Genomic DNA, 114,315 nt, shown 5'->3' on the forward strand with positions numbered 1-114,315 from the left:
AAGGTGAAGCACGGTGTTGCCGGCAGCGCCGCCGAAGCGGTCGCAAGCGAAGCGAGCGAAACGCCTGCGCCCCAGCCCGCGCCCCAGCCTGCGCCCCATCCTGCGCCCAATCCTGTGATGCGCGGCGAGGCGCCGGTGACCTCCGCCGCCTCCGCGCATCCAGAGCCGGCTTCCGCCGAGCCGAAACCGGACGCCGGAACCGCACCCATGCGCGACCCCGATGCGGCGGACGACCTCACCCGCATCAAGGGCCTCGGCCCCAAGCTGAACGCCGCGCTGGCGGTGCTCGGCATCACCCGTTTCGACCAGATCGCGAATTGGGACGATGCGGAAATCGACCGTGTGGATGCGCAATTGGGCAGGTTTGCCGGCCGGATCCGACGGGACGACTGGGTGGAGCAGGCCCGCCTGCTCTCGGCGGGCGACATGGATGCCTATGAGGATCGTTTCGGCCGCCTGTAATTGCGGCGCAGCGGAAGGAAAAGTGCCGGGCATGGGTTCGGCAGACAGGCAGATGGGAGGCAGCGATGAGTGAAGCGAAGCACGAGGTTCCGGCGGAATGGGCGAAGAATGCCCTGATCGACGGCGAAACCTACCGCCGCAAATATCGCCAGTCGATCGACGATGCCGACGCCTTCTGGCGCGAGGAGGCGCAGCGCATCGACTGGATCAGGCCGTTCGATACCGTGCAGGATACGAGTTTCGAGCAGGACGATCTGCACATTTGCTGGTTTACGGGCGGCACGCTCAATATCGCGGCCAATTGCCTTGACCGGCACCTGGTGGAACGCGGCGAGGATCTGGCGATTATCTGGGAACCCGACGATCCGCAGGACGCGCCCCGCCGCATCACCTATCGGGAACTCTACCGCGAGGTCGGCCGCTTCGCGAACGCGCTGAAGGCGCAAGGGGTGGCGAAAGGCGACCGGGTCGCGATCTATCTGCCCATGGTGCCCGAAGCCGCCGTGGCGATGCTGGCCTGCGCCCGCATCGGCGCGGTGCATTCCATTGTGTTCGCCGGCTTCTCGCCCGAGGCGCTGGCGGGCCGGATCGTGGATTGCGACAGCCGGATCGTCATCACCGCGGATGAAGGTCGCAGGGGCGGCAGGACCATCCCGCTGAAAGCCAATGTCGATGCCGCGCTGGAAAAGACAGAGGCGCAGGGCCATTCCGTGGAATCGGTGATCGTGCTGGCCCATACGGCTGCGAACGTGGATATGGTGGCAGGGCGCGACCTGGACTGGGGCGACGCCTGCGCGCAGCAGCCGGAAGCCTGCCCGGCAGAGGAAATGGCCGCCGAAGACCCGCTCTTTATCCTCTATACCTCGGGTTCCACCGGCAAGCCCAAGGGCGTGCTGCACACCACCGGCGGCTATGCCGTCTGGACAGCCATGACGCATGAATATGTGTTCGATTACCGGCCGGGTGAAGTGTTCTGGTGCGCCGCCGATGTGGGCTGGGTGACCGGCCATTCCTACGTGGTTTACGGTCCCTTGCTGAACGGCGCGACCACGGTGATGTTCGAAGGCGTGCCCAACTGGCCCGATCATTCGCGTTTCTGGCAAATCGTCGACAAATACCAGGTGTCGCAATTCTATGCCGCCCCCACGGCCCTGCGCGCGCTGATGCGCGAAGGCGACGAATATGTCACCCGTACCAGCCGCAGCAGCCTGAAACTGCTCGGTTCGGTGGGCGAACCGATCAATCCGGAAGCGTGGAACTGGTATTACGATGTCGTGGGCGAAGGCCGCTGCCCTATCGTCGATACCTGGTGGCAGACGGAAACCGGCGGGATGATGATCGCGCCCCTGCCCGGCGCCACGGCGACCAAGCCCGGCAGCGCCACCCTGCCGATGTTCGGCGTGCTGCCCGGCATCATGGACGAGAAGGGCAATCTGCAGGAGGGCGCGGCCGAAGGCCCGCTGGTCATCCGGCAAAGCTGGCCGGGGCAGATGCGGACCGTCTATGGCGATCACGAAAGGTTCTACCAGACCTATTTCAGCGCCTATCCGGGATGCTATTTCACCGGCGACGGCTGCCGCCGCGACGAGGATGGCTATTACTGGATTACCGGGCGGATCGACGATGTCATCAACGTCTCCGGCCACCGCATGGGCACGGCGGAGGTGGAAAGCGCCCTCGTCGCCCATGCCGCCGTATCCGAAGCCGCAGTGGTCGGAATGCCGCATGATGTGAAGGGCCAGGGCATCTACGCCTATGTCACCACCACGGCAGGCACCCAGCCTGACGAGGCATTGCGGCAGGACCTGGTGCAATGGGTTCGCAAGGAGATCGGCCCGATTGCCACGCCCGATGTCATCCAGTTCGCCCCCGGCCTGCCGAAGACCCGATCGGGCAAGATCATGCGCCGCATCCTGCGCAAGATAGCGGAGGGCGATGTAAGCAACCTCGGCGATATCTCTACTCTCGCCGATCCCGACGTGGTTGACGACCTGATCGCCAACCGGCCCGCGCCGCCAGAGGCGTGACATTGCTGCGATCGGCGCTCTACCTGCCGGCCAATCGCGCCGGAGCGGTCGCCAAGGCGCGCAACGCCGATTGCGACGCGGTCATCCTCGACCTCGAGGATGCCGTCGCTCCCGATGCGAAAGAGGATGCTCGCAATGCCGCGTTGCAGGCAGCGCGGGAAGGCGGCTTTGGCGAAAGGCTGCTGGTCGTGCGGGTGAACGGCGCGGGAACCCCCTGGCACACCGGCGATCTTGCTGCGCTGGCCCGTCTGGACGCGGGGCTGATCGACGCCGTCCTGCTGCCCAAGGTTTCCGATGCCGCCCTGCTTCGCGATGCGCGCAAGGCGCTGCCTAATGGCATGGCCTTGTGGGCGATGGTCGAAACCTGTGCCGGGTGCATCGCGCTGGATGCGATTGCGGCAGCGGGCAGGCAGGCGGGGCTGACCACGCTTGTCATGGGCACCAACGATCTGGCGCTGGAGATGCGCTGCGGCAGCGATGCGGCGCGCACGCCCATGCTGCCCCTGCTGACAAGGGCAGTGGTCACCGCCCGCGCCCATGGGCTGGCGGTTCTGGACGGCGTGTTCAACGCTCTGGATGACGAGGACGGCCTGTGCCGCGAAAGCAAGCAGGGCGCCTTGCTGGGGTTCGACGGCAAGACGGTCATTCACCCGAAGCAGCTTTGCACCGTGAACGCCGCCTTCGGCCCCTCGCCCGACGAGGTTCAGCAGGCCAGAGGCATCATCGCCGCTTTCGCCCGGCCGGAAAACAGCGGCAAGGGCGTGATCAGCCATGATGGCCGGATGGTGGAACTGCTGCACCTGAGGCAGGCCGAACAGACCGTAGCGATGCAGGAGGCGATCGAACGGCGGGCCGCACCCGGTGCCAGCCGGGCAGACTGACGCGCCAGCCCCTTGCCCGCCCCGCGCAATGCTGCGAAAGCTGGCAGCGACATAGGAGCAGATATATGGCCGGAATGGCACAATTCGCCTGGGACGATCCCTTCGATCTCGACGATCAGCTGACCGAGGACGAACGCATGATCCGCGATGCGGCGCGCGGTTTCGCGCAGGGCGAATTGCAGCCCCGCGTGATCGACGCCTATCGCGACGAGGTCGACGCGCCCGAACTGTTCCCGCTGATGGGCAAGGCGGGCCTGCTGGGCGCGACCGTGCCCGACGTCTATGGCGGCGCTGGTGCCAGCTATGTCGCCTATGGCCTGATTGCGCGCGAGATCGAGCGGGTGGATTCGGGCTACCGGTCGATGGCGTCGGTGCAGTCCAGCCTCGTGATGTATCCCATCCAGGCCTATGGTTCGGAAGAACAACGCCGCAAATATCTGCCCGCGCTTGCCAGCGGCAAAAGCATCGGCTGCTTCGGCCTGACCGAACCCGATGCAGGCTCCGATCCCGGCGGAATGCGGACGATCGCCCGGCAGGACGGCGACGGTTATGTGCTTAACGGCACCAAGACCTGGATTTCCAACGCGCCTTTCGCCGATGTCTTCGTCGTCTGGGCGAAGAGCGAGGCGCATGGCGGCAAGATCCGCGGCTTCGTGCTGGACAAGGGCATGGCGGGCCTGTCCGCGCCGAAGATCGGGGGCAAGCTGTCGCTGCGCGCCTCCACCACCGGCATGATCGTGATGGAGGATGTGAAGGTCGGGGCCGACGCGCTGCTGCCGGACGTCGATGGGCTGAAAGGCCCGTTCGGCTGCCTCAACCGCGCGCGTTACGGGATCAGCTGGGGCGCGATGGGCGCGGCGGAATTCTGTTTCCACGCGGCGCGCCAATACGGGCTGGACCGCGAACAATTCGGCGTTCCGCTGGCCTCCAAGCAGCTGTTCCAGCTTAAACTGGCGGACATGATGAGCGATATCGCGCTGGGGCTGCAGGCCTCGCTGCGCGTCGGGCGGCTGATGGACGAAGGCAAGTTCGCGCCCGAGATGATCTCCATCGTCAAGCGCAACAATGTCGGCAAGGCGCTCGACATCGCGCGCATGGCGCGGGACATGCATGGAGGCAACGGCATCTCGGAGGAATATCAGGTCATTCGCCACATGGTGAACCTGGAGACGGTCAACACCTATGAAGGCACGCATGACGTGCATGCCCTGATCCTCGGGCGGGCGATCACCGGTATTCCGGCGTTTTGAAGAGACTGGTTGAAGGAGCGGCGACATGAAACTGGCATCCCTGGCGAATGGAACGCGTGACGGCCGGCTGGTGGTCGTGTCGAAGGACATCACCCGTTATTGCGCGGCGGACAACATTGCGCCGACGCTGCAACACGCGCTCGACCATTGGGACCAGGTGGCGCCGCGCCTTGCCGCGCTGTACACCGATGTCGAACATGAGGCGGTGCCCTGCGAGAGGTTCCACGAACGCGAGGCGCTCTCACCCCTCCCCCGCGCCTATCAATGGGCCGACGGCAGCGCCTATATCAACCATGTCGAACTGGTCCGCCGCGCCCGTAATGCCGAAATGCCGGACAGTTTCTATCGCGATCCGCTGATGTATCAGGGCATGTCGGACGGTTTCCTGCCGCCGCGCGGGGCGATCCCGCTGGGCGATCCGGCATGGGGCTGCGACATGGAGGGCGAGATCGCCTGCATCACCGACGACGTGCCGCCCGGCACCTCGGCAGAAGATGCAGCCGGCCATATCAAGCTGCTGATGTTGTGCAACGATGTCTCGCTGCGCGGCCTCATCCCCGAAGAACTGGGCAAGGGGTTCGGCTTCTTCCAGTCCAAACCGGCAAGCGCCTTCAGCCCCGTGGCTGTCACGCCGGACGAGCTGGGCGAGGCATGGCAGGACAATCTCATCCATCTGCCGCTGATCGTGGATTACAATGGCGAACCTTTCGGCCGCGCCGAAGCGGGTCAGGACGCCACCTTTTCCCTGGCACGGCTGGTTTCCCACGCCGCGCGGACGCGGAAGCTCGGCGCGGGCACGATCATCGGGTCGGGCACCGTGTCGAACAAGGGTGCCGATGGCGGCCCGGGCAAGCCGGTGAGCGAGGGCGGCAGGGGTTACAGCTGCATCGCCGAAATCCGCATGATCGAAACTATCAGGGACGGCAGCCCCAAGACCCGGTTCATGCAGCCCGGCGACGCGGTCAGGATCGAGATGCGCGATGCCGACGGCCATTCGATCTTCGGCGCGATCGAACAGGTGGTAGAAGCGGTCTGACCTGTTCGCCTTCTTCCCCTTCCACCGTCGCAGCTCTTTATAAACAAAGATAAATCGGGAACTGCGGGCGGGTTTCTGCGTCCTTCGGGTTCAAGGAGAAGAACCCTGCTGGACCTGATGAACAGAGACGCGAATGCGGCGCAGCGCCTGGGCGATGCCTTTCGCGAATTTATCCGTGACAATACATTTCCCTGCGTCGGCGCGAAGAGCGCCCTGGCGCGGGACACTCTGGATGTGATGGTCTGCCACGATCTGACCAGCGCCTGGGACGATCTGCGGATCCACCGCCGCCTGCTCGACTGGTCGCGGGCTTACCGGGAGGACAAGTCCGGCCTGCGCAGCCTCGTCGCGATCTTCAACCAGCCTTCCTCCCTGTCCGAAGTGCAGTTCGAACGCGCCATGTGGACGCGGATCCAGTCGCTTGCCGACAAGGATCACTGGCTGCAGCAACCCTATGACGAGGATGTGAGCCCCGATCCCGAAGACCCGCATTTCTCGCTCAGCTTCGGGGGCGAAGCCTATTTCGTCGTCGGCCTGCATCCCTCCGCATCGCGCCCTGCCCGCCGGTTCGAGAAACCGGCACTTGTTTTCAACCTGCACGACCAGTTCGAGGATCTGCGCGAGAACGGGCGCTACGAACGGATGCGCGAAGCCATTCTGGAACGTGACAAGGCGCTGGCCGGCACCGTCAATCCGATGCTGCGCCGCCACGGTGAAGCCAGCGAAGCCGCACAATATAGCGGGCGGCAGGTGGACGAGAACTGGTCCTGTCCCTTTTCCGACAAGAGAAACGACGCTTCATGAATGTCATTCCCCCGCGTAGCGGCACCGCGTTCCGGCTGGATGCAGGGCAGACCCTGCGCGTCACCGATCCCGGCGGAACGCAGGTGGCCGATCTGCTGGCCTATTCGGCTGATGACGTCGGCGAAGTCATCAGCAATGGCCGCACCTTCGATTACGAGGAAACGATTGCGCTCACCACGGGCCATGTTCTCTATTCCAACCGCTCGAACCCGATGCTGGAGATCACCCACGACACCGTCGGCAGGCACGATTTCCTGCTGACGCCCTGCAGCAAGGCGACTTTCCGGCATTTCTACCCGGACAAGCCTGTCCACCGCGGCTGCTTCGGCAATCTGGCCGAAGCGCTCGCGCCGTTCGGCATAGGCGAGGACGCCATTCCAACCGCCTTCAACGTGTTCATGAATGTCCCCGTCGCACAGGATGGCTCGCTGCAGGTCCTGCCGCCGCCGAGCCGGGCGGGCGATCACATCGACCTGCTTGCGCGCATGGATTGCATCATCGGCCTGACGGCATGTTCGGCCTACGCCTCCAACGGCGGCGATTTCGGCCCGATCGGCTACGAGATCGATCCCGCGTGAGATCGGGCGCGAAATGTCTCGCGCCCGCTCGCCATGAAAGACACGGCCGGCGTTCCTGCCGCATCGTCTGATTGCCTGCCGGGGAGATTGCATCTAGACCTTGCGTCTGCACTCTGCAGCTTGATGGGGCCAGATGACAATCGCAACGCAGGAATTTCCGCTTACCGGCAGGTTCCTCATGGGCCGGCTGCGCCAGGCATTGACCCACCGGGAGGCTGGCGTGGTAGAAAGCCTCATCACCAGAACGGAACATGTGGAGGACGGACGGGTCCTGCTGCGGCGTGGCACCACCGTCGAACACAGCACGATCCTGATCGAGGGATATATCCTGCGCACCATGCAGGGAAGCGACAAGCGTCACATCCTCGCCACGCATGTGCCGGGCGATTTCATCGACATGCACGCTTTTGCACTCAAGCGGCTCGATCACGATATCACTGCGCTCGGCCCTGCGCTTGTCGGATATGCGCGGCACGAAGATCTGCGGATCATGATGGAGCAGGAGCCCCACCTTGCGCGGCTGTTCTGGTTTTCCACCCTGCTCGACGCTGCGATTCACCGAACGTGGATCTTGAAGATGGGCGAATTGCGCGTGGATCAGCGCATCGCCCATTTCATCTGCGAAATGTGGGCCAAACTGGATATGGTCGGCCTCGCGCGGGCGGACGGCTTCAACTCTCCGTTACGGCAGTCCGACCTTGCCGAGATTACCGGCAGCACGCCCATCCACGTCAACCGGATGTTGCGCGACCTGCGCGAAGCGGCGCTCGTAGAATTCCGCCGGGGCCGGGTCCACTGCCGGGATCGCGGACGCCTCGTCCAGTTTGCGCGATTCGACCCGTCTTACCTTTATGGGGCGGGCGATCTGGCAATGCATGACCAGCTTTCGGTGACGGCGATCAGCTAGGCATCGCGCGGCGATTCAGCCGAAGGTGAAATGGTTACGCCCGCTGTCTGCGGCCGCCGGTGCTCCGGCCTGAGGCCGACGCGTCCATGATGTTGAACATCGCGATCGGGAAACAACTGTACAGATCGCTGAAACCCACGTCTTTAATCCCGCCCCCGCGATGGCAAGAGCCTGCCGAACCGCGCCCAAAACCGCAGGGCTGCGTGAAAGATCGGCGTGTTGCAGAACCGATGCCTTCTTTGCCGCGACCGATGCGCGAAAGATTATCCAGCGAACCCGGAAAACCTGAAGCTTCCCGCGACGGGATGATCGGGGTGGTTCATCGCGCCATTATCCGGCCGCACATGCGCGGCTGTAACAAAGCGGTTCGATCATGCATGATCAACCGGCAATCGGCTCCAGCAGCCGGATGGTGCCGCTGGTCGCATCCATCTCCACCGCTGCGCCGGAGGGCAGGCTCAATTGCCCTTCGACATGGCCGATATTCGCATTGGTGAAGGCCGGTATACCGAGCGGCACGAGATATTGGCGGAGAATATCGGTAAGCGTAAAGCCGCCGTCATCACCGCCGCAACGCGTGCACTGGCCGAATACGACTCCCGACACCCGTGGCAATATGCCGGAGAGGGCAAGCTGGCTCAGCATTCTGTCGACACGGTATACAGCCTCGCCCACATCTTCGAGAAACAGCACGGCGCCGCCGAAATCAGGGAGCCAGGAGGTGCCGGCAAGCGCACTGAGAACGGAAAGGTTACCGCCGAGCAGCCGCCCCTGCACCGTGCCGCTGCGTATCGTCACGATCTGCTGCGCGCCCGGATAGTCGCCATTGCCCAGCACGGGGGTGGCGCCGGCGAATGCCAGCCGCCACAGGCTGTCCCAGCTCGGCGCAGGCCATGTATTGGCCCCGTTCGGGCCATGGATGGTGGCGTAACCGGCATATCTTGCAAAGGCGAGGTGCAGCGCGGTGATGTCGCTGAAGCCGATCAGCAGCTTGGGATTGCTGCGGATCACATCCCAGTCGAGCAGCGAAAGAATACGGGCGCTGCCCCATCCCCCGCGCATGGCGAAGACCGCCTTTATGTCCGGGTCGGCGAACATGGCGTTCAGATCGGCGGCGCGCTGGCGGTCGGTTCCGGCAAGATAGCCGAAGCGCGCGTCCAGATTGGCCGCGCGGACCGGCACCAGGCCCATTCCGCGGATCGTGTGCTCCACATTCTCGACCCGGTTCTCCCGGTCGGAGAAGCTGGCCGGCCGCACCAGTCCTACCCTGTCGCCGGGCCGCAGACGCGGCGGTTTGTCGCCATGCCCGAACGTCACCGATGCGTTCAGGCCAGCGGGCCATGCCATGGCCGCCGCCCATCCGCCGGTGCTCGCCAATATCTGCCTGCGGTTCAGCATGGCCGCAACCCGCCGCACGGTGCCGCGCCACGGGCTGCGTTCGCTTCAGCTAATGCGCTCAATTCCCGTGCGCTCAGTTCCCTGTCTTGGCATTCGCTTCGTCATAATGCGCGCCGAGGAACCAGGCATCCTTGTCGATGCCGCGGCTGACTTCGGTGAACAGGTCGGACGTGTCCATGTCTCCGGCATCCTCGGCCTTCTCGATGGATTCGCGCAAATGCTTGCCGAAGGCCACGAACCGCGCCGTCAACGCTTCGACATGGTCCTTCTGGAACTTGATATCGGCGGGATAGGGCTCCAGCTTGCTGCCCTTGTCGACCGCCTGCACGGTTCCGGGCGTGTGGCCGCCCAGGATGATCGCACGTTCGGCAATCATGTCGGTGCGCTCGCGCATTCGTTCGGCAATGGTGTCGAGCAATTCGTGCAGGCCGATGAAGCTCGGGCCGCGAATGGTCCAGTGCGCCTGCTTCACGGCCAGCGACAGGTCGATGCTGTCGGTGAGCCGGTCGTTGAGCAGCTTAATCGAATTTTCGCGGGCCTTGTCATCGAGGCCGGCAACATAAATCTGTTCCATGAGATATCCTGTTCCTGAAATTAATCGCCCTCGCCGTTCGTGACGGAAGACTCTGCAAACTGAACGGGCGGCACGAGGCAGAGTTCCGGAACCCGGACGTCCGATTGTGACGTCGCTTTTCAATACCAGGCCGAGGCACCGCATCGGCCGGACGCGCCGCTGACACAGACCCTGTGAAGAGCCCGACGCGAGCACTGATCTGCCGCAGCGGCATGCAGGTGCCCATCAAATGCCTGTCGAGGTTGCAGCATCCCCCCCGCTCTGGCAAACGGCGGCCTTGCAGGCCGAATGGGCAGGCGCGGAGGAAACATGCGGCAAATCACCATCGTCATGCCTCCGGAAGAGGCCGAACGCGTAACTGCCGAAAGCGAGAGGCACGATATCGCCGTCCTTGCAGAACTGGATGCCCGGCGGGCCGGCATGCGGCAGACGATGCTCATCTGCAATTCCCCCAATGCGCGGATCGAGGGGTTCCTGTCCGCGCTGGAGGATGTCGAAGGGCTGCACATCTCCTTCGCGCCGCAAGGCATCCTGGCGCTGCGCCCGCCTGCCGACGAAGCCGAAAAGCAGGTCACCGACGTCCAGTTCCGCAGTCCGCTGGAGGTGTTCCTGTCCGGCCTGCAAAGCATCGGATCATGGACGGGGTTCCTGTCCTATGCCGCCGTAGGGGCGATCATCGTCTGGATCGGGCTTTATACTGAATCCATCTTCCTGCTGGTCGCGGCCATGCTGATCGCCCCCTTCGCCGGCCCGGCCATGACGCTGGCGCTGGCAACGGCGCGGGGCGATGCCCATCTGATGCGGCAATCGCTGCTGCGCTATGTCGCGGCGCTGGCGACCGCTGTCGCCGTCGCTGCCCTTCTCAGCTTCCTGTTTGGTCAGACGATCGCGACGCCCCTGATGACATCCGCCAGCATGCGGTCGACGGTCTCGGTGCTGCTTCCGCTTGCCGCGGGGGCCGCAGGCGCGCTCAACCTCGTGCAGTCGGAGCGAAGCAGCCTCGTCAGCGGGGCGGCGACGGGCATGCTGGTCGCGGCGGCGCTCGCCCCGCCTGCGGGGCTGATCGGCATGGGGCTGGTAATCGACCAGATGGACATGGTGCTTTCGAGCCTGTGGGCGCTCGCCATCCAGATCGTGGGGATCAACCTGTCCGGCTTCGTGGTTTTCCGGCTTTGCGGCATCGATGCAAGCGGCGCCCGCTATCCTCGGGGCAAGCCGTTCCTGACCGTTCTGGCCACCGCGCTCAGCCTGGCCGCCCTGGCCGCACTGTTGTTCGTGCAGTTTTCCAGCACGCCGGAATATCAGCAATCCTCCATCGCACAGCGGATCAGCGCGGTGGTTCAGGAAGATATCGAACAGCGGGACGGCATTGGCCTGGTCATGGTGCAATCGACCTTTACCAGAAGCCGGCCACAGGGTGAAAATCCGGTGTGGATCACCGTGCATGTCGAGGCCGAAATGTCCGATGCCGAAAAGGATGCCCTGACGCGGCAACTGGATGCCCGCGTGGAACGGAAGTTCGGGGTGGAGGCGCTGGTGCAACTGAGCGCCGCTTCCTGATCCATCACTGATGCCGGCTGTCGATCGGCAGCACCCTTGTCCAGCCGCTCACCTGCGCCTTGGCACACGTCAGTCTGCGAAACCTGCAAAAGGTTAAGCCGCTCTTCCGGCTGGAACTTTTCCGCAATGCCGCGCCTTTAGACGGCATACAGGAAAGGAATTGCATGATGGTAACATCAACGACAGGATCTACACATGGCAGCAGCGGCGCGGAAGTCCGCCAGGAACTGAAGGGCGACGCGCAGAAGCTGAAGAACACGGCCGAGGAACAGGGCGAGGCCAAGGCCCGCGAAGGCAAGGAGCAGGTCGCAAGAACCGCGCATTCCGCTTCCTCTGCCATCGATGCCGCCGCCGACAAGCTGCGGAGCGATGACGATGCGCCCGCGTGGCTGGCGTCGGCATTCTCCAGCGCAGCGCGCGAGATAGACGATCTTGCCAGCCGCCTGCAGGACAAATCGCCTCGCGACATTGCCCGGGAAACCAACCGGTTCGGCCGCGAAAACCCGACTGCGTTCCTGGCAGCTTCCGCCGCGATCGGATTCGCCGCAGCGCGTTTCCTGCGTGCCGGTGCCGAATATCACGAAGGTTACGACGTGGGCAGCAGCGGCAGCGGCGGCAACGCACGCAGTTTCCGCAGCGACGGCACCGCGACGGGCCGCGATTATTCGACTTTCGCTCCGCAGCCGCCTGCTGTGAACGAGCCGGTCCTGACGCGTGACATCCAGACGGACAATAATGGGAGGGCACTGTGAAGGAACCTGCAGTCAGAGCTCCGGCAGATCACCCGGATGACAAGACCATCGTGCGCCCCGCGGCAGGAGCACCCCCGGCGCGTGATGACGAGAACATCGTCGATCTGATCGGTCATCTCACATCGCAGAGCGCCCATCTGGCGCAGCAGCAGATCAGTCTGGTGCAGGCCGAAATGCGCGAAGCCGTAAATGATCTGAAGACCGCCATGGGCGCCATGGCCGGAGCGGCGGTGCTCGGTATTTCCGGTCTTGGCGTCACCCTGATGGGCATTGCCTATCTGCTTGGCGAGGCGATCGACAATCTCGGCCTGGCGACCCTCCTTGTCGGCATCGCTGTCCTGATCATTGCCGGCATTCTCTATGCTTCGGGCAAGAAGAAGATGGAGCACACCGACATCAAGCCAGAGCGCAGCATCGAAACCGCAGAACGGACGCCCGATGCGGCGACCGGCAACCTCACGAATTCCGGAGTAACACGATGACTCAGACAGACACACGCGATCCAGACGAAATCGAAATGGAAATCCGCCGTACGCAAAATGACATGAGCCGCACGGTCGACCGTATCGGCGACCAGATGACGCCGCGCAACATGTTGAATTCGCTCCTCGACAAGGCGGACGAGAACGGCGTCGATGCCCGCTACCTGCTTGATGGTGCCCGCCGCAATCCGCTGGCACTCGGCCTGGTCTCGGCCGGTGCCATCTGGCTGGTCAGCGATTACGATGCGAGGCCTTCGGCTTTCACGTCGGACGGCAGCGACGATACCGGTTACGATCCTCAGTATGATTACGATCCCGATCACCGGGGCTACATCGATCATATGTCGCGTGTCGAACGCCTGCCCGACGATGACGAGGTGACCTATCAGCGCCGCCGCGACGAGGCACGCGGGACCTATCTGATGATCGAGCGCGGTCATGACGAGGATCACACCGACTATCGCAAGCGGCTGGACGAGGCGACCGACCGGATGCGGCAGAAGCGCGACAGTTTCGCCGACAGTGCCCGCGAAACGCGCCACAATGCCGCCTTGCAGGGCAAGAAGGCCGTTCGCAAGACCCGCGATGCCTATCAGGACAATCCGCTGATCGGCGGTCTGATCGCCGCCGTCGTCGGCGCCGTCGCAGGTTCGGCCATTCCCGTGTCGCGCACGGAACGCGAACAGCTTGGCCCCATCGGCTCCGATGCGATCGACCAGGCCGAGGCGAAAGCCCGCCAGGTCGGCGAGCAGGCGCTCGACAAGAAGGACGAGCTGGTCGAGAAAGCCGACCGCAAGATGTCGGAACAGGGCAGCCAGAGCGGCTCGAAGTCCTGATTGCCGCAATCAGTGCCGATTACGAGAGGGGCCGCGCATGTCGCGGCCCTTTTCAATCATGCCCGCATATCCTGTGAGGCCAGAATCGGCCTTTCCCCTTCTGCATGGCACCGGAACATCGGCTGTACGGATGACGGTGCACCGGGCAGCCGGCTTCGGCCATTCCGGTTCACGGCGAAAGAACATCCTTCTTCAGCCCTGCCGCCAGCAGCCGCCAGGCGGCAGCTGTAGTCATTTCGGCGAATGTGCCGATGGCCAGTCCCGCGGCGACGTCGGTCGGATAATGCGCGCAGCGGGGGATCTGCGCGGCAGCGACGAGGGTGGCGGCAGCAAGAGCGAGGGGCCTGTATTCCGGAAATTCGGCGGAGAACGCACGCGCTGCCGCGATCGCGCCGGCACTGTGGCCAGACGGAAAGCTGGATTTTTCCTTGCTCATGTCATGACCGGTGCGGGGTTCCTGATCTCCGTCGCTTTCCGCGCTGCGCGGCCGCAGCCGTATCACGCGGTGCTTGACGAGTGATTTGGCCCAGGTTGCCGTTTCATGGGCGACGAACATCCTAATCCCCGCACGAACCAGCCGTGGCTCCCCACGCCACAGGCCGAATGCCAGCACCCCGCCGGCAACCATGCGCATCTGCGGCTGATCGCCCAATTCGCTGAACCAGGACAATACCTTCACCGGCGCGGTATGGCGATAGGGAAGGACTGCTTTCCTGACGCGGCGGTCGATCCGCAGCAGGGGTCTTGCAGCGTCGCCGGGGTGATCGTGGTCATGCATGAAAGGTCCAACGCCGGCGGGCTGGTGTTGTGCCCTGCGCGTGAGTTGACCGCGAAGGATGCGGGCGGCTGATTTTCCGGAACGAAAGGCGCATCATGCCGGTTGATGAGGTAAATAATTGGAGAATATGATGATTGGCAAGATTGTAGGAGCAATTGTCGGTAAGAACGTCGCGAAGAATGTGCGCGGCGTAGGCGGAACGACCGGCGCGCTGCTGGGCGCAGGTGCACCTTTCCTGCTGCGCCGGATGGGTCCGCTCGGCCTGGCTGCTGCCGCTGTCGGTGGGTACGCTCTCAAGCGGATGAACCGCCGAAAGCCATGAAGGGCCGCAGATCATGATCTGCCGGGCTTCTGCAATGTAGAAGGGCAGGATCAATTGTCATGCACATCATGCACGATCCTGCCAGTCCTGCTGCCTTTGCAAACCCGCTCCCCTGGCCCTGCCCGAAGTGCGATATCTGCAATGCTCGTCGCTACGAGCCCGTCGGACCGCTACAAGCCACTCGGGAATGTCTCGGCCGCGCCATGGTGCGGTTCGCCCGAGGTCAGTGGTTTCAGCGCCCTGGTTTCGTCGAACCAGCAATAGGCATCGAACTGGCGTGACGATGCGGCTTCGCTGTAATGGCTCCATCGTTCGGTCTCGGGCCGATAGATGACACCGATGAACCGTTGGAGCAGCGGTTCGGACAGCCGGACGGCGAGTGCCTCGTCCGCGTTCATGTCCAGCAGGAAGCGTTCGACCCCGCTGTCGTGGCAAATCCGTTCGAAGCTGTCGCGGCGCGAGGGCTTGACCACCTTCGTCTCGCGCTCGCCGTCCCAGTCGCTCGCTGCACTGACGGTTCCGGCGTGCGTGCCGAAGCCGATCAGCGCGACATCCTCGCCCCACCGTTCCCGCGCCAGCTGGCCTATATTGTGTTCACCGCGCAATTTACCCATTTCCGCCGCGCGCGCATCGCCGATGTGGCTGTTATGCGCCCACACCACGGCCTTCGCATTTCTGCCGCCCCGTTCCAGAAGATGTTCCAGCGTTTCCACCATGTGACTGTCGCGCAGGTTCCAGCTTGCGGCACCGCCCTGATACATGATGCGGTAGTATCGTTCGGCGGAAGCGACCAGCCGCGCGTTCATGGCGGCGGAGAATGACCCGCCATCTTTCGCCAGAGAATCGTTCAGCAAATCCTGGCATTGTTCCAGAACCGCCTGTTCGCATTCGGCGAATCCCTTGTGGATGGACGCGCGGCCATAGGTTGCGGGATCGGCCTGCCAGGGGGTGAGGCATCCGTACCGTTCCCGCGCGAGTGCCGCTGCTTCCCGGTCGTGCTCGTCCAGATAGGCGAGCACAGCCTCGATCGAACCCGAAAGATTATAGATGTCAAGGCCGTAGAAGCCGACCTGATCTTCCGGGTCTCGATCTTCGTTCAACGCGCGCAGATCGCGCAGGAACCCTGGCATGACCTCATTGCGCCACATCCATGTCGGGAAGCGCCGGAAGGGTGGCGGTGCGCCTGCGCGCTGCTTCTTCCCGCGGATGAACCTGTCATAGGCCGCGGCGTCGGGCCAGTCCCCTTCCACGGCGATGATGGTGAAGCCGTGTTCTTCCACCAGCCGCTGCGATATGGCCGCCCTCGCCGCGTAGAATTCATGAGTTCCGTGGCTGCATTCTCCCAGCATCACCACCTTCCGGTCGGCGAAACGGTCGAACGCATCTGCAAAATGCGGGCTGCCGATCACAGGGAGCGGATCGCAGGCTGCGGCGATCGCCTGCGGAAGGGCAAGTTCCTGCACATCGCCGTGCCCCGCCGCTGGCAGCGTTCCATTTTCGGGGACAGTTCCAGCGATCAGCGGCACGAAACGGACCGGTGCGATCGCGTGGCTGGTCCACTCCTCCTCGCCCGAACGGATGATGCATTCCAGTTCCTGCATATCCTCCCCTCCGACCGGGACGATCAGGCGGCCGCCCACTTTCAATTGCCGCTTCAGGGCGTCTGGCACCGCATGGACGCGGGCGGCGACCAGAATGGCATCGAAAGGGGCTTCCCGCGGCAGGCCGTGCATGCCGTCACCAGTAATGATCGTGCAATTGTCATAGCCCAGACGGCCGATCCTCTCGCGGGCTTGCCGCGCCAGGATCTCGTGGCGTTCGATGGCGAAGACGCGGCCTGCGATGCGCGACATGATGGCGGCGGCGTAACCCGATCCCGCACCCACTTCCAGAACCCTGTCGCCATATTCCAGGCCGGCGGCATCGATCATGCAGGCGACGATGAAAGGCTGGCTGATAGTCTGTTCCTCGCCGATGGGCAGCGGCCCGTCGTCATAAGCGGAAGCCGCCAGTGCGGGGCTCATGAACTGCTCGCGCGGAACCTCGCGGAAAGCGGACAGGATGGCGGGATCGACAATGTCGCGGGCGGCGATCTGCCGCTGCACCATCATCCGACGTTCCCTCGCTCTGTTCTGTGCCACCCTTCCACCTCCAGCTGGCGCCGCATCACGTGTTGTTCCAACCATCGAAGGCCGCCTTGTTTCCAGATGTCGCGTGGGCGCTCATCCAAACCGCCGGCGCTGCTGACGCGCGTTCCGCGGCGGATGAACCTTCGCGCCGCTCACGCATTGATGGCAGGAATGATGCGCATGACCATATTGCCCCTCGTGCTTCTGCTGGCCGCTTGCGACCAGGAGCAGGCGGAACCTGGCCCGGCGGTTCAGACGGCAACGCTCACCGGCCTCTATCAGGCAGCGGGGCAGGACCGGGCGCGGTCTCGCCTGTGCATTCTCGCCCCGGATCCCGGTAACGCTGCTTTCGGGCTCGTCGTGCAGAATGCCGGCGCCAGTTGCAGCGGCGCGGGCGAGGCCGATCGGAACGGCAATTCGCTGCGCCTGACCATGGCCGGGGCCGAACCCTGCACCATCTTGGCGTCGATCGACGGAACGCGGATCACCTTTCCGCCCGACCTTCCGGCAGCTTGCGCCTATTACTGCGGCCCCGGCGGCGATCTGGCCGGGGTGACCCTCAATAAAACCGGCGGCAGCACTGCGGATGCGATGCGCGCCCTCGACCCCGCAGGCGATCCGCTCTGCGGCTGACCGCCACGGAGCGGGAGAAATCCATCGGCGATCAGGCGTAACCGCGATTGCAGGGCGACGTGGCACCCCGCCCGTCCGCACCCCATTTGCGGAAGCCATTGCTGTCGACGTGGAAGCGCGATCCGCTGTAGAATCCCAGCCCGGTGCTGTAGTCTGCACCCTTCCGGCCATGCGCGGAACACAGCCGCGAGATCATGTCGCCCCGCGCGATCCCTTCGACGGGCACGAGATCCATGGCGAAGAACATGCGGTGGGCCGAACCCGGCCTGCCGTTAGAACAACGGTTCAGCGCATCGTTACGAAAACCCGAAAGCGCCTCTACCTTGCCGATGGCCGGCATGACTTCGCCTTTGACGAAGCCGAGGGTCTGGACGATGTTGCCCCATTGCGAGACGGGAGCGACCTCAAAAGGGTCGGCACTGCATTGCTGCCACGATGACGAGGTGCGGACAAGCTGCCAGATCGGCACCACGTCCTGCACGCGCTGCGCGGTCAGGAACTTGCGGAACGAACGCACCTTGCCCGGATTTTCAGGCTTCTGAGCAAGCCAGGCAAGATAGTCCGCCTTTGACTGGCCGGGTGCGATACTCTGGGCATGGACGCCTGCCGGAACAAGCGTGGCGAGCGCCGCAGAAGCGGCAATAAGAGTTTTCCTGACGATTGGCGATCCCCTGAACATGAATACGGACGTGGCGCGTGAGGCGCAAATAACATGCTGTTTTCACTACTCTATCCTGGCTTAATATGTCCTGAACTCGCGCAGGGCGCGCACCATTGGCGAACAGCGGACGGGCGTCGTTCCGCCGGTGACCTTGACGTTTCCCGCGCTGTGGAGAGCTATGCCGCGATAAGCCGGAAGCGCGCAGAAACGCCGCTTTCCGACAATTGCGCGGCCCCGGCGGTAAGGGAAATTTAACTACGAACCGATAGATGCATCCGGTGACACCGGAGGCCGCCTTGGCACGTATTCTGATAGCCGACGACGACATCATCCTGACCGAGATGCTGCGCTTCCGCCTCGAGGGTGAGCGGCATCAGGTCGTGTGTGCGGCCGATGGAATGGCGGCGCTGGAAGCGACGCGCACGCAGGATATCGATCTGGTCGTACTCGATTCGATGATGCCGATCGTCGGCGGGCCCGAAGTGCTTGCCCAGATGAAGGCAAACCCCGCAACGGCGAAGATTCCGGTGGTCATGCTCACCGCGCGCAGGAGCGAGAGCGATGTCATCGCCGCGCTGAAGGGCGGTGTAGACGAATATCTCACCAAGCCCTTCATTCCGCAGGAACTGCTGCTGCGCATTTCCAACCTGCTGGCAAGGGTGGGCCGATGAACCCCAGGCTGGCCGCCCTGCTTGCGGCGCTGCTTCTGGCCCAGCCTGCCCTGGCGCAGCCTGCTCTGGTGCAATCGCGCGGTGAGGAGCGCGAGGCGGCGCAGGAAGCCTATGGCGCGGGATATTTCGCAGAAGCGGAGGCCATTCTCCGGCGATTGCTGGAGAAGGCGCCCGCCGATGCGGATCTTCTGCGGCGGCTCGCGAATGTGCAGGCGGCACAGGGCGATCTTGCCGGTGCACAGGAAACCATCGACCGCGCGCTGGCGCTGGCGCCCGCAGATCTCGATGTGCAACTGGCCCGCGCGAATATCCTTGCCTGGCGCGGCCGGACCGGCGATGCCCGGGCGCAGGCCGATGCCATAGCTCTGGCGCAGCCCGACTATCCCGGCCTGGCAGACGCGCAGAATTTCATCGCGCGGCAGCAACAGGCCCGGTCCATCCGGCTCTTCTCGGCGGGTATCGGTGCAGGAATCTCGCGGGTCGAGTTCCCCGGCGGTTCGGGCGACACATGGACGATGGCCAGCGGCGCAATTGCCGCATCGCTGACCCCTGCCGTGCGGGCGGTTCTGGAGGTCGAGCATGAACGGCGGGCGCTGTCCGACACGCGCCTCGCCCTGCGCGCGGACATGCTCAGGCAAACCAGCGGATCCCTCTTCATCAGCGGGAGCGTCACCCCCAGCCCCGATTTCCGCGAAAGCTGGAGTGTGGGCGTCGGGGGCGAGGAAGCGCTGGGTACGCAAAGCACGCTGCTGCTGGACGGGCGCTATGCCGCCTATCGGGGCGATGACGTATTCGTGGCACGGCTCGGCGTACGGCAGACGCTGGGCAAATCACTGGCGTTGAGTGCGCGCACGATCAACCTGTTCAGGCGCTGATAGCCGGCTTCGATCTCGAACCGAGCGAGCGCGAGCAGATCGCCGTGCTCCAGAAGACGAGAGTACTGCAAACCTATCGTTCGCGCCGCTTCCCCAATTTGCTGGTGGTGACAAGGAGAACGGCCGCAAGGCGGACGCCGTCAACACGGGCATCGGCTTCGCACGCACCCCGCTGGTCTGCGTGATCGATGCCGATTCCATCCTCGAACCCGACGGCCTGCTGCGCGCGGCCGAACCCTATATGCATGACGATGGGCGGCTGGTGGCCGTCGGCGGCACGATCCGCATCGCCAATGGCTGCACTATCGAAGGCGGGTCGCTCCGCGAGATCGCGGTCACGCGGGAATGGGTGCCACGGTTCCAGATCGTGGAATATCTGCGCGCCTTCCTGACGGCGCGCGTGGCCAATGCCAGCTTCGGCACGCTGCTGCTGATCTCCGGCGCATTCGGAATGTTTCGCCGATCCGCTCTGCTGGAGATCGGCGGATACCGGCACGATACGGTGGGCGAGGACCTGGAGGTCGTCGTGCGGCTGCACCGCTACATGCGCGAACAGAAGCGCGACTATGCGGTCGATTTCGTCCCGGACATCGTGTGCTGGACAGAAGCCCCGGCGAATCTGGCAGGATTGCGCAATCAGCGGGCGCGCTGGCAGCAGGGCGCGCTGGAAACGCTCGTGGCGCATCGCAGGATGATCGGCAATCCGCGCTACGGGCGGGTGGGGATGATAGGAATGCCGCAGCTGGTGCTCGAAGACGTGATCGGAGCGCCTGCGGAACTCCTCGGTTACATCGTCGTGCCTGCCGCGGCCCTGCTCGGCGTGCTCGAGCCGCCGGTGGCGCTTGCCTTCCTGTGTCTTACCGTTCTGTTCGGCACCGCGCTCAGCTTCGGCTCGCTGGCGCTGGAGGAAGTGCAGTTGCGCCGCACGCCCACCGCACGCGATCTGGCCCGGATCGGTGCCGCAGCCTTCGCTGAAAATTTCGGGTTCCGCCAGGTCAACCTCGTCTACAGGCTGCGCGGCATCCGCAGCTTCCTGCGCAAGGAAACCGCCTGGGCGGCGGTTCCGCGCGTAGGTTTTGCGAAAGCATAGGCTGGTGGTTCGCGGAGCCGATCCCGTAGCCCCGAACGCCGTCAGGCGCGGCAGGGCCTGCAGCATGATCGGCATTCTGGCGCTGGCGACGCTATTCGCGCTGTTCGGCCATGTGCTGATCGACCTGACGATCGACAGCGGCCGCTTCGCCGCATTCTGGATCGGCAATGCCGTCGTCATCGGCCTGTTGCTGCGCCGTGATCCGGTCTGCCAGCTGCAGGCGATCCTTGCCTGCTTCGGCGGCAATATCGTGCTCAACCTGTCGTTCGGCGACACCGCGGTGCAGGCCTTCGCGCTCGCTCTGGCTAATCTGCTGGAGATCGCAATGTCGATCCTGGCCCTGCAGCGGCTTTTCGGGCGTGAGGAGCGGTTCGACGGGCTGCGGCATCTCGGCGCGGTTGCGCTGGTGTCGGGCGTTGTCCCGATCGGCCCCGCCCTCCTTTCGGCGTCCATCGTCGGCATCTACGGTGATGCGGCAATCTTCCCCCATTTCGGCCAGTGGCTGGCGGCGCATTGCATGCCGATCGCCATTCTGACTCCGCTCGTCCTGATCGCTCGCGACCCTTTCGCGCGTCCGGCGAAACCGGACCGTGACCTGGCATGGCGCTGGGGCAGCGTCATGCTGGCGCTGGCGATCGTGCTGCCCCTCATCTTCTATCAGAAAACCTATCCGTTCCTGTTCCTCGCGGCGCCGGTCGTGATCTTCGCGGCCTTTCGGACCGGGCGGCTGGGCACTGCGCTGACGGTGACAGTCCTTGCCTGTGTGGCATCGGTCGCGACATTTCAGGAGTTCGGCCCGATTTCGCTGGTCAGGGGCGGACCCCGCGAACAGATCGTCGCCTTGCAGGCATTTCTCGCATCATGCATCGCCATCGGCCTGCCGGTGGCCACGATCCTCGGCAACCGCGACGAATTGCGCGCCGAACTTGAAAGCAGCCGCGATCTGATCGCCTCCATCGTCGACGGGATCAGCGAAATCGTGTTCAAGGTCGATGGCGACTGGCGCTGGACCTATCTCAACAGACGCTGGGAACAGGCGACCGGCGCCGCGCTTGAAAGCGGGATCGGCGAGATCGCCTTTGCCCGCGTCCTCGAAGCGGACCGCCCGATCCTGACCGCTTGGCAGCGCGCCGTGGAAAATGGCGACCGCCCCGAACCGGTAGTGGTACGCTCGCTTCTCGCACATGATGCGATCCGCTACATCGAGATCGCCATAGAGCCGCAATTCGGCGCTGCGGGTCACTTCGACGGCGGGGTAGGAACCCTGACCGATGTCACCGAGCAAATCCGGCAATCGCACGCGCTGAAGGAGAGCGAAGTCCGCTTCCGCTGCCTTTCCGAAGCATCGCCGGTCGGCATCTTCCAGGCCGACGCCGCCGGGCAGTTGGTCTATGTAAACCAGCAGTGGAAAGCGCTCGCCGGTCTCGAAGATGGCCAGTGGGAGCAAGGTCGCTGGGCTGCAGCGCTTCATCCAGGCGATGCGAAGCGCCTTCGCGCCGACTGGCGGCCGGAGATGGTGGCTGAAAAAGGTGCCGACGATGAAATTCGCTGGCTCCGCAAGGACGGCTCCATTTCCTGGGGGCATGTCGTGTTCCGCCCCGTGCGCGGACCCGACGACCAGATAAATGGATATGTGGGCGTCGTCAGCGACGTGACCGCGCGCAAGGATGCACTGGCCGAACTTGCGCGGCGCGAGGAACAGCTTGCCCTGCTGGCGAACAATGCGACCGATGCGGTGGTCAGGCTGGGACTGGATGGAACCTGCCTGTATGCGTCGCCTTCCGCGCGCGATGTCTTCGGCGTTCCCGCGAAGATGCTGGTTGGCAAACAGCTGATCGCCGGTTTCCACGAGGACGACCGGGAGCGGGTGCGCGGCAGTTTCGCCCGCCTGAGCCAAGGCGAGATCGAGCGTATCCAGCTGTCGTTCCGCTCGCGAAATCACCTGAAGCCGGACAGGTTCGACTGGCTGGAAGCGAGTTGCGGGCTGCTGCGCGATCCCGTGACCGGCGCCCCCGACGAAATCATCGCTTCGCTGCGCAACGTCAACGAAACCAAGCGCCTCGAAGCGCAGCTCGTCCAGGCGAAGAATGCGGCGGAAAGCGCGGCCGAGGCGAAATCCGCATTCCTCGCCAATATGAGCCATGAGATCCGGACGCCGATGAACGGAGTGATCGGATTTACCGAACTGGCCCTCGCCGGCCCGCTTGAAGACGATCAACGGCAGAACCTCGAAATTATTGCCGATTCCGGGCGCGCGATGCTGCGGCTGCTCAACGATCTTCTCGATCTGGCCAAGATCGATTCCGGGCAGATGACGATTACGCGTGAGCCGACCGATCTGCGTCACAAGCTGAACGGTACGCTGCGGTTGATGGAGCCGGTTGCGCTGCAGAAGTCCCTGTCGCTGGGGCTGCATGTTGGCGATGCCGTACCGCAATGGGTTCTGTCCGACCCGATGCGACTGCGGCAGATCGTCCTGAACCTCGTCGGAAATGCCCTGAAATTCACCGAGAGCGGGTCCGTCGATGTCGGCGTTGCGATGGCCGGCACATCGCAGCTTGCCATCACGGTTCGGGACACCGGCATCGGCATCGCGCCCGATCGCTTGAATCACGTTTTCGACAAGTTCACCTAGGCAGATGAAAGCATCGCGCGCCGGTTCGGCGGCACCGGCCTCGGCCTGCCGATCAGTGCCGAACTTGCGGAAATGATGGGAGGGTCGCTGCAGGTTTCGAGCAGGGAGGGTGAAGGGTCCACCTTCACGCTGACGCTGCCATTCGAGAAATGCGCCGCACCCGAAGCCGTCGACACCCCCGCGGAACCCCAGCCAGGCGACTTTCCCGGCGCGCCGCGGCGCATCCTGGTCGCGGAGGACAATCCGATAAACCAGAAGCTGACGCTGGCCATGCTGGGCAAGGCAGGATGTGTGGCAGATCTGACGGCGGATGGTGAGGCGGCAATCGCCATGGTGGACCGCGCCTTTGGCAGCGGCAGACCTTACGACCTCGTCCTCATGGACCTGCAGATGCCGAAACTGGACGGACTGAGTGCCACCAGGCGCTTGCGGGCGGCGGGGTATGACGAGAAGCGATTGCCGATCGTCGCGCTCACCGCGAATGCCTTTTCCGACGATATCGCAGAATGCCATGCCGCGGGAATGCAGGGCCACCTTGCCAAGCCGATGCGAATGCGGGAGCTTGTCGCCGCATTGCAGCGGTGGGCAGTTGGCACTCCGTCGCCGGAAGACGATTACGAACAGGAAACCAACCCGGAACTGATCCGCATGTTTGCCGAGCGCAAGGAGAACGCCCTCACTGCGGTCGAGGCGGCGCTGAGCGAAAGGGATTTCAGCCAGGCGCGCCGCTTGGACATCGCAGCGATGCTCCACCAGATTGCCGGAGTCGCAGCCTATTTCGGCGATCCCGATCTTGGCGAAGCGGCAAGCGGGCTGGAACACGCGCTGAAAGACGCAACCAACGGCATTAACGCCGCCGGTCTGCTCGAAGATCTGCGGCAGCGACTGGCGGCGTGACGCACAAGGGCGGAGAGCCGCGCGCGGGGCTCACCCGCTGGCACATTACACAGGCCGGGGGCTGCACAAGCGGAGGGGGTGCTGCATAGCTGCGCTGGAAACGGCGGGGCATTCGTGACGCCAGGCTGAAGAGCCGTGGATCTGTTCTTGCATAGTGGCTCATCCCTCGCGAAAAGCGGTGCTGTTCGCGAATTCGAGGAGATGTTCCAGATGCGCCAGATACCGATGCTCCTGACGGCGAGCGTAATTGCCTTTCATGCCGCGCCGCTCCTCGCGAAGCAGGATGCCGAGCCATCGGGCCGGTCAGAACCGGCTGTGCAGACGGGCCAGTCGGTCCAGGCCATGTCCGGTGCGGCCATCGGCAGCATGCGGAGCGGGCCGGAACGGCGCTTCACCGGCGCGGATTTGTTCGATCTTGCCGTGGCTTCCGACCCGCAGATCAGTCCCGACGGACGACGGATCGCCTACGTCCGCCGCTCGAACGACATCATGACCGACCGGCAGGTGAGTTCCGTCTGGCTGATCGATACGGATACCGGCGCGGAAGTTCCGCTGGCGGGCAGCGACGGGGATGCCTTCAACCCGCGCTGGTCGCCGAACGGCGATCGCCTCGCCTATGTCTCGACCGAGAATGGCGGGCCGCAGCTCTGGGTGCGGTTCATGGAAGGGGGCGAGACGGTGCGCCTGACCGGTCTGCCGACCAGCCCGTCGAGCCTGGCATGGTCTCCCGACGGACGATCGATCGCCTATAGCATGCTGGTGAAGGACGACGGCCCGACGCTCGGTTCCGCACCGTCCCGGAAGCCAGAGGGTGCCGAATGGGCGGAGCCTCTGGAGATCCGCGACCTGCTCACCTATCGCGCCGATGGACAGGGTTATATCGAAGCGGGGTTCGAGAAGATTTTTCTGGTACCCGCGACGGGCGGAGCGCCGCGCCAGCTGACCTACGGCCGGTATCACGATGGCGGTCCGCTCAGCTGGGCTCCCGACGGATCGAAGCTCTATTTTGGCGCGAACCGCAGCCCGGACTGGGAAAGCGATCCGGTCGAAAGCGAAATCCATGTACTGGACGTGGCGAGCGGCGGCATCACCCGGCTCACTGACCGGGACGGACCCGACAGTCATCCCGCCGCTTCTCCCGATGGGCGGCTGATCGCCTATCTCGGCTTCGACGATGCGCGCCGCGCTTACGAGAATGACGATCTCTACGTCATGAATCACGACGGATCGAACGCAAGAAATCTCACCAGCGACTGGGATTTCAGCCCTGCGGGAATCATCTGGGATGCCGACGGGCGCGCGATCTATGCGCAATACGACGTCAGCGGCGAAACCCGCGTCGCGCGGATCGCTCTCGACGGAAGCGTGCGCGACGTCGCCAGCGGACTGTCTGGCGGCGGCCTCGACAGGCCCTATACCGGAGGCAGCTTCTCCGTTTCGAAGGATGATGCGATCGCCTTTACCGGAGGCACCGCGACCCGCCCCGCCGAAGTCCGGATCACGCGCGGCGGGGACGCGCGCTATCTTACCGATCTCAACCGGTCGCTGCGCAGCGTGAAGGCGCTGGGCGAGGTGCGCCGGATTGCAGCCCGGTCGAGCCTTGACGGTCTGGAGATCGAAGGGTGGCTGACGCTGCCGCCAGGCTATCGCGAGGGCGAACAGGTGCCGCTGATCCTGGAGATTCACGGTGGCCCCTTCGCCGCCTATGGCCCGCACTTCTCGACCGACAACCAGCTCTATGCCGCTGCCGGATATGCCGTGCTGTCCGCCAATCCGCGCGGGTCGACCAGCTATGGCGAGGCTTTCGCCAATCAGATCGACAAGGCCTATCCCGGCAATGACTATCTCGATTTGGTCAGCATCGTCGATCATGCCATCGCGCTGGGCATTGCCGATCCCGACCAGCTGTTCGTCACCGGCGGTTCAGGCGGCGGCGTGCTGACAAGCTGGATCGTCGGAAAGACGAACCGCTTCAAGGCTGCCGCGACGCAGAAGCCGGTGATCAACTGGACCACGCAGGCACTTACCGCCGACAATCCGGCGTTTTTCGGACCTTACTGGATCGGCTCACTGCCCTGGGAAGATCCCGAAACCTATTGGCGCCTCTCCCCTTTGTCGCTGGTCGGCAATGTCGAGACGCCGACGCTGGTGGTGGTCGGCAGCGAGGATTATCGTACGCCCGTCAGCGAGAGCGAGCAATATTACACCGCCTTGCGCTTGCGCGGCGTTCCCACCGCGCTGGTGAAGGTGCCGGGCGCCAGCCACGGCGGATTCGCCGCACGGCCTTCGCAATCGGCGGCAAAGGCATCCGCGATCCTGGCCTGGTTCGAGCGTTACCGCAGTGGTTGGATACGGCCCGCCGCGAACAGGTGAGCGACATTGCCGGTAAGGGCGCTGCCAGTCCAATCGCAATTCGTTTCGAGCAACTTTATGAAGCGCGATTAGCTTTCGCACAATGCTTTTCGGGCCGTCCTGTCGCGGCATAAGACCCAGACAGGAGAATGCGGCCAGTTAGAATCCCGACGCACAGCAAAGCCGCCGTCGCTTCTCCACCGGGTAGCGGCGCAAGAAAGCTGCAGACGCGATCCGCACCATATCCCGGAGTTCATGTGAGGCGCCCGGCCCTAGGCCATCGCGTTCTTCTTCACCGTGATGACCTGCGGGTAGGTGAATTCCTGAAGGCCTTCCTTGCCATATTCCGCGCCAAAACCGGACTGCTTGTGGCCGCCGAAGGGGGCGAAGGGAGAGAGGTGCAGATATTCATTGACCCAGACGGTGCCGGTTTCCAGTCGTTCCGCGATTTCCACGCCCTTGTCGGTATCTGCCGTCCAGACCGCTCCGGCGAGGCCGTATTCGGAAGCATTCGCCCGTTCCACCGCCTCGTCCACGGTCGCGAATTTCATCAGCGGCATGACCGGGCCGAACTGTTCCTCCGCCACGATGCGCGCATCTTCGGGCGGATTATCGAGGATGGTGATCGGCACGTAATAGCCGGTGCCGCTGGGATCGCCCTCCTCACCGCCGGTCAGGAACTTGTAGCCATTGTCCCTGGCATCCTGGATCAGTTCCTTCACCCGTTCGAACTGCTTCTTGTTCTGAATGGGGCCGACGCCGGTGCCCTGTTGCGATCCGTCGCCGACGGTCACGGTCCTGGCATATTCGGCGATTGCTTGGCTGAGATCGTCATAGATATCCTCATGGATATAGATGCGTTTTGCCGCGACGCAGATCTGGCCTGCATTGGAGAAGCTGGACCAGAACAATTGTTCCGCCACTTTCCCCACATCCGCATCGGGCAGGACGATGCTGGCATCGTTGCCGCCCAGTTCCAGGGTGATGCGCTTCAAATCCTTCGACGCGCCTTCCATGATCTTCTTGCCGGTCGCGGTGGAGCCGGTGAAGGTAATCTTGTCGATATCGGGATGTTCGGTAATCATTGGGCCCAGCGCATCCTCGCCGGTGATGATGTTGACCACGCCTGCGGGAACGATGTCCTTGATCAGTTCCGCGATGCGCAGGGTGGCGAGCGGGGTGTAGGGAGAGGGTTTCAGCACGATGGTGCAGCCGCTGAGCATGGCCGGCGCGATCTTCTGCATCGCCATCATGACCGGGAAATTCCACGGCACTATGCCGCCGACCACGCCGACGGGCACGCGGCGGGTGCGCGACAGGCGGGTGTCGCTATCCTCGTTGATCTCGTCGTCGAGCGACAGGGTGGACTGCGCCGCGACCATGCCTGCCGCGCCGAAAATCTCGCCCTTCGCCTGTTCGTGTGGCTTGCCCTGTTCCTGGGTCAGCAGGCGGAACAGTTCGTCGGCATTGTCCTTGATCGCGGCACTGATTTTCTGGATCACGGCGCGGCGATCGTCGATCGAGGTTTTCGACCATGCAGGAAAGGCCTTGCGCGCGGCGGCGACGGCGCGGTCCAGTTCCTCCTTGCCGCAGGACGGAACGATGCCGATCACGTCCTCGTTCGCGGGGTTGAGCACCTCCATAGTCCTGTTGGTGCTGATTAGTTCGCCATCGATCAGGTTCTTGTAGGCGGTGGTCATGCAGTGCTCTCCCATATCGCGCCCGCCCGGTGGCAGGCGGTCCGTTTGCGTTTCGATGCGCAACCTAACATATCTTCGGTCGCTGCGCTAAATTTTCCGTCTCCATCTTTGGGGGCGGAGGCCGGAAGGTCGTTGCGTGCGAATGACGCATGCCGCTACTGCTCCGCTGCCATCCCCTTGTCCTCGTTCGCACGGTAGATGATCCATTCGCGCACGGCGTCCATCTGTTCGCGGCTGAGCGAGTCCCTGAAGCTGGCCATGCCGCTGTCCTGCAGCATGCCGTCATGCACGATGCTCATCCAGGCGGCCTTGTTCTCCAGCGCGCCGCTGCGGCGCAGGTCGGGCAGCACGGTCGATCCCACCGCGCCCGGGCCATGGCAGACGGAGCAATAGCGGGCATAGGCCTTGCCCCCCATCGCGATGGTCGCCGCCGAAGCGCGGCTGGGCGGCGGGTCGAGCGGGGCCTTGGCGAAGCTTGCCTCAGCAGGGAGTTCGCCATCCGCGCCCAGCTTGAACACCAGCAGGCGCGAGACGTTGCGCACCGGGCGGTCCTTCGCGATCAGTTGCCCGTCCGCCGCCAATGCGTACGCGCCGCCCCAGCCGGCCAATACGGCGACATATTGTGTCCCGCCGACCGTATAGGTGATGGGCGGCGCGACCACCCCCGTCTGGGCGGGGAAGCTCCAGAGCCTGTCGCCCGTCGCGGCATTATAGGCGTTGAACTCACTGCCCGCAGTGCCCTGGAACACCAGCCCCCCGCCGGTCGCCAGCAAGCCGCCGTTCCACGGGCCGGGATATTCCACGATCCATCGGGCGCGGCGCGCCACCGGATCCCAGGCGATCAGCTTGCCGTTGATGGTGCCCGCGACCTCCCGCCGGAAGCCTTCGTCCGCTGGCAGGTCGCCTGCGCCCATGTCGAAGCCGATGTTGAAGCCGCGCGCACGGTCGGGCTTCCAATCTGCCTGCGGGGCGTAAAGCATGCCCGCTTCGAAAGCGGGGATATAGACCAGGCCTTCACCCGGGTGGAAGGCCATGGGGTGCCAATTGTGCCCGCCCAGCGCGCCGGGCGTGACCAGAGCCGGCTTGCCCGTGCGGTCGATACGTGTTTCCGGGTTCTCGATCGGACGGCCATTTGCGTCGATGCCGCTCGCCCAATTGACCGTGACGTAGGGATCGCCGCTGATGAACTCCCCCGTTTCGCGGTCGAGCACGTAGAAGAAGCCGTTCTTGGGCGCCTGCATCAGCACCTTGCGCGTGGTGCCGCCCAGGTCCAGATCCGCGAGCATGATGTGCTGCGTGGCGGTGAAGTCCCACGTTTCGCCCGGCGTGGTCTGGTAGTGCCAGACATATTCGCCGGTGCCTGGCCGCACCGCGACGATGCTGGAAAGATAGAGATTGTCACCCGTGCCCCGCCCATCCGCACCGGGGCTGCGATAGGCGCGACTCCACGGGGACCCGTTACCGACGCCGACATAGAGCAGGTCGAGATCGGCGTCATAGGCCATCGCGTCCCATACCGTGCCGCCGCCGCCGATCCCATCCTCCCCGGTCAGCGTGTCGCCTGACCAGGTCCTGGCGGCCTTGCGCAGGTAAGCGGGCGCGTCCGCCCCTTCATCCCCTTCGGGTACGGTGTAGAAGCGCCACAATTCCTCGCCGTCATCCGCATCATACGCCGCGAAATAGCCGCGCACCCCGAATTCCGCGCCGCCATTGCCTATCATCACCTTGCCGTCGATCACGCGCGGGGCGCCGGTAATGGTGTAGCTCTGATCCTGGTCGACCGTCACCTTCTCCCACACGACCTTGCCCGTGTCCCGGTCGAGCTTGACCAGCCGCCCGTCCAGCGTGCCCAGGAACAGCGCGTCGCCCCATGCCGCCAGCCCGCGATTGACGACGTCGCAGCACGCCTTGACCGCAGTTTCACCGGGCACTTGCGGGTCGTAGGACCACAGCTCCGTCCCCGTGGCGGCGTCATAGGCCTTCACCTTGCTCCACGCGGTGGTGAGATAGAGTTTGCCATCCATCACCAGCGGCGTCGCCTCCTGCCCGCGCGCAGTGTCCATATCGGCATACCAGGCAAGGCCGAGATCGCCGACGCTGGCCGTATCGATCTGATCGAGCGGCGAATAACGCTGTTCTTCGTAATTGCGGCCGTAGGTGATCCAGTTCGCATCGTCCCCTTGGGCGGCAAGCAGGCGGGCGTCGTCGATGTCGTCTCCCGCGGCGCGGTTGCAGCTGGCCAGCCCCAGCCCAAGAGCGAGAGCGATCAACGCGGCGGTCGCACGGTTCGTCATATGGCATCCTCTCCCAAGGCCGGGCACCGTTCTTCGGGCATCCCGTTTGCACAAAGGTGCATCACGAACCTCGCACTGTCCATCTGAATGTCGTGTCGGGGCAGCGAGCGACCTTCGCAGATCTGCGGGCGGGCAGCTCGACCTGCCAGGGCTTCAACGTTCTGCATATTCCGGCATAGCGGATCACGGCCAACGCGCCTCTGGAAAGCATTTGCCTGCGTGAATTCTCGAGCACAACCCGACGCTCGATTTCCATCCGAACCTTTCCAAAGCGCCACTCGATCTGCTGGACGGCGGCTTCGATCCTTGCCTTTCCTGAACCTCGCCGCAGCAGAAATATGGCTGAAACCATGATCCAGGACGGCCTAAGCTGCTTCCATGGCGCCAAAGCCAGCTTTCAGGGCAGCCGCAATCTCTGCGCGCGCCGCATTTGCAGTAGGGATAGCGCCAACGCTGGCGAATGACGTGTGGATCTGCCCCGGACAGGTGATGCAGCGCGCGTTGTTCCCCGCGGCGGCCAGAGCCTTCGCATAGGCGATTCCCTGGTCCCGAAGTGGATCGAATTCTGCAGTGACGATCAAGGCAGGCGGCAGGTTTGCCAGATCGTCCGCAAGCAGAGGCGAGGCCCTGGGGTCATCGCGCTCGGCTTCATCGGCGTATTGATCCCAGAACCAGTCCATCAACGCTCTGGTCAGCACGAATCCCTCGGCATTGTCATGCATGGAGGGGCTGTTGTCGGTCGCATCGACGACCGGCGTTATGAGCACTTGCGCTTGTATCGCCAGGCCGCCTGCATCGCGGGCCAACTGGCAGACGACTGCCGCGATATTGCCGCCCGCGCTCCAGCCACATACGGACAGCTCGCCAGGGATGCCGCCCAGGACTTCGGCATTGTCTGCAACCCATCGCAGGGCCGCAAAGCCGTCCTCGGCGGCGGCAGGAAACCGCGCCTCCGGCGCGTGGCGGTAATTGGCAGAGACAATAATACTGTTCGATTGCTTGCACAGATCACGGCAAAATGCGTCATCCGAGGCATGATCACCCAGAACCCATCCGCCGCCGTGAAAATACACCGTGACCGGATGTGGGCCGGGCGTGTCGGGGCGATACAAACGATAGTCCAGATCACCGTCCGGGCCAGGGAATCTGCCATCGACAACCTCCCCGACCGCCGGGCCTGGAGGGCTGCCGGCGCCAATCGCTTCCGATGTCGCGCGCGCTTCTGCCGGCGACATGGTTTCGAACGGCGGCAGATCCATTCCGGCCATCAATTCGAGCATTGCGACGACATCGGGCTGCTGGCGGCGAATGAGGCCATCGTTGCAGCGTGGGCCGCCGACACCATCGAATGCGAAGCCAAGATAATCCTGTGCGGCGACATCGTCGCAAACCCTCCGGTAAGCATCGACGCCGCCGGTATAGGGCAGGCAAACGCGCGGTTTGCCCGGAACGTTGGCACCCATGTACCACGATTTCGCCAGGGGATAGAGGGTAACGTCAGCGGTCGCCGTTCCATATTCGACCCAGCCCGTTTCCGCAGTCGGTGTCGCTTCGATAGTATCGAGACCTTCTTCGCTCATATAGTTCAGACAATCGGCAATCCATTCGACATGCTGTTCGATCGACAGGATCATGTTGGACAGGACCGATGGACTGCCGGGGCCGGTGATCGTGAAGAAATTCGGGAAACCTTCGACAGTCAGACCGAGATAGCTGACTGGCCCATGCGCCCATTTTTCTCTCAGGGTCCGGCCGTTTCGACCGACGATATCGACCGCGAGAAGCGCGCCTGTCATCGCATCGAATCCTGTCGCGAACACGATGGTGTCGAATTCGAAGACCCCGTTTTTCGTAGCAATCCCGTTCCGGTCGATCTTCAGGATCGGATCTTTCTTGATATCGACGATATCGACGTTGGGATTGTTGAAGGTTTCGAAATAATTCGTGTCGAGGCACGGGCGTTTGGTGCAGATCGGGAATTCCGTGGGTGTGAGGATCTCGGCCTTTTCCGGATCGTCGATCTTGCTGCGAATTTTCTTCCTGGCGAATTCCGACAACGTATCATTCGCTTCCAGATTGATCATCAGATCGGCGAATTCCAGCGACAGGTGAGTGATCGCGCCTTTCGCCCACAGCGTTTCATATCGTTCCTGACGCTCCTCGTCGGACACGGTCAGCGCGAACTCCGTTCCCACCGGGCCAGGCACTCCTCCCTTCGTCCAGCGCGCTTCTTCGCGATAGCCCCCGTAGCGATCCTTCACCGCCAGCCTGTCCGGGTGAATCGGTCCGTTGCCGGCAGGGATCGAATAGTTTGCGGTCCGCTGGAATACGACGGTGTGTTCGGCCTCTTCGGCAATCAGCGGTATCGACTGGATGCCCGACGACCCGGTTCCGATAATCCCGACACGCTTGCCTGAAAAATCGACCCCATCATGGGGCCAGCTATGGGTGCGGTAGATTTCGCCCTCGAAGTCCTCGATGCCTTCGATGTCGATGTCCTTGGGCTGGGAGAGGCACCCGGTTGCCATGATGAAGAAGCGGCAGGTCGCAGCATCGCCATCCGTGGTTGTCACGGTCCAGCGCGAGGCGGTTGCATCCCAGACTGCTTTTTCAACGCGCGTACTGAAGCTGATATCGCGCCGCAGATCAAAGCGGTCGGCAACATGCCGGGCATAGCGCAGGATTTCAGGCTGGGTGGCGTATTTCTCGCTCCATTCCCATTCCTGCTCCAACTCGGGATCGAAGCCGAAAGAATAGTCGATGCTTTCGATGTCGCAGCGCGCACCGGGATAGCGGTTCCAAAACCAGGTTCCGCCGACATCGTCTGCGGTTTCACACGCGTGGACGGACCGGCCCAGCTCACGCATTTTATGGACGAGATATAGGCCGGCGAACCCTGCGCCCACTACGATGACATCAAAGCTCTTCGTGTGCGATTCCATGCCAATTCTCTCCCGATGATGCAGTAAATCCGACAGCAGCTAGGTGATTTTCATCATGATCTTGACCTACCTGACCGAAAATTCGATCGGCAGGGTTTTCGGGCCGACGACGAAATTGGATTTGAACAGCTTGGGTTCGCCGGCCAGCCGGACCGAATCCAACCGCGGCAACAGTTCTTCCCACAGAACGCGCATTTCCATCCGTGCGAGATGCTGGCCGATACAGGCATGCGGGCCGGTTCCGAAGGCGATCTGCTTGCGCCGGGGGCGAGTGATGTCGAACGTGAACGGGTCGGGATAGACGTCCTCGTCCTGGCTGGCACTATGATAGGACAGCATGATCCAGTCGCCCGACTTCACTTGCTGGCCGGCGATTTCAGCATCCTCGACAGCGGTTCGCATGAAGGTCTTGACCGCGCTGGCCCAGCGAACCGATTCCTCGACGAAGCCGTCGATACGATCGGGGTGTTCTTGCAACTCGGCCAGCAATTCGGGCCGCTCGGCAAGCGCCCACATGGCGGAGGAGACAGTGTTCGATGTGGTATCGTGCCCCGCGGTTGCGGCGATGATGTAGTAGCCCATGAGCTGGCGATCAGTGAGATATTCGCCATCGATCCTGGCATTGGCGATCAGGCTGTTGAGCCCTTCGGTTGGCCGCTCGCGAGCCTCCTTGGTGACCTTGCCGAAATAGTCCTCCAGATCTTTCATGACGGCACTGACAGCGGCCAGCCGCTGTTCCGGGGTGACTTCCGTTTTCGACCGGTTCAGATCAGGGTCGTCTGCGGCGAAAATTTCCTGGGTCAGCCTGAGCATGAAGGGTTCGTCTTCAGCCGGAACGCCCAGCAAACTCATCACGACGCGAAGCGGATAGTTGAGAGCGATATCCTCGACGAAGTCGCTATGTGGAGCGTTTTCGACAAACCTGTCCACATATTCCCGGGCGATGTCCCGGATATCGGCTTCCAGCGCTTTCAGCGCCTTTGGCGTAAAGGCGGGAAAACCAATTTTTCTCAAGGCCTTGTGTTCGGCGCCGTCAACGGTAACCAGAGTGCGGATAAGGTTGTTCTCACCAGTCGCAGCCTTGACCATATCGACACTCGATCTTGGCGCCAGATTGTTCGACCCGGCACCATTCAGAAAGATATCAGGCTGCGTTTCGATGGCGATCACATCGGCATGCCTGGATGCCACCCAGAAAGGATCGAAACCTTCAACCCTGGCTTTTGCGAATGGATAGTTCCGCCGGATCTCGGCAAATGCGGCGTTGATCTTCGGCGGGTCCGCATAGGTGGCCGGATTGACGATCGACGCTGCGAGTGCAGCGGGTATCTCCGAAGGCATGAGTCTCTCCATTCGCTTTTTCTTTTGCTGGAAGATGTACGCCTCGATGATAGTCAGTCAACTAGTAACTTGGGCAAAGCCGGGCCTCGTTCAAGCATGAAAAGCCTATCCCAGATCGCGATTTGCAAGGAGCATCGCTGCCAAGCTAGGTGGGCGCAATCGAAGCTGTTACAGGCATTGCCTGGCCGGCAGGGAAGGTTTGCATTGAAGAAAAGAGAACCGCAAAGCGTTCGCCGGGAAAGGTCCGACAAGGCGCTCAAGGATGCGGGTGCCCAGATCACCGTCACCGAAGGATATGAGGCCGTCACCTTCGAACGGATCGGCAAGTCGTCCGGCTACAGCCGCAGCCTGATTACGCAAAAATACGGGTCGAAGGAAAAGTTCATATCGTCCCTGCTCGAAGGCATCGCCGAAACGGGGAGAAAGGAATATGTCGCCTGCCTGGAAACAGACGTCAGCGCGCTGAGAAAGATCGAGATCTATGTCTCTACGCTGTTCAATCGCATCCTGCACGACAAACAGGTCAATGCCCATTTCATGCTGTTTGCCGATGCCTTGGCCAACCGGCTGGAGCGGCAGGAGTTCTTTCGTAACAGCCACCAACTAACCAGGGTCGATCTGATGCAGATCATCGAACAGGGCCAGAAGGAGGGCGACATCGACCCCGCTTTGGTTCCTGAAGTGGCTGCCACGATCGTCGGCAGCCTGATGCTGGGCGTCGTCATGCAATCCCTGCTCGAGCCCGATGCAGATTTGCAGACGATCACTCAAGCAGCCATCGTGGCGATCAAGAGGGCGCTGTCCCCCGCTTGAGGCACATGACCGCCTCGCGCGGCTATTCAAAAGACAGTATGGGCTTGATGCACTTGCCTGAATGTTGGTCCGCAACCGCCTCGTTGATCTGGTCCAGCCTGTATCTGCTCAGCAGTCTATCGACGGGCAGGTCGCCCGCCAGAAAATGCTCCATCAGTTCCGGGATAAAGGCCGATGGTTCGCTGTCCCCTTCGATGATGCCCATGACCTTGTGACCGAGCGATATGACCTGATTGACCTCGCCCGGCAGCTTGCTGCCCGGTGCGGCGATGCCGACCAACCCCAGAGTTCCCTGCGGCGCGAGCCCCTGCATGATCGCTTCGAGCACATCGGCGCGGCCCGTCGTGTCGAGAGCGTAGTCGACGCCGACCGTTGAGATTTCGCGGATGGCTGCGGCAAGATTGTCTTGGGCCATCGGATCGATCGTGTGCGTCGCGCCCAGTTCCACCGCCATGTCCCGCCGCGCCGCGATCGGTTCGACAACGATGATGGTCGCACATGTGCGCAATTTCGCGCCCATCACCGCGCTCAGTCCCACCGTGCCGCCACCCGTTACCAGCAACGCGGAGCCAGCTTCGCAATCCATCGCGTTCAAGATGCTTCCCGCCCCCGTCTGGACGCCGCAACCCAGCGGCGCCGCAATCTCGAACGGCACGTCGTCGGGAATTTTGACGATGTTGCGCTCATACGTCAGCGCATGGCTGGCGAAGCTCGACTGGCCGAAAAAATTTCCCGCGATATCGTCTGGACCCTTGTGGATCGTACGGGACCCATCCGTGCGCATTCCGCCGTAATTCAGCGCAGGCATGGTGTGGCAATAGGCCGGGTGCGCATCATCGCATTTGGAACACGCACCGCATGAGCGGAAGGACAGCGCCACGCGATCTCCCGGTACGACCCTGGTAATGTTCGCGCCGACCCTGCGAACGATCCCCGCCCCTTCATGGCCCAATACCACCGGCAGGCCGAAATCGAATGCGCCCGCCTGGGCGACGACATCTGTATGGCACAGGCCAACCGCCTTGATCTCCACCAGGATTTCATCGTCGCGCGGGGCATCGAGTTCGACCTGATCGATGATGAACGGCCCGCCTTCGGGCGATGCAATGGCTGCGCTGATCGACGTCGTCATGCTCGGCTCCTGTATGCTCTCGTCACTCGTGCAAACCTCGATGTCTTCGAGCATATTGCCCGCAGTGAAATCGGTATCCGGTTGCGGATCGAAATGCGTCATTGAGCCTGCCACCTCATCCCTCGTGATTGATGTCTTACCCGGCGATTGCCTCGACGAAGTTGCGGCCATCTTCATGTTTGATGGCGATCCGGCTGCCGATCATACCGGGTTGATCCAGAGCCTTCATCGTCGTGAGATCGCCGGACCGGCTGCGGGCAATGATGCGACCCTTGTCGGACCTTGCAACTACCACGGCATGGCTCGGATCACCGCGTCTATATGTTACGGAGACGGATTCTATTTCCGCGTTCGCATCCTCCGAAAGGCCGCAATCCAGCCGGGCCTCGTCGATCTGCGCCTGCAATCCCTCGCTGGATATTGGCTGCCAGTCCTGTTTGGGGCGCGCGGAATAGACCCCTGCCGCTTCCTTGGTCAGGAAGCCGCCATTGGCCAGGACGAAGCCGAACTCGGCAGGCTCTGCGCGCAGTTTCTCGACCATCGCGGCGATGGCATGCATCGAGTAATTGTTCCCTGCCCCGCCGGCGAATTGCAGGCCGCCGGTGACAGTCGCAGGAGTCTTGCGCCAATCCAGATCGAGCGCCTCGGCGGCGAGAAAGACTGCGCAGGGGAAACAGCTGTAGAGATCGAAATGCTTGATTTTACCCGTCGATGTGCCGGCACTCTCCACTGCGTGCCTGGCAACCAGTTCGATGGGTGGGGACTTCGACAGATCCGGCCGCTCGGAAATATTGTGATCGTGCGCGTGCGCATAGCCGTGCAGATAGATCCATTTTTCCGGCGAGATCCCCATGCGCGCTGCTTCTCCGACAGAGGTCAGCACGACAGCCGCGCCCTGATTGACTCCGTCCTGTGCCACGTGCCATTTCAGATAAGGCGATGCGATACGGAAGTTCTCCTCGCTTTCCGTAGACAGAAACTCAGCCGTGCGTGCTTGCGGGTACTGGGCGTATGGATTGTCCGCGGCAATCCGGGAGAATTCGGCGAGCAATTCCGCCATCATGGCATCGTAATCCCGCTCGCTGAGCTGCCAGCGGTGGCGCAGCGCGTTCTCGAACAGGGGGTAGGTGCTGATCGGCTTGCCCAGGCCATTGTCCGTTTCATATTCGGTGAGCAACCGGGCCCCCATGCCGCGATCCGTCAGATTGCCTTCCGCGCTGTCCGACCAATCGAGCGCAATGCCATTTCGCAGCGCATTTTTCATGGCGGCAATGGCTTCGCTCCCGCCGATCAGCACGGTTCGCGCCCGACCGGAAAAAACGTTCTCCGCGGCCTCGTTCACCAGCTTTTGCGGCTGATCGCCGCCGACGACGGAATAGATATGCTCCGCACCGTCGACGCCAATATCGGCGGCGAGCGACGCAGGTGGGTTCTTGCAGCTTCCAAACGGCGGATTGCCGGGCATGGAATCCGCAAACCGGCGCACGACATGAACCTGATCGATCGAAGCCAACACCTCGGCCGGTGCACCCGTATCTTGCACGGCGCGCCCGGCCGCGATGCTGAGCAAACCACGCGGTGACGGTGCCCGAGAAGCATCCTTGCCGTCCCAGTGATCGACGCATTGGCCGACGCCGACAAGAACGGGCGTACGCGGATGAACTGCCATAGTTATACCCCTTCCCGATGCCTCCCGCTCTGCTGAAGGTCGCGACGGTATCGTTAAGTTACTTATACTAGTCATTCAACTACTATCCTGGGATCGGACTTGCCAGCCTTGGTTGCGCCACCTCGGCGCAGCCGTTGCATCAGATCCACACCGCCTTCGGCATCCCTTCAGCGGAACCTGGGCGTGGACTGAACGAGCTACTTTTCCCGGTTCAGAAATCCGAACATGTCACCGCCAATCTTGCGCATCTGGATTTCTTCCGCGCCTTCCGTGATGCGATAGCGCCGGTGGTGGCGGTAGATATGCTCGAATGGCTTATGCCGGGAATAGCCCATGCCGCCGTGAACCTGCATGGCCCGGTCGGCGGCATCGCAGCACAGCCGGTTTGCGCGGTAGTTACACATGCTGATCTGCGCCGACAGATATCTGGCGACGTCGGGCTTGGGCATGGTGTCCATTTTTGCCGAGGTGGCGTATATCAATTGCCGGAGCATCGCTGCTTCGGTGTGCAGTTCGACCAGCGGAAACTGGATGCCCTGATTGACGCAAAGCGGTTTGCCGAAGGGTTTGCGTTCCCCGGCATGTTTCACGGCTTCGTCGATGCAGTATTGCGCCGCTCCGAGCGAAGACGCAGCTTGCCTGATCCGGTTCTCATGGACGAAATGCTGCGCGCAGGCCAGGCCCCTATCGAGATCGCCCAGCACGTTGGCTGCGGGAATCCAGACGTTCGTGAACGAGCATCTGGGATGATCGGTGGGCATGTTGAACGTCCACAGATATTCACCGATTGCGAAGCCATCCGCTTCCACGGGAACCAGGAAGCAGCCGATCCCTCTGGCATCGCGATCCTTGCCGCTATGGCGGGCGAAGGTCATGACATGGGTGGCCTTGTGCAAGCCCGTGGTCCACATCTTGTTGCCGTTGATCAACCAGCCATCCACGCCGTCGCGCCTTTCAGGGACCGCGCTGGTATCCATCCAGGTAGCGTCGGAACCATGATCCTCTTCAGTCAGGCCGAAGCACCAGCGCATTTCCCCTTCCAGCAGGGGCGGAATATATGCAGCCTTCTGCTCATCCGTCCCAAAATCCCGCACCATCAGTGGCAGGACCAGATTACCGACGATGGAACTTTCATTCTGCAGATCATTATGCAGGCCAAGGCCTTTTCCGGCGAGATGCTCGCGTATGCGCGCCATTGCCAGATGGGAACCGTTCCTGCCGCCATATTCCTTGGGCAGAGCGAAGCGATAATGGCCGGCGGCGTCGGCGACCCGGCGCATCTCCGTCAGCAATTCTTCCCATTCTTCATCAGGAAGGCCGCCATTTTCCCAATCGGTTCGCGCATCTTCCCGGCGGTGGTCGAAGAAGCGGATATTGTCATCGCGTCGTTCGATCGGTCTGATCTCGTCTTCGATGAACCGGTCCAGAACGCGCAGATAATCCTCGATCTCCCGGGGGATTTCAAAATTGTTCATCTTGAGGTCCAATTCTCTAAGGCTACTTGCAGGCCGGCATATCCGGGTTGGTCGATCGACAGTCTCTCAAGCGCTGTATGCCGCAGATGATCCCACACGTCGCGATCGTCGATGGCCTTGCTCCCGCCCCGCAACGCGGCGCAGAGATCGACGTTTGACAATCCGAGGCGCGCAAGCCGCGCAGCCGATTGCTCGGCATATTGCCGACCCCAGGCGGCATGGCGTTGCGCGATGCCGAGCGCATTGTTCGCAACGCGCGCCTCGAACAAGGCGTGCCCCTGGCTTTCGGGAAGAATCTTTTCCCGGTTCCATTCGATCAGCGCATTGAGAATCTCGGCATATTCGACTTCTCCATGTTCCGGGAGAAGACGCGGCGTCCCGAAGACAAGCGGAGCGCCCCCGGCAAGGTCCATCTGCTCGAACTGTAACAGCAGGTCTGTCTCCACTTCCGAAGATCGGCGACCGATAATCGTCCGTTCCAGCACATGCACCGTACCGTCACGATAGCTGTGCCCCATACGCAGGCAGGTGACGCCCCACCAGAGCGTGTTATACATCAGCCACCAGTCGAACCGGTTGCGGTCAACCCTGGTGCCGCTGGCTCTTTCATAGGCTGCGATCAGATTATCCGCGCTGTCGAAGCCGCCTGCTTCGCGGTGATAATGTCCGAAACGCCAGCTGGGCGTGCACAGATAAGCCAGATCTTCCATCGGATCACCAATATGCGCCAGCTCCCAGTCCAGAACGGCGCTGATGCCCTGCTTGTCGACCATGAGGTTCCCCATGCGGAAATCGGCATGGAGAAGTTTTGGCTGCTCGACTTCCGGAATGTTGTTTTCAAGCCATCTGAATGCATAGTCATAGGCAGGAAGTGCAACTTGCAGGGTGCGGTAGGCTTTTTCCTGCATATCCAGAAGGGCAGCAGCATCGATGCATCGAATTTCCGCTGGCAGACGATCGAGACCGATCGCATGAATGGCAGCCAGCTCGCGCGCGCATTGCTCCGATAGCGTGGAAACGGCATCGGCAAGGTCCGGATCGCCGAAAATCTTTCGCGGCAGCGTTTCACCGACGCTACGGACCATCATGAATCCTTGGCCAAGCCCATCTTCATCGGTCAGCCTGGCCAGCACCCTTGGAGCACTGACGCCAGCCTTGCAGGCAATCTCGATCAGGTCGGCCTGCGCATCCAGCGAAATCGCGGATGGCGTCGCGGCGTCACCCTGCTCGCTCGCCATGCCGACCGGCATCCGCCGCAATACGATGTTCTGCTCACCATAGGTAAAGGCCCAGCTTTCCATGCTGGCCCCGCCCGAAAGGCGCTCCAGATCCGTGACGGCCCCCATGGGGCCCAGATGCCTGCGACAACAGGTCTCGATCTTCCTGACCAGATGATCGTCATTCACAATATCGCGCCTATCTCGCCGAGTTATCATTCGCGACAGCTTGTCTCGAAAGCCCGGTGGGCGCGGATAAGCCCAAATCCATGTTACCTATACCTCAATATAAAAGTCCGTTCGCACCTCGCATAGAGCACCTCAGGCCAGCAACCCGGCCATGAGTACATCGAGCGTATGTTCCTTGTAGGTCTCGTGCAGCTCGGCATCGGCGGCGTCCCGGCCTAGGCCGAACACAGCCTGCAATGTCAGGCGATTGGCATAGAGGCCATCCGCCGAGCCGGTGATGGTAAAAAAGAACAGCCTGGGGTCGACCTTGCGGAACTCGCCGGTGGCGACGCCCTTGTCGATGATGCGTTTCTGCGCGTCGACCAGCGGTTCGAGCAGCGTACTTATGATGTGGTCCACCCTGCCAGGCTTCGCTCCCCGGACCATGTAGTGGATCAGCCGGTTGAGATAGGGGATCTCGTAAAACGTATCGACCACGCCGCCGAGATGCCGGCGCATCTGTTCGGTCGCGGTGATGTCCAGCGCAAGCAGCCTGTCCAGTTGGTCGATGCGCGCGAGAAGATCGCGTTCAAGCAGCGCCAGCAACAATCCTTCCTTGTTGTCGAAATAATAGCGGATCATCCCGTGGTTCACTCCGGCCCGCTTCGCGATATCGAGAATGCCGATCTCCACCGTGTCCCGCTCGCGCATCAGAGCGCCCGCGGCCTGCAGCAGGGACGACCTGATGTCAGGCTTCGACCCGTGCTGATCGGGCAATGACAGGGCAGCGACATTCATATTCTCGTTCTTCCTGCGGGCCTTGGCCAAGACGTAAACGGGCTTGCTCGTGTTATCAAGGCTGATAATAAGGGGTTCTACCGGCCGTTCAAGAGTCAGGGGAGGAGAGGACAAATGATAAGAAAAACTATCATTGGCGCCAGTGTCATCGGTTTGGGTGCAGCTTTATGCGTCCCGGCAGCGGCGCAAACGGTTGCCGACGCACCCGACGCGCTCGACAATGCCGAGGTCGACGATCAGCAGGAAGACCCGATCGATAATTCCAATGTCATCATCGTGACGGCAACCCAGCGTGCCAGCGATGTGCAGGATATCCCCATCGCGGTAACCGCGGTAACGCCCGCGCAGCTCGATCGGCAGGGGATCAACAATATCCAGTCGCTCGGCGCCGTCGCTCCCAGCTTCAATGTCCAGAGTTCGCAGACCGGATCGCAGGGCACCTCGATCCGCCTGCGCGGTATCGGCACTACCGGAAACAATATCGGTCTGGAATCGGCGGTCGGTGTGTTCATCGACGGCGTTTATCAGTCGCGTCCGGGTGTCGCGCTCGGCGAACTGGTCGATGTCCAGCAGGTCGAGGTGCTTCGCGGGCCGCAAGGCACGCTCTTCGGGCGGAACACGACGGCTGGCGCGCTGGTCATCCGCAACAAGGCGCCCGATCTCGACGAGTTCGGCGGATTCGTCGAAGGCTCCTACGGCAATTACGACTTCATCAATGTCAAGGGCGCAATCAACGTGCCCATCGCCATCGATACGCTCGGAATCCGGGCGACCGCCGCTTATCGCAAACGCGACGGTTTCCTCATCAATGCGCTCGGTCAGGATGTGAATGACCGTGATCGCTATCTCTTGCGCGGCCAGCTCCTGTGGGAGCCGAATGCGGACATCAGTCTGCGCATCATTGGCGACTATCAGGAAACCGACGAACGGTGCTGCGATTCAATTACGCTATCGCCCGGTGCGAACATCAACGGCGCCCTGTTCAACGAATTATATCCCAACGGCGTGATCGCCGACTTCGCGAACGCCAATCCGGCGCAGAACAGGCTGCCGGTGATCGACGGTCGCCGCGACTTGCGGTCCAATGGTCAAGTCATCGACAACAGCATCGAACAATGGGGCGTTTCCGGCGAACTGGTCTGGGATTTCGGCGGTCCTTCGCTGACCGCATTGGTATCCTATCGCGATTTCCGCGGTGACAGCATCCAGGACGATTTCCAGGCGAGCCAGGTCTATTCGATTGCCGGAATTACCGAGGACGTGCTTCCGCCTCTGTTCGATGACATCAAGACCTTCACCGCCGAAGCGCGGCTGCAGGGCAATGCCGGACCGCTCGATTACCTGGTGGGTGTGTATTACGCCGACGAGGATATCGTCGAGGAGGCCAGCCTGACACTGGGTCCGGACTTCCAGCGCGTGGCCGGAATTGCCAATTTCGGCGGGGTGCTCGGCGAAGCATTTGCCGGTCAGATCCTCGGCCTCGTGCCGCAAGCGGGTGCTTACATAAATTCGGTGCTCGCCGGTGCGCCCAACCCGGGCGTTTTCGCCACGCCGATCAGCTCGGACAACAGTTTCGGATATAACCGGTACGCACAGCAGGGTGAAAGCATCTCCGTCTTCACGCATAACATCTTCAGCGTGACCGACGAGTTCGCGATCACGCTGGGGGCACGGTATGTCGATGACCGCAAGGAAGGCAGCTATGAACAGCTGGCCGCCAACAACCCGGCCTGTCTGGCTGGACTGACGCTTGCCGGTACCCCGCAGGCGACGGCATTCCAGTTGTTGCAGCCGATACTTGGAACCGCGGTGGCGGGTGCGCTTTCCACGCCTGCTCTCAATGGCGCATCGGCGTTTATCAACTGCTTCCCCTTCGCCGCTCCGGCGCTCGGCGTTGCCTTCCTGCCAAGAGAATTCGACCTTGTCTTCGAAGATGACGAGTTCATCTACACCGCTCAGGCAAGCTGGGAACCGAACCCCGACCTGCTGCTCTATGGCGGTTTTACGCATGGTTACAAAGCAGGCGGTTTCAACCTCGATTCCACGGCAGCGGCGGGCGGAGCCGATCCGCGCTTCCGGTCTGAGGAGATAGATTCGTACGAGCTGGGGTTGAAGGCGACGATCCTGGACGGTCGTGGACGTGCCAACTTCGCGCTGTTCTACAACGAGCTTTCGGATTTCCAGGTCCTCGAATTCACCGGGACGCAGTTCCAGACGTTCAATGTGGATGACGTTACGGCGAAGGGCATGGAAGCTGAATTGTTCGCCCAGTGGAATCCTTACGTCAGCAGTTCGCTCTCGGGCACTTACACCGATGCGGAATATGGCGATGATTGCGACCAGCGATTCGTAGCCGCCGGCGGACCCAACCCGGCCTTCGAACTGTGCGGAGCGCAGCTGACCAACGCCCCGAAGTTCACCGGCGTTGCCGGGATGACTTATGACGGCCCCATCGATTCGGGTATGGCTTGGGACTTTCTGGCAAACTTCAATCTCCGCTACGAAAGCTCGCGCCGGACAAGCACCAAGGCTTTTATCGATGGCACGCGGACACCTATTCCGTTCGATTTGCAGGAAGCGAACTTCAAGATCAATGCGCGGCTGGGCGTCAAATCGCCAGACGAAAGGATCGCCATCGAAGTCTGGGGGCAGAACCTGACCAATCAGATCACGCGGTCCATTACCTACAATACGCCATTGATCGCCGGCGCGCGCGCCGCCTTCATCGAGGATCCGCGCACATATGGCATCACGGTCCGCTCACGCTTCTGAGCGCTGGCCGGTAATCCGGCCCCGACGCGGAAGACGGTTTTTTCGTCCTTCGGTGTCGGGGCCGCGATATTTCGCGGCTCGACAACATTGCGACATGATCTTAATCGGACCAGAAAATCTTTACGCCCGTGGCGGGAGACGCTCGCGAACCACTTGGGTCGTGACGGGTTGGCCCGCGCAGCCTCACCAGTTCCGCCACTTTGCGCGGCAGCCCTGTCACCGGAGATGAGTGCTGGGGGTGTGTGGCGGAGAGGGAGGGATTCGAACCCTCGGAACACTTACGTGCTCAACAGTTTTCGAGACTGCCCCGTTCGACCACTCCGGCACCTCTCCGCAAAAAGATCGCGCGCTCGGGGCCTGGTGGCCCAGCCTGTCGGGAGCGGGGCGGTTAGCGCACCGTCCGGACATTGCCAAGCCCCTTTGCACGCCGCAGCATAAAGGGCTGCGCGCTTGTGCGATGCGGCTCATGCCCTATATTCCCTTGCATGATCGACCGCGCGAAGTTCTTTTCCCCACAGGCCGGCCGCACCATCGATGTGCCGCGCCATGTAAACTCCCGCTTTTCCATCGGCGACGTGGTTCGTCACGCCATGTTCGATTTTCGCGGAGTCATCTTCGACATCGACCCGGTCTTCGCCAACAGCGATGAATGGTACGAAGCCATTCCTGAAGACATCAGGCCCCTTCGCGATCAGCCGTTCTATCATCTTCTGGCCGAAAACGACGAATCATCCTATGTCGCCTATGTCAGCCAGCAGAATCTGCGCCCCGACCCCGAAGGCGGGCCGGTCGAACATCCGCAGGTTTCCGAATTGTTCGATGCCTTCGAAGGTGGCAAATACCGGATGCGCCGCGCGCTGACGCATTAGGTCGCAGCGTTCATTCCTTGATCTTCCAGCCGCTTTTCAGGACGCGATAGGTCACAAAACCCAGCAGCAGCACGAAGATGCCGAGGCCCAGCGCGCTGTGGATCACGGCTTCGTTCGTATCGCCGATGTCGCTTTCGCCCAGAAATCCGAAGCGGAAGCCCGATATGACATAGAAGAACGGGTTGAGGCGGCTGATCGCCTGGAAGAACGGTGCCAGATTGTCGATGACATAGAAGGTGCCCGACAATAGCGAGAGCGGCGCGATCACGAAATTGGTCACGGCCGCATTGTGATCGAATTTCTCGGCCCAGATCGAGGCCAGAAGGCCGAGCAGCGCAAGCATGGCCGCACCCATCAGTCCGAACCATGCGATGGCCCAGGGATGCGCCGCCCCAAGATCGACACCGGGGTAGAGCGACATGGCAAGTGCGACGGCAAAGCCCACCATGATGGCGCGGGTCATGGCGGCGGCGACGATGCCGGTCATCAATTCGCCTTCCGAAAGCGGCGGCATCAGCAGATCGATGATCGTGCCCTGGATCTTGCCGGACAGCAGGCTGAAACTGGAATTGGCGAAGGCATTCTGCATCATGCCCATAACGATCAGGCCCGGAGCGACAAAGGTTGCGAAGGACACGCCCAGGACCTCCCGCCCCGACCGGCCCAGCGCGACCGTGAAGATGACCAGGAACAGCAGCGTCGTGACCGCAGGCGCCCAGACGGTTTGCGTCTGCACCTTGAGAAACCGGCGAACCTCCTTACAATAGAGGCTCCACAGGCCGATGCGGTTGATGCCCTGAATGACGGGTACGCCGCGCGGCGCGAAACGGCGGGTGATTTCGCCTGAATTATCGACCATCGCGGGATCCTTCCGGGGAAACTGCGTCTTGAAGTGAATGGCGCGTCGGCACGGGTGCAGACTTGATCGGCCAGCCCGCCGCGCCTAGGCCCTGCCATCCCTCGTGGCAAGATCGATGCCGGGAAATCGCCTTCAGGCATGAGGGGCGGCGGGCCGGGCTGCCGGAAGTAGAACTGGAACGAGCATGAGCTGGACTGAAGAACGTATCGCCACGTTGAAGAAATTGTGGGAAGGCGGCAATACCGCCAGCCAGATTGCGGAAGAACTCGGCGGCGTCAGCCGGAATGCCGTGATCGGCAAGGCGCACCGCCTCGGGCTGAAATCCCGGCCTTCTCCGGTCAAGGCCAATGCGAAGGGTTCTGCCAAGAGCACTGGCAAATCAGCTGCAAAGGCCGAGTCTGCACCGGCCGAAAAGAAATCGGCGGCGCCCGCGCAATCCGCCAAGGACCAGCCCAGAGACGTTCCTTCCGCTGCTCGCCCGGCAGAAAATCCGGCGCCTGCCAGCCCTGCGCCTGCTGCGCCGAAAGCTGAGCCTGCGCCGACTGCCAGGCCGGCGGACGAAAGCGTCAGCCCTGCGGCAGTATCGGGCGAAGCAGCGCGACCTGTTGCCGATCAGCCCGCACCGGCGCGTTCCGGTCAAGGCAAGGTCGTGTCCGTCGGGCCCGGGGGGTTTCTGCGCCAGGGACCGGGCGATCAGCAGCCGCCCATCCCCCCTGCTCCGCCGCGCCGGCTGGTGCCTGCGCGTCCTGCTCCCGAAATTGCCGACAAGACCAGCCTGCTCGACCTGTCCGACAAGGTTTGCCGCTGGCCCATGGGTCACCCCGGCGAAGCGGATTTCCATTTCTGCGGAACTGCGGTCAATCCCGGCTTCCCTTATTGCGTCGAACATTGCGGCCGCGCCTATCAGGCGCAACTGCCGCGCGGTCAGCGTCGCCCGCCCCCGCCGCTTCCCTTCGGTGGCCCGCGGGTCCGCTGAACCGCCGCTGCCTGCGCCGGCCGTACCATGGTGAGAACATCGCGCGTGTCTGGCGCGTTTTCGGGCGAACAGTCCTGCATGTGTTCCGCCAGTGGCAGCGACTCTGGCGCCATATTGGCGGCCATGGTCGCGTTCGGTCTTGCGTGTCTCCTGATTTTGCAGGCATGCGCGCCTGATCCGGAATCCCGCGGGCCTGTGGTCCTTGCGGCGTCCAGCCTGCAGGGATCGCTGGAGGAAGCAGCGGATTTGTGGACAGCGCAGGGGCATGCCCCGCCTGTCCTTTCCTTCGCATCATCCTCTGCGCTTGCCCGGCAGATCGAGCAGGGCGCGCCTGCCGACCTGTTCATATCCGCCGATATCCTGTGGATGGACAGGCTGGCAGACATGCGGCTGCTCGGCGCACCGGGCGCGCGTATCCTCATGGGCAATCGCCTGGTGATCGTAAGGCGCGCGGGCGAGTCTGCTTCCACCCGCAGTCCGCAAGCTGTGCTGGCGAATCTTGGCGAGAAACGCCTCGCAATGGGCGATCCTGACAGTGTTCCGGCGGGCCGTTATGCCAGGGCCGCGCTGCAGAAGCTGGGGGTCTGGCCGAGGGTGGAACGATCCGTCGCAAGAGCCGAAAACGTCCGTGCCGCGCTCGCGCTGGTCGAACGCGGAGAGGCCGCGCTGGGCATCGTCTATGCGACCGATGCCGCCGCTTCGTCGGCAGTAAGCATCATGGCCGAACTGCCTGCCGACAGCCACCCGCGCATCGCCTATCCCGCTGCCCTGCTGGCGGGATCGAGCCATCCCGACGCTGCCGCCTTCCTCGACTTTCTGGCGAGCAAGCCGGCCAAGGACATTTTCGCCCGGCATGGCTTCTGCACGGCAGCGCTGCCTTGTTGAGCGGCGCGGAATGGGAGATCGTCCGGCTGTCGCTGAAGGTCAGCGTGGTTGCGATCCTCGTCACCCTGCCCCTCGCCTATGGCCTGGCATGGGTTCTGGCCGGACGGGCGTTCCCCGGCCGCGTATTGGTCGACGCGCTGGTCCATCTGCCGCTCGTCCTGCCGCCGGTCGTGACTGGCTGGCTGCTGCTGCTGCTGTTCGGGAACAATGGTCCCGTAGGCGCATGGATGGGGGAGAACCTGGGGATCGGCTTCGTCTTTCGCTGGACCGGTGCGGCGCTGGCGGCTGCCATCATGGCATTGCCGCTGATGGTGCGCGCGATGCGCCTGTCGATCGAAGCGGTGGACCGCCGGCTGGTCGGTGCGGCGCGGACGCTCGGGGCTTCGCGCTGGCGGGCATTTGCCACCATCACCCTGCCGCTCAGCCTACCGGGCATCGCTGCGGGCACCATGCTCGGCTTCGCCCGTTCGCTGGGCGAGTTCGGTGCCACCATCACCTTTGCCTCGAATATCCCCGGCGAAACGCGAACCCTGCCGCTGGCGATCTATTCCGCCTTGCAGGTGCCGGGCACGGATGTTGCGGTGGCAAGGCTCGCCATCATCTCCATCGTCCTGTCGCTGGTGGCGCTGGTCCTGAGCGAATGGCTGGTGCGCCGCAGCGCGCTGGGCCAGGCGGAGGGCACGCGCCTGCATGCCTTCTGACCTTGCCTTCGACATCGATTGCCGCCTTCGCGTCGGCGACGGGATACGCCACTACCATATCCGTTCGGGCGCTGCACTGACATCGCTGGTCGGCCCGTCGGGGGTGGGCAAGACCAGCCTGCTGAACTGCGTCGCGGGGCTGGCGAGAGCGGAAAGCGGCCATGCCATTATCGGCGGGCGGCACCTGTTCGACATGGGGGAGGGCCTTTTTCTTGGCCCCGAAATGCGCGGTGCCGGTTACGTGTTTCAGGATGCCCGCCTCTTTCCGCATTTGCGGGTGGCGGCCAATCTCGCTTACGGCGCGAGACGGAAGCGGCTTTCTGGCGGGCCGCAGATGTTGGACGAGACGGCGATCATCGCCCTGCTCGGAATCGGTCACCTGCTCGGCCGCTGGCCCGCCACATTGTCCGGCGGCGAAATCCGCCGTGTCGCAATCGGGCGCGCCCTGTTCTCGCGCCCGTCCTTTCTCCTGCTCGACGAACCGCTCGTCTCGCTCGATCCCGCCCGTGCCGAAGAAATGGCGCAACTGATCATCAGCATACGCGACGAATTGCGCCTGCCGATCCTGCATGTCAGCCACGACCGCGCCGAGGTTGAGCGTCTGGCGGGAGAAGTGATAGAGATCGCCTGACACAGCAAACCACCGAAGGAAGCGACAATATGCCCCTGTCCCTACACGAAGCCACCGTCCCAAGCTGGCTGCAGATACTCGGATCGGTCAAGCTGCTGGTGGACAGAGCGGAGGCGCATTGCGCTGACGCGGGACTGGATGCGGCAGACCTGCTCCACGCGCGCCTTGCCGATGACATGGCCCCCTTCACCTACCAGGTTAAAAGCTGTGCAACCCATTCCGCAGGGGCGCTTGAAGGTGTGCGAAAAGGGGCGTTCTCGCCCGACATGACCAGCCCGCCGGACAGTTTCAGCGGCTTGCGCGATGTTCTTGCTGCCGCCGAACAGGCCCTCGAAAAGGTGACGCCGCAGGATCTGGAGGCCATCGCCGACAAGCCCATGGTATTTTCGATCGGTGAAAAATACCGGCTGGACTTCACGGTGCGCGACTTCCTGCTGAGCTTTTCCAATCCCAACTTCTATTTTCATGCCACCACCGCTTACGCCATCCTGCGCATGAAGGGGCTGGAGATCGGCAAGCGGGACTATCTGGGCGGGCTGCGTATCCAGACCTGAATTTCGGGTCGATTTAACCTAGTCGGGGCGGCGGGCGAACCAGATCGTGTGGCGCGGCCCCTTATTGTTGGGCCTTGCGCGCACATAGCGTTCTTCGACCAGGAACTTCGCGTCTTTCAGCCGCCGGACGAATGCCGGGTCAGGCGCTGCCGACCATACCGCCAGCAAGCCGCCCGGCCGGAGGGCTTCACGTGCAAGCGCCAGCCCGGTGCGTGAATAGATGCGGTTGTTTTCCTTCCGCACCAGGCCGTCAGGGCCGTTGTCGACATCGAGCAGGATCGCATCATAGGCGCTGCTGAAGCCGTCTGCTGCATCGCCGATCACGTCGGCCACATCCGAAAATTCGAGCTTGAGGCGCTTGTCGTCGAGGCTGTCGCCCGTCAGCGACGCCATCGGCCCCCGCGCCCATTCGACGATCTCGGGCGCGATTTCGGCTACGACCACTTTCGCATCGGCGGGCAGCCCGCCGAGAGCGGCGCGCAGGGTGAAGCCCATGCCGTAGCCGCCGATGAGGACATGCGGCGCCTTCGCTGACAATCGCTCCAGCGTCAGCAGGGCAAGCTGTTCCTCCGAAAATTGCATCCGGCTGCTCATCAATTCGTCGCGGCCCACCATGATGATGAAATCGCGGCCATGGGTAACCAGTTGCAACTCCTCCCCGCCGGGGATTTGCGCGGTGGCGATGGTTTCGCGGGGTAGCATCGCTGAATCCTTTGCGTTCGGGTGGCAAGAAAAGGGGCCGCGCAGGTCATCCCTGCGCGGCCCCCTTCGGTCAATGGCTGATTGGCTCAGTCGTCTTTCAGAAAGTCGGGCAGGTGGTCGGGGTTGCCGCCTTCCGTCCGCGCGCCACCCTGATTACCGCCGTCCTGATTGCCGCCGCCTTGATTGTTATCCCGGTTGCCGCCTTCGCGCCGGGGACCACGGCCGCCGCCGCCGCGATTGCCGCCGCGGTCATTCCCGCCGCCGCGGGGACCACGACGGTCGCCGCCGCGGTCACCCCGGTCGCCACGATCGCCGCGCGGTTCACGCGGTTCGCGGGCCGGACGGGTGTCTTCAAGTTCCTCGCCGGTTTCCTGGTCGACCACGCGCATGGACAGGCGCACCTTGCCCCGCTGGTCGATCTCGAGAACCTTGACCTTCACTTCCTGCCCTTCGGACACGACGTCGGTCGGCTTCTCGACACGCTCGTTCTTCATTTCGGACACGTGGACGAGACCGTCCTTGCCGCCCATGAAGTTCACGAATGCGCCGAAATCGACGATATTGACCACCTTGCCGGTGTAGACCTTGCCCACTTCGGCTTCCTCGACGATTCCTTCGATCCAGCGGCGCGCCGCTTCGATCTGGCTGGCGTCGGACGAGCTGATCTTGATCACGCCTTCGTCATCGATATCCACCTTTGCGCCGGTTTCCGCCACGATCTCGCGGATGACCTTGCCGCCTGTGCCGATAATGTCGCGGATCTTCGACTTGTCGATCTGCATCGTCTCGATACGCGGAGCATGTTCGCTGACACTGGTACGGGCGGTGCCCAGCGCCTTGGTCATCTCGCCCAGGATATGGGCGCGGCCGGCTTTCGCCTGATCCAGCGCCTTCGTCATGATCTCGCGCGTGATGCCCGCGACCTTGATGTCCATCTGCAGGCTGGTGATGCCTTCGCTGGTGCCGGCCACCTTGAAGTCCATGTCGCCGAGGTGATCTTCATCGCCCAGGATGTCGGACAGGACGGTGAAATCGTCGCCTTCGAGGATCAGGCCCATTGCGATGCCCGATACCGGGCGTTCGATCGGTACGCCTGCATCCATCATCGACAGGCAGCCACCGCAGACCGTCGCCATCGAGGACGAGCCGTTGCTCTCCGTGATGTCGGACAGGATGCGGATGGTGTAGGGGAAATCCTCATGGCTTGGCAAAACGGGGTTCAGCGCGCGCCATGCCAGCTTGCCATGTCCCGTCTCGCGGCGGCTGGTGAAGCCGAAACGGCCCACTTCGCCAACCGAGTACGGCGGGAAATTATAGTGCAGCATGAAGGGTGAATAGCTGAGGCCCTCCAGCCCGTCGATCATCTGCTCGGCATCCTTGGTGCCCAGCGTGGTGGTGCAGATCGCCTGCGTCTCACCGCGCGTGAACAGGGCCGAACCATGCGTGCGCGGCAGCAGGCCGACCATCGCCTCGATAGGGCGGATCTCGTCGGTCTTGCGGCCGTCGATGCGCTGGCCATCCTTCAGGATCGACTTGCGGACGATGTCGCTTTCCAGCTTCTTCACCAGCTTCAGCTTGCCGAGATATTCGGCGGGATCGCTGTGATCGAGGCTCTCGTAATGATTGCGCGCCTTTTCGCGGGCGGCATTCACGGCATCCTGGCGCTGCTGCTTGTCGGTCGTGCGATAAGCCGCCTGGAGGTCGGAACCGATAAGGCCGCGCAGTTCGTCCAGCGTGGCGGATTTATCTTCGACCTTCGCGAGTTCCCATGGCTCCTTGGCGGCCTGCTCGGCCAGATCGATGATCGCGCCGATGACCTTGCGGCTTTCCTCATGCGCGAACATGACGGCGCCGAGCATGTCTTCCTCGGACAGTTCCTTCGCTTCGGATTCCACCATCATCACCGCGTCCTGCGTGGCGGCGACGACCAGGTCGAGACGGCCTTCCTTGCATTCGGAAAGGCTGGGGTTGAGCTGATATTCGCCATCGCGGAAACCGACGCGTGCTGCGCCGATCGGGCCCATGAAGGGCACGCCCGAAATGGTCAGCGCGGCGCTGGCAGCGACCATCGCCAGAATATCGGGCTCGGTCTCACCATCATAGGACAGGACCTGGCAGATCACGTTGATCTCGTTGTAGAACCCTTCGGGGAACAACGGGCGCACCGGACGGTCGATCAGGCGGCTGGTCAGCGTTTCCTTTTCGGTCGCGCGGCCTTCACGCTTGAAGAAGCCGCCCGGAATGCGTCCGGCGGCGGAGAATTTTTCCTGGTAATGCACGGTAAGGGGGAAGAAATCCTGCCCTTCCTTCACGCTCCTGGCGGCCGTCACGGCGCACAGCACCACGGTTTCGCCATAGGTCGCCAGCACGGCGCCATCGGCCTGGCGCGCGATGCGGCCGGTTTCGAGCGTGAGCGTCTTGCCGCCCCATTGGGTGGTTACGGTCTTGGTATCGAACATCTGTTATCCTTGCTGAACCCGCCCGCCAGATTGCACGCGGGGCCTGTAGTTCCGGGCAGTTCCGTCCCGGTCCGGTGCGGGGCCTTGATCCGCCCCAAGGCCCCCGTGCCGAATGCAAGGGATGCCCGTTCACAGGCGCCTGCGGTGTTCTGCCAGCGCCTTCATGCGAAAAAGGCGGCTCCGTCTTCAGGAGCCGCCTCATCCGCGAAACTCTTATTTGCGCAGACCCAGTTTCTGGATCAGGCTGTTGTAGCGCGCCACATCCACCTTCTTGAGATAGGCGAGGAGGCTGCGCCGCTTGTTGACCATCATCAGGAGACCGCGGCGGGAATGATTGTCCTTGTGGTTCTTCTGGAAATGGTCGGTCAGGTTGCGGATACGTTCGGTCAGGATGGCGACCTGGACTTCGGGAGAGCCGGTATCACCGTCGCTCTGCGCGTGTTCCCTGATCACTTCCTGCTTTTTTTCTGCGGTAATCGTCAACTGTCATGCTCCGCGACATCGGGTAGGTTGAAACCCCTGACGACTTTCGCCGACCCGGCGGAAACATCCATCAGCGCAACCGGCACATCGCCAAGTTTCGCCAGAACGATCCCGTCGTCATGGGGCAGTCCGTGAAGAACGCGGCCCTGGCGGACCGCTTCTGCCTGTTCGGACGTGAGGGGAAGAGCCGGGATGTCGTCCAGCCCTGCCTCGATCGGCAGAATTACGTCTTCTAGCGGTGCGCCCTTGCCCAGATCGTTCAATTTGTCCAGCGAAATCGCGGTGGCATCCTCAAACGGTCCTGCGCGGCTGCGGCGCAGATAGGTGACGTGGCCGACCGTGCCGAGCGCATGGGCGATGTCGCGCGCCAGGGACCTGATATAGGTGCCCTTGCTCACATTTGCCACCAGCGTGATGCTGTCGGCAAGTTCCAGGGGAGCGGAAGGGTCGTAGGGATCGGGGCGGCCGGCAGTGGTGGCAAAGGTCGATTCGACGCGGTCATCCCGTTCGCCGCCTGCCAGTTCAAGGCTGTGGATGGTGACGCGGCGAGAGGTCATGGTCACCTCTTCCCCCGCCCTCGCCCGGTCGTAGGCGCGGCGGCCGTCGACCATCAGCGCCGAATATTTCGGCGGCACCTGTTCGATCTCGCCGGTGAAATGCGGCAGGATGCCCGCGATGGCGGCGATGGGCGGACGGCGACCTGTGCTTCGCGTCACCTCGCCCTCGGCATCCAGCGTGTCGGTTTCCGTGCCGAATTGCAGGGTGAAGACATAGGTCTTGCTGGCATCGAGCATCCGCCCGGCGAGCTTGGTCGCTTCGCCCAGCGCAATGGGCAGCAACCCTTCGGCCAGCGGGTCCAGCGTGCCGCCATGCCCGACCTTGGTCCTTGCGTAACCGGCCTCGCGCAGATTGCGTTTCACTGCACCCACGGCCTGGGTTGAGCCAAGACCCGGCGGTTTGTCCAGGATGATCCAGCCCGATGGCGGCACGCTCTTGTCCATGGTTCGGCTCATCCGCCGGCGATCGCGATCGAAAGGTTTAGATATTTCTCCTGCAACCACTCCACCGGCGGCAGGACGACCGCCTCGATCACGCCGCTGTCGGGGAAGATCCAGGTGATGGCGATCAGTCCGATGAACAGCACCATGCCCAAGGGGCGCAGCCGCTCATAAGCCCGCGCCGCAGAAGGCGGCAGCAGTCCTTCGAGAATGTGCGAACCATCGAAGGGGGGGATCGGCAACAAGTTGAACAGCGCGAGAAAGATGTTGATGAGGATGAAATAGCGCAGGCCCTCGAACAGCCCGCCCGCAAAACCTTCCGGCGGGGCGGTCAGCGATCCGGCAAACAGGCCCAGCGCCACCGCCCCGACAGCTGCGAGCAGGAAATTGGTGGCAGGCCCGGCGAAGGCCACCGCCATCATGCCGAAGCGCGGATTGTCGAGCCGGTGTTTCATCACCGGCACCGGTTTCGCCCAGCCGAAGATCGGCCCCCCGACCACGGCCAGGAAGCCCGGCACCAGCAGCGTGCCGACCGGATCGACATGGCGCAGCGGGTTGAGGCTGAGCCTGCGCTGTTCCTTCGCGGTCGGATCGCCGAGCGACAGTGCCGCCCAGCCATGCGCGACCTCGTGAAAGACGATGGCGACGATAAGGCACGGTATCAGGATCGCGGCGAGAATGAGGGTTTCTGTCATGGCGGTCAGATAGGGGGCTCAGCCCTGACGCGCCAGCGCGGCGGTGAAATGGCGGCGGCACAGGGCGACGTAGCGATCATTGCCGCCGATTTCCGTCTGTGCGCCTTCCGCCACCGCGCCGCCGCTTTCGTCCACCCGCAAATTCATGGTGGCCTTGCGTCCGCAATGGCAAACCGCCTTCAGTTCGGTCAAGGCATCGGCAATGCCGAGCAGAACGGCGGACCCAGGAAACAATTCGCCGCGAAAATCGGTGCGCAGGCCATAGCAGAGCACGGGTATGTCGGCATCGTCCGCCAGACGCGCGCATTGCCAGACCTGCGCGGCGGTGAGGAACTGCGCTTCGTCCACCAGCACGCAGGCGAGTGGCTGCCTGGCGTGATGTGCGCAGACTGCGTCCCACAGATCGGTTTGCGCGGTGAAGCGGTGCGCATCCGCCCCCAGCCCGATGCGGCTTTCGATGGCGCGTTCGCCCCCGCGAACATCCAGCGCGGCGGTCCACAGCATGGTGGCCATGCCGCGTTCGCGATAGTTAAAATCGGCTTGCAGAAGCGTCGTCGACTTGCCGGCATTCATGCTGGAATAATAGAAATACAGCTTGGCCACGACTGGTGCTCAGGCGGCTCCGCCAGCGGTATCATCCCCGGTATCGTTCTCGGCATCGTCCAGGTCACGGGCAACTTTCGGGTCGGACAACAGTTGCTCGATGCGGCTGGCCTCGTCGAAGCTTTCGTCCGCGCGGAAGGACAGGCGCGGCGCATATTTCAGGCCCAGACGCTTGGCCACCTCGCGCTGAAAGAATGCCGTATTGGCCCGCAGCGCCTTCAGCACCACGGCCTCGTCCTCGCCCAGCAGCGGCTTAACATAGGCCTTCGCATTGCGCAGATCGGGCGACATGCGGACCTCGGTCACGCTGACGGTGGTCGCGCTCAGCACAGGATCGTGCACCTCCTGCCGGGTGAGCAGTTCGGAAAGGACGTGGCGCACCCTTTCGCCCACTTTCAGCACGCGAACCGATTGCTGTTCGGGGGTGGATTGTTGCCTCGCCATCTCAGTTCTCGTCCATCTTTTCCGCTATGCGCTGGAGCTCGCCTATCCGCCGCATCGTCCCCCGGCAACCCAGCCGCCTCTCGATGAAATCGGCGTCGAGCAGGCGTTTCTTCGGCCCGTCAGGATAGGCGCAATGAAGCGCTCTCGTGCCGGGTGCCACAAGTTCAGGCCCCCTGCCGGCGAACTGGCTTTCCAGAAGGGCGAACTGTTCGGGAAAGGGCTGCTGGGCAAGGAACATCGTGCGCGCACGCCGGGGGCCGAAGCGTTCGGTAAACGGGTTCTCCGCAATCGCAGCCTGCAATTCCTCACGGCTGCGAACCGGGGCGACATTGTCGATCTCAAAGCGGTCCAGCAGGATATAGGCAAGCTTCTCCGACAGGCCCGGCGTCGGCCGTTCCTCGTGACGGAACAGGATGTTATCCTCCGCTACGACGGTCTGCACATCGTCGAAATCCTCACGCCACAGGGCGCGGCGCAGATCCTCCATCAGCAGGCGTTCGCCATTTGCTGCGATGCTCCCAAGGAAAGCTGCGTACAAGGCCATGGGTCGGCGAAACCGTCTGCGGCGACGCCCCTTTCCCGATCATCCGGAAAAGGGGCGCATCGTCACAGGGTCCGTTCGCGTTCCTCGACTTCGAAGACTTCCAGCATGTCGCCAGCCTTGATGTCGTTGGTGTCTTCCAGAACGACGCCGCATTCCAGCCCGGTGCGGACCTCGTCGACATCATCCTTGAAGCGGCGAAGCGACTGGATCGTGGTCGCCGAAACGATGACATCCTCGCGCGTGAGACGGGCGAACAGCCCCTTGCGGATGACGCCTTCGGTGACCAGCAGACCGGCCGCCTTGTCCTTCTTGCCGGCGGGAAACACCTGCTTGACCTCGGCACGGCCGACGACATGTTCGATCTTTTCGGGGCCGAGTTCGCCGGCCATTTCCTTCGCGATCTCTTCGGTCAGATGATAGATGACGTCGAAATATTTCATCTCCACCTTGTCGCGCGCGACCAGGGCGCGGGCCTTGGCATTGGGCCGCACGTTGAAACCGATGATCGGCGCGCCCGAGGCTGCCGCCAGTGTCACGTCGCTTTCCGTGATCGCCCCGGCACCCGCATGCAGCACGCGCACCTTGATGAGATCGTTGGAAAGATTGTGCAGCGCAGTGTTGATCGCTTCGACACTGCCCTGCACATCGGCCTTCACCAGAACGGGGAATTCGACGACATTGTTGTTCAGATTGGTGAACATCGTATCGAAGCTGGTGGGGGCGAGCGCGGTGCGCTGCTCGGTCGCCTTTTCCTGGCGGTATTCAGCCACTTCGCGGGCGCGCTGCTCGTTTTCGACGACCGACAGATTGTCGCCCGCCATCGGCACGCCGCCAAGTCCCAGAACCTCGACCGGAGTCGATGGGCCGGCTTCCTTCACCTGCTTGCCATTGTAATCGACCAGCGCACGAACGCGGCCGCTCTGCGTACCGACCACGAAAGTGTCGCCGCGCTTCAGCGTTCCGCGCGTGACCAGCACCGTGGCGACAGGGCCGCGGCCCTTGTCGAGCTGCGCCTCGACCACGGTCGCTTCCGCATCCCGGTCAGGGCGGGCCTTCAGTTCCAGCAATTCGGCCTGCAGGGCGATCTTGTCGAGCAGATCGTCAAGGCCGGTCTTTTTCAGGGCAGACACTTCCACGTCCTGCACATCGCCCGACATCGATTCCACGATGACTTCATGCTCGAGCAGGCGTTCGCGGATGCGCTTCGGATTGGCATCTTCCTTGTCCATCTTGTTGATGGCCACGATCATCGGCACGCCGGCCGCTTTCGTGTGATTGATCGCCTCGATCGTCTGCGGCATCAGCCCGTCGTCGGCGGCAACCACCAGCACCACGATATCAGTGACATTGGCACCGCGCGCACGCATTTCCGTAAAGGCGGCGTGGCCCGGCGTGTCGAGGAAGGTGATCATGTCGCCACCCTTCGTCTTCACCTGATAGGCGCCGATATGCTGCGTGATCCCGCCCGCTTCGCCGCGCACGACATTGGTGCCGCGCAAGGCGTCGAGCAGGCTGGTCTTGCCATGATCGACATGGCCCATGATGGTCACGACCGGCGGACGCTCTCGCAGCGTTTCTTCCGGATCGACATCGGTTTCGGCCTGAATATCGACGTCGCTTTCGGAAACGCGCTGGATATTGTGGCCGAATTCCTCGACCAGCAGTTCCGCCGTATCCTGATCGATCGTCTGGTTGACGGTGACCATCATGCCCAGGTTGAACAGGGCCTTCACCAGTTCCGCACCCTTTTCGGCCATGCGGTTGGCGAGTTCCTGCACCGTGATCGCCTCGGGCACGACGACATCGCGCACCTGCTTCTCACGCGGCTGGCGCTTGCCGCCGCCGCCCGATGCACGGCGCTCCTTCTCCCGCGCACGCTTGAGCGCGGCGAGCGAGCGGGCACGGGCGCCCTCGTCCTCGTTAAGGGCGCGGTTGACGGTCAGCTTCCCGCCACGGCGGCGGTCGGCCTTTTCCTCGCGCTCCGTCTTGACGGGCTTGGCGTCCTTCTTCTTCTCGACCCGCTTCGGTTCGGGGCGCGCGACCGGCGTGAACTTGCGGGCGGCAGGCTGTGCGGGAGCAGACGCGCTGGTTTCGCTTGCGGTAGCAGCATCGGGCTTACCCTCCGCTGCATCTTCGCCCCCATCAGGAGCAGTGTCGCCAGGAGCAGCGGCGGCAGGAGCAGTAGCGGCCTTGGCAGCTGCGGCCTTCTTCGCGGACTTTGCCTCGGCCTTGCTGGCCGCCTCGGCTTCAGCTTCGGCGCGACGGTTCTCTTCTGCCCGGCGCTTTTCGTTCTCGGCCGCCTGCTGGCGCTCATCTTCCTCGCGGCGGCGCGCTTCTTCACCCAGGCGCAGGCGATCTTCCTCGGCCTCTCGCTGCAGACGGGCCACGCGCTCCTGCGGTGTTTCGTCCGACGCAGTCTTCGGCGGCGCAGTACGCTTCGCGGCAGGTGTCGGAGCGGGCCTGGGAGCCGGAGCGGGCGCCGGGGCAGGCGCGGGTGCGGGCGCCGGAGTCTTGGCTTCGGGTTCCGGCGCTTCGCCCGGCTTCACGAGCTTGCGGCGGCGCTTCACCTCGACCGCGACCTTGTTGGTGCGGCCGTGGCTGAAGGTCTGCTTGACCTCGCCCGCTTCCACCGACCGCTTCAGGCCCAGGGGCTTGCGGGTGCGGGTCGGTTTGTCTTCACTATCGCTCATAAAGCTCGTCAATCCTTCAAAATCTCATTCGTCGCCGCGATGCCCCGGCACCGCGTATCATCGCGCAAGTCAGGGCGCCTCGGCCATTCGTCCGCCTGCCGGATCAGTCAGCGCCATTCTCCGGCGCAGCCCTTCCCGGTTCCGGTCCGGACCTGCCGGCATAGTGCAGCAATCGTTGCAGCGTCTGGTCTATACGCGCCGCCAGCTTCCCGTCGCCAATCGCGAGATGCACGACATTGTCGCGGCCCAATGCCACAGACAGAGCCGCGCGGTCCAGTGGCAAGCGCACACCGGCTGCACCGGAACCTTCTGCGTCCTGCCCCACGCGCCAGGCCTGATCCAGCTTGGCGTTTCCGTCCGCGCTGGCATCGCTTGCATGGGCCAGCCATGCAACGCGCCCGGCGCGCGCCTGTTCAGCAATCCGGTCGGAACCCAAGATAAGCGCTCCGCTGCGCATTGCGAGTCCCAGCCGGTCGCTGAAGTTGCGGGTCAGCGCCTGTTCGATCAGTTCGGGCAAGTTCGCCGGCACGTCCAGCTTCGCGCCCTTGTAGGCCCGGGCCAAAGCGCCGCGGAGGCGCCCTTTCTGCATCGCCTGCTCAAGTTCCGCCCGGTTCACGCCCAGCCACGCGCCCCGCCCCGGCGCACGGGCCAGCGGGTCGGGCAGCACATCGCAGGCACCATCCGCCTTTTCAGGCGAGATGGCGAGGCGCAGCAACCGGTCGCGCGGCAGAATGTCGCCCGACAGGATACAGCGGCGCTCGGGCCCGGTTTCCCGGGCCTGCGCGCTGTCCGAAGATTCGGAAACTAGCGGTTCATTGCGAGGATTCCGCAAGGGCGGCCTCCTCTGAACTGTCGCCCGAACCCTCATTGCTGGCCGGTGCCACCGTTTCGGCGACGGCGTCGTCCTCGTCCTCGAACCAGTGGGCGCGAGCGGCCATGATGATCTCGTTGCCCTGCTCTTCGCTCAGGCCATATTCACCCAGCACGCCGCCCTTGTCCTCGGCCCGCTGCGGCGGGCGGCGGGTCGGCGGACCGGCTTCGGGATTGGCGCGGCGGCGGGGCGCCTCGCGCTTCCTGGCGATGAGCTCGTCGGTCGCGAGATCGGCCAGATCGTCCAGCGTCTTGATCCCCGCCTTGCCCAGCACGACCAGCATCTGTTCGGTCAGATGCGGCAGTTCGGCCAGATCGTCCTCGACACCCAGTTCGCGGCGCTGTTCGCGCGCCGTATCCTCGTGCCGCTCCAGCGCTTCCAGCGCGCGGGACTGCAGTTCTTCGGCCAGTTCCTCGTCGAACCCCTCGATCGCGCCCAGTTCTTCCAGTTGCACATAGGCCACTTCCTCGAGCTCGGCGAAGCCTTCGGCGACCAGCAGCTGCGACAGGGTTTCATCGACGTCGAGTTCTTCCTCGAACATCTTCGATCGTTCGGAGAACTCCTTCTGCCGCTTAACGCTCGCCTCTTCTTCCGTCATGATGTCGATCTGGTGACTGGTCAGCTGGCTGGCGAGGCGGACGTTCTGCCCCCGCCGGCCGATGGCCAGGCTGAGCTGATCGTCGGGCACGACGACTTCGATGCGGCCTTCTTCCTCGTCCAGAACGACGCGCGCGACCGTGGCGGGCTGGAGACCGTTGACGACGAAGGTCGCGGTATCCTCGCTCCAGGGGATGATATCGATCTTCTCGCCCTGCAATTCCTGCACCACCGCCTGAACGCGGCTGCCCTTCATGCCGACGCAGGCGCCGACCGGGTCGATGGAGCTGTCATGGCTGATCACGCCGATCTTGGCGCGGCTGCCGGGGTCGCGGGCGGCGGCCTTGATCTCGATGATGCCGTCGTAGATTTCCGGCACTTCCTGCGCGAACAGCTTCTTCATGAAATCGGGATGCGCGCGGCTGAGGAAGATCTGCGGGCCGCGGTTGTTGCGCTCCACCTTGGTGATCAGAGCGCGCACGCGTTCGCCGACGCGCGCGGCCTCGCGCGGGATCTGCTGGTCGCGGCGGATCACGCCCTCGGCCCGACCGAGATTGACGATCACATGGCCGAATTCGACCGATTTGATGACCCCCGTGATGATCTCGCCATCACGGTCCTTGAATTCCTCGAACTGACGCTCACGCTCGGCATCGCGGACCTTCTGGAAGATGACCTGCTTCGCGCTCTGCGCGTCGATGCGGCCAAGATCGACCGGCGGCAGCGGATCGACGATGAAATCGCCCAGCTTCGCATCGGCATCCAGCTTCTTCGCGGCATCGAGGTCGACCTGCTTGAAATAGTCCTCGACATCCTCGACCACCTCGACCACGCGCCACAGGCGCAGATCGCCGGTCTGCGGATCGAGCTTGGCGCGAATGTCGTTTTCCGCGCCATATCGGTTGCGCGCCGATTTCTGGATCGCTTCTTCCATCGCTTCGATCACGATGGATTTGTCGATCATCTTCTCGGACGCGACCGCATTCGCGATTGCGAGCAGCTCGGCCTTGTTGGCGGAAATTGCAGTGGCCATCAGTCGTCAGCCTTCTCTTCTGTTACTTCGTCGATTTCGTCGGCGCCGCTGGTATCCAGCGGCTGTGTCGCGGCAATCAGCGCATCGGTGAGGACGAGCTTTGCCGAATGGATGGTGGAAAGCGGGACGCGAATGCGTTTTTCCGTGCGATCCTCGATCTCGGCCATGGGCGTATCGCTGTCCTCTGCCAGTCCGATCAGCATGCCGCGGATGTTGCGCTGCCCGTTGACCTTCTCGATCAGCGAGACCTTGACTTCATGCCCCGCCCAGTTGGCGAAATCCTGCTTGCGGGTCAGCGGCCGGTCGATGCCGGGGCTGCTGACCTCCAGGTGATAGGCACCCGCGATGATCGTCTCGCCGCCTGCCTCCAGTTCGTCCAGCCGGTCGGACACGCGGCGCGACAGGGCGGCGCACTGGTCGATGATGAGCTGTCCGGTCGCCGGGTCTTCGGCCATGATCTGCAGGGCGCGGTCGCCATCTCCGGCTTCCGACGATGTCATCCGCACGCGCACGAGGTCGAAGCCCAGCGCGCGCGCTTCGGGTTCGATCACTTCGTTCAGGCGGTCGATATCGGCCATGTGTTCTCCGGTCGCAGATCAATTTACCGGCATCGGGAACAAGGCGTTTCGTGCCGGCCCCTTGCGGCGCCAGCCCGGTCTTGCGTCACAATGTCGGGATGCATGTCCAGTTAGGCGCTGCCTGCGGCTTTGGCAAGCCTTGGCTTACAATTCACTCCGAGACGCTTGCGCCGTCGGTGACGAGGCCGTGCTTCCTGATGCAATGGCGCAGCTGGTCGTAACTCAGCCCCAGCGCCTTTGCCGTCTGCCGCTGGTTCCAGCGATGCCGCCCGAGGGCGTGCTCGACGATGGCCCGTTCATGCGCATCGACCGCCGCCCGCAGATCGGCGACGGAATCGAAATCCTGCGCTCTGCCGCTTTCCGGGCCGCTTCCCGGCCGATCCGGCACCGCCTGGGCGAATTGCGAAGCGGCCGGCGCCGGGGCATCGGAAACCGGCAGCCATGGCGAATCGAAGGGGTCGAACTGCACATGACCGACCGGGCTGGCCGCATCGTCCCAGCGATAGACCGCGCGTTCGACCACGTTACGCAATTCGCGCACATTACCGGGCCAGAGGTGGTCCTCCAGCTGCGCCTCCACATGCTGGGCAAAGCCGGGCCAGGCATCCCATTCCAGTTCCGCCGCCATGCGCCGCCCGAAATAATCGGCCAGCACGCCCACGTCGCCCTGCCGGACGCGCAGCGGCGGGAGGGTAATGACCTCGAAGCTCAGCCGGTCGAGCAGATCGGGACGGAAGCGGCCCTCTTTCGCCATGCGCGGCAGATCTTCATTCGTCGCCGCCACGATCCTGACATCCACCCGGCGCGGGCGCGACGAACCGATGCGCGTGACCTCGCCATATTCCACCGCCCGCAGCAGCCGTTCCTGCGCGCCGGTGGAAAGAGTAGCCAGTTCGTCGAGAAACAACGTGCCTTTGTCGGCTTCCTCGAACCGGCCCTCGCGCATTTTGGTAGCACCGGTGAACGCCCCTGCCTCGTGCCCGAACAATTCGGCCTCAATCAGCGTTTCGGGCAGTGCGGCGCAGTTCATGGTGACGAGCGGTTCGTCCCAGCGGGTGGAGAGGCGATGCAGACGTTCGGCAATCAATTCCTTGCCCGTTCCCCGCTCACCGACGACCAGCACCGGGCGGCGCAGCGGCGCGGCGCGGCTCGCCCGCTCCACCGCGTCGAGAAAAGCCCCGGATTGCCCGATAAACTGGTTTTCGCGCTCCATTCCAGCTTTATAGCGAAATACGCCAAGTGTTGGCAAGATGCGCCATGTTCATTTGGCAACCCTATGCAGGAGCACCTCGTAAATCCGGCATTGTCTGGTTTGGCACACCCTTTGCGAGACAGGGTTCGACAGCAAATCGGCCAGCTTCGATAGGGAGTATGCAGCATGGACAACCGCAACAAATTCACGGCCACCCGGCGCGGTGCGATCGGAGCGGGGCTTTGCGCGTTGATCACCGTCGCGTTGCTTTCTGCCCAGAGCGTGCCCGCAAACGCGCCTCTCACGTCAAGCGGCAGCGGATTTGGAATTGGGATGGTGGAACTGGCATGAACGATTTGGGCCCCGGCAAGAACGGTCAGGACGACAAGCGCGACGACGATCCGCTCGGCATTGAAACCGATGCAGAGGACCGGGCGCGCCAGCAGCGCCTGACCCGCCTCGACGCCGAGGTGCAGCGCCTTCGCCAGGCGCCGAAGCAGGCCGTGTCGGGGCGCCCCCGCGACGCTATCCGGCGCGATCCGGGCCGGGGCCGCCCCGATTCATCACCTTTCAATATCGGAGTTCCCTTCATGGGCATTTTCAGCCGGACGCGCGACATCGTCGCCGCCAATTTCAACGAGATTCTCGACAAGGCCGACGATCCCGCGAAGATGATCCGCATGATCATCCTCGAAATGGAGGAAACGCTGGTCGAAGTCCGCGCCAGCGCCGCGCGCACCATCGCCGATCAGAAGGAAATGCACCGCCACACGCTGAAGCTGGACAAGCTGCAGGGCGACTGGGCGGAAAAGGCGCAGCTTGCCCTGTCGAAGGACCGCGAAGACCTGGCGCGTGCGGCGCTGGTCGAGAAGCGCAAGGCAACCGAAATGGCGGACCAGCTGAAGGAAGAGATCGCCGTGCTGGACGATGCGCTGCGCGCCTATGAACAGGATATCGAGAAGTTGCAGAACCGCCTGCGCGAGGCCCGCAGCCGCCAGACCGCCATCGCCGCCCGCCTGGAAAGCGCGGAAAACCGGGTAAAGCTGCGGACGCTGCTCGCCACCGAACGGGTGGACGACGCCATGGCGCGTTTCGATCAGCTCGAACGCCGGGTCGATTATGCCGAGGGCCGCGCCGACGCGCTGAACATTTCCGACGGCAGCAGGAAGCCCAACCTCGCCGATGAGATCGCCGCCCTGGAAGGCAGCGACAAGGTCGATGACGAGCTGGAGGAAATGAAGCGGGCGCTCGGCCACAAATCTGGCGGCGATAAGGAGAGGAAGTAAGTCATGGAAGAGATTTTCGCCGTAGTCGCCATCTTCATCGCGCTCCCGTGGATCGTGCTGCACTATGTGACCAAGTGGAAGACCTCCGCCACGATAACCACAGACGACGAACAATTGCTGGAGGAACTCTACAATCTGGCCAAGCGGCTGGATGAACGGATGGAGACGGTCGAACGGCTGGTGGCAACCGACAGCCCCGATTTCAAGCCGGCCCGGCTGGTCAGCGACCATTCCGAAGACAATGAGAAACTGCGCGAGCTCGACCGGATGCTCAGCGAAAAGAAAGGAATGATGCGATGAGCAGCGAGAGAACGACACTCTACCGCGACAAGCAGAACGCGAAATTGATGGGCGTCTGCGCGGGCATCGCCGATTACACCGGGGTCAACGCGATCTGGATCCGACTGGCCGCCATTGCACTGACCTTCATGACCGGCGGATCGACCATCCCCTTCTACTTCATTGCCGGCCTGCTGCTGAACAAGAAGCCGCCGCATCTTTACGGCGATCAGGACGAGCAGAAATACTGGCAGCGCGTGCGCCAGTCGCCGCAGCGCACCGCCCGTGAAGTGCGCGCCCGGTTCCGTGATGTCGACCGCCGCCTGGCCGCCGTGGAGACCCATTACGTGACCAGCAATCCGCGCCTTTCGGCAGAAATCGAACGGCTGCGCTGACGAAAAATCGAACGGGGGACGGATTATGGAAGGCATACTCGCATTGATGATCCCGCTGGCACCCTTCATCATGGTGGTCGCGATCATCTGGATGAAGAACCAGCGCAAGCTGGAGGAAAAGCGGCTGGACGCGGCTGCCAACCACAGCGCCGAGGCAGCGGCGCGCCATGCGAACCAGGTGGGCGAACTGGAGCAGCGCGTCCGCGTGCTGGAACGCATCGTCACCGACAAGGGGTATGACGTCGCCGCCCAGATCGAGGCATTGCGCGACCGGAACACTGTCGAGGATCAGCCGGGCGATAGCCTGCAATCCTTCGATCGGGAAAGTGGTGTCCCGCTTCGTATCAAGCAAAAGGAGAGCTTCTGATGGTCTGGATCGATCTGGTGCCCTATCTGCCCGTGCTGATCGGCGGCGGCCTGGGCGTGGTGGGCCTCGGCGTGTGGGGGTGGGTGCATACCACCAAGATGAAGATCCAGGCCGGTTATCCGCTGGAAGGCATGTGGGGCCAGTCACTGCACCCGCGCACCGATCCCGAAGCGAAGAACCGGGTCACGCTGCTGACGCAGGAGAACGCGCAGCTTCGTGCGGAAATGGGATCGCTGAAGGACAGGCTCGGCAATGTCGAGCGGATCGTCACCGACAGCGGCTACCGGCTGACGCATGAGATCGACAGTCTGCGCGATGGTTCGACCGGGCTTGAACTCGTCCGCGACAAGACGAACGATGATGGGAGCGCGCATTGAGCATGTGGACCGCAATCTTCCTGATCGCCTGCATCATCGCCGCCGTGCAGATGTACAAGGCGAAGCAGCGCGCCGACAACGGCATCATCGCCGACCGGCAAGGCAACGAACGCTATATCGAGCGCAGTGACCCCGACATGCAGCGTGAAATGGAACAGCTGCGTGAACGCGTCCGTGTGCTGGAGCGCATCGCCTATGATGCGAACACCGGCAGCGGGCGGCAGTCGCGGGAAATCGCCCGCGAGATCGAGGCGTTGCGCGGCGATGCCGACACTCCGGAAGCTGCACCCGACGACGGGATGAGCAGCGAAAGCCCGCGCCGAAAGGGCTGACGCGAACCGCATCTAAACCTTTCTCCATGGACGCCTGGCAAGGAGGATTACCGCTATGTCTGACCAGATCGTACTGCCGCTGACAGCCCTCCTCGCGACGATCATCGTGACGACTGCCATCCTGCGCGGCTGGCAGGGCTGGCTTGCGCTGAAGGAACGTGAACTCGACCGCACCTCGGGCGACGTGCTCCACACCCCGGCCGCCGGAAAGATCGAACTGGCCGATCTGAAGGAGCGCGTTCGCCAGTTGGAAGCGATCGCCAATGGGGTGGAACTCTGACGTGCTGCTGCTATTGCGTAGCCCATGCGCACTTTGGACGACATCCGCGAAGAATATGAATTCCTCGAAGGCGACGAACGCTACCGCCTGCTGATCGAACTCGGGCGCGATCTGGAAGAGATGCCCCAGCCCCTGAAAACCGATGCGACCCTGGTGCGCGGCTGTTCGGCCAGCGTCTGGGTGTATCCGGTCGAAACGACGGGCGGCACGCTGCATTTCCTGGCCGACAGCAATGCCGCCATCACCAAGGGTATCGTCGCTCTCGTCCTGTCGGCCGTGCAGGACAGGCCGGCGCAGGAAGTCGCCGCGATGGATATCGCGCAGGAACTGGCACCCTTCGACCTGAAGAACCAGCTCAGCTCAAACCGGACGCAGGGCGTGCCCAACATGATCGCGCTGGTGCAGGACCATGCGGCGCGGCTTGCCAGCGCAGGCTGAGGCGCCCTCCCCGGTATGCGTGAGGCCTCTCAGGCCTCGGCGCTGTCTCGCACCACGGCGAGGCCGGCTTCGCGCTGGCGCTTCAATTCCGCCTTCAACCGCGCAGGATCGCGCGCGAACACGAAACCGAAGCTGACCCCGCCCTCGCGCCCGATGGTGGCATGGTGCAGCTTGTGCGCCTGCACCAGCCGCTTGGCATAGCCGCGCCTTGGCACCCAGCGGAAGAATCGCTGATGCACCAGCCCGTCGTGAATGAAAGTGTAGATCAGGCCATACAGCGTGATGCCGAAAGCGGTCCACCATAGCGCGTCAGAATAGTAATAGCCGCCCAGGAACATGAAGAACACGATGGTGCCGAAGACCACGGCGAACAGATCGTTCTTTTCCAGCACCTTGTCATGCGGTTCGTGGTGATCGCGGTGCCAGCCCCAGCCCCAGCCATGCATGATGTATCTATGCGCCCACCAGGCGAAGATTTCCATGCCGATCAGGGCTGCAAGCACCACGGCTGCGATCTGCCACAGGGTCATGGATCAGCATCCTTTCTGCAAATTCTCGCGCCGCACGCGGGGCAATGCCCACCAGGGCACATTGGCGCGGCAATGATGTTCGTGATGATAGCCGAAATGAAAACAGCTGGCGAGACTGGCCAGGGCGCCGAAACCTTCGCTGCGTGCATTGTGCCGGTCGGCGAAACCGTGTTCGTCATGCCGGTGCGGGCGATAGGTGCCGAAATAGAACAGCTGCATCGATGATGCGATGGCAGGCAATCCATAGAGAAGGACGATGTTCTGCACCGCCACGTCCAGCACCAGCCAGTAGATCAGCACGACGCTGGAGACGAACAGGGCGGATTGCCAGCCGAAATAGCGTTTCAGGAACGTACCGTACCAGCGCCAGAAATGGCTCGGGTTGTCCTCGTCGAAATCAGGGTCTCCCGGCTTACCCGCCAGCCGGTGATGATCGAAATGCGCCGAGCGCATCCGCTGCCAGGAAAAGCCGGCATACAGGAACAGCAGCGCCGCTCCGATAGCGGAATTGATCCGTCTGCCGCCCGGCACCAGCGATCCGTGCATCGCATCGTGGCTGACGATGAACAGCCCGACCGACAGCCAGCACTGCACCGCCGCCAGCAGCAGGGCGAGCGGCAGGGCTGCCCAGGTCAGTTCGAGGATGAACATCGCGAACACGTGGATTGCCAACCAGCCCATCACGATTGCCGCCGCCAGGGCGAGGCCGATCGCCGCCTGACGGCACCGCGCCATGGCAGGCGAAGATCGGCTGTCTGCCGGTAAGGACGATCGTGTTGCCATCGGGGCTATATAGGCGCTTTCGTACCGGCGCAAAACAGCCGGCAGCTCGGCGGCAGAGCCATCGCCTCAGTCGCGGAAGAAGAACTTCGAGATTTCCTCGCCAATCCGGGCCGGCCGCAGCGTTTCCGCATCGATGCAGCACCAGCTGGACTGGATTTCGGCGAGGACTTCCTCCCCGCGCTCAATGACCGTGGAATAAAACGCCCGTGCGCCCTTGATGCTTTCCAGCACGGTGCGGGCGACCACATCATCTTCCAGAAAGGCGGGTTTGCGATAGGTGATCTCGTGCTTCAGCGCCACCCAGGCGCGGCTCGCCACGGCATCCGATGGAGCGATATCGCGCCAGTGCGACAGGACGGCATCCTGCACCCAGCCCAGGTAACGGGCATTGTTCACATGCCCCATGAAGTCGATATCGTCCGTGGTGATGGCGATGAGGTGAGTGTGGCTGGCTGCTGACATGGGTGTTAGTTAAGCATTCAATCCTTTCCTTTCCATGACAATGTTTTTCTAAACGGCATAAACCTTGCCAGCGCCTGCTCGCACGGCATAGTTTCCGCCAATGGCCAGCCGACCGCGCACCTTGTACGAAAAGATCTGGGACGCCCATGTGGTGGAAACGCGCGATGACGGGACCAGCCTGATCTATATTGACCGGCACCTCGTTCACGAGGTGACCAGCCCGCAGGCATTCGAGGGCCTGCGCCTTGCCGGGCGGACGGTACGCCGCCCCGATCTGACGCTCGCCGTGCCGGATCATAATCTGCCCACCACGGCGCGGCTTGATGCGAAGGGTGCGCGCCTGCCGATCGCCGATCCGCAATCGGCGGCGCAGCTCGCGGCGCTCGAGGCGAATGCCCCGGCTTTCGGGATCCGCTATATCGACGCCTCGGCAGCGGAACAGGGGATCGTTCACGTGGTCGGGCCAGAGCAGGGTTTTTCGCTTCCCGGCGCGACCATCGTCTGCGGCGATTCGCATACTTCGGCACATGGCGGCGTCGGGGCGCTAGCCTTCGGCATCGGGACGAGCGAGGTCGAACACGTTCTTGCCACGCAGACCCTGCAGTTGAAGCGCTCCCGCACGCTGGAGGTCAGGGTGGAAGGGCTGCTCGGCCCCGGCGTGACGCCGAAGGACCTGATCCTGCATATCATCGGTGTTCTCGGCACCGCCGGCGGCACCGGCCACGTGATCGAATTTACCGGGCAGGTGTTCCGGGAGATGAGCGTCGAAGGCCGCCTCACCGTCTGCAACATGAGCATCGAAGCGGGCGCGCGAGCCGGTCTGGTCGCGCCTGACGAGACCACTTTCGCCTATCTGAAGGGCAAGCCTTATGCACCGCGCGGCGAGGATTGGGACCGGGCCGTGGCGTGGTGGCGGACGCTGGCGAGCGATGACGGCGCCCGCTTCGACAAGTCCGTGACCATCGACGCTTCCGCGATCGAGCCGACCGTCACCTGGGGCACCAGCCCGGAAGACACCGCGCCCATCGGCGGCACCGTTCCCGATCCCGGCAGCTTCGCCGACCCTGCCAAGGCCGAAGCCGCGCGCAAGAGCCTCGCCTACATGGGGCTGGAACCGGGCCAGCGGCTGGACGAGATTGCCGTCGAGAACATCTTCATCGGCAGCTGCACCAACAGCCGTATCGAGGACCTTCGCGCCGCCGCCGCGGTGCTAGACGGGCGCAGGAAAGCCGATGGCGTGAAATTGGCCATCGTCGTACCCGGCTCCGGACTGGTGAAGCGGCAGGCGGAGGCCGAGGGGCTGGACCAAATCTTCAGGGCGGCAGGCCTCGAATGGCGCGAACCGGGATGTTCCGCCTGTCTTGGCATGAACCCGGACAAGGTGCCGCAGGGGGAACGCTGCGCCAGCACCAGCAACCGCAATTTCGTGGGGCGACAGGGTCCGGGCTCCCGCACCCACCTCCTTTCGCCCGCCATGGCCGCCGCCGCCGCCGTCACGGGCCGTCTGACCGATGTGCGCAAACTGCGATGATGCGCGCATGAGCGAGGCGCATACGAACGAGGATTGCCGCAAATCATCCTTCCCTCCGGTCGTGGACAGTCGCACCCGCATTCTCATCCTCGGCAGCCTGCCGGGTGAACGATCGCTGGAGGCCAGCGAATATTACGCGCATCCCCGCAACGCGTTCTGGGGGCTGGTCGGCCAGGCCATCGCTGTCGACCTGCCTGCCGAGACCTATGCGGACCGGCTCGCCATACTTCGCGATCACGGCATCGGCTTGTGGGACAGTATTGGTTCGGCGCAGCGGCGCGGCAGTCTGGACTCCGCGCTGCGGGATGTTGCCCCGGCCCCGCTGACGCAACTGGTCGCGACCTTGCCCGAACTGCGCGCCGTCGCCTTCAACGGCAGCAGGAGCGCGCAGATTGCGCGGCCCCGATTGCGGGGTCATACGCTGGATCTGATCGACCTTCCATCCAGCAGTCCGGCTTTCGCGGCCATGAGTTTCGCTCAAAAGGCATCGCAATGGGCACGGCTGGCCGAATTCACGGCACAATCTTGCAACCATGCGCGTCCGCGCGCATTGAAACGGGCATGAGCAAAAGCGATTCCCCCAGTGGCAAGGTCGCCCTTGCCGGTGCCATCGGATCGGCAGCCATTGCCGCCGCCCTTCTCTATGCAAGCAAGCGGCGCACGCGCGCAGAAGATCAGGCGGCGACACCCGTGCGCCCCGTGCCGCCCGAAACGGATTGATGCAGCCGGTCAGCACGATCGAAGGGCGCGCCATTCCGTTCGGCCGCAAGAATGTCGATACCGACGTCATCATCCCGGCGCATTGGCTGAAGACCATCAGCCGCGAAGGGCTTGGCGCGGGCGCGTTCGAGACTATTCGTGCCGAGGCAGGCAACGTCTTCGACGATCCAAAATTTACAAACGCACCGATATTGATCGCTGGCGACAATTTCGGTTGCGGTTCCAGCCGCGAACATGCCGCCTGGGCGCTGCTCGACCTTGGCATACGTGCGGTGATCGCTCCCAGCTTTTCCGATATTTTCGCAGGCAATGCTTTCAAGAACGGCATTCTGGCCATCGAACTGCCGCAAGCTGAAGTCGATCGGCTGCTGGAGATTGCCGAAACCGACCCGATCGCCGTTGATCTGGAAAGCCAGACGGTGACCACGCCGTTTCAGGATCGCTTCGCCTTCGCGATCGACCCCTTCCGCAAGCATTGCCTTGCCGAAGGGCTGGACGAAACCGGGCTGACCATGGCGCGCGGCGAGGCCATACAGAACTATGAAAACCGTCAGTCGGCCGAAATGCCGTGGCTCGCCAGAGCCTTGGCGCATGAAACGGAGGGAATCGCATGAAAGCATTGCTGAACAAGGAAGTCGGCGGCCCCGAAACGCTGGTACTCGAAGAGATCGACGATCCCGTCGCCGGCAAGGGTCAGGTCGTCGTGAAAATCGCCGCCTGCGCCATCAACTTCCCCGATACGCTGATCATCCGCGATATGTATCAGGTGAAACCGGGCCGTCCCTTTGCCCCCGGCAGCGAGATTTCCGGAACGGTGGAAAGCGTCGGTGAAGGCGTGACGGAATGGCAGGTCGGTGACCGTGTGCTGGCGGGCATCGGTTATGGCGGCCTTGTGGAGAAACTGGCCGTCGACACATCGCGCCTGTTCCGCATCCCGGAAGGCGTGTCGTTCGAAACGGCAGCCAGCCTGCTGATGACCTATGGCACGACCATCCATGGCTTGAAGGATCGCGGACATATCAAGGCAGGGGATACGCTGCTCGTGCTGGGCGCGGCGGGCGGAGTCGGCCTTTCCGCCGTCGAACTCGGCAAGGCGTTCGGCGCCCGCGTCGTGGCCGGCGTGTCGAGCGAGGCAAAAGCGGACGCCGCGCGCAAGGCAGGCGCTGACGAGGTAGTGATCTATCCCCGCGCGCCTTTCGACAAGGATATGTCCAAGGATCTGGCCGGCAAGTTCAAGGCCGCCTGCGGCCCGGAAGGTGCGAATATCGTCTTCGATATCGTCGGGGGCGATTATTCCGAACCGGCGCTGCGTTCCATCGCCTGGGAAGGCCGTTTCCTGGTGGTCGGATTTCCCGCCGGCATTGCGAAAATGCCTCTGAACCTGACGCTGCTGAAAAGCTGCGACATCTGCGGCGTATTCTGGGGCGCCTTCACGATGCGCGAACCGGAAAGAAACGCACGGAATATCGAGGAATTGTTCGATCTTCTGAAGGCCGGGAAAATCGACCCGCTGATCTCCGAAACCTACCCGCTGGAGAAGGGCGCGGATGCCATCCGCGCGCTGGAGGATCGCAAAGCCATCGGCAAGCTGGTCGTAACGATGGAATCCTGATCGCCGGAATTGATCGGGGCCGCTGTTACCGCGCTTGCCGCAGGGCCGCGCCCCGCCTATCCTGATTGCCGATGATCACGAAAGGCCTGCCATGACCAGTTTCAATGACCGCGAACGCGGAGAGGAATCGAAATACGCTTTCGATGAGGAAAACGCCTTCAAGATCGCCGCGCGGCGCAACCGCCTGCTGGGCAAATGGGCCGCCGACATGATGCATCTGACGCCCGAAGAGTCCGAAGCCTACCAGAAGGCCGTGGTGCAGGCGGATTTCGAGGAGTCCGGAGACGAGGACGTCATTCGCAAGGTGTTGGGCGATCTGACTCAGGCCGGATGCGAAATTGACGAGGCTGCCGTGCGCGCCGCTCTGGAAGAAAGACACGTCGAAGCCCGGCGGCAATTGATGGCGGAAAGCTGAGCCATGGCGATGTCCGCACAGGAAATAGAAGGTATGATCCGGGCCGCCCTGCCCGATGCACAGGTGGAGATCCGCGACCTGGCGGGCGATGGTGACCATTATGCCGCCAGCGTCACCAGTCCGTCCTTTGCGGGCAAAAGCCGCGTTCAGCAGCACAAGATGGTCTATGACGCGCTCGGCGGAAAGATGGGCGACACCCTCCATGCCTTGCAACTGACGACTGCGGTTCCCAAGTGAGAACCAATCGAACATCCGAAGTTACAAGGTATTTCTGACTATGGCCGAAATAAACGAACGCCTGTCCGGCATCGTCGCCAAGGATGATGTCGTGCTGTTCATGAAAGGTACGCCGCTGTTCCCGCAATGCGGATTTTCCAGTCGCGCCATCGCCATTCTCGACCATTGCGGCGTGGCTTACGAGAGCGTGGACGTTCTGCAGGACATGGAGATCCGCCAGGGCATCAAGTCCTTCTCCGACTGGCCGACCATTCCGCAGCTCTATGTAAAGGGCGAATTCGTCGGCGGCAGCGACATCATGATGGAGATGTTCGAAGCGGGCGAACTGCAGGAATTGATGGCTGAAAAAAAGGTTGCGCAAGCTGCGGATTAGGAACCGCGCCGCTATCTGCCTGCGTCAAGACTGCCTGCTTTAAAAATGGCCCGCTCCGGATGATCCGGCGCGGGCCATTTTACGGGTTGGGCGGAACTCACTACCAGGATCGTTCAGCCGCAGACTTTCTTCCAGAGACATGGGTGGCGTTGCACAGTTCGTGCCAGACCTTCCACATCACGCCGGAGCGCGGATCTCGATGGTTAGCAATCCCTTGGCGTGGACCGGGGGTTGTAAACTGCTCCGACAGGGACTTGGCAAATCTGCAGTATACCGCCATCATCCGCGCTGTGGATGATGCAGCGTCAGAACCGGAAGCCATACCCGCAGCGACGCTGGTCATTTTTCGTCACGGAAGAACAGAGGGCGCACCGCCTGAACTTCTGATGGTCACGCGGTCCAGAAAACTTGTTTTTGCAGGTGGTGCCGCCGTCTGGCCCGGCGGGCGGATCGATCCTGCCGATCGTGATCTGGCTGCCGCCGTCGCACCTGGTCTCGACGGGGAAGAAACGGCCGCGCGTATCGCGGCGATCCGCGAAACGCTGGAAGAGACCGGCCTTGCTATCGGTATAAGGGGCGCGGTGAACGGAACCGTTGCCGGCGAAGCGCGCGCCATGCTCCTTCAAACGGTGGCCCTCGCTCCCGTGCTGGAACGTTTTGGCTGGCAGCTCGACCTCGACGCGCTCGTGCCCTTTGCCCGCTGGTTTCCCCGCGGCATGGCCCACAAGCGGCTTTTCGACACGCGGTTCTATCTCGCCGATATCGGCACCGGATCGGTCGATATCGCGGTCGACCGTACCGAGAACACGCATCTGTTCTGGACCAGTGCGCAAGGCGCTCTGGACATGGCCGAGCGAGGCGAGATCAGCGTCATATTCCCGACAGCGCGCAATCTTGAACGGCTGGCGCAGTTTGAAGATTTTGCAGCGGCAAGGCGGCAGGCAGAAACCATTCCCGTCCGCACGATCGTCCCGCAGATTGTCCAATCCGGCGGAACGCGCTGGCTGACCATTCCCGATGATGCCGGTTATCCGGTGACACGGCAGGCGCTGGAGCGCATCGACCGGGGTTAGGAATGGCGCGCCTGGCAGGACTCGAACCTGCAACTCCAAGCTTAGAAGGCTCGTGCTCTATCCAGTTGAACTACAGGCGCGCATTCGCATTCCCGCATAGCGCGGTATGCTTGCCGGGACAAATCCGGCGCTGAGAAAATCCACGACAAAAGAATGGCAGCCTTCATCGGAAAAAAGGGGACGGACAACTCGCCCGGCCCCCTGGTTCCAGGCGTTCAGTTCCTCAGAACTGCACGCCCACCGCCACGCCATAGCGCCGAGGGTCGAGTGTGAATACATTCGTGAACAGGCCCGATGCGGCGTCGGTCAGATACAGGCCCGTCACCGAGCTGCTGTCGAAGATATTCTGCACGAAAGCCCGCACGAAATAACGTTCGTCCGGCCCGTTCAACTGCACTCTGGCATTGGCCTGCACGAATGAGTCGATCGAATTGACGTTGCCGTTGAAGATGCTGCCGAACTGTTCGCCGGTAAAGGCGAGATCGGCACGGGGCACCAGTGTCATGCCATTATCGAAGGTCACGGTATATTGCGCCCCGACCGATGCCTTGAAACTCGGTGCCTGGGGCAGATCGTTGCCCTTCAGATTGACCGCGACGCCAGGGCTGAGAACCTGGATTCCGCCAAAGGCGCCGCCAATGGCTGCGGCTTGCTGCTGCAATGCGCTGCAGATGCTGAACGCGCCGGTTGCATTGATATTTCCGTCAGCCGGAAACGCTCCGGGGGCCCGAAGCCCCAGACCGGCGTTGATTGCACCGACAAAGGCATTCGCACCCGCCCCGTTCCCGGCAATCGTCGGAACGACGGCACAATTCGCGCCATTGGTGATGTCCTTGATGATGACGGCATCCGATCGGCCGCCCGCAGGATCGCGCGGGTTGCTGAAGAATTCGTCTCCGGCGACTTCCGATTTCAGATAGCTGAAGCTCAGGTTCACCAGCAGCGCGGGATCGGGGCGGATGACCGCCTCGAGTTCCAGACCATAGACATTGGCGTCGATGGTGTCGTTCACCGCAGTTCGCGCGATGATGCGGCTAAGCTGCAGAGCCTTGTATTTGTAGTAGAACGCCGTGGCATTCAGCACCAGCTGACCATTGGCGAAAGTATTCTTGCTGCCGATTTCGAACGCGTCGATCGACTCTTTCTCGAAGCCTTCGGGTACGGCGAAGATCGGCTGCAACGGTGGGTTGATACCACCGGACTTATAGCCGCGCGAATAGGAGGCATAGAGCAGATTGTCCGGCGTCAGTTCATAATCGGCGACGAAGCGTCCGGTGATGGCATCGAAGGACACCTCGCGCGCCTGCACCAGCTGGTTGCCCGGCGTTCCCAGGTCCGCATCAAAGGTCGACCCGACAAACGGCGAATTGAACGGGTTGTCCTGCAATGCGTAAGGCACGAGGAAGCTGATGAGGGTCGAGCGTGCCACATTTGTTTTTTCGTCATTGTTGTAGCGCAGACCGGCCGTCAGCTTCAGCCTGTCGTTCACGTCGAAATATGTTTCACCGAAGATGCCGTAGCTATCGAGTTCGAAATCGAGCGTATTGTTACGGAACATCGACGGGCCGAGATAGGATGGCGGCAGGTCATTGGCGGGATTGGCGTCGGTGACCGTCGCGAAAGTGTTGAACGAACCCAGCAGGCCGCCGATGTAGTCGATGGCGAATGTGTTGATGAAATAGCTGTTCTCGCTCACCTGCGAATTGGCGTAGATGCCGCCGAGCAGGAAGTTGAACGGCCCATCGAAATTGCTGCTGACGATCACCTCGCCTGAATAGGAACGTCGGTCCTCGTTGGACCTGTCGAACGAGAGAGGCGAATCTCCGCACAGGCGCTCGCCTTCGAAGGCACCACGATTGTCCAGACTGGCTTCCGAGGTGCAGAGCACACCGTTCGGCCCGTTCGGGAACAATGCATTGGCAATCGGTGCGAAATATGCACTCGACCCGGGCACGAAGGGCGGGAACGGCGCCGGCAGGCCCGTGGGCACACCATTGGCTGCAAAGAAGGCTGCCTGGTTCAGCGCCGGGGCGAAGCCGCGGCGGTCAAGAACGCCGAGGTTATAATCCTGCCGGCTGTCGACGCTGGTTTCCTGGTAGATGCCGGACAGGGACACGTTGAAAGCGCCCAGGTCCTGATCGACCTGCAATTGCACTTGCAACTCATCCGCGAAATATTCCGGGGTGAAGGCAGTCGCCACCTTGCGGAAATCCGCTGGCTCCTGAAAGTTCGAGAAGGCATCGGGACCATAAAGGCTGTTCAGGCCGAAGCCTGGCGGCAATCCGTTGATAGCCAGGAATTCATCAGAGCCCAACGTGCCGGTGAAGGCTGAATTGAGGTTGACCTTTTCGAAAGCCAGACCACCATTCAGGCAGCCGAGAACCCCGGTCGGATCGCGCTGACACTGCTGCTTCTGTATGCGGAGCCGGTCGTCATCCTCGCGAAAATAATAGCCGATAAGGTCGATCGTGGTTGTCGCGGCAGGTTCCCAGCGCAGCGAACCGCGCACTGCATACATGTCGCGCCCGTCGATGCGGGTGTCGTTGAACAGATTTTCGGTATAGCCGTCGCGGTTCAGGTAGAAGCCTGCAACGCGTGCGGCCATGGTGCTGCCGATTGGCAAATTGACCATGCCGGTGGCCTTGATCGAATCGTAATTGCCATATTCGAATTCGCCTGAACCGCGGAAGTCGCCCAGCACGGGCTTTGCCGTCACGACGTTGACCACGCCGGAGGTCGCATTCCGCCCGAACAGCGTTCCCTGGGGGCCGCGCAGAACTTCGATGCGTTCGAGATCGAAATATTCCGTTTCGAACAGCCGCGTTCCGAACAGGGGCGCGGAATTGACGTGGATCGCCGTGGCGCTGTCGCAAGTGACGCCGACGCAGAGATCGCCGATGCCGCGGATGGTGAAGCTGGAGGCGGTAAAGTTGCTTTTGGTAAAAGAGACGTTCGGCAAGGTAAGCTGGAGATCGGCCGCATTTTCGATCTGCTGCGCCTCCAGCGCTTCTGCATCGAAGGCGCTGACGGCGATCGGCACGGCCTGCAGGCTCTGCGCCCGGCGCTGGGCCGTCACGATGATCTCGGGGGTGTTGAAATCCGGCGGAGTGTCGGGCGGGTTGTAAGCGTCCTGTGCCTGTGCCTGCACAGGCATCATCATGGCACCGGCACAGATCCCGGTCAGCAAAGCGGCCTTGCCCCTCATAGCATCCTCTCCCATGTGCAGCCGTCTTCATGCGGTCTGTTGGTCGGAGAGTAGGCGCGAAGAAGATTGCATTGCAATAGAGGAGCTGATTGCTCCGCAACTTTTGCAATGCAGCATATCGTTTTACGCAATTTCCGTTGCCGCGCGGCCAGAGCCTGCCCGTTGACGGCGACGCATCCTCCTATGCCAGCGGGTATGTTTTCTCTTCGTATATCTCTGCCGTTTGCAGGCATGGCGAACGAAAGACATTTCCGTGCGTTCAGCGAACGAACTTCACCCCTTTTGCCGGAGCGATCATGCCGTTTTTTGCCGAAACCTTTCCCATGCTCCCGATCCGGGCTTTCCTGCTGATGGCTTTGGTTCTGTTTTTCGTGGTGGCATGCGTGCGGGTCGCCGGGCTGCGCAGCTTTTCGAAGATGACATCGTTCGACTTCGTGCTGACGGTTGCCATGGGCACATTGCTGGCGGGCGCGGTTACCGCAACGTCATGGGAGAGACTGGCCTATTATCTGTTCACCGTCGCGTCGCTGTTCACACTGCAATTCTGCCTTTCCAAGCTGCGGGTGCTGAACGATACGGTGGAAGATGCGATCGGCAACGATCCGCGCCTGCTCATGTTCGACGGGCAGATGCTGGATACCGCCTTGCGGGAAACGCGGGTGACGAAGGCCGACGTGATGGCCAAGCTGCGCGAGGCGAATGCGCTGGATTTTGGAAAGGTGCGGGCAGTCGTGCTGGAAACCACGGGCGACATTTCGGTGCTGCACGGCGATCAGTTCGACGATCGTCTGCTCAAGAATGTCCGGGGATATCCGGATGCCGTTTCAAGGCAGCGATAGCTTCCTGCTCATGTGCCCTGCGGTCTGGTCACCAGGGTTCTCTCGGCCTGCGTGAAATCGACCGAGGCCAGACTTTCGGCGAGTGCGCAATTGCCGGCACGGACCGGCACGCCGCCGATTCCGACCGTGCCCGACACCGGTATGACAAGGCAAGGTCGGCTATAGTCCGTCAAGATATCGTCGCCGGGTGTACCGACAATCTGATCGAGCAGGAAATGCGGGCCGTTCACCAGCCGAGCCTGCTCTTTTGCGCCGATATGTCGGTGCAGAGCAGGATCGTAGGGCATACCATGCGCCACTTCCACGCCGGCATCCAGATGCAGTTCGCGGGGGCGGCCATAATCATACAGGCGATAGGTGATGTCGCTGTTCTGCTGGATCTCGATCAGGCTGATGCCGCTGCCGATGGCGTGGACCGTGCCCGCCGGGATGTAGAAGAAGTCGCCGGCAGATACCTCGTGCCAGACCAGCAGATCCTCGATCGACCCGTCCAGCGCCGCTGCACGCATCCGGTCCGCCGTGATCGGCTCGTGAAATCCTATGCCGAGACGCGCGCCCTCCTCGGCATCCAGGACCAGCCAGCATTCTTCCTTGCCCTGGCGTCCCTGCCCTGCGGCTTCCGCCTGATCGTCATCGGGGTGAGTCTGGATCGAGAGCTTCTCGCTGGTGAAGATATATTTGACGAGCAGTTCCTGCGCTTCTGGCGGAGGCTCGAACCAGATCTCTCCGATCGCCTCGGCGCAAGACTTGCCGAAAGGCGCAGGCAATTGCTTGCGGCCCCAGACTTTCGCAACCTCGCGCACGGGCAGCAGGGCGTTCATCGTTCGGTAACTCCCGACAGTTTGCCCACTTCCTGCACCCCATCCTTGGTCGTGACCAGAATTTCATCGCCATCGACGATAATGACAAGATCCTTGAGGCCGATGGCAGACACGCGCGGGCCGTCGCTGTCGATCATGATGTTGCGGCAATCGACGATCTCCGCTGCACCCCTCGCCAGATTGCCTTGCGCGTCGGCACGGTCGGCCGAACAGGGCAATTGCTGCCGTGCCGCATGGACAGCGTCCCAATTGCCGATATCCGACCAGCCGAAAGCAGCGGAAACCATGGCCGCCCGATCCGTATTTTCCATGATGGCATAATCGACCGATTCGCTTTCGATTTCGGCGAACGCCGCCGCATCGGGATGGAAGCGCCGGCCGTCCGAGGCTCCTCCTGCAACCGAACGCATCACCGCTGCATGCAAGGCGGGGCGAAACCGTTGGAGTTCATCGAGATATTGATCGGCCCGGAAAGCGAAAATACCGCCGTTCCAGCTGTATTCTCCGCTTTGCAGGAAGCGCTCGGCCGTCTCGCGATCCGGCTTTTCGACGAAGCTCGCGATGCGGTGCCCGGAACCTACCGGCTCGCCCTGCCTGAGATATCCGAAGCCGGTTTCGGGCGTTCTGGCCTCTATGCCAAAAGCGACAAGCCACCGGTCTTCGGCAAGGGCGGCGGCGGCCCTGGCCGTTTCGAGGAAAGCGGATTCGTCCGGGATATAATGATCGCTCGGGCAGATGAGCATGATCGCATCGCCGGGCAGCCTTGCGGCGGCAAGGGCGATGGCCGCTGCCGTGTTCTTTCCTTCGGGCTCGATGATGATCTGCGCCTCCCTGTCCTCAGTGCCGAGCTGAGCCTCGACATTGGCCAGATGGGCGTCGCCTGTCACGATCACCGGAGCGGCAAAATTCTCCCTGTCGCGGCAACGCCGAAGAGTGGCTTCGAAAAGGGTGGTTTCGCCCACCAGCGGCAGGAAGGGCTTGGCTTTGGCGGCGCGGCTACGGGGCCACAAACGGGTGCCGATGCCGCCGCAGAGGATGACCGGTACTATCACTGAAGCATTGCTTCCCTGCGCTTGAAAGGACAACCGGCACTGCAATGCGGTTTCCCTGGTTCGTTCGCATCATCAACGCATGATCAGACCATTAGTTGCAGCAGCCGGTCGACTTCTACCGTTGCAAAACCGACGGCGCTGTCGGAAATTCCATAGGGAATCAGCAGCGTCCTGCCCACTTTCATCGCGCCGCAGGTATAGACGACATTCGGTACATAGCCTGCCCGGTCGTCATCCTGCGCGGTGAGGATGGGGTGCCGCGTCCTGCCGATCACCCGGGACGGATCGTCGAGATCGAGCAAAGCGGCGCCGAGTGCATATTTACGCATCGCGCCCACACCATGCGTCAGCAGCAGCCAGCCTGAATCGGTGCGGATGGGACTTCCGCAATTGCCGATCTGTATGAACTCCCACGGATAACGCGGCTCCATCAGTAATTTGCCTTCGTCGCTCCAGCGATCGACCCGGTCCGATTTCAGCAGATAGAGATTCTTGCCATCCTGCCGCCCGACCATGGCGAAAGCGCCATCGATCGGTTCGGGAAACAGCGCCATGCCCTTGTTCCGGCCGGCCTCACCGGTGATAGGTTCAAGCTCGAACGAGCGGAAATCACGCGTGCGCAGCAGTTCCGAGCGGATGCTCGATCCGGAATAAGCCGTATAGGTGCCGATCCACTCGAAATCCTCCTGCGGCCCTGCGCCGGCGTGATTGAAGCGGGTGAGCCGCAGATCTTCCAGCCCGCCGCGTTGCTGTTCGGTAATCGGGAAAATGACGGTGTTCGAAAGATTGCTGTCCGGATGGCGCGTGACGGTCACGGCATCGTCGCAATCGGTCAGGGTTGCGTCCTCAAGTTCGACCGAGGTGGCGCAGGAACTTTGCGGCCATAGGGCGAACTCCCCGTCGTCATGCATGATGCCTTCGCGAAAGGCGATGGAACTGATGTGCCCTTCGCCCACGGCGCGCAGGCTCATGACGAACCGGCAGGCCCCGCCTTCCAGCCCGCTCTGGTCCGGGTGCGGGACGATGGAAGGGTTCATCAAAGCCGCAGCGGCATAAGTGTATTCATGGCAGAAATAGGCGCCGATCAGCTTTTTCTGAATGTCGGAGAACTGCCGGCCAGACAGGTCTACCGAACGCTCGACCTCGGCGAAGCGTTGTTCGAACATGCTTTCCGTCTGCCAGTGGCGTTCATCGAAATCGGCCAGAACCTTGGCATATTCCTCCGCCACTTCCGCGGGACCGAGGGCGAGAATATCGTCCACCAGCTTCAGCGAACGCCCGCCCGGCGCATTGCGGGCCTGCCAGCCAAGGTGGAACGGCCGCAAAACGACCCGGGATGGGTCGGCATGCAGCCGCGTCTCCAGCAATGTCAAAGGGCTAATTGATGTGGACGATCTCTTCGTCAAATTGCTGTCCTGCTTCTCGCTGCCGGGGATCCTCTGACAGCGCTATCATCGAATAACAGGACAGTTGGAAGGCCAGAATGCTCTCTGCTCCACAGTTTGCATTCGCACCTCGCGGCGTGATGCCGTCGCGGCAGCGTCCGGATGCGGGGTCGGCCAGCACCACGCCGCGGTCGTTCCGGCCGAAGAACCACTGCCACGTCCGCTCCGCCGCATCGCGATAGAAGCCATCCCCGGTATGACTGTAGGCAGCGCGAAGGGCATCGATGGCGGCGCTGGCTTCCAGCGGCTGCTGGTCGAAGGGAAGAAATTCGCCTTTGCGCCCGAAACTTTCCGAACCGATCGGACGGAAATGACCGCCTGCCGACGTCTGCCGATCATTTATCCAGCGCAGGGTTTCGAGGCCCGCCTTGCCTGCAATTTCGTCGCCCGTAAAAGCCGCCGCTTCGATCAGCGCCTGACTGATGCGCGGATTGTCATAGGCAAGCATGGTTTCGAACCAGGTCCAGTCCGGCCGGCGGCCATGGCCGAGCAGGGCGACCATCATTGCACTGCCCCTTTCAAGTACATCGCGCGATGCCGCATGGCCCGCATCGTGGCGCAGCATCGCGGCGGCGCCCAGCATCGTGAAACTGATCGCTCGCAGTGAACCGAGTTCGGCGATGTGTGGGAGGACATGACCATACAGATCCACGGCCCAGTCGCGAATTTCAGGAAAATCTGCATTTTCGATCGTATGGCCCAGCGCCCACAGGGCGCGGCCGTTCGAATCCTCCGACCCGATATCCTCACACCATTTCCGGTCGTAGGACATGAAATTGCGGAACCGCCCCGCATCCTCGTTCCAGGCATGCTGGATGAAGGACGCATAGGTCTGGCTCAGCCGCAGCCGTTCGTCTGGGGGCAGCCGCGTGGCGACATTCGCGACCATCAGGGCACGGGCATTGTCATCGATGCAATAGCCGTGCCTGCGGTCGGGCACGATGCCGAGGGCATGCTGCGCGATACCGGTGCCATCCGTCATGCCCAGCACCGCGGACATGCCGGGCGCGGCGACTGCCGGCGTGCCGCCCTGCCGCCCCGCAGCCGAAACGCTGCGATTGCGGGCGGCAGCCTTGACGATCAACCCTGCGGTCGCATCGGCGAAACGCGGCCAGATCGTTTCCCGCCCCTTGGCATAGGCACGGCGCTGCAATCGCTCCAGCCGCTGCGGTTCTGCCAGCAGGCCCTTTACCGCTGCAACGATTGCAGCCGGTGAATCGGGTTCGATCAGCAGGCCGACCCCATCGCTCAGCAACTCGCTGGCATGCAGATAGGGCGTCGAAACGACCGCCTTGCCCAATGCGACCGCGTAGCTGAGCGTGCCCGACGTGGATTGCTGCAGATTGAGGTAAGGGGTCACATAGATGTCGCAGGCTTCCAGCTGATCGAGCAGTTCGCCAGTGTCGAGAAAGCGGTTTTCCCACGCGATGCAATGCGACACCCCGAGCTCTTCCGCGCGCCGGATCAGGCTCTCGCGATACGCCTCTCCATCGCGGGCGACCAGATTGGGATGTGTCGCGCCGACGATACGGTAAAGAATGTCGGGATGGTCGCGGGCGATGGCCGGCAGAGCCTCGATAACCTGCCCGATGCCCTTACCGGGGCCGAGCAGCCCAAAGGTCATCATCACCGGACGGTCCGGAGCAAGCCCCAGAGCCTCCTTGAATTGCGCCTGTCTGCCGAATGGCCGATCCGGAGCGCCATGCTCGATGATCTCGATGATCTCGTTGGGCGCGCCATAGCTTTCGGTCAGCAGATCGCGGGAGTGGCTGGACATGACCATGATACGCGACGCCCGTCCGATCAGGTGCCGCATGATCTCCTCCTGCTTTGCAGTGGGTTGCCGCAGAACCGTATGGAATGTCAGGATCAGCGGAGCCGCAACTCGGTCGACGAAATCGCACGCCATGTCGCCGCTGTCGCCGCCGAAGATGCCATATTCGTGCTGCAGCCACACCGCATCGGCGCCGCTGGCGTTGATGGCGCGCGCGGTTGCGGCGTAGCTTGCGGGATCGTCGCTGCGGATCAGCCCGCTGACACCCGGATAGGCAAGATCGCCCTTGCCATCGTCCAGCGCATAGACATCGACGTCCATTTCCGGATGATAGATGCGCAGATTGTCATGGATGTCGGTCGTGAAAGTGGCGATGCCGCATTTGCGCGGAGCGAAAGTGCCGACCAGCGCCACCTTGAAACCTGCACCCCGCGAATTTCTGCCGGCAGGGGTTTGAGAAGCTCTCACCATGTGCAGGTCAGCCACGCGCCTTTCGGTTTCATGTTGCATCTGCGAAAGTATCCTCGGCAATTCGGGAGCTACGGTATTAACGGCAGAGAAAGGCTTCCGTTCCCTGACGTTAATCGATTTCAAGTCCGCAAAGGCAGCTTCACGAGTCGCAATCACACCTGGCAGGATCCAGCGCCCGCTGCGCACTTGCGAAATTTTATGGTGCATTGCACAAGATCCGCGGCCGCAATGCCGCGCAATTTTTCCGTGGGAACTTGGTCGCAAGAGGTTGGGCCGGGAAGTGGCTGTCGCTACCCCTTCCTGCGTGGACACTCATATCATCATAGGCGAAGATGCGGCCGGCCATCCGGTGCGGATCGACATGGAGGAGCTGCTGGCGACTCGCCTCCTGGTGCAGGGCAACAGCGGTTCGGGCAAATCGCATCTCCTGCGCCGGTTGCTGGAGGAAAGCGCCGGCATGGTGCAGCAGGTGGTCATCGATCCCGAAGGCGATTTCACCTCGCTTGCCGATCTGTTTCCGCATGTGGTGATCGACGGGGCGGCCCATTCGGCGGCGGAGATCGAGGCGCTGGCACGGCGGGTTCGCGAACACCGCGCCTCGATCGTGCTGGCGCTGGAAGGGCTCGATGTCGAACAGCAGATTCGCTGCGCGGCGCATTTCCTCGGGGCCCTGTTCGACGCGCCCCGCGAGCACTGGTTCCCCGCGCTCGTCGTGGTGGACGAGGCGCAGATGTTCGCTCCCGCAGCCGCAGGCGAAATCGGCGAGGACACGCGGCGCATCGCGCTGACCGCCATGACCAACCTGATGTGCCGTGGCCGCAAGAGGGGTCTTGCCGGCATCGTCGCGACGCAGCGTCTCGCCAAGCTGGCCAAGAATGTGGCGGCCGAAGCATCGAATTTCCTGATGGGCCGGACCTTCCTCGACATCGACATGGCCCGCGCCGCCGATCTGCTGGGAATGGAGCGGCGACAGGCTGAGAATATCCGCGATCTCGAGAGGGGCCGTTTTCTTGGGCTTGGCCCGGCCATCAGCCGAAGGCCGGTACCGATCCGCATCGGCAGCGTGCAATCGGGCCACATCCGCAATGCCAGCGGCCTCGTCCCCCTGCCGGACGCACCTGCCGAAGATATGCAGACGCTGCTCCATGCCGAGCTGGACAATCAGGTGCAGGACGCGGCCAGCCCTGCAGGTGCGGGCCATGCACCTGTGCCCGCCATGGCGCGGCACATGGAAACGCTTGAACCTGCGGCGAGTTCAGTGATGGAAACCGGCGCGGCAGCGCCGTTGCAACAGCAGGCGGAGGGAGAGCAGACCGAAGCCCTCAAAGCCATTCTGGCCGCGATCGCATCGGACCCGGCGGCCCCGTTCCAGCCTGCCAGCCGCCTGTTCCAGAATTTCCAGCGTTCCTGCCGCCAGAACGGCGTGCGGGCGATGATCGACATGTCGGCGTTTCGGCGCAAATTCGCTTATGCGATTGCCGATATCGACAGCCTGGACGTTGCGGCGCAGGCAGCCATACGGAAGCTCGCCGGCAGGGTCGAAGACGATGTGCTCGCGCCTTTTCTGCTACTGGCGCGGGGCGCGGCTGCGGGCGACACAATGCCCGACGAAGATGCGCTTGCCCGCGCTTACGGGACCAGTTCGCCGGGCAGGATCAGGCGCCTGCTCGACCATCTGGAGAGCATCGGCCTGATCGTCATACGCGAGGAATATGGCGGCGGACGGACCGTGCTGGTTCCGGAGCTGGAATTTGTCCGGGCCGATTGAGACAGGCGCATTCGTGCCGGAATGCGGTATCCGGCAGACCGTATGACAGGAGGATACATGATCTACAGGACTGTCCTGAGCCTTGCCGCGATGATCGCGTGCCTGCCCTCGCCCGCAGCGGCGTGGGGCCAGATCGGTCACCGGGTCATCGGGGCCATCGCCGATGACCGCATCAGCGGCAAGACCAGGGCCGAGATCGCATTGATCCTGGGTGCCGAAGACCTTGCCGAAGCATCGACCTGGGCAGATGAGGAACGATCGAACCCTGCTACCTTCTGGCAGACGGAAGCCGGTCGTTATCACTACGTGACCGTGCCGGCAGGTAAGGTTTACGCCGACCTGGGACCGCCGCAGGAAGGCGACGCGCTGAGCGCATTGGAACGGTTCTCCGCCACGGTTCGCGACCCGATTGCATCACAGGCGAACAAGGCGCTCGCCTTGCGCTTCATCGTCCATATCGTCGGCGACGTGCATCAGCCTCTGCATGCCGGTAATGGCGACGACCGGGGCGGCAACGATGTGAAACTGCGCTGGTTTGGCGAGGACACGAACCTGCATGCCGTCTGGGATACGGAGATGCTCGAGGGGCAGAAGCTTTCCTACAGCGAATATGCAAACTGGCTGGGCCGGCAGATCGACCCGGCACGTACCATCGAATGGTGGGACTCCGATCCGCAGGTATGGGTTGCCGAGAGCACGGCCATTCGCGATATGATCTATCCCGAGGCGGGCGAAGAAATGCCGGACCTCGGCTATGCCTATCAGTACGAACATCTGGCCACCGCGGAACAGCGCCTGCAGCAGGGCGGCATCCGATTGGCAGCCTATCTGGACGAATTGTTCAGCACAGGCTCGTGACCTGAAACCGGGCAGCGCCTATCGTCCCCCACAGTTCTTCGATGCCGCTTGCCGCCTCCAGATCGCACTGCACCCGTGCGGACCGTGCTTGCACCTGCTGTCTCGCAGGCCGCCTGCCCGCTAACGGGTCACGGTGGGCGACCACAGAAGATCGCAGCCGGCCTTCGCCGCCAGTTCGGCAAGTTCCAGTCCGATACCGCTCGAAGCTCCCGTGATGACGACGAAGCCGCTCAGTTACTCAGTTCGTGACTCATATCAGTCCGTCATTCCGGGCTTCAGCACGACCTTGGTCCAGCTATCCTGCTCCTCGCGGAAGCATTTGTAGCCCCGCGCCGCATCTTCCAGCGGCAGACGGTGCGAGATCATGAAAGTGGTATCGAGTGTGCCCTCCTCGATCTTCTTCAGAAGATCCTTGGTATAGCGCTGCACATGGGTCTGACCGGTGCGGACCTGCAAGCCCTTCTCCATCAGCGCGCCCAGCGGGAACTTGTCCGTCATGCCGCCATAAACGCCAGGGATCGAAACCCGCCCGCCGGGGCGCACGGCCAGCAGCGCCTGTTTCAGCGCACTTGCCCGATCCGCTCCGACGCCGACCTTCTGCTTCACGATGTCGATCATGTTGTCGATGGCGAAACCATGCGCTTCCATGCCAACGGCATCGATCACCGCATCCACGCCGATCCCGCCCGACATTTCCATCAATGCTTCGCGCACGTTCGTCTTGCGGAAGTCGATGATCTCGGCACCCATCTGTTTCGCCAGTGCGAGGCGGTGGGGATAATGATCGATGGCGATCACCTTGCTCGCGCCCATGTGGATCGCGGATTGGATCGCGAACAGGCCCACCGGGCCGCAGCCCCAGACCGCGACGGTGTCATCCGGCTGAATTTCGGCGTTTTCCGCCGCCATCCAGCCCGTCGGCAGGATGTCGGACAGGAACAGCACCTGATCGTCCTCCAGGTGATCGGGCACGGCGATCGGCCCGACATCGGAAAACGGCACGCGGACATATTCCGCCTGTCCGCCGGAATAGCCGCCGGTCAGGTGGGAATAGCCGAACAGACCCGCCATCGGATGACCGTAGAGCGTGGCCGACATATCCTGTTTTTCGGCGGGATTGGAGTTTTCGCAGGCCGAGAATTGCTGCACCTTGCAGTGGAAGCAGCCGCCGCAGGCGATGGTGAAGGGCACGACGACTCGCTGCCCCTTTTCCAGCGTGCTGTCCTTGCCGGTCTCGACCACCCGGCCCATGAATTCATGGCCGAGGACGTCGCCGGGCCTTACGCCCGGAATGACGCCGTCATAGAGATGAAGATCGCTGCCGCAGATCGCGGTGGAAGTCACCTCGATGATCGCGTCGCGCGAATTGATAATTTCCGGGTCGTCCACCGTATCGACGCGCACGTCATGCGTGCCATGCCATGTCAGGGCTCTCATTATCCGTTCTCCTGCTGCTTGGCTTTTCTGGTTTCGTCCTTCGTCCGCGCGGAGGTCGCGATCTCGCCCGTTTCCATCAGCATCTTCAAACGTTTCAGATCGTGGCGCGCCTGCACTTCCGGTTCGCGCATGAACAGCTTGGCGACCGCACGGCCAAGCTCACCCGCCGGCGGATCATAGGACATGACGAGCGACACCCGCGTGCCGCGGTCGCCCGGCGCGTCGGTGAATTCGACGCTTCCGCTCGTCTCGATGTCGGAGCCTTCGACCGATCGCCACGCGATCCGTTCGTTTTGCGTGTCTTCCGACACCTCGGTCCGCACATCGACCGTCCGGCCTGCGGGTGCCTTGATCGTCCACACCCGGTGGTCGCCTTCGCTGCGGATCGTCTCCACATTCTCCATGAACTGCGGAAGATTGCCGAAATCGCGCCAGAACTCGTATAATTCGGCGCGCGGCTTGCGGATGGTGACGGTGCGCCCCAGCACGGCATCGTCGCGCTCGGGGCTCTTGCGCGTGTAGAACGGCGCATCGTCCCCGCCGCCCTTGCGGCGCTGCGTCAGGAAGGCTCCGAAGGCGAGGCCGCCCAATGCGAGCCCCACACCGACAGCCGCACCGGCCAGTCCCTTGTCCCGGTCATGTCTCATGTCAACTCCTGTTCAATCTGGCTTCTTTCCCGCCCTGCGGCCGGGAAAATCCGACTGCCTGCACCTCGACATCGGGCGAATACGCGCAGATTGCCGCATCCTGCGAAATACTTGCCCGGTCTCTGGGGGATCAACGAGAAGGACAGCAATAGGTTTCAAGGCAGGAAAATTACGCCCGGTTCCGTCAGCCTGCACCGCAGCGACGCACCTGTTACAGCGTCAATCCGCAGGAGCGAAGATCGAGGCGATCACCTGCTGCAACTGCTCGTCGCTGAAGGGCTTTTCCAGCCGCGCGACCATTTCGTCCTTTGCCCCTTCGGGCAGTTCGGCATATCCGCTGGCCAGAACGACCGGCAGATCGGGCCGCAGGCGGTGGATTTCGCGCGCCAGTTCCACTCCCGTCATATTCGGCATCGCCTGATCGGTTATGACGAGATCGATTTCGGGATGATCGTGCACTATGGCCAGCGCGTCGGGACCGGAGCCAGCTTCCAGAACCCTGTGGCCGAGATCTTCCAGCAGCGCCACCGTCCCGAACAGGACGAGACCATCGTCGTCGACCGCCATCACGGTGAGAGTTCGGGATTGCGAGGTCGCCACGACCTCGGCGTCGGCCGTCGGAGCAAGGTCGGTGGCGGGCGTTTGCGCCAGGGGCAGCCACATCTGTGCAACGGTCCCTTCCCCCGGCGTGCTCGACAATTCGAACGAACCGCCAAGCTGGCTGGTGAGGCCGTGAACCATCGACAGGCCAAGGCCGGTTCCGCGTCCCACGCCCTTTGTTGTGAAGAAGGGTTCCGCAGCGCGCGCCAGGGTTTCGGCGTCCATGCCCTCGCCCGTGTCCTCCACCGCGATGCGGACGTAACCGCCGGTGCCGCCCGCCGCATGGTTCCCGGCGGCCGCGCGGTCCGCCTCGTCCGCCGTGAGCCGGATAGTCAGCCTGCCGCTTCCATCCATCGCATCGCGGGCGTTTACCGCCAGGTTCAGGATCGCCATTTCAAGCTGGTTTTCATCCACCAGCGCATGCGGAACCCGGTCGTCGATCTGCAGATCGATGTCGATCTGCGGCCCCAGCGAGCGTTCCAGCAGATCGCGCATTCCGGGCAGCAGCCGCGCCACGTCGACTGCCCTGGGGTCCAGTTCCTGCTTGCGCGCGAAGGCGAGCATCCGCTGCGTCAGCGTCGCGCCCCGCGCGGTACCCGCCAGCGCGTTGTCGAGATAGCTTTGCGCCCGCCGGTCGCCTTCCGGCAGGCGGCGGCGCAGAAGTTCGAGGCTGGAGCGCACCGCCATCAGCAGATTGTTGAAATCATGCGCCACGCCGCCGGTCAGCTTGCCGACAGTCTCCAGCTTCTGGCTCTGCCGCAAGGCTGCCTCGGCGGAATCACGTGCCGCTTCCGCGGCCTTGCGCTCCGTCACGTCGACGATGGACGCCATGATCCGCCTGATGTCGCCGTTCTTCTCGCGCGTCGCCCGTGCCGATACAAGCACCTCGGCCCGTTCGCCCGTCCTTTTGACCAGCGTATAGGGCAGATCGTAAACGACATCACTGCCCAGCAATTGCTGCCGGTGGGGTCCGGTATGGTCGGGCAGATTTTCCGGCGCGATGAAATCGGTGACGGGGCGGCCCAGAACATCCGCTGCATCGTCATATTGCATGAAAGCCAGCCAGCGTTCGCTGGCGCTGACCAGCCGCTCTTCCCGGTCCAGGGACAGCAGGGGAACCGGCGTCTTCTGATAAAGGTCGAGCAGTTCCCGCGTCCGTTCGGCCACCGCGATCTCCAGCATGTTCTGCGATGCCGCCAGTTGCTGCCGTATCTGCACCTGCTCATGGATGTCGGTGCAGCTTCCGTACCAGCGGGTGATCCGCCCTGTTCCGTCCCTGACGGGCTGCGCCTTGCCCAGCACCCAGCGATAGTGTCCCGACCGGTGACGCAGCCGGTATTCGATTTCATAGAGCGTGCCGTTTTCCAGCGACGATTGCCAGCGGCTGCAGGCACGCTCCTGGTCTTCAAGGTGGAAGAGGCCGTTCCACTGTTCGCCGTCCGTCGATCCTGCCAGAACGCCGGTGAATTCGTACCAGCGATCGTTGTAGTAATCGTGATAGCCATCTGCACGGGCGGACCAGATCATCTGATCCACCGAATTGGCGATCGCGTGAAACTTGCGCTCGCTGCGTTGCAGCCTGGCTTCCTGTTCGCGCAATTCCTCGATCCGCGCGCGGGCTTCGAATTGCCGCTGCCGGGCCTTCAATGCGGACCGTGCCGCACGCACGATATCGTCGCGCTGCAGCGGGCGCGAGAGCAGGACCACGTTGCCGAGGCGGTCGAACCGCTGTTCCTCGGCCGTGGTGCGACTTCGCGACGTGCCGGCGGTCAGCACGATGAAGGGAATGTCGGACCATGCCGGCTGGCTGTCCAGCGCCGCGCCGACGGCAGGCAGTGCGTCGGCCAAGATGGCTTCTTCGGCAATCAGCACTGCGCCGATATGCTGTTCGATGATCGTGCTCAATGCACCGAATTCGCCCAGGATCAGCGAAGGGATATCGTTCTGACCCAGCAGTTCCTGCGCAACCTTGGCATCGCGCCCGCGCGGCGCGAGGATCGCGATGGTGCGATCGTAAGTACTATCCGGCACCTTCAGCCTTTCAGCAATTCGTCATTGCCGGCGAGATATTTCGGATTGCCGCTGAGAACCTGACTGAACCTCGTCAGCGGTTCGCCGATGCAGATGCCGGTCGCGTCGATCTCGAATTCGCGGATCGTCCGTTCATGGTCCAGCGTGCGGGTCTTGATGACGGCCATGGATTTCCTGACCTTCCCCTCCACTTCGAAGAAGCGCAGCAGCATGACCGTATCGGCAAGATAGCTGATGTCGACATCCGAGCGCAGTTCCCCGGTCACGCCGTGCTGGCCCAGGATCATGAGCGAGATAATCCCCTGCTGGCTCAGATAGCTGAGGATCTCATGCATCTGCAGCACCAGGAAATCGTCGCTGGGCATGGCATGCAGATAGGCGTTCAGACTGTCGATCACGACCACCTGCGCGCCGTCCTGCTCCACCGAACGCTGGACGGCACCGGAAAATTCCCCCGGCGACAGTTCGGCCGGATCGATCTGGCGCAGGGTCAGCAATCCGCTGTCGATATGCGGCTGCAGATCGTTGCCGAGCGCCGCGCAGCGATGCAGCAGCGTCCCCAGCCGTTCATCGAACAGGAAATAGGCTGCGGGCTGGCCGCGCTCCAGCGCCGCCACCAGGCATTGCACCGCAGTCGTCGTCTTGCCGACGCCGGCGGGGCCGGTGAGCAAGGTGTTCGTGCCCGGAACCAGTCCGCCGCCAAGCAGCGTGTCCAGTCCCGTCAGCCCGGTCGTCACCGGATCGGTGGCGAATTCGCGGTGATGTTCGGACGCCACGAGCCGGGGATGCACCGCCAGTCCGCCCCGCTCGATGGTAAAATCATGATAGCCGCCGCGATATTTAAGGCCGCGCATCTTGACGATGCGGAGCCGCCGCCGTTCCGATCCGAAATCGCTCGCGCTCTGTTCCAGCGAAACGACCCCATGTGCGATGCTGTGCAATTGCAGATCGCCCGGTTCGGAAGTGCGATCGTCCAGCATCAGGACAGTGCAGTCGCGCTTGGCGAAAAAATGTTTCAGCGCGAGAATCTGGCGGCGATAGCGCAGCGGGCTTTGCGACAGGAGCCGCAGTTCGGATAGGCTGTCGAGCACCACCCTTGCCGGGTTCACCTTCTCCACCTGTTCGATGATGCCGCGCACCGTTTCGCCCAGCTCCACCTCGCTCGGGTGCAGAAGCGATTGTTCGTTCTCGGCGCTGAACTCGTTTTCCGCAACCAGTTCGAACAGGTCTAGCCCGTCCAGCGACCAACCGTGCGAAGCAGCTGCCGCCTTCAATTCGTCGGGCGTTTCCGACAGGGTGATATACAGGCCGCTTTCGCCGCGCCTCCTGCCCTCGAGCAGGAATCCGAGCGACAGCGTCGTCTTGCCGGTGCCGGGCGTGCCTTCAACAAGATAGAGGCGGTATGCGGGCAAGCCGCCGCAGAGGATATGGTCGAGGCCCTGTATTCCGGTGGATGCCGGTTGCGGGCCGTCGCGGCGCATCAAGTTGTCGGTCATGCGAATCACCCTGAATTCTCCCGTCGATTTCCGCAAGCCGAAACGGTCACAATTCCTGTGACTTCGGATTCAAGCTATGCGCCCGTCATTCGCATTTGCGCGCGGTCGTTCTCAGGTTTAAGCCTGCCCAGCCCCGTGCAGCAGCTCTGCCGCCTTTTCACCGATCGCCCGCGCGATCACCCGGTAACTGTCGCCATAGGCTGCGCCGCACCGCCAGACGGCGGCGATCGATCGGCTGGCGGACCAGTCGGCGATGTCGAGGCGCCGCACCATGTCTTCGCCGCCCACTTCGGATTGCAGGTACAGTTCGGGCAGGATCGCCAGACCCAGCCCGGACCCGGCCATCTGCCTCAGGCTGTCGAGACTGGTGCCCTCGTAATCGCGCAGCAGATCGGCGTTCAGTTCCTGACAGATGTCGATGGCCTGGCGGTGGAAATGATGGCGGCGATCAAGGCTGAGAATACCGCTGCCTGCAACATCCGCTTTCGTCAGCACCGTCCTGCCGACCAGCGGATTGTCCGGCGCGGCGACCACATGCAGAGGTTCCCGGAATAGCGGAACGATTTCCAGGCCCGCGCCCGCGACGGGCAGCGGCGCCACCACCATGTCGAGCGCCCCGCGGCGTAATACGGCCAGCTGATCGTCCGGAATGCCTTCACGCATGTGCAGCCGCATATCGGGATATTCCCGGTGCAGCCGCGCCACTACCGGCGGCAGCAGATAGGGTCCGATAGTGGGCGTGACCCCGAATCGGACCGTACCGGCAAGGCCCGTGATGCTGCGCCGTGCCATGCCGCGCAAATCGTCGACGCCGATCAGGATATCCCGTGCCCTCGCCGCGATCTCGCGCCCGACGGGCGTAAGCTGGACCGGTGTGTCGCCCCGCTCCACCAGAGTGATGCCTAGCCTTGTCTCGAGCGCCCGCAACTGCTGGCTCAGTGTCGGCTGCGACACATTGACCGACGCGGCGGCCCGGCCAAAATGCTGCATATCGCCCAGCGCGACCAGATATTGCAATTGCCGCAGGCTCGGCATGCGAAACTCCTCTTCGATAGGCTGGGCCTATCGGGAAAGGGCCACCGTTTCAATTGGCCTATCCCGTCACGAACCGTCAGGTTGATTTCACGCGCCGGCCCTCGCTCTGTCCCCTCCGGTTTCCCGGCACCCTACGCCGCCTGCCCCGTATATCGTGTTGTCAACAGGAGTGAAATGATGATGTCCAGACGAAATATTCTCGCCGGAGCAGCCGCTGCCGGCGGTGCCGCAGCCGTCAGCGGCGTTGCGACAGCGCAGTCGCCCGTCGCTGCGCCGCTCGCCCCCGTTTACAAGGGCAAGACCATGCTTTCGCCCGATGAAGCGCTCGCGCTGCTGATCGAAGGCAACCGGAACTTCCTCAACGACGTCCCGACGGCAGCGGCGGTGGGGCGCGAACGGCGGCTGGAAATCGCCAAGGGGCAGGCACCCTTCGCGGCCTATGTGACCTGTTCCGACAGCCGGGTCTCGCCGGAAATCCTGTTCGGGCGCGGATTGGGTGAACTGTTCATCATCCGCAATGCCGGTAACACCGTCGATACCGTCGCCCTGGGCTCGGTCGAATATGCCGTGGCCGAACTCGGCGTGCCGCTGGTCGTCGTGATGGGGCATGAAAGCTGCGGCGCGGTATCGGCCGCGCAGGCGGTGGTGACCGACAATGCCACCTATCCCGGCAGCATCGGCCAGATGATCGAACCGATCATTCCCGCGGTTCTTTCCGTGCGCGGCAAGGAAGGCAACATGCTCGACAACGCCATTCGCGCCAATGTGTCGCGCGTGGTAGGCCATCTGCGCACCTCGACCGATCCCCTGCTTCTCGATCCGCAGAAGAGCGGCCAGCTCAAGGTCGTGGGCGCCTATTACAATCTGGCAACCGGCGCGGTCGACTTCTTCGACCGGCCCTGAGGCCGGTGTGAACGGGCGGGCGGCTGGAGCGATCCAGCCTCCCGGCGTTCATCGCCGGTGCAATGCGCCGCCTGTCTGCCGGTGGGATTTCAGTCGCGCTTGCCGGTCCATTTCGCTACGATCTCCGCCCGTGGCTCGTCTGAAATCATCTTCCCCAGGGCGACGGGGCGATGGTGGACGCAGAGGATCGTGAGAAAATGCGTTCCGCCCTCATGTTGCGCCTCGATCCGGTCGCCCGGCGATGGCAGGCTCAGGAAGCTGAACTCTCCCCAATCCTGCGACGGCGCATTGTAGGAGCCCCGTTCCACCAGCAGCTTTCCCGAAATCGTCATGGCGCTTTTCCTTGCTTCAACAGAAAACTTATCCTCCGATCGGGATGGTTTGTGCAACCTCAAACATTAATGGCTGAAACGCGTCTCGTCTGAGCCCCCGCGGTCGCGCCAGGTGCAGGAGAAGACGTCAAGAAGATGCTGGAACAATTTGCGGGCCGCGACAATTTCGACGTCCTGCGATATAGCGTTCGCGGGTTCGGTATTTCAGGATAGAGGAACGGCGGGGCAGCGGGCAGGTCCGGCCGTTCTGAAGAGGAGACACACATTTGCCGGATTGGCTACCCTATTGCGGTCAGGCGCCCTTACCGGCCGAGTGGCTGGCGCGGTGGAATTTCGACCCCGTTCTGATCGCGGCCTTGCTGCTGGCGGGCCTTGCCGCCGTCCAGTGGCGAACAGAGCTGCGCCCGCGGGCCATGGCGGCGGCAGGGGGGATCGCGGCCTTCCTCTACATTTCCCCTTTCTGCGCGTTGGGTTCTGCGCTGTTCACCATCCGCATCGTGCATGATGTCATCCTGGTGGCGGCGCTTGCCCCTCTGCTGGTGGCCGCACTGAAGCTGGAGCAGCGGAGCATCCCCGGATCGCTGTGGGTCTGGACCGCCTTGCACGCCATCACCTTCTGGCTGTGGCATGCTCCGCCGCTCTACGAAGCTGCGATGAGCAGCGACGCGATCTTCTGGGCAATGCAGGCCAGCCTGACGGGCACTGCGGCGGTTCTGTGGGCGAAGATCATCCGTGCGCCCGCTCCGGCGGCGGCGGCGATGCTGCTGGCCACCATGGTCGCAATGGGGGCGCTGGGCGCGCTGCTGACCTTCGCGCATCGCCCGCTTTATGCCGTTCACTGGCTGACCACGCAAAGCTGGGGGCTTTCCGCGCTGGAGGATCAGCAGATCGCCGGCATCGTCATGTGGGCGCCGGCCAGCCTCGTCTACCTGCTGGCCGCGCTGACGATCCTCTATCGCTCCTTCGGCCGGGAAGTGGCCGCATGAAGCTGCATCGCCTGGTCCGCCAATGGGCGGTCAGCTATACCGAGGATGGCAAATATTCGCCCGTAGGCATCTGGTTCCACTGGATCATGGCGGCGCTGGTGCTGTTCCAGCTGGGCTATGGCTGGCTGCTGTCGCGATATCCGGTGGGCGGCGACAAGCTGGCCGCCTATGCGCTGCACAGCCAGATCGGGCTTTCCATCCTGCTGCTGGCCGTGCTGCGCTTCGTCTGGCGATTGTTCATCCCCGACCCGATCAACGATGCCGACGCGCCCGGCTGGCAGAGTACGGCAGCGCATTACACGCATTACCTGTTCTATACATTATTCGCGCTGCTGCCGCTGAGCGGCTGGGCGATGTGGTCGGCCATCCAGCCTGTCGAACCGCTGCGACTGGCGGGTCTGATCGATATTCCGGCCATGCCGTTCCACACGCTATCGCCTGCATGGCAATACCAGGTGCTGGACTGGGCCGAGAGCCTGCACGTCCTCGGCGTAGTAGGGCTGACGCTGCTGGTGCCGCTGCATGTCGGCGCGGCGCTGAAGCATCATTTCTGGGACCGCGACGACACCGTCACGGGCATCCTGCCGGAGATCCGGGACGACGAGGCGGCGCCAGATCATACGCGATATAGTCCGCCAGCGGCCTGATCTCGTCCTCGCGCAGCTTGCTCGCCGCTTCATGCATCACCTGCAATGGGTCGCCGTAACGCCTGCCCTGCCGCCAGTCCTTCAATTGCTTGGCAAGATAGGTGCTGCTCTGGCCGGCGAGCGACGGATTGCCCGCGCCCAGCCCGCCCGCCTGTGGCCCGTGACAGGCGGCGCAGGATTGCAGGCCGCGTTTCGGAATGCCTATCTGATAGATCGTCTCGGCTTTGCCGAATTCGCAGCGCAGGTCGGCGGCAAGAGCGATCCGCCGGTCCAGTGAATCAGGAGCAGGCATCGGCATCTCGGCATAATATTGCGAGACGGCGAGGCGTTCCGCCGGATCGAGCCGCGCCGCCAGCCAGCTCATCTGCGGATGCTGCCGCTGCCCTTCGGCAAAGAAGGTCAACTGCCGCACCAGGTAGCCGCTGTTCAGCCCCGCGATGCGCGGCACCAGCGCCCCGTCCCCGCCGCCGTTCAGACCGTGGCAGGTGTGACAGGCCGCCTGCGCCCCGGCATCGCCGCCTGACAGCGCGATCAACTCGCCATTGTCGTCAAAGGGATCGGCCACCGCATCGGGGCTGCAGGAGGCAAGCACCATTCCCATCGCCAGCAGGAATGCGGGGGCGAGCACCCGGACGGCGGAAACGATCTGAAATGACATATTGCCCGAAACGATCAGCGCATTTACCCGGTTCCCATGGACATGGGGCATATCTACAGGCGAGCGCCGCTGGCCAGGGCCATGGCGCTGATGGCCTGCGCCTGTCTTTCCGCCTGCAAGGATCCGGTGCAGACCCGGCGCGAACCTGCGGCGGAAACGGCGGCGCGTGGCCTGATTGCCATCCGGGATGCCGGATGCGGATCGTGCCACGAGATTCCGGGCCTGGACTGGCCGAAGGGCCGGCTCGCCCCGTCGCTGAACGGCTTCGACGATGTCGGGCTGATCGCCGGGCAATTGCCCAATCGCCCCGAAGTGCTCGCCGCCTTCATCCGCAACGCGCCGCTGGTGAAACCCGGTTCCACCATGCCGCCCATGCCCGTCACGCGGCAGGAAGCGCGGGACATAGCATCCTATCTTTATGGAATTGATCATGATTGACGCGCTGTGGGGCTGGCCGCCGCCCGTCCTCGACCCCGCAGGCCCCTATGCCGCCAAGGTGACGACGCTTGCCTGGTCGCTGTTCGCGCTCGGCGTGATCGTCACGCTGGTGGTGATCGCCGCGCTTTGGGCGGCCATCAAGGGGCCGCCCAGGGTGCAGGCGATGCTGGGCGGCGAACGGGCGATCTGGATCGGCGGGGTCGCCTTTCCCGGTGTCGTGCTGACCGCCCTGCTGATCTGGGGGCTGACGCTGACCGCTACGCTGACCGATCCGATCGAAGGCGATGAAATGCGCATCCGCGTCACCGGCGAGATGTGGTGGTTTCGGGTGCAATATCTGGGCGATCAGGGCCGCGTCATCATGGAGGACGCGAACGAGATCCATATCCCGGTCGGCCGGCCGGTCGTGCTGGAGCTGGAATCGGCCGATGTCATCCACAGTTTCTGGGTGCCGCATCTGTCGGGCAAGAAGGACATGATCCCCGGCCGGCGCACATTGCTGCTGGTCGAGGCGGACAGGCCGGGCGAATTCGGCGGCGTGTGCGCGGAATATTGCGGCGCGCAGCACGCCCTTATGGGCTTCGTTGCCGTGGCGCATGAACCCGCTGCATGGAACGACTGGCGCGACGCGCGGCTGGCGCGGATCGCCGCTGCGGACGGGCCGAGGGGGACGGACCTCGACATGGCCCGAACCGCCGCCGCAGGTGATGCGGCACGGGGTCGCAACCTGTTCATGGATGTCGGCTGCGCCGCCTGCCACCGCGTCGCCGGAACCGACGCGAACGGCCTCGCCGGGCCGGACCTGACCCATGTCGGATCGCGCCGCACGCTGGGCGCGGGCATTCTGCCCAATCATCTCGGCACGATGATGGGCTGGATCGGGGACAGCCAGTCGATCAAGCCGGGCAACCGGATGCCCAGCTACGACATGCTCAGCGCAGGCGAACTGGAAGCCATCGCCCTCTGGCTCGAGCAGCAGAAATGAAGTCCGAAACCGGGTTCGACCACGCGCTTTACGACCGCTTCCCCACAGCCAGCCGCCCGCAGAGCGAAGTCGACGAACTGAAAGAGATCTGGAAGGCGCCGAAAGGCTGGCGCCGCCTGACGGCGGTCAACAATAATTACGTCGGCTTCTGGTATGTCGTGACCGCTTTCGGGTTCTTCCTGGCGGCGGGGATTCTTGCGCTGGGGATGCGGGTGCAGCTTGCCGCGCCCATGCAGGATTACCTGGGTGCCGAAACCTACAACCAGTTCTTCACCATGCATGGCACGGTGATGATGTTCCTCTTCGCCGTGCCGATGGTGGAGGCGATCGGCGTCATGCTGCTGCCACAGATGCTGGCGGCGCGCGACCTGCCCTTTCCGCGCCTGTCGGCCTATGCCTTCTGGGCCTATGCCGTGGGCGGAACGCTGTTCTTCCTGTCGCTGTTCGTGGGGCTTGCCCCCGATGGCGGATGGTTCATGTATCCGCCGCTCACCAGCATCGCCTTCAGCCCCGGCATCAACACCGATTTCTGGCTGCTGGGCATCGGGTTCATCGAGATTTCCGCGATTGCCGGGGCGATCGAGATCATCGTCGGCGTCCTGCGCACCCGCGCGCCCGGCATGACGCTGGACAGGATGCCGATGTTCGCCTGGGCCATGCTGGTGTTCGCCGTGATGATCGTGGTCGCCTTCCCCAGCGTCATCCTGTGCACCCTGCTGCTGGAGATCGAGCGGGCATTCAACTGGCCCTTCTTCGATGCGACGCGCGGCGGCGACCCGCTGCTGTGGCAGCACCTGTTCTGGTTTTTCGGCCATCCGGAAGTCTATATCATCTTCATCCCGGCGGCCGGGCTGATGTCGATGATGGTGGCGGCGGTCGCCCGGACCCCGCTCGTCGGATACAGGCTGAACGTGCTGGCCCTGGTGGCCACCGGCTTCATCAGCTTCGGCGTCTGGGCGCACCACATGTTCACCACCGACATGCCGCGCGTATCCGCCGGCTATTTCTCCGCCGCCAGCATGGCCGTCAGCCTGCCCGCCGGCATACAGGTATTCTGCTGGATCGCGACGCTGGCCAGCGGCCGGATCAGATGGACCACGCCGGCTTTGTTCGTGGTGGGCAGCGTCGTCATCTTCACCATGGGCGGGCTGACCGGCGTGATGGTCGGCATGGTGCCGTTCGACTGGCAGGCGCATGACACCTATTTCATCGTCGCGCATCTGCATTACGTGCTGATGGGCGGCATGGTCTTTCCGATGTTCGCCGCCTTCTATCACTGGCACGGCATGACCAGCAGCAGGGCGCTGTCGGACCGGCTGGGCAAATGGGTGTTCGGCCTGATGTTCGCCGGGCTCCACATCACCTTCCTGCCCATGCATCTGACCGGCCTGATGGGGATGCCGCGCCGGGTCTATACCTATCTGCCGGGACGGGATCTGGACCTGCTGAACATGGTGTCGACGGTGGGCGCCTTCGTCCTTGCCGGGGGCGTGCTGCTGTTCCTGTTCGACTGCGCGCGCAATTTCCGTTTCACTGCGACGGACGATGCCGGCAATCTCTATGACGGCGGCACGCTGGAATGGCTGCCGACGGGGCTTTACTCGACCCGCTCCATCCCCCTCGTCCGGTCCCGCCAGCCTTTGTGGGACCGCCCGGAGATCTGCCGGGAAGTGGAAGAGGGCCGCTATTTCCTCCCCAATTCGGCAACCGGGCAGCGCGAGACGCTGATCACCTCGACCGTCATGGCCGAGCCGCAATATGTCCAGTTGATGCCTGGCCCCTCGCCCTGGCCCATGTCCGCCGCGATCTTTACCGCCGGCTTCTTCCTGTCGCTGACCGTGCAGGCCTATGCTTTCGCCATCTTCTGCGGGATCGTCGCGGTGCTCAGCACCCTGCGCTGGTTGTGGGAAACCGATCGTCCGGTGAGGCAGGACACGGCCGACATCGGCGGCGGTATCGAGGTTCCGATCGCCATCACCGGTCCGAAGAGTCATGGCTGGTGGGCGCTCAACACGCTGATGGTCGTGATCGGCATGATCGGCTTCATGGCCCTGTTCGCCTATTTCTATCTGTTCGGCATCAATCCGCAGGTCTGGAGCGCCCCGCCCCCGATCGGTCAGACGGCAGTGATCCTGGCGCTGGAAATCGCAGCGCTCGCTGCTGCATGGGGCGGCAGGCGGGTTCTCGCCGGCCGGGGAGGAAAGCAGGCGGGCGACCTGCCGTGGATACTGGAGGCGCTGGCCACCGCATTGCTGGTGGGCGCGCTTTGGCTCGATATTACCGGATGGCTCGGCACTGGCCTGTCGCCTGCGATGAACGGCATGGGCGCGACCGTCTTCATGCTGACCGTGCTGCAGGCGCAGGTGGTCATCATCGCCTGCATCATGGCGGCGTATCTTGCCATGCGCGAGGCGCGCGGGATCATGACCACGCCGACGAATGTCACCATGGACATTGTCACCCGCTTCATCATGTTCTGCGCCATGCAGGGCTTGATCTTCACGCTGGTGCCGCGAGTATTTCCCGGTGGCTGATCAGGGCGAACCGATCGAGCAGCCGGCGGTCTATCGCAGCCTCGTCTTCGCCTTCGCCATCTGGGCCGCGCATTTCATGGTGGCATATGGCGCCGCGCTGGTCTTCCCGGGGCAGATGCTCGCGCGCGGCATTGCCATCCTTGCCTTGCCTGCCGCTCTGGCGGCGCTGTTCCTGTGGCTGCGGCGGCTCGACCAACCTCGTCCATTCCTGGCAATGGCCGCGCTGGGGCTTTCGGCGGTATCGATCATATACGGCACCCTGCCGGCCTTCATCGGGTAATGACCACGGTCTCTTTCCAGCTCCGGCCAGCCTTGTTACCAATGCTTTCGACCGATATTGGGAGCCATGCATGATCGAGGCACTACGCACACCTGACGAGCGTTTCGCAGGTCTTCCTGATTACGCTTTCGCTCCCAATTACCGCGACGATCTGCCCGGTTTCGAGGGTTTGCGACTGCATTATCTGGATGAGGGCAGGCGCGATGGCCCGGTTTTCCTCTGCCTGCACGGCCAGCCGACATGGTCCTATATCTATCGCAGGATGATCCCCGTCTTCGCGCAGGCGGGCCGGGTGATCGCGCCCGACCTGTTCGGCTTCGGGCGTTCCGACAAGCCGGTGGAGGACGAGGTCTACACCTTCGACTTTCACCGGGATTCACTGCTCCGCTTTATCGAAGCGCTCGATCTCGACGATATCACGCTCGTCTGCCAGGACTGGGGCGGCCTGCTGGGCCTCACCCTGCCGGTCGAGATGCCCGAACGGTTCGCACGGCTTATCGTCATGAACACCGGGATCGGCACCGGCGAACGCCCGCTGGGCGACGGGTTCGAGGCATGGAAGGCCTATAACCGGTCGCAGCCGGACCTCGCCGTCGGCAGCCTGGTCGCGCGGGCGACTCCGATCCTGTCGGATGACGAGATCATGGCCTATGACGCACCTTTCCCCGACATCCGCTACAAGGGCGGCGTGCGGCGTTTCCCCGATCTGGTGCCGTCCACGCCCGATGCTCCGGGGGCGGAAACATCCAGACGCGCGCGGGATTTCCTGCGGGATGAATGGACGGGCGCAAGTTTCATGGCAATCGGCATGCAGGATCCCGTCATCACGCCCAATGCCATGCAGGCCCTGCGCACGCAGATCCGCGGATGCCCCGAACCCATGCTGGTGGAGGATGCCGGCCATTTCGTGCAGGAATGGGGTGAATCCGTCGTCCGCGCGGCGCTTCGCGCCTTTGGCGATACCGCCTGACGGTGGCGGTGTTCTTCACGGCGGATACCCATTTCGGTGATCACCGGACCATCAACATCCATCGGCGGCCGTTCGATACCGTCGCCAGCATGGACGAGGCGCTGATCACGAACTGGAACGAAGCGATCCAGCCGGATGACGAGGTCTGGCACCTGGGTGATTTCTGCCGGAAAATGGCCGATGCCGATGGGTTCCTCGCCCGGCTTAACGGCTGCAAGCATCTGATTTGCGGCAATAACGATCCGGCGGCACTGCGGGGATCGCCCGGCTGGGCCAGCGTCCATGATTATCACGAGCTGATCATCGACGGCAGGATGATCGTGCTCTGTCATTATCCGTTCCGTAGCTGGAACGGGCAGCACAAGCGGTCGATCAATCTGCACGGCCATAGCCATGGGCGGATGAAGCCGATCCTGCGGCAGCTGGACGTCGGGGTGGATGCACAGGACTTCCGGCCCGTTTCGCTGCACGCCATCCTGCAACGACCAGCATTTGCCTGACCCGCTGCAAGGCCGGTCACCCGTTCCCCTTGCTGTAAAAGGCGTGATGCACCGGCAGCTGCCTTGCCGATTTGCCTAAGCTGCAATCAACAGCTACGCGCCCAATGGATTATGTCGAACAGCCGATCACGCCTCACATGACCTTGGTTCTGCTTACTGTCCTGCCCTTTGCCGCGGCGATCCTGATCGCGCTGCTGGCAGACCGCGGCAGGGGTGTTCACGCCATTATCGCAGGGGGTGCGAGCGCGCTTGGCCTGGCCCTCGTGCTGTCGGTCGCGCCGCTCGTGCTGGCTCAGGGCAGCATCGCGCTTTCCGCCAGCTGGGTTCCCGCGATCGGACTGGATTTCTCGCTGCTGATGGACCCGCTCGGCCTGATGTTCTCGGGCCTGATCCTCGGCATCGGTCTGCTGGTGATGATTTTCGCGCATTTCTATCTGGCGGCGGGCGAGGCGACGGGGCGCTTCTTCGCCACGCTGATGCTGTTCCAGGGTGCGATGCTGGGCATCGTCCTGTCGGGCAACGTCCTGCTGCTGCTGGTGTTCTGGGAGCTGACCAGCCTGTCCTCCTTCCTGCTGATCGGGTTCTGGCGGCACAGCCCGGATGCGCGGCAGGGCGCGCGCATGGCGCTGGCGATCACCGGCGGCGGCGGTCTGGTGCTGATCGCGGGCATGGTGCTGCTGGGCGTGGTGGCCGGATCGTTCGACCTGATGATCATCCTGCAAAGCCGGGATGTCGTGCAGGCATCGCCGCATTATCCGGCGTTCCTGATCCTGATCCTGATCGGCTGCTTCACCAAATCGGCGCAATTCCCGTTCCACTTCTGGCTGCCGCACGCGATGGCGGCACCGACGCCAGTCAGCGCCTATCTCCATTCCGCCACCATGGTGAAGGCGGGCGTCTTCCTGCTGGCGCGCCTGTGGCCGGTGCTGTCGGGCACCGAACTCTACACGATCATCGTCACGACAGTTGGTATGACGACCATGCTGTTCGGCGCGTGGGTGGCGATATTCCGGCACGATCTGAAGGCGATCCTCGCCTACTCGACGATAAGCCAGCTCGGCCTGCTGGTCATGCTGCTCGGCTTCTCGCTCGAGGCGGCAGCCGTGGCGGCGGTGCTGCACGTCCTCAACCACGCGGCGTTCAAGGCGGCGCTGTTCATGACGGCAGGCATCGTCGATCATGAAAGCGGCACCCGCGACATCCGCAGGCTGGGCGCCTTGGCCAAGGTCATGCCGGTCACCGCCGTCATCGGCACTCTGGCGGCAGGCGCCATGGCGGGCATTCCTCCGCTGGGCGGGTTCATCTCCAAGGAGATGATGCTGTACGAGGCGCTGAACGTCTCGCTGTTCGGTATCGACTGGCTGGTGCCGGTCGTGGCGACGATCGCCGCGAGTTTCTCCGTCGCCTATTCGCTTCGTTTTGCCGTGCATCTGTTCTTCGGGCAGGCGCGGGACGATGCCGCGCACCGCAAGGCGCATGATCCCGGTGCAGGGATGCTGGTGGCACCGGCCGTGCTCGTCATCGTGGCGGTGCTGCTGGGGCTGCTGCCGATGCTGCTGGCGGGCACCGTCGTCTCGGCCGTGGCGGGCGCGGTCATCGGCGGACCGGCACCAATTGTGGAACTGTCGCTGTGGCATGGGGTCAACCTGGCGCTGGGCATGAGCGTGCTGGCCATCGGAGTCGGTATCGCCCTGCTGTGGCGGCATGCGGGATTGCTGCGCTGGTATGCGGCAAGGCGTCACGCCGATGCACGGGCGATGTTCCAGCGCGGCATGACGGCCAGTGACGTTTTCGTGCGGAAAATGATCGTGGCCGTGCACCGCCCTTCGCTGCAGCGCATGCTGTTCGCCACCTTCGCCGTCGTCCTGCTGATGATCGTCGACGGGACAGGCTCTGCCACCGGCGGCGGCGCGATCGGCCTGACCGGCCCGCGCGAGCTTCTGCCCGCGCCGCTCTTCGCCATCGTCACCTGGCTGCTGCTGATCGCCGCCACCATTGCGGTCCTGGTCGAGGAACGCCAGCGGTTCCGGGCCCTGATCTATATCAGCGTGATCGGGCTCGTTATCGCCCTTTCCTTCGTCTATTTCTCGGCACCCGACCTCGCGCTGACGCAGATCTCGGTGGAAGTCGTCACCATCCTGCTGCTGCTGCTGGCGCTCAATCTTCTGCCGAAACGGCCGCCGCTGCTGTCCAGCTCCGGGCTTCGGGTACGTGACGGATTGTTCGCGGCGTTCGGCGGGCTCGGGGTAGGCGGCGCGGCCTGGGCCATGCTGACGCGCAATCCGAACGATCCCATATCCTCGTTCCACATCGCCAACAGCTACAGCGGCGGCGGCGGGACCAATGTGGTGAACGTGACCCTGGTCGATTTCCGCGCTTTCGACACGATGGGTGAAATCATCGTGCTCGGCATCGCCGGACTGGTGATCTACGCCCTGCTGGACACCACCGTTCGCGGTGCTGCGGGCGCAAGGTTGCGATCGTGGCAGGAAGACATGCCGCATTCGCCCGAACGCCACCCGATGATGTTCGTGATGTCCACCCGCATCCTGCTGCCGCTGGTGCTGGTGGCAGGCATTTTCATCTTCCTGCGCGGCCACAACGAACCGGGCGGCGGGTTCATAGCCGGGCTGGTCGTCGCCATCGCCCTGCTGCTGCAATATCTCGCCTCCGGCTACGACTGGACGGATTCACGGCGCCGGATCGGCGAACATGATCTGATAGGCTTCGGCGTCCTGATCGCGATCCTCACCGGGATTGGTGCGCTGGCGTTCGACGCCAATTTCCTGTCGACGGCTTATGATTACTTCACGCTGCCGCTGGTCGGGAAATTCGAACTGACCACCGCCCTGTTTTTCGATCTCGGCGTATTCTCGGTCGTGCTGGGCGCGGTGGTGCTGGCGCTGGCGCAATTGAGCCACATCGCCCAGCGCGCCGCCCGTGCCCATGCGCTGCAGGAAGCCGAAAAGCATGAGGACGCCTCGTGATCAGCCTGGAATTCCTGGTCGCCAGCGCCATCGGCGTACTGGTCGCGGGCGGCATCTATCTGACCTTGCGCGGGCGCACCTTTCAGGTCGTCCTCGGGCTGACGCTGTTCTCCTACGCGGTGAACATGTTTCTCTTCGCGTCGGGGCGGCTGGTGGTCGACCGTGCGCCCATCTGGTCGAAGAGCGTGACGGAATATGCCGATCCGCTGCCGCAGGCGCTGGTGCTGACCGCCATCGTCATCACTTTCGGCATGACGGCGCTGACCGTCATCCTGACGCTGCGCAGCTTTCTGGAAAGCGGCAGCGATCAGGTGGACGGCGATCCCAGCGGCAATCACGAGGATGATTCCGCGTGAACCCGGTCGATCAGATCGCCATCGCCCCCATCGTCGTTCCGGCCCTGGCCGCGCCCCTGGCGCTGCTGGTGATGCGGCGCAGGCGCTGGCTGGGAGTGACGATTTCCTTCACCTCGTGCCTGCTGATGCTTGCGGCGGCCGTATCGCTGCTGCTGCTGGCGGACGACGGGACGATCCGCACCTATGAGGTGGGTGGATGGGAAGCGCCCTTCGGCATCGTGCTGGTCGTCGACCGGCTGGCGTCGATCATGCTGGTGCTGGCGTCCACGCTGGCCCTGCTGGCGCTGCTTCATGCCACCTTGACCGAGACCGACCGCGATGGCTGGCATTTTCATCCCCTGCTGCAATTTCAGCTGCTGGGGCTGAACGGTGCTTTCCTGACAGGCGACCTGTTCAACCTGTTCGTGTTCTTCGAGGTGCTGCTAATCGCGTCCTATGGCCTGATGCTGCACGGGCAGGGACCGGCCCGGCTCAAGGCGGGGGTGCAATATGTGGTGGTGAACATCGTCGGATCGTCGCTGTTCCTCATCGCCCTAGGGCTGCTCTATTCGCTGACCGGCACGCTGAACATGGCGCAGATGGGTCTGCGCGTCGCGGCGATCGGGGCCGACGACCAATGGTTGCTGCGGATTGCCGGCCTGCTGCTGGTCAGCGTCTTCGCCCTGAAGGCTGCAATCGTGCCGCTGCATCTATGGCTGCCGCGAACCTATGCGGTGGCGACGCCCGCGGTGGCGGCGCTGTTCGCCATCATGACCAAGGTGGGTGTCTATTCGCTGATCCGCGTGGTTCCGCAAATCTTCGGCGACGGTGCGGGTGCGGCGGCATGGGTGCCTTCGCCCTATCTGCTGCCGGCTGCGATGATCACCGCCATCCTGGGTTTTTCTGGCGTATTCGTGGCGCGACGGCTGTCGGAACAGGCCGCCTATGCCGTCGTGGGATCGACCGGAACCTTGATGATCGCGGTCGCGGGCTGGCAGGCGGACACGATCGGGGCAGCCCTCTATTACCTGGTCCATTCGACCCTTGCGGGTGCGGCACTGTTCTTCATCGCCGATGTGGTGGCCCGCCGCCGGAAAAGCTTCGGCGATACGATCAGTTCCGGTCCCGTTTCTCATGACCGGCAGATGGTCGCCCTGCTCTTCCTGTGCGCAGCGATCGGCGCGGTAGGGCTGCCGCCGCTGTCAGGCTTCATCGGCAAGCTGCTGATCATGGGTTCGGTTGCCGATGAAGCTTGGTGGGCATGGGCCTGGGGCGTCATTCTCGGCACCACGCTGATCGGCGTGATCGGTTTCGCACGCGCGGGCAGCACTCTGTTCTGGAAAGACGGGCCGTTGCCCGAAGGGGCCGCCCCCGCCCGCACCGCAAGGTTCGATTTGGCGGCCGCAGCAATCGCGCTGGCCCTCATGACCGCATTGTCCGTCGCTGCCGGCCCGGTCACGGCCTATGGTGAAGCCGCCGCGCGCCAGGTGATGAACAGCCCGGCCACCGTCGATACCATTTTGGGGGCGCGGTGACATGCGGCGCCTGATTCCCCATCCCGGCCTGTCCGTCCTGCTCGCCGTCGTCTGGCTGCTGCTGGCGAACACGCTGTCGTTCGGTGCCCTTCTGATCGGCATCATCATCGGGATATTCCTGCCGATTTTCACCGCACCGTTTTGGCCCCGGCGCCCGCAGGTACGGTTCCGCCACGCGATCCCTTACGTCGCGCTGCTGCTGTGGGACATCATCGTGGCGAATTTCCAGGTCGCTGCCATTATCCTTTTCCGCAAGGATGACGATCTGCATGCGGCCTGGCTGCCGATACCGCTGGAACTCGACACGCCGGAGGCGATAACCGTGCTTGCCGGCACGATCAGTCTTACGCCCGGCACGGTATCTGTGGATGTGTCGGCCTGCGGTAAATGGCTCCTCGTCCATGCGCTGGACGCGCCGGATCCCGCCGCAGAGATCGCGCGGATCAAGGCGCGGTACGAAGCGCGTCTAAAAAAGGTGTTCATATGATCAGCTATGCGATCTATTTCGGCTTCGCCTGCCTTGCCCTCGCCTTCGCCTTCAATCTCTGGCGACTTCTGCGCGGGCCGACGGTGGGGGACAGGATCATCGCGCTCGATACGATGGTCATCAACGCCATCGCGCTGATCGTGCTGTTCGGCATCGTCACCAATGACGGTGTCGCTTTCGAGGCCGCCCTGTTGCTGGCAATGGTCGGTTTCGTCGGCACTGTCGCCTATTGCAAGTTCCTGCTTCGCGGAGACATCATCGAATGATCGAGCCCGGCTTTCTTGCGGAACTGTTCACGAGTTTTCTCATCGTCCTGGGTGCCGGTTTCGCGCTGGTGGGCAGTTGGGGCCTAGTTCGCCTGCCCACGTTGATGGAACGGCTGCATGGCCCGACCAAGGCGACCACGCTCGGTCTCGGCGGCATTCTCCTCGCGTCCGTCATGTTCTTCCAGTTGACGCAGGGTGCCTGGTCGGCGCATGAACTCCTCGTCTCCATCTTCCTGTTCATTACCGCGCCCATTTCCGCCAATATGGTCGCCAAGGTTCATCTGCACGAGGAACGGCTGAGCGAAACTGTCAGTGTAGGAAGTGCCGCCGGCAAGGTCCCCGCCTCCCCCGGCGCTGGCGACTGGGCGACTTACGAGGCACCCCATCGCGATACTCCCGTCACGACATCGGACAAATGACCTTCCGCCATCGTGCGAAGCTGCTCCCGTGCATTAACCACCGCGAAAGCATCGATCTGGTTTAAGCAGGGGCACTCGATGCGGTGTCGGGCGTTCGGGTGGCAGGCGCATCACCGATCCGCATCTCGTCCCTTCGCCATTCTTGTCAGCGCCGCAGCCGGCGACATGGGGGCAAGGGACTTATTCAATACAGGACTGCATGACACAACAGGCACCCATCGATACGCGGCAATTGCTCCGCGACCTGGCCCCGTATGCGAAGCCGGACACCAGGCGCAGCGTGGCGGAAGTACTCGTCACTGCCGTGCCTTTCGTATTGCTGTGGGCGCTGATCCATGCGGCGCTGTCGCGCGGCATCTGGATCGGTTTCCTGCTGGCCCTCCCGGCGGGCGGCCTGTTGCTTCGCCTGTTCCTGATCCAGCACGATTGCGGCCACGGTGCGCTGTTCCGGCGCAGGCGCGTCAACGACTGGGTGGGCCGGACGGTCAGCGTGCTGACGCTGACCCCCTATGATTACTGGCGCCGGTCGCATGCCAAGCACCACGCCACGTCCGGCAATCTGGGCAAGCGGGGGACCGGCGACGTCGATACGCTGACGGTCGGCGAATATTCCGGACTGTCCGCCAGGGCGCGCTGGCGTTATCGCCTGTATCGCAATCCCGTCGCCCTGCTGGGCATCGGGCCTGCCTATCAGTTCATCCTGCGCCACCGGTTGCCGATCGGTTCGATGCGCGGGGGATGGTCACCGTGGCTCAGCGCGCTGGGCACCAATGCGGCCATCGCGCTGATCGCCGGGGCCATGATCTGGTCGATCGGCCTCGGGTCGTTCCTCATGGTGCATATCCCTGTCGTTCTGATCGCCGCATCGGCCGGCGTCTGGCTGTTTTATGTCCAGCACCAGTTCGAACAGACCTCGTGGGAGCAGGACGAGGGCTGGTCGTTTCACGAAGCCGCCATCTACGGCAGTTCGCATTACGATCTTCCGCCGGTGCTGCGCTGGTTCACCGCGAATATCGGCGTGCATCACGTACACCATCTGGCGAGCCGCATTCCCTTCTACCGCTTGCAGGAGGTGCTTCGCGCCTTCCCCGAGCTGCGGGATGTCAGCCGTGTGACGATGCGGCAAAGCCTGGGTACGCTCCGGCTGAAATTGTGGGACGAGGACCGGCAGCGCCTCGTGCCCTTCAGCGCCGTGCCCGCGGCAAAGCGCTAGGACGCACGGGTGCTGACGCAACCTGCACGCGGCGCTGGGCAAATGGCGGGCCCCATCAGCGTGGCTGCTCTCTATCGCTTCGCTCCCTTCGATGATCATGTGCAGCTGCGCGGTCCGCTGGTGGAGATCTGCAGCAAGCAGGATCTGCGCGGTACCCTGCTGCTGGCTGCCGAAGGCATCAACGGCACCATCGCCGGATCGCCGGAACAGGTCGCCTGCGTGCTGGACCATATCCGCGCCCTGCCCGGTTGCGCCGAACTCGATGTGAAGATGTCCAGCGCGCCCGTCATGCCGTTCAAACGAATGAAGGTGCGGCTGAAGGCCGAGATCGTCACCATGGGTGTCGAAGGCGTGGACCCACTCGCAAGCGCCGGCACCTATGTCGAGCCGGGCGAATGGAATGCGCTGATTTCCGACCCGGACACGATCGTCATCGACACGCGGAACGAATATGAGGTGGCGATCGGCAGCTTCGCCGATGCTATCGACCCCAAGACCCGCAGCTTTCGCGAGTTCCCTGCCTGGTTCAGACAGGCGCGCGGAGAACTTCTTGCCAGGGGGAAGACACCGCGAATCGCCATGTATTGCACCGGCGGGATCCGTTGCGAGAAATCCACCGCTTTTCTGAAGCAGGAGGGGGTCGAGGACGTCTATCATCTGAAGGGCGGCATCCTCGCCTATCTCGAACAGGTGCCTGAGGCATTCAGCCTGTGGCGCGGCGAATGCTATGTTTTCGACGAGCGCGTGGCGATCGGCCACGGCCTCGCTCCCGGCACCCACGTGATGTGCCCCGATTGCGGCCGCGCAGTGAACGGCACCGCCGTTGCCGCGGCAGGCGCAGACGTTGTCCGCGCCTGCCCCGTCTGCGGCCCTGCTGGCGCGCAGCCGTCATCCGGCGCCGCAGGATGATGCCCTTGACCGGACTGCCCCACCCCATCCTCTACAGCTTTCGCCGCTGCCCTTATGCGATGCGCGCCCGCATGGCGCTGACGGTCAGCGGCACATGCTGCGAGTTGCGGGAGGTCAGCCTGCGCGACAAGCCGCAGCCACTGCTGGAGGCCTCGCCCAAGGGCACCGTGCCGGTGCTGGTTCTGCAGGATGGAACCGTGCTGGAAGAGAGCATCACGATCATGCGCTGGGCGCTGGAACAGGACGATCCGGAGCAGTGGCTGGAGCGCGGCGACGCGGAACTGGTCGCCCGCAATGACGGGCCGTTCAAACGCGACCTCGACGGCTATAAATACAATGAGCGCGGCAGCGGGGAGGCACTGTCTTTTCGCGAACAGGGTTACGCCTTCCTGGAGATCCTCGACCGGCGACTGGCGACGAAGGGTCAGCTCTGCGGATCGCGGCGCGGTTTCGCCGATGCCGCCATCATGCCGTTCATCCGGCAATTTGCCGCCGTGGACAGGCCCTGGTTCGACATGCAGCCATTGCCGCATCTGCAGAAATGGCTGGGCGGTCACCTTGGGTCTGACCTGTTCGGCAGGATCATGGTGCGCCACGATCGGTGGCAGACAGGACAAGCGAAAGTATTCTTCCCGGCGCGCTAGAACAGCTGCCGATGCCAATCCGCGTCAGATAAGCGGCTTGCCGCCCGTTACGGCGATGGTCGCCCCGGAGATGTAACTCGCCTCGTCAGTGGCGAGCATGACATAGGGCGCGGCAAGCTCTGCGGGTTGGGCGGGTCTGCCGATGGGATAATTCTTGCCGAAATCCGCTACCGTTTCGGGCGGCATGGTCGAGGGGATCAGGGGCGTCCAGACCGGCCCTGGCGCGACGCAGTTCACGCGGATCTGCTTGTCGGCAAGCAATTGGGCAAGGCCGGCAGTGAAATTCTGGATTGCACCCTTCGTCGTGGCATAGGGCAGCAGGGTCGGATTGGGATCGTCCGAATTGATCGACGCCGTATTGATGATCGAGGCGCTATCGCTGAAATGCGGCAGCGCGGCCTTCACCAGATAGAACATCGCATGGATGTTGGTTGCGAAGGTCTTCTCCCATTCCTCGTCCGGAATATCGGCCAGCTCCTTGTAGGTCATCTGGTGCGCGGCATTGTTCACCAATATGTCGATGCTGCCGAACTCACCCACTGCCCTGTCGATGATCGTGCGGCAGTGATCCGCCCGGCCGATGTCGCCAGGTACAAGAATGCAGTTGCGGCCCGCCTTCTCTACCCAATCGGCGGTTTGCCTTGCGTCATCGTCCTCGCACAAATAGGAAACCAGCACATCGGCCCCTTCCCGGGCGAAGGCGATGGCGACTGCCCGGCCTATCCCGCTGTCGCCGCCGGTAATCACCGCGCATTTCCCCTGCAGGCGCGCCGAACCGCGATAGCTGTCTTCTCCATGGTCGGGCACCGGATTCATGTCACCGGTTCTGCCGGGCACCTCCTGCTGCTGTTCGGGCAGGGGCGGCTGCGGGGCGGCGTCAGTGGGATCGCTCATCGGATTCACTCCATTCGTCATCGAAGCGAACTTCACGGCTGTTCGGTTCCGAGCGGTCGTTATTCTGACGCTTTCGCGCCCACATGGCAATCCGTTCCACTGCCCATCACCCGTTTCCGCGGCACGAACAAGACCCCGCCGCGATATCA

Annotated in this window: 109 protein-coding genes, 2 tRNA genes and 1 pseudogene; 65 read left to right on the forward strand and 47 right to left on the reverse strand. The window is 63.1% G+C overall.

Annotated features, from left to right (window positions below):
- The 8 genes from HG250_RS12850 to HG250_RS12240 all read left to right on the forward strand — a co-directional run.
- Window positions 1–462, forward strand: a 462-nt coding sequence (locus HG250_RS12850) for a hypothetical protein (protein ID WP_205763633.1), incomplete at its 5' end; no start/stop codon positions are given.
- Between the two features lie 65 nt (window positions 463–527).
- A complete protein-coding gene (acs, locus tag HG250_RS12210; RefSeq protein ID WP_170005620.1) occupies window positions 528–2,489 on the forward strand; it encodes an acetate--CoA ligase in 1,962 nt (653 codons plus the stop codon).
- Window positions 2,486–3,370, forward strand: a complete 885-nt coding sequence (locus HG250_RS12215; protein WP_170005621.1) for an aldolase/citrate lyase family protein — start codon at window positions 2,486–2,488, stop codon at window positions 3,368–3,370. The genes acs and HG250_RS12215 overlap by 4 nt, the downstream gene beginning before the upstream one ends.
- A gap of 65 nt (window positions 3,371–3,435) precedes the next feature.
- Window positions 3,436–4,620, forward strand: coding sequence for an acyl-CoA dehydrogenase (locus tag HG250_RS12220; RefSeq protein WP_170005622.1), 1,185 nt, complete (start codon window positions 3,436–3,438; stop codon window positions 4,618–4,620).
- Window positions 4,621–4,645: 25 nt separating this feature from the next.
- On the forward strand, window positions 4,646–5,656 hold the full coding sequence (locus HG250_RS12225; RefSeq protein WP_170005623.1) for a fumarylacetoacetate hydrolase family protein: 1,011 nt from the start codon (window positions 4,646–4,648) through the stop codon (window positions 5,654–5,656).
- A gap of 117 nt (window positions 5,657–5,773) precedes the next feature.
- Window positions 5,774–6,460 carry a guanitoxin biosynthesis heme-dependent pre-guanitoxin N-hydroxylase GntA gene (gene gntA / locus HG250_RS12230; RefSeq protein WP_170005624.1) on the forward strand — a complete coding sequence of 229 codons (687 nt, stop codon included), beginning with the start codon at window positions 5,774–5,776 and terminating at the stop codon, window positions 6,458–6,460.
- Window positions 6,457–7,038, forward strand: a complete 582-nt coding sequence (locus HG250_RS12235; RefSeq protein WP_170005625.1) for a DUF1989 domain-containing protein — start codon at window positions 6,457–6,459, stop codon at window positions 7,036–7,038. Before gntA ends, HG250_RS12235 begins: the two co-directional genes overlap by 4 nt.
- Before the next feature lie 133 nt (window positions 7,039–7,171).
- Window positions 7,172–7,945, forward strand: coding sequence for a Crp/Fnr family transcriptional regulator (locus HG250_RS12240; protein WP_170005626.1), 774 nt, complete (start codon window positions 7,172–7,174; stop codon window positions 7,943–7,945).
- 381 nt (window positions 7,946–8,326) lie between these two features.
- Here HG250_RS12240 and HG250_RS12245 read toward each other — a convergent pair whose 3' ends face one another.
- On the reverse strand, window positions 8,327–9,343 hold the full coding sequence (locus HG250_RS12245) for a S66 peptidase family protein (RefSeq protein WP_170005627.1): 1,017 nt from the start codon (window positions 9,341–9,343) through the stop codon (window positions 8,327–8,329).
- A gap of 73 nt (window positions 9,344–9,416) precedes the next feature.
- Window positions 9,417–9,917 (reverse strand): DNA starvation/stationary phase protection protein Dps, encoded by a 501-nt coding sequence (gene dps / locus HG250_RS12250; RefSeq protein WP_170005628.1) that lies wholly within the window; start codon window positions 9,915–9,917, stop codon window positions 9,417–9,419.
- Window positions 9,918–10,226: 309 nt separating this feature from the next.
- Here dps and HG250_RS12255 point away from each other — a divergent pair, with 309 nt between their 5' ends.
- From HG250_RS12255 to HG250_RS12270, 4 genes are all read left to right on the forward strand, one after another.
- Complete coding sequence (locus HG250_RS12255; RefSeq protein WP_170005629.1) at window positions 10,227–11,477, forward strand: DUF389 domain-containing protein; 1,251 nt, start codon at window positions 10,227–10,229, stop codon at window positions 11,475–11,477.
- A 164-nt stretch (window positions 11,478–11,641) separates the two neighbouring features.
- The gene (locus HG250_RS12260; RefSeq protein ID WP_170005630.1) at window positions 11,642–12,229 is read left to right on the forward strand and encodes a hypothetical protein; all 588 of its coding nucleotides are present in this window, start codon (window positions 11,642–11,644) and stop codon (window positions 12,227–12,229) included.
- The gene (locus HG250_RS12265; RefSeq protein WP_170005631.1) at window positions 12,226–12,711 is read left to right on the forward strand and encodes a phage holin family protein; all 486 of its coding nucleotides are present in this window, start codon (window positions 12,226–12,228) and stop codon (window positions 12,709–12,711) included. Before HG250_RS12260 ends, HG250_RS12265 begins: the two co-directional genes overlap by 4 nt.
- Window positions 12,708–13,547 (forward strand): DUF3618 domain-containing protein, encoded by an 840-nt coding sequence (locus HG250_RS12270; RefSeq protein WP_170005632.1) that lies wholly within the window; start codon window positions 12,708–12,710, stop codon window positions 13,545–13,547. Before HG250_RS12265 ends, HG250_RS12270 begins: the two co-directional genes overlap by 4 nt.
- Window positions 13,548–13,716: 169 nt before the next feature.
- On the opposite strand, the gene HG250_RS12275 is transcribed toward HG250_RS12270, so the two are convergent.
- The 3 genes from HG250_RS12275 to HG250_RS12285 form a co-directional block, all read right to left on the reverse strand.
- The gene (locus HG250_RS12275; RefSeq protein WP_170005633.1) at window positions 13,717–14,325 is read right to left on the reverse strand and encodes a phosphatase PAP2 family protein; all 609 of its coding nucleotides are present in this window, start codon (window positions 14,323–14,325) and stop codon (window positions 13,717–13,719) included.
- Complete coding sequence (locus tag HG250_RS12280; protein WP_170005634.1) at window positions 14,318–14,701, reverse strand: hypothetical protein; 384 nt, start codon at window positions 14,699–14,701, stop codon at window positions 14,318–14,320. Before HG250_RS12280 ends, HG250_RS12275 begins: the two co-directional genes overlap by 8 nt.
- A 116-nt stretch (window positions 14,702–14,817) precedes the next feature.
- Window positions 14,818–16,788, reverse strand: a complete 1,971-nt coding sequence (locus tag HG250_RS12285; protein WP_338103918.1) for a protein-L-isoaspartate(D-aspartate) O-methyltransferase — start codon at window positions 16,786–16,788, stop codon at window positions 14,818–14,820.
- Window positions 16,789–16,956: 168 nt separating this feature from the next.
- On the opposite strand from HG250_RS12285, the gene HG250_RS12290 reads away from it, so the two are divergent.
- A complete protein-coding gene (locus HG250_RS12290) occupies window positions 16,957–17,409 on the forward strand; it encodes a hypothetical protein (protein ID WP_170005636.1) in 453 nt (150 codons plus the stop codon).
- A gap of 31 nt (window positions 17,410–17,440) precedes the next feature.
- Here the strand turns inward: HG250_RS12290 and HG250_RS12295 are convergent, their stop codons facing one another.
- On the reverse strand, window positions 17,441–18,088 hold the full coding sequence (locus tag HG250_RS12295; protein ID WP_170005637.1) for a hypothetical protein: 648 nt from the start codon (window positions 18,086–18,088) through the stop codon (window positions 17,441–17,443).
- Window positions 18,089–18,366: 278 nt separating this feature from the next.
- Between HG250_RS12295 and HG250_RS12300 the strand changes: the two genes are divergently transcribed.
- The 5 genes and pseudogenes from HG250_RS12300 (at window position 18,367) to HG250_RS12325 (ending at window position 26,611) form a co-directional block, all read left to right on the forward strand.
- A complete protein-coding gene (locus HG250_RS12300; RefSeq protein WP_240957116.1) occupies window positions 18,367–18,741 on the forward strand; it encodes a response regulator transcription factor in 375 nt (124 codons plus the stop codon).
- The gene (locus HG250_RS12305; protein WP_170005639.1) at window positions 18,738–19,616 is read left to right on the forward strand and encodes a tetratricopeptide repeat protein; all 879 of its coding nucleotides are present in this window, start codon (window positions 18,738–18,740) and stop codon (window positions 19,614–19,616) included. Before HG250_RS12300 ends, HG250_RS12305 begins: the two co-directional genes overlap by 4 nt.
- Window positions 19,585–20,706, forward strand: a complete 1,122-nt coding sequence (locus tag HG250_RS12310; RefSeq protein ID WP_338103919.1) for a glycosyltransferase family 2 protein — start codon at window positions 19,585–19,587, stop codon at window positions 20,704–20,706. Before HG250_RS12305 ends, HG250_RS12310 begins: the two co-directional genes overlap by 32 nt.
- Window positions 20,707–20,770: 64 nt before the next feature.
- A pseudogene (locus tag HG250_RS12315) lies at window positions 20,771–24,238 on the forward strand (PAS domain S-box protein).
- A gap of 342 nt (window positions 24,239–24,580) precedes the next feature.
- The gene (locus tag HG250_RS12325; protein ID WP_420821338.1) at window positions 24,581–26,611 is read left to right on the forward strand and encodes a prolyl oligopeptidase family serine peptidase; all 2,031 of its coding nucleotides are present in this window, start codon (window positions 24,581–24,583) and stop codon (window positions 26,609–26,611) included.
- A gap of 251 nt (window positions 26,612–26,862) precedes the next feature.
- On the opposite strand, the gene HG250_RS12330 is transcribed toward HG250_RS12325, so the two are convergent.
- The 4 genes from HG250_RS12330 to HG250_RS12345 form a co-directional block, all read right to left on the reverse strand.
- The gene (locus HG250_RS12330) at window positions 26,863–28,290 is read right to left on the reverse strand and encodes an aldehyde dehydrogenase family protein (protein ID WP_170005642.1); all 1,428 of its coding nucleotides are present in this window, start codon (window positions 28,288–28,290) and stop codon (window positions 26,863–26,865) included.
- 155 nt (window positions 28,291–28,445) lie between these two features.
- Window positions 28,446–30,584, reverse strand: a complete 2,139-nt coding sequence (locus HG250_RS12335; protein ID WP_170005643.1) for a PQQ-dependent dehydrogenase, methanol/ethanol family — start codon at window positions 30,582–30,584, stop codon at window positions 28,446–28,448.
- 365 nt (window positions 30,585–30,949) lie between these two features.
- On the reverse strand, window positions 30,950–33,526 hold the full coding sequence (locus HG250_RS12340) for a flavin-containing monooxygenase (protein ID WP_170005644.1): 2,577 nt from the start codon (window positions 33,524–33,526) through the stop codon (window positions 30,950–30,952).
- A 66-nt stretch (window positions 33,527–33,592) separates the two neighbouring features.
- Window positions 33,593–34,879 (reverse strand): cytochrome P450, encoded by a 1,287-nt coding sequence (locus HG250_RS12345; protein WP_205763634.1) that lies wholly within the window; start codon window positions 34,877–34,879, stop codon window positions 33,593–33,595.
- 192 nt (window positions 34,880–35,071) lie between these two features.
- On the opposite strand from HG250_RS12345, the gene HG250_RS12350 reads away from it, so the two are divergent.
- Window positions 35,072–35,680, forward strand: a complete 609-nt coding sequence (locus HG250_RS12350; RefSeq protein WP_170005645.1) for a TetR/AcrR family transcriptional regulator — start codon at window positions 35,072–35,074, stop codon at window positions 35,678–35,680.
- Window positions 35,681–35,702: 22 nt separating this feature from the next.
- On the opposite strand, the gene HG250_RS12355 is transcribed toward HG250_RS12350, so the two are convergent.
- The 5 genes from HG250_RS12355 to HG250_RS12375 form a co-directional block, all read right to left on the reverse strand.
- Entirely contained in the window at window positions 35,703–36,914 is a 1,212-nt protein-coding gene (locus HG250_RS12355) for an NAD(P)-dependent alcohol dehydrogenase (protein WP_240957117.1), read from the reverse strand.
- 34 nt (window positions 36,915–36,948) lie between these two features.
- Window positions 36,949–38,481, reverse strand: a complete 1,533-nt coding sequence (locus HG250_RS12360; RefSeq protein ID WP_170005646.1) for an acetyl-CoA acetyltransferase — start codon at window positions 38,479–38,481, stop codon at window positions 36,949–36,951.
- 197 nt (window positions 38,482–38,678) lie between these two features.
- Complete coding sequence (locus tag HG250_RS12365; protein ID WP_170005647.1) at window positions 38,679–39,956, reverse strand: acyl-CoA dehydrogenase family protein; 1,278 nt, start codon at window positions 39,954–39,956, stop codon at window positions 38,679–38,681.
- Entirely contained in the window at window positions 39,953–41,302 is a 1,350-nt protein-coding gene (locus HG250_RS12370; protein ID WP_170005648.1) for a phosphotransferase family protein, read from the reverse strand. The genes HG250_RS12365 and HG250_RS12370 overlap by 4 nt, the downstream gene beginning before the upstream one ends.
- Window positions 41,303–41,494: 192 nt before the next feature.
- A complete protein-coding gene (locus HG250_RS12375; RefSeq protein WP_170005649.1) occupies window positions 41,495–42,139 on the reverse strand; it encodes a TetR family transcriptional regulator in 645 nt (214 codons plus the stop codon).
- A gap of 114 nt (window positions 42,140–42,253) precedes the next feature.
- Between HG250_RS12375 and HG250_RS12380 the strand changes: the two genes are divergently transcribed.
- Complete coding sequence (locus HG250_RS12380; RefSeq protein ID WP_170005650.1) at window positions 42,254–44,911, forward strand: TonB-dependent receptor; 2,658 nt, start codon at window positions 42,254–42,256, stop codon at window positions 44,909–44,911.
- A gap of 243 nt (window positions 44,912–45,154) precedes the next feature.
- Here the strand turns inward: HG250_RS12380 and HG250_RS12385 are convergent.
- Window positions 45,155–45,244: transfer RNA gene (locus tag HG250_RS12385), tRNA-Ser, on the reverse strand.
- A 155-nt stretch (window positions 45,245–45,399) separates the two neighbouring features.
- Here HG250_RS12385 and hspQ point away from each other — a divergent pair.
- Entirely contained in the window at window positions 45,400–45,780 is a 381-nt protein-coding gene (gene hspQ, locus HG250_RS12390) for a heat shock protein HspQ (protein ID WP_170005720.1), read from the forward strand.
- A 10-nt stretch (window positions 45,781–45,790) separates the two neighbouring features.
- Here hspQ and HG250_RS12395 read toward each other — a convergent pair whose 3' ends face one another.
- Window positions 45,791–46,639, reverse strand: a complete 849-nt coding sequence (locus HG250_RS12395; protein WP_170005651.1) for an ABC transporter permease — start codon at window positions 46,637–46,639, stop codon at window positions 45,791–45,793.
- 184 nt (window positions 46,640–46,823) lie between these two features.
- Here HG250_RS12395 and HG250_RS12400 point away from each other — a divergent pair, with 184 nt between their 5' ends.
- The 5 genes from HG250_RS12400 to HG250_RS12420 all read left to right on the forward strand — a co-directional run bounded on the left by HG250_RS12400 (window position 46,824) and on the right by HG250_RS12420 (window position 50,386).
- Window positions 46,824–47,615, forward strand: coding sequence for a GcrA family cell cycle regulator (locus HG250_RS12400; protein ID WP_170005652.1), 792 nt, complete (start codon window positions 46,824–46,826; stop codon window positions 47,613–47,615).
- Between the two features lie 195 nt (window positions 47,616–47,810).
- Window positions 47,811–48,500 (forward strand): molybdate ABC transporter substrate-binding protein, encoded by a 690-nt coding sequence (gene modA / locus HG250_RS12405; protein WP_338103920.1) that lies wholly within the window; start codon window positions 47,811–47,813, stop codon window positions 48,498–48,500.
- A complete protein-coding gene (modB, locus tag HG250_RS12410; protein ID WP_170005653.1) occupies window positions 48,494–49,201 on the forward strand; it encodes a molybdate ABC transporter permease subunit in 708 nt (235 codons plus the stop codon). Before modA ends, modB begins: the two co-directional genes overlap by 7 nt.
- On the forward strand, window positions 49,191–49,832 hold the full coding sequence (locus HG250_RS12415; protein WP_170005654.1) for an ATP-binding cassette domain-containing protein: 642 nt from the start codon (window positions 49,191–49,193) through the stop codon (window positions 49,830–49,832). The genes modB and HG250_RS12415 overlap by 11 nt, the downstream gene beginning before the upstream one ends.
- Window positions 49,833–49,861: 29 nt before the next feature.
- On the forward strand, window positions 49,862–50,386 hold the full coding sequence (locus HG250_RS12420; protein ID WP_170005655.1) for a DUF1993 domain-containing protein: 525 nt from the start codon (window positions 49,862–49,864) through the stop codon (window positions 50,384–50,386).
- Window positions 50,387–50,404: 18 nt separating this feature from the next.
- On the opposite strand, the gene HG250_RS12425 is transcribed toward HG250_RS12420, so the two are convergent.
- The 13 genes from HG250_RS12425 to pspF form a co-directional block, all read right to left on the reverse strand.
- Entirely contained in the window at window positions 50,405–51,088 is a 684-nt protein-coding gene (locus HG250_RS12425) for a spermidine synthase family protein (RefSeq protein ID WP_170005656.1), read from the reverse strand.
- 86 nt (window positions 51,089–51,174) lie between these two features.
- Window positions 51,175–53,547, reverse strand: coding sequence for a polyribonucleotide nucleotidyltransferase (gene pnp, locus HG250_RS12430; RefSeq protein ID WP_170005657.1), 2,373 nt, complete (start codon window positions 53,545–53,547; stop codon window positions 51,175–51,177).
- 213 nt (window positions 53,548–53,760) lie between these two features.
- Window positions 53,761–54,030 carry a 30S ribosomal protein S15 gene (gene rpsO, locus HG250_RS12435; protein ID WP_170005658.1) on the reverse strand — a complete coding sequence of 90 codons (270 nt, stop codon included), beginning with the start codon at window positions 54,028–54,030 and terminating at the stop codon, window positions 53,761–53,763.
- A complete protein-coding gene (gene truB / locus HG250_RS12440; protein WP_240957118.1) occupies window positions 54,027–55,043 on the reverse strand; it encodes a tRNA pseudouridine(55) synthase TruB in 1,017 nt (338 codons plus the stop codon). The genes rpsO and truB overlap by 4 nt, the downstream gene beginning before the upstream one ends.
- Window positions 55,040–55,723 (reverse strand): site-2 protease family protein, encoded by a 684-nt coding sequence (locus tag HG250_RS12445; RefSeq protein ID WP_170005659.1) that lies wholly within the window; start codon window positions 55,721–55,723, stop codon window positions 55,040–55,042. Before HG250_RS12445 ends, truB begins: the two co-directional genes overlap by 4 nt.
- An 18-nt stretch (window positions 55,724–55,741) precedes the next feature.
- Window positions 55,742–56,326 (reverse strand): thymidine kinase, encoded by a 585-nt coding sequence (locus tag HG250_RS12450; protein ID WP_170005660.1) that lies wholly within the window; start codon window positions 56,324–56,326, stop codon window positions 55,742–55,744.
- 9 nt (window positions 56,327–56,335) lie between these two features.
- Window positions 56,336–56,770 carry a 30S ribosome-binding factor RbfA gene (gene rbfA / locus HG250_RS12455; protein WP_170005661.1) on the reverse strand — a complete coding sequence of 145 codons (435 nt, stop codon included), beginning with the start codon at window positions 56,768–56,770 and terminating at the stop codon, window positions 56,336–56,338.
- Between the two features lies 1 nt (window position 56,771).
- A complete protein-coding gene (locus HG250_RS12460; RefSeq protein WP_170005662.1) occupies window positions 56,772–57,314 on the reverse strand; it encodes a DUF1697 domain-containing protein in 543 nt (180 codons plus the stop codon).
- A 62-nt stretch (window positions 57,315–57,376) separates the two neighbouring features.
- Window positions 57,377–60,004 (reverse strand): translation initiation factor IF-2, encoded by a 2,628-nt coding sequence (gene infB, locus HG250_RS12465; protein WP_170005663.1) that lies wholly within the window; start codon window positions 60,002–60,004, stop codon window positions 57,377–57,379.
- A gap of 103 nt (window positions 60,005–60,107) precedes the next feature.
- Window positions 60,108–60,836 (reverse strand): DUF448 domain-containing protein, encoded by a 729-nt coding sequence (locus HG250_RS12470; protein ID WP_170005664.1) that lies wholly within the window; start codon window positions 60,834–60,836, stop codon window positions 60,108–60,110.
- Entirely contained in the window at window positions 60,817–62,505 is a 1,689-nt protein-coding gene (gene nusA / locus HG250_RS12475) for a transcription termination factor NusA (protein ID WP_170005665.1), read from the reverse strand. Before nusA ends, HG250_RS12470 begins: the two co-directional genes overlap by 20 nt.
- A complete protein-coding gene (gene rimP / locus HG250_RS12480; protein ID WP_170005666.1) occupies window positions 62,505–63,083 on the reverse strand; it encodes a ribosome maturation protein RimP in 579 nt (192 codons plus the stop codon). The genes nusA and rimP overlap by 1 nt, the downstream gene beginning before the upstream one ends.
- Window positions 63,084–63,234: 151 nt before the next feature.
- The gene (gene pspF / locus HG250_RS12485; protein ID WP_170005667.1) at window positions 63,235–64,296 is read right to left on the reverse strand and encodes a phage shock protein operon transcriptional activator; all 1,062 of its coding nucleotides are present in this window, start codon (window positions 64,294–64,296) and stop codon (window positions 63,235–63,237) included.
- Window positions 64,297–64,461: 165 nt separating this feature from the next.
- Between pspF and HG250_RS12490 the strand changes: the two genes are divergently transcribed.
- The 9 genes from HG250_RS12490 to HG250_RS12530 are packed head-to-tail and all read left to right on the forward strand — an operon-like array spanning window position 64,462 to window position 68,029.
- Window positions 64,462–64,626 carry a hypothetical protein gene (locus HG250_RS12490; protein WP_170005668.1) on the forward strand — a complete coding sequence of 55 codons (165 nt, stop codon included), beginning with the start codon at window positions 64,462–64,464 and terminating at the stop codon, window positions 64,624–64,626.
- Window positions 64,623–65,561 (forward strand): phage shock protein PspA, encoded by a 939-nt coding sequence (pspA, locus tag HG250_RS12495; RefSeq protein WP_420821337.1) that lies wholly within the window; start codon window positions 64,623–64,625, stop codon window positions 65,559–65,561. Before HG250_RS12490 ends, pspA begins: the two co-directional genes overlap by 4 nt.
- A 3-nt stretch (window positions 65,562–65,564) precedes the next feature.
- A complete protein-coding gene (gene pspB, locus HG250_RS12500; protein WP_170005669.1) occupies window positions 65,565–65,861 on the forward strand; it encodes an envelope stress response membrane protein PspB in 297 nt (98 codons plus the stop codon).
- A complete protein-coding gene (gene pspC / locus HG250_RS12505; protein WP_170005670.1) occupies window positions 65,858–66,235 on the forward strand; it encodes an envelope stress response membrane protein PspC in 378 nt (125 codons plus the stop codon). Before pspB ends, pspC begins: the two co-directional genes overlap by 4 nt.
- Before the next feature lie 25 nt (window positions 66,236–66,260).
- Window positions 66,261–66,602: a hypothetical protein gene (locus HG250_RS12510; RefSeq protein WP_170005671.1), complete on the forward strand. Its 342-nt coding sequence runs from the start codon at window positions 66,261–66,263 to the stop codon at window positions 66,600–66,602.
- Window positions 66,602–66,979, forward strand: coding sequence for a hypothetical protein (locus HG250_RS12515; RefSeq protein ID WP_170005672.1), 378 nt, complete (start codon window positions 66,602–66,604; stop codon window positions 66,977–66,979). Before HG250_RS12510 ends, HG250_RS12515 begins: the two co-directional genes overlap by 1 nt.
- On the forward strand, window positions 66,976–67,311 hold the full coding sequence (locus tag HG250_RS12520; RefSeq protein WP_170005673.1) for a hypothetical protein: 336 nt from the start codon (window positions 66,976–66,978) through the stop codon (window positions 67,309–67,311). Before HG250_RS12515 ends, HG250_RS12520 begins: the two co-directional genes overlap by 4 nt.
- A gap of 55 nt (window positions 67,312–67,366) precedes the next feature.
- Entirely contained in the window at window positions 67,367–67,591 is a 225-nt protein-coding gene (locus HG250_RS12525) for a hypothetical protein (RefSeq protein WP_170005674.1), read from the forward strand.
- A gap of 24 nt (window positions 67,592–67,615) precedes the next feature.
- Window positions 67,616–68,029, forward strand: coding sequence for a SufE family protein (locus tag HG250_RS12530; protein ID WP_170005675.1), 414 nt, complete (start codon window positions 67,616–67,618; stop codon window positions 68,027–68,029).
- 29 nt (window positions 68,030–68,058) lie between these two features.
- On the opposite strand, the gene HG250_RS12535 is transcribed toward HG250_RS12530, so the two are convergent.
- The 3 genes from HG250_RS12535 to HG250_RS12545 all read right to left on the reverse strand — a co-directional run bounded on the left by HG250_RS12535 (window position 68,059) and on the right by HG250_RS12545 (window position 69,804).
- A complete protein-coding gene (locus HG250_RS12535; RefSeq protein WP_170005676.1) occupies window positions 68,059–68,559 on the reverse strand; it encodes a sterol desaturase family protein in 501 nt (166 codons plus the stop codon).
- Between the two features lie 3 nt (window positions 68,560–68,562).
- Entirely contained in the window at window positions 68,563–69,342 is a 780-nt protein-coding gene (locus tag HG250_RS12540) for a fatty acid desaturase (protein ID WP_240957119.1), read from the reverse strand.
- Between the two features lie 66 nt (window positions 69,343–69,408).
- Window positions 69,409–69,804, reverse strand: a complete 396-nt coding sequence (locus tag HG250_RS12545) for an acyl-CoA thioesterase (protein ID WP_170005677.1) — start codon at window positions 69,802–69,804, stop codon at window positions 69,409–69,411.
- Window positions 69,805–69,904: 100 nt separating this feature from the next.
- On the opposite strand from HG250_RS12545, the gene leuC reads away from it, so the two are divergent.
- The 9 genes from leuC (at window position 69,905) to HG250_RS12590 (ending at window position 75,765) form a co-directional block, all read left to right on the forward strand.
- Window positions 69,905–71,335 carry a 3-isopropylmalate dehydratase large subunit gene (gene leuC, locus HG250_RS12550; RefSeq protein ID WP_170005678.1) on the forward strand — a complete coding sequence of 477 codons (1,431 nt, stop codon included), beginning with the start codon at window positions 69,905–69,907 and terminating at the stop codon, window positions 71,333–71,335.
- 7 nt (window positions 71,336–71,342) lie between these two features.
- Window positions 71,343–71,900, forward strand: a complete 558-nt coding sequence (locus HG250_RS12555; protein ID WP_170005679.1) for a DNA-deoxyinosine glycosylase — start codon at window positions 71,343–71,345, stop codon at window positions 71,898–71,900.
- Window positions 71,897–72,055 (forward strand): isopropylmalate isomerase, encoded by a 159-nt coding sequence (locus HG250_RS12560; protein ID WP_170005680.1) that lies wholly within the window; start codon window positions 71,897–71,899, stop codon window positions 72,053–72,055. The genes HG250_RS12555 and HG250_RS12560 overlap by 4 nt, the downstream gene beginning before the upstream one ends.
- Window positions 72,055–72,669 carry a 3-isopropylmalate dehydratase small subunit gene (gene leuD, locus HG250_RS12565; RefSeq protein WP_170005681.1) on the forward strand — a complete coding sequence of 205 codons (615 nt, stop codon included), beginning with the start codon at window positions 72,055–72,057 and terminating at the stop codon, window positions 72,667–72,669. Before HG250_RS12560 ends, leuD begins: the two co-directional genes overlap by 1 nt.
- A complete protein-coding gene (locus tag HG250_RS12570) occupies window positions 72,666–73,667 on the forward strand; it encodes an NADPH:quinone oxidoreductase family protein (RefSeq protein ID WP_170005682.1) in 1,002 nt (333 codons plus the stop codon). The genes leuD and HG250_RS12570 overlap by 4 nt, the downstream gene beginning before the upstream one ends.
- A 91-nt stretch (window positions 73,668–73,758) precedes the next feature.
- A complete protein-coding gene (locus tag HG250_RS12575; RefSeq protein ID WP_170005683.1) occupies window positions 73,759–74,082 on the forward strand; it encodes a DUF1476 domain-containing protein in 324 nt (107 codons plus the stop codon).
- Between the two features lie 3 nt (window positions 74,083–74,085).
- A complete protein-coding gene (locus HG250_RS12580) occupies window positions 74,086–74,319 on the forward strand; it encodes a BolA family protein (protein WP_170005684.1) in 234 nt (77 codons plus the stop codon).
- Between the two features lie 40 nt (window positions 74,320–74,359).
- Entirely contained in the window at window positions 74,360–74,692 is a 333-nt protein-coding gene (grxD, locus tag HG250_RS12585) for a Grx4 family monothiol glutaredoxin (protein WP_170005685.1), read from the forward strand.
- A gap of 254 nt (window positions 74,693–74,946) precedes the next feature.
- Complete coding sequence (locus tag HG250_RS12590) at window positions 74,947–75,765, forward strand: NUDIX hydrolase (protein ID WP_240957120.1); 819 nt, start codon at window positions 74,947–74,949, stop codon at window positions 75,763–75,765.
- Window positions 75,766–75,768: 3 nt separating this feature from the next.
- Here the strand turns inward: HG250_RS12590 and HG250_RS12595 are convergent.
- A tRNA-Arg gene (locus tag HG250_RS12595) sits at window positions 75,769–75,845 on the reverse strand.
- Between the two features lie 143 nt (window positions 75,846–75,988).
- Window positions 75,989–78,925: a TonB-dependent receptor gene (locus HG250_RS12600; protein WP_240957121.1), complete on the reverse strand. Its 2,937-nt coding sequence runs from the start codon at window positions 78,923–78,925 to the stop codon at window positions 75,989–75,991.
- A gap of 368 nt (window positions 78,926–79,293) precedes the next feature.
- Between HG250_RS12600 and HG250_RS12605 the strand changes: the two genes are divergently transcribed.
- A complete protein-coding gene (locus HG250_RS12605) occupies window positions 79,294–79,809 on the forward strand; it encodes a DUF421 domain-containing protein (protein WP_240957122.1) in 516 nt (171 codons plus the stop codon).
- 8 nt (window positions 79,810–79,817) lie between these two features.
- Here the strand turns inward: HG250_RS12605 and HG250_RS12610 are convergent, their stop codons facing one another.
- From HG250_RS12610 to HG250_RS12625, 4 genes are all read right to left on the reverse strand, one after another.
- A complete protein-coding gene (locus tag HG250_RS12610; RefSeq protein ID WP_170005689.1) occupies window positions 79,818–80,630 on the reverse strand; it encodes a class I mannose-6-phosphate isomerase in 813 nt (270 codons plus the stop codon).
- Window positions 80,627–81,682, reverse strand: a complete 1,056-nt coding sequence (locus HG250_RS12615; RefSeq protein ID WP_170005690.1) for a sugar phosphate nucleotidyltransferase — start codon at window positions 81,680–81,682, stop codon at window positions 80,627–80,629. Before HG250_RS12615 ends, HG250_RS12610 begins: the two co-directional genes overlap by 4 nt.
- Window positions 81,683–81,765: 83 nt before the next feature.
- Window positions 81,766–83,055 carry a glycoside hydrolase family 130 protein gene (locus HG250_RS12620; protein WP_170005691.1) on the reverse strand — a complete coding sequence of 430 codons (1,290 nt, stop codon included), beginning with the start codon at window positions 83,053–83,055 and terminating at the stop codon, window positions 81,766–81,768.
- Window positions 83,056–83,059: 4 nt separating this feature from the next.
- Window positions 83,060–85,411, reverse strand: a complete 2,352-nt coding sequence (locus HG250_RS12625; RefSeq protein ID WP_240957123.1) for a glycosyltransferase family 4 protein — start codon at window positions 85,409–85,411, stop codon at window positions 83,060–83,062.
- Window positions 85,412–85,676: 265 nt separating this feature from the next.
- Between HG250_RS12625 and HG250_RS12630 the strand changes: the two genes are divergently transcribed.
- Both HG250_RS12630 and HG250_RS12635 read left to right on the forward strand, forming a co-directional pair.
- Window positions 85,677–87,140: a helicase HerA domain-containing protein gene (locus HG250_RS12630; RefSeq protein ID WP_338103921.1), complete on the forward strand. Its 1,464-nt coding sequence runs from the start codon at window positions 85,677–85,679 to the stop codon at window positions 87,138–87,140.
- A 57-nt stretch (window positions 87,141–87,197) separates the two neighbouring features.
- Entirely contained in the window at window positions 87,198–87,998 is an 801-nt protein-coding gene (locus HG250_RS12635) for a S1/P1 nuclease (protein WP_170005693.1), read from the forward strand.
- Window positions 87,999–88,253: 255 nt separating this feature from the next.
- Here HG250_RS12635 and HG250_RS12640 read toward each other — a convergent pair whose 3' ends face one another.
- The 5 genes from HG250_RS12640 to HG250_RS12660 form a co-directional block, all read right to left on the reverse strand.
- A complete protein-coding gene (locus HG250_RS12640) occupies window positions 88,254–89,435 on the reverse strand; it encodes a zinc-dependent alcohol dehydrogenase (protein WP_170005694.1) in 1,182 nt (393 codons plus the stop codon).
- Entirely contained in the window at window positions 89,435–90,082 is a 648-nt protein-coding gene (locus HG250_RS12645) for an SRPBCC family protein (protein WP_170005695.1), read from the reverse strand. Before HG250_RS12645 ends, HG250_RS12640 begins: the two co-directional genes overlap by 1 nt.
- A gap of 219 nt (window positions 90,083–90,301) precedes the next feature.
- Entirely contained in the window at window positions 90,302–92,713 is a 2,412-nt protein-coding gene (locus HG250_RS12650; protein ID WP_170005696.1) for a PAS domain S-box protein, read from the reverse strand.
- A 2-nt stretch (window positions 92,714–92,715) separates the two neighbouring features.
- The gene (locus tag HG250_RS12655; protein WP_205763637.1) at window positions 92,716–94,209 is read right to left on the reverse strand and encodes an ATPase domain-containing protein; all 1,494 of its coding nucleotides are present in this window, start codon (window positions 94,207–94,209) and stop codon (window positions 92,716–92,718) included.
- A 117-nt stretch (window positions 94,210–94,326) separates the two neighbouring features.
- Window positions 94,327–95,244 (reverse strand): hydrogen peroxide-inducible genes activator, encoded by a 918-nt coding sequence (locus tag HG250_RS12660; protein WP_170005697.1) that lies wholly within the window; start codon window positions 95,242–95,244, stop codon window positions 94,327–94,329.
- 174 nt (window positions 95,245–95,418) lie between these two features.
- On the opposite strand from HG250_RS12660, the gene HG250_RS12665 reads away from it, so the two are divergent.
- Window positions 95,419–96,147 (forward strand): carbonic anhydrase, encoded by a 729-nt coding sequence (locus tag HG250_RS12665; protein WP_240957124.1) that lies wholly within the window; start codon window positions 95,419–95,421, stop codon window positions 96,145–96,147.
- An 89-nt stretch (window positions 96,148–96,236) separates the two neighbouring features.
- Here the strand turns inward: HG250_RS12665 and HG250_RS12670 are convergent, their stop codons facing one another.
- Window positions 96,237–96,479 carry a hypothetical protein gene (locus HG250_RS12670; RefSeq protein WP_170005698.1) on the reverse strand — a complete coding sequence of 81 codons (243 nt, stop codon included), beginning with the start codon at window positions 96,477–96,479 and terminating at the stop codon, window positions 96,237–96,239.
- Between the two features lie 266 nt (window positions 96,480–96,745).
- Between HG250_RS12670 and HG250_RS12675 the strand changes: the two genes are divergently transcribed.
- Window positions 96,746–97,465, forward strand: coding sequence for a cytochrome c oxidase assembly protein (locus HG250_RS12675; protein WP_170005699.1), 720 nt, complete (start codon window positions 96,746–96,748; stop codon window positions 97,463–97,465).
- Window positions 97,462–98,112, forward strand: coding sequence for a cytochrome b (locus HG250_RS12680; protein ID WP_170005700.1), 651 nt, complete (start codon window positions 97,462–97,464; stop codon window positions 98,110–98,112). Before HG250_RS12675 ends, HG250_RS12680 begins: the two co-directional genes overlap by 4 nt.
- Here HG250_RS12680 and HG250_RS12685 read toward each other — a convergent pair.
- A complete protein-coding gene (locus HG250_RS12685) occupies window positions 98,036–98,821 on the reverse strand; it encodes a c-type cytochrome (protein WP_170005701.1) in 786 nt (261 codons plus the stop codon). The two genes, HG250_RS12680 and HG250_RS12685, sit on opposite strands and share 77 nt — an antisense overlap.
- Between HG250_RS12685 and HG250_RS12690 the strand changes: the two genes are divergently transcribed.
- The 15 genes from HG250_RS12690 (at window position 98,807) to HG250_RS12760 (ending at window position 113,272) form a co-directional block, all read left to right on the forward strand.
- Window positions 98,807–99,208, forward strand: coding sequence for a c-type cytochrome (locus HG250_RS12690; RefSeq protein WP_240957125.1), 402 nt, complete (start codon window positions 98,807–98,809; stop codon window positions 99,206–99,208). The two genes, HG250_RS12685 and HG250_RS12690, sit on opposite strands and share 15 nt — an antisense overlap.
- Window positions 99,201–100,193: a cytochrome c oxidase subunit II gene (locus HG250_RS12695; RefSeq protein WP_240957126.1), complete on the forward strand. Its 993-nt coding sequence runs from the start codon at window positions 99,201–99,203 to the stop codon at window positions 100,191–100,193. Before HG250_RS12690 ends, HG250_RS12695 begins: the two co-directional genes overlap by 8 nt.
- Complete coding sequence (locus HG250_RS12700) at window positions 100,190–102,727, forward strand: cbb3-type cytochrome c oxidase subunit I (RefSeq protein WP_170005703.1); 2,538 nt, start codon at window positions 100,190–100,192, stop codon at window positions 102,725–102,727. Before HG250_RS12695 ends, HG250_RS12700 begins: the two co-directional genes overlap by 4 nt.
- Complete coding sequence (locus tag HG250_RS12705; protein WP_170005704.1) at window positions 102,720–103,007, forward strand: hypothetical protein; 288 nt, start codon at window positions 102,720–102,722, stop codon at window positions 103,005–103,007. Before HG250_RS12700 ends, HG250_RS12705 begins: the two co-directional genes overlap by 8 nt.
- 70 nt (window positions 103,008–103,077) lie before the next feature.
- Window positions 103,078–103,977, forward strand: a complete 900-nt coding sequence (locus tag HG250_RS12710; RefSeq protein WP_170005705.1) for a haloalkane dehalogenase — start codon at window positions 103,078–103,080, stop codon at window positions 103,975–103,977.
- A 2-nt stretch (window positions 103,978–103,979) separates the two neighbouring features.
- A complete protein-coding gene (locus tag HG250_RS12715) occupies window positions 103,980–104,477 on the forward strand; it encodes a metallophosphoesterase family protein (RefSeq protein ID WP_338103922.1) in 498 nt (165 codons plus the stop codon).
- A gap of 104 nt (window positions 104,478–104,581) precedes the next feature.
- Window positions 104,582–107,464 carry a monovalent cation/H+ antiporter subunit A gene (locus HG250_RS12720; RefSeq protein ID WP_240957127.1) on the forward strand — a complete coding sequence of 961 codons (2,883 nt, stop codon included), beginning with the start codon at window positions 104,582–104,584 and terminating at the stop codon, window positions 107,462–107,464.
- Complete coding sequence (locus tag HG250_RS12725; protein WP_170005731.1) at window positions 107,464–107,820, forward strand: Na+/H+ antiporter subunit C; 357 nt, start codon at window positions 107,464–107,466, stop codon at window positions 107,818–107,820. Before HG250_RS12720 ends, HG250_RS12725 begins: the two co-directional genes overlap by 1 nt.
- On the forward strand, window positions 107,817–109,334 hold the full coding sequence (locus HG250_RS12730) for a monovalent cation/H+ antiporter subunit D (protein ID WP_170005706.1): 1,518 nt from the start codon (window positions 107,817–107,819) through the stop codon (window positions 109,332–109,334). The genes HG250_RS12725 and HG250_RS12730 overlap by 4 nt, the downstream gene beginning before the upstream one ends.
- Before the next feature lies 1 nt (window position 109,335).
- Complete coding sequence (locus HG250_RS12735; protein ID WP_170005707.1) at window positions 109,336–109,821, forward strand: Na+/H+ antiporter subunit E; 486 nt, start codon at window positions 109,336–109,338, stop codon at window positions 109,819–109,821.
- On the forward strand, window positions 109,818–110,087 hold the full coding sequence (locus tag HG250_RS12740; protein WP_170005708.1) for a K+/H+ antiporter subunit F: 270 nt from the start codon (window positions 109,818–109,820) through the stop codon (window positions 110,085–110,087). Before HG250_RS12735 ends, HG250_RS12740 begins: the two co-directional genes overlap by 4 nt.
- Window positions 110,084–110,506, forward strand: a complete 423-nt coding sequence (locus HG250_RS12745) for a Na+/H+ antiporter subunit G (protein WP_170005709.1) — start codon at window positions 110,084–110,086, stop codon at window positions 110,504–110,506. Before HG250_RS12740 ends, HG250_RS12745 begins: the two co-directional genes overlap by 4 nt.
- 199 nt (window positions 110,507–110,705) lie before the next feature.
- Complete coding sequence (locus tag HG250_RS12750; RefSeq protein WP_170005710.1) at window positions 110,706–111,719, forward strand: fatty acid desaturase; 1,014 nt, start codon at window positions 110,706–110,708, stop codon at window positions 111,717–111,719.
- A 42-nt stretch (window positions 111,720–111,761) separates the two neighbouring features.
- On the forward strand, window positions 111,762–112,628 hold the full coding sequence (gene trhO / locus HG250_RS12755) for an oxygen-dependent tRNA uridine(34) hydroxylase TrhO (RefSeq protein WP_170005711.1): 867 nt from the start codon (window positions 111,762–111,764) through the stop codon (window positions 112,626–112,628).
- Window positions 112,628–113,272, forward strand: a complete 645-nt coding sequence (locus tag HG250_RS12760; RefSeq protein WP_170005732.1) for a glutathione S-transferase — start codon at window positions 112,628–112,630, stop codon at window positions 113,270–113,272. The genes trhO and HG250_RS12760 overlap by 1 nt, the downstream gene beginning before the upstream one ends.
- Before the next feature lie 24 nt (window positions 113,273–113,296).
- Here the strand turns inward: HG250_RS12760 and HG250_RS12765 are convergent, their stop codons facing one another.
- Entirely contained in the window at window positions 113,297–114,166 is an 870-nt protein-coding gene (locus tag HG250_RS12765; RefSeq protein ID WP_170005712.1) for an SDR family oxidoreductase, read from the reverse strand.
- Window positions 114,167–114,315 lie beyond the last annotated feature (149 nt).

It is taken from the genome of Pseudopontixanthobacter vadosimaris, assembly GCF_012979275.1.
Taxonomy (GTDB): domain Bacteria; phylum Pseudomonadota; class Alphaproteobacteria; order Sphingomonadales; family Sphingomonadaceae; genus Pseudopontixanthobacter; species Pseudopontixanthobacter vadosimaris.

Excerpts from the sequence above, each read along its gene's own strand:
- HG250_RS12370 (WP_170005648.1), bottom strand. The coding sequence starts at position 41,302 with ATGGGGGCCGTCACGGATCTGGAGCGCCTTTCGGGCGGGGCCAGCATG.
- nusA (WP_170005665.1), bottom strand. The coding sequence starts at position 62,505 with ATGGCCACTGCAATTTCCGCCAACAAGGCCGAGCTGCTCGCAATCGCG.
- HG250_RS12515 (WP_170005672.1), top strand. The coding sequence starts at position 66,602 with ATGGTCTGGATCGATCTGGTGCCCTATCTGCCCGTGCTGATCGGCGGC.
- HG250_RS12445 (WP_170005659.1), bottom strand. The coding sequence starts at position 55,723 with ATGACAGAAACCCTCATTCTCGCCGCGATCCTGATACCGTGCCTTATC.
- HG250_RS12745 (WP_170005709.1), top strand. The coding sequence starts at position 110,084 with ATGATCGAGCCCGGCTTTCTTGCGGAACTGTTCACGAGTTTTCTCATC.
- rimP (WP_170005666.1), bottom strand. The coding sequence starts at position 63,083 with ATGGCCGATATCGACCGCCTGAACGAAGTGATCGAACCCGAAGCGCGC.
- HG250_RS12555 (WP_170005679.1), top strand. The coding sequence starts at position 71,343 with ATGAGCGAGGCGCATACGAACGAGGATTGCCGCAAATCATCCTTCCCT.
- HG250_RS12400 (WP_170005652.1), top strand. The coding sequence starts at position 46,824 with ATGAGCTGGACTGAAGAACGTATCGCCACGTTGAAGAAATTGTGGGAA.
- gntA (WP_170005624.1), top strand. The coding sequence starts at position 5,774 with ATGAACAGAGACGCGAATGCGGCGCAGCGCCTGGGCGATGCCTTTCGC.
- HG250_RS12750 (WP_170005710.1), top strand. The coding sequence starts at position 110,706 with ATGACACAACAGGCACCCATCGATACGCGGCAATTGCTCCGCGACCTG.
- HG250_RS12510 (WP_170005671.1), top strand. The coding sequence starts at position 66,261 with ATGGAAGGCATACTCGCATTGATGATCCCGCTGGCACCCTTCATCATG.
- HG250_RS12685 (WP_170005701.1), bottom strand. The coding sequence starts at position 98,821 with ATGCCCCATGTCCATGGGAACCGGGTAAATGCGCTGATCGTTTCGGGC.
- HG250_RS12530 (WP_170005675.1), top strand. The coding sequence starts at position 67,616 with ATGCGCACTTTGGACGACATCCGCGAAGAATATGAATTCCTCGAAGGC.
- HG250_RS12645 (WP_170005695.1), bottom strand. The coding sequence starts at position 90,082 with ATGAGACATGACCGGGACAAGGGACTGGCCGGTGCGGCTGTCGGTGTG.
- HG250_RS12345 (WP_205763634.1), bottom strand. The coding sequence starts at position 34,879 with ATGGAGAGACTCATGCCTTCGGAGATACCCGCTGCACTCGCAGCGTCG.
- HG250_RS12380 (WP_170005650.1), top strand. The coding sequence starts at position 42,254 with ATGATAAGAAAAACTATCATTGGCGCCAGTGTCATCGGTTTGGGTGCA.
- HG250_RS12335 (WP_170005643.1), bottom strand. The coding sequence starts at position 30,584 with ATGACGAACCGTGCGACCGCCGCGTTGATCGCTCTCGCTCTTGGGCTG.
- HG250_RS12625 (WP_240957123.1), bottom strand. The coding sequence starts at position 85,411 with ATGCAACATGAAACCGAAAGGCGCGTGGCTGACCTGCACATGGTGAGA.
- pspB (WP_170005669.1), top strand. The coding sequence starts at position 65,565 with ATGGAAGAGATTTTCGCCGTAGTCGCCATCTTCATCGCGCTCCCGTGG.
- HG250_RS12220 (WP_170005622.1), top strand. The coding sequence starts at position 3,436 with ATGGCCGGAATGGCACAATTCGCCTGGGACGATCCCTTCGATCTCGAC.
- HG250_RS12605 (WP_240957122.1), top strand. The coding sequence starts at position 79,294 with ATGCTCCCGATCCGGGCTTTCCTGCTGATGGCTTTGGTTCTGTTTTTC.
- HG250_RS12360 (WP_170005646.1), bottom strand. The coding sequence starts at position 38,481 with ATGGCAGTTCATCCGCGTACGCCCGTTCTTGTCGGCGTCGGCCAATGC.
- HG250_RS12260 (WP_170005630.1), top strand. The coding sequence starts at position 11,642 with ATGATGGTAACATCAACGACAGGATCTACACATGGCAGCAGCGGCGCG.
- leuD (WP_170005681.1), top strand. The coding sequence starts at position 72,055 with ATGCAGCCGGTCAGCACGATCGAAGGGCGCGCCATTCCGTTCGGCCGC.
- HG250_RS12660 (WP_170005697.1), bottom strand. The coding sequence starts at position 95,244 with ATGCCGAGCCTGCGGCAATTGCAATATCTGGTCGCGCTGGGCGATATG.
- HG250_RS12305 (WP_170005639.1), top strand. The coding sequence starts at position 18,738 with ATGAACCCCAGGCTGGCCGCCCTGCTTGCGGCGCTGCTTCTGGCCCAG.
- HG250_RS12635 (WP_170005693.1), top strand. The coding sequence starts at position 87,198 with ATGATCTACAGGACTGTCCTGAGCCTTGCCGCGATGATCGCGTGCCTG.
- HG250_RS12245 (WP_170005627.1), bottom strand. The coding sequence starts at position 9,343 with ATGCTGAACCGCAGGCAGATATTGGCGAGCACCGGCGGATGGGCGGCG.
- HG250_RS12255 (WP_170005629.1), top strand. The coding sequence starts at position 10,227 with ATGCGGCAAATCACCATCGTCATGCCTCCGGAAGAGGCCGAACGCGTA.
- HG250_RS12695 (WP_240957126.1), top strand. The coding sequence starts at position 99,201 with ATGATTGACGCGCTGTGGGGCTGGCCGCCGCCCGTCCTCGACCCCGCA.
- HG250_RS12740 (WP_170005708.1), top strand. The coding sequence starts at position 109,818 with ATGATCAGCTATGCGATCTATTTCGGCTTCGCCTGCCTTGCCCTCGCC.
- pspA (WP_420821337.1), top strand. The coding sequence starts at position 64,623 with ATGAACGATTTGGGCCCCGGCAAGAACGGTCAGGACGACAAGCGCGAC.
- leuC (WP_170005678.1), top strand. The coding sequence starts at position 69,905 with ATGGCCAGCCGACCGCGCACCTTGTACGAAAAGATCTGGGACGCCCAT.
- HG250_RS12600 (WP_240957121.1), bottom strand. The coding sequence starts at position 78,925 with ATGATGATGCCTGTGCAGGCACAGGCACAGGACGCTTACAACCCGCCC.
- HG250_RS12640 (WP_170005694.1), bottom strand. The coding sequence starts at position 89,435 with ATGAGAGCCCTGACATGGCATGGCACGCATGACGTGCGCGTCGATACG.
- HG250_RS12580 (WP_170005684.1), top strand. The coding sequence starts at position 74,086 with ATGGCGATGTCCGCACAGGAAATAGAAGGTATGATCCGGGCCGCCCTG.
- HG250_RS12670 (WP_170005698.1), bottom strand. The coding sequence starts at position 96,479 with ATGACGATTTCGGGAAAGCTGCTGGTGGAACGGGGCTCCTACAATGCG.
- HG250_RS12655 (WP_205763637.1), bottom strand. The coding sequence starts at position 94,209 with ATGACCGACAACTTGATGCGCCGCGACGGCCCGCAACCGGCATCCACC.
- HG250_RS12490 (WP_170005668.1), top strand. The coding sequence starts at position 64,462 with ATGGACAACCGCAACAAATTCACGGCCACCCGGCGCGGTGCGATCGGA.
- HG250_RS12420 (WP_170005655.1), top strand. The coding sequence starts at position 49,862 with ATGCCCCTGTCCCTACACGAAGCCACCGTCCCAAGCTGGCTGCAGATA.
- HG250_RS12610 (WP_170005689.1), bottom strand. The coding sequence starts at position 80,630 with ATGAACGCCCTGCTGCCCGTGCGCGAGGTTGCGAAAGTCTGGGGCCGC.
- HG250_RS12545 (WP_170005677.1), bottom strand. The coding sequence starts at position 69,804 with ATGTCAGCAGCCAGCCACACTCACCTCATCGCCATCACCACGGACGAT.
- rbfA (WP_170005661.1), bottom strand. The coding sequence starts at position 56,770 with ATGGCGAGGCAACAATCCACCCCCGAACAGCAATCGGTTCGCGTGCTG.
- HG250_RS12720 (WP_240957127.1), top strand. The coding sequence starts at position 104,582 with ATGGATTATGTCGAACAGCCGATCACGCCTCACATGACCTTGGTTCTG.
- HG250_RS12560 (WP_170005680.1), top strand. The coding sequence starts at position 71,897 with ATGAGCAAAAGCGATTCCCCCAGTGGCAAGGTCGCCCTTGCCGGTGCC.
- pspF (WP_170005667.1), bottom strand. The coding sequence starts at position 64,296 with ATGGAGCGCGAAAACCAGTTTATCGGGCAATCCGGGGCTTTTCTCGAC.
- HG250_RS12690 (WP_240957125.1), top strand. The coding sequence starts at position 98,807 with ATGGACATGGGGCATATCTACAGGCGAGCGCCGCTGGCCAGGGCCATG.
- HG250_RS12330 (WP_170005642.1), bottom strand. The coding sequence starts at position 28,290 with ATGACCACCGCCTACAAGAACCTGATCGATGGCGAACTAATCAGCACC.
- truB (WP_240957118.1), bottom strand. The coding sequence starts at position 55,043 with ATGAGCCGAACCATGGACAAGAGCGTGCCGCCATCGGGCTGGATCATC.
- pspC (WP_170005670.1), top strand. The coding sequence starts at position 65,858 with ATGAGCAGCGAGAGAACGACACTCTACCGCGACAAGCAGAACGCGAAA.
- dps (WP_170005628.1), bottom strand. The coding sequence starts at position 9,917 with ATGGAACAGATTTATGTTGCCGGCCTCGATGACAAGGCCCGCGAAAAT.
- HG250_RS12270 (WP_170005632.1), top strand. The coding sequence starts at position 12,708 with ATGACTCAGACAGACACACGCGATCCAGACGAAATCGAAATGGAAATC.
- HG250_RS12540 (WP_240957119.1), bottom strand. The coding sequence starts at position 69,342 with ATGGCAACACGATCGTCCTTACCGGCAGACAGCCGATCTTCGCCTGCC.
- HG250_RS12415 (WP_170005654.1), top strand. The coding sequence starts at position 49,191 with ATGCCTTCTGACCTTGCCTTCGACATCGATTGCCGCCTTCGCGTCGGC.
- HG250_RS12535 (WP_170005676.1), bottom strand. The coding sequence starts at position 68,559 with ATGACCCTGTGGCAGATCGCAGCCGTGGTGCTTGCAGCCCTGATCGGC.
- HG250_RS12525 (WP_170005674.1), top strand. The coding sequence starts at position 67,367 with ATGTCTGACCAGATCGTACTGCCGCTGACAGCCCTCCTCGCGACGATC.
- HG250_RS12665 (WP_240957124.1), top strand. The coding sequence starts at position 95,419 with ATGATGATGTCCAGACGAAATATTCTCGCCGGAGCAGCCGCTGCCGGC.
- trhO (WP_170005711.1), top strand. The coding sequence starts at position 111,762 with ATGGCGGGCCCCATCAGCGTGGCTGCTCTCTATCGCTTCGCTCCCTTC.
- HG250_RS12570 (WP_170005682.1), top strand. The coding sequence starts at position 72,666 with ATGAAAGCATTGCTGAACAAGGAAGTCGGCGGCCCCGAAACGCTGGTA.
- infB (WP_170005663.1), bottom strand. The coding sequence starts at position 60,004 with ATGAGCGATAGTGAAGACAAACCGACCCGCACCCGCAAGCCCCTGGGC.
- HG250_RS12225 (WP_170005623.1), top strand. The coding sequence starts at position 4,646 with ATGAAACTGGCATCCCTGGCGAATGGAACGCGTGACGGCCGGCTGGTG.
- HG250_RS12290 (WP_170005636.1), top strand. The coding sequence starts at position 16,957 with ATGACCATATTGCCCCTCGTGCTTCTGCTGGCCGCTTGCGACCAGGAG.
- HG250_RS12295 (WP_170005637.1), bottom strand. The coding sequence starts at position 18,088 with ATGTTCAGGGGATCGCCAATCGTCAGGAAAACTCTTATTGCCGCTTCT.
- HG250_RS12365 (WP_170005647.1), bottom strand. The coding sequence starts at position 39,956 with ATGAACAATTTTGAAATCCCCCGGGAGATCGAGGATTATCTGCGCGTT.
- pnp (WP_170005657.1), bottom strand. The coding sequence starts at position 53,547 with ATGTTCGATACCAAGACCGTAACCACCCAATGGGGCGGCAAGACGCTC.
- HG250_RS12735 (WP_170005707.1), top strand. The coding sequence starts at position 109,336 with ATGCGGCGCCTGATTCCCCATCCCGGCCTGTCCGTCCTGCTCGCCGTC.
- HG250_RS12275 (WP_170005633.1), bottom strand. The coding sequence starts at position 14,325 with ATGCATGACCACGATCACCCCGGCGACGCTGCAAGACCCCTGCTGCGG.
- HG250_RS12680 (WP_170005700.1), top strand. The coding sequence starts at position 97,462 with ATGAAGCTGCATCGCCTGGTCCGCCAATGGGCGGTCAGCTATACCGAG.
- HG250_RS12765 (WP_170005712.1), bottom strand. The coding sequence starts at position 114,166 with ATGAGCGATCCCACTGACGCCGCCCCGCAGCCGCCCCTGCCCGAACAG.
- acs (WP_170005620.1), top strand. The coding sequence starts at position 528 with ATGAGTGAAGCGAAGCACGAGGTTCCGGCGGAATGGGCGAAGAATGCC.
- HG250_RS12425 (WP_170005656.1), bottom strand. The coding sequence starts at position 51,088 with ATGCTACCCCGCGAAACCATCGCCACCGCGCAAATCCCCGGCGGGGAG.
- HG250_RS12340 (WP_170005644.1), bottom strand. The coding sequence starts at position 33,526 with ATGGAATCGCACACGAAGAGCTTTGATGTCATCGTAGTGGGCGCAGGG.
- HG250_RS12355 (WP_240957117.1), bottom strand. The coding sequence starts at position 36,914 with ATGACGCATTTCGATCCGCAACCGGATACCGATTTCACTGCGGGCAAT.
- HG250_RS12375 (WP_170005649.1), bottom strand. The coding sequence starts at position 42,139 with ATGAATGTCGCTGCCCTGTCATTGCCCGATCAGCACGGGTCGAAGCCT.
- HG250_RS12395 (WP_170005651.1), bottom strand. The coding sequence starts at position 46,639 with ATGGTCGATAATTCAGGCGAAATCACCCGCCGTTTCGCGCCGCGCGGC.
- HG250_RS12235 (WP_170005625.1), top strand. The coding sequence starts at position 6,457 with ATGAATGTCATTCCCCCGCGTAGCGGCACCGCGTTCCGGCTGGATGCA.
- HG250_RS12710 (WP_170005705.1), top strand. The coding sequence starts at position 103,078 with ATGATCGAGGCACTACGCACACCTGACGAGCGTTTCGCAGGTCTTCCT.
- HG250_RS12575 (WP_170005683.1), top strand. The coding sequence starts at position 73,759 with ATGACCAGTTTCAATGACCGCGAACGCGGAGAGGAATCGAAATACGCT.
- HG250_RS12760 (WP_170005732.1), top strand. The coding sequence starts at position 112,628 with ATGCCCTTGACCGGACTGCCCCACCCCATCCTCTACAGCTTTCGCCGC.
- HG250_RS12240 (WP_170005626.1), top strand. The coding sequence starts at position 7,172 with ATGACAATCGCAACGCAGGAATTTCCGCTTACCGGCAGGTTCCTCATG.
- HG250_RS12325 (WP_420821338.1), top strand. The coding sequence starts at position 24,581 with ATGTCCGGTGCGGCCATCGGCAGCATGCGGAGCGGGCCGGAACGGCGC.
- HG250_RS12460 (WP_170005662.1), bottom strand. The coding sequence starts at position 57,314 with ATGGCCTTGTACGCAGCTTTCCTTGGGAGCATCGCAGCAAATGGCGAA.
- grxD (WP_170005685.1), top strand. The coding sequence starts at position 74,360 with ATGGCCGAAATAAACGAACGCCTGTCCGGCATCGTCGCCAAGGATGAT.
- HG250_RS12700 (WP_170005703.1), top strand. The coding sequence starts at position 100,190 with ATGAAGTCCGAAACCGGGTTCGACCACGCGCTTTACGACCGCTTCCCC.